The organism is Pseudomonas sp. BBP2017 (genome assembly GCF_003024385.1).
In the GTDB taxonomy this organism is placed as follows: Bacteria; Pseudomonadota; Gammaproteobacteria; order Pseudomonadales; family Pseudomonadaceae; genus Aquipseudomonas.
Genome location: NZ_PVZN01000020.1, coordinates 1 through 97,957, shown reverse-complemented (window position 1 = coordinate 97,957; position 97,957 = coordinate 1). Strand labels below are relative to the sequence as shown.

Genomic DNA, 97,957 nt, shown 5'->3' with positions numbered 1-97,957 from the left:
GAAGCAGCATCTTAAGTAATGCGGCTCTGCGTTCAGGTGAATAGTACGGCACGACCAGTCTCTTTCCGCCCCCGATATGCTTTTTTAGGAAAAACCGGAGAGGCGACAACTATCCTGACACCGGGGGTCGGTTCGGCGGTGATGGTGATATGGCCAGTAGTGATGCTGTTTTTGGGGCTAGCCTACTTCTTAGATGACCCTGACGCGCTGATCCTGGGGGCTTGTATTACAGGCCTCCCTATCTTTTTGGTGATCCATGGCCTGTTCCGCGAGGTGCCCCTACCAGTGCGCTTTAATCGGCAACGCCGTGAAGTGTGCGTACCACGAGCGGATGGCGAATACTGGATTGTCCCCTGGGAAAGCGTGACAGCGGCAGCCACGCAACATTCGTCGGTGAGCCAGGCAGGTAAGGCAACCATGGGCTTGTTGGTCATTGGCTTTGAAAATCCTGATCCGCTGGCCAAAGACGATAACAAGCATTTCTCGTTGGGCTTTAATTGCGGGGGTGGCACTACCGCCATGGCGTTGTGGGAGTGCATGCGCAGTTATATGGAGATTGGGCCGGATGCAGTAGAGGATCAGACTGCACGCTTCGACAGATCTAAAGGCATATGGGCCACCTATCTGGACGACCTTATCAAGGCTGCGAAGTTGAGGGGCTGGCTTGTAACCGCATTGTGGGAAGGCTTCTGCGGGATATTCATTTTCAACACGCTACTTATTGATGTTCTTGAACGCTGGAAACTGAACCCGCCTCCAGGCCTGACCTATCCCGCCATCATCGAATGGTCCAAACCACTGCCCTCCGAGCAGTGGGCCAAGCGCTCCCCGGAGCTGGAAGCCGCCATCGCCAAGCGTGAAGCCGAATTGGCTGCGCTGCCCCAGACATGAGTACATCAGCGGCATGGACCTGAGCCAGCCCCACACTTACCAAGGGCCCAGAACTTGGCGGGATATGGTCCCGCACTGGCTGCCCAGCAGCACCTGTAGCTGGATACCGTTCAAGGAAGGTCAAGGCTTGCGCCTCAGTGGCCCCTTCAACATCGAGCCCGGCGTCCTGGGTACAAAACCCCGCACCGTCTCCCTGCGTCTGTGGTATCGCACCCCGTTAACCGCACTGCTGGGCGCCAAAACCTTTATCGGCGGTAAGCGCGGTGTGGCCTTCACCCTGAGTGACAGCGACGGTGTGGTTGCCCTGCGGGATGATCCGACACCGGAGCTGGATCGGGTGCCGGTGTATGTGCTCGACGCGAACGGAGCCGGAGCCTATTACCTGCAACCCAAGGACAAGACATGAGTACGCCACCGGCAGGCACCACGAAAAAACGGTTGCTCTCGCATAAGGACTATTTGGCACCATTGCCCATCCCTACCGGTCGAAAACCCTCGGATGTGCTCAACACTATTTGGCGCAAAAACGAGGTGTTTCTCGACATCAGTAACTACATTCAACCCCGAAACGGGAGAACAAACAAAAGACGCCGTGGCAGGCCGAACCACGCCGAAATAATCTTGTGAGGAGCCTGACAAATGCAGCATGAGATTCTTGCATTCGACAAGAAAACCGAGCAATTAGCTTTTAGCATTGAGATACCTGCCGACCAGTTCGATAAATTAGCTGAGCTAATGGCCTGGGGTGAACCAGAAGATGCAATCTATGAGTACGAGCTGACGCCGGAGCAAGTAAGCCGCCTTGAAAACATGACTGGCCGGGCCTTCAATAGTCCAGACTATATTTTTCAGTTGTCTTGTAGCGCTTGAGTTTTGGCGATGTAATCCGAAACATCTCGGAATGTCTCTCGGTGCGCAGAGCTTTGAACGAGGACGATCGATGGCGCCTGCAAATTCGCGCATCTAGTGTCCCGAGCGCTTAATTCATTAGCTTATTTTTCATCACGCTCAACTTTGCCATATGTACCGAGCTGATGATGGCCTCTGCCGTCTTGCTCCATTTGAACGGCTTGGCCGAATGCTCGTTGTGAGCCGTGATGAATTGGCGGATCGCGGCTTTCAGATCAGTAACGCTGGTGAAGACACCTCGATACAGCGCCCGTCTCTCCAACTGCGAAAACCAGCCTTCCACTGCGTTCAGCCAAGACGCGCTGGTCGGTGTGAAGTGCAGCTTGAAGCGCGGATGTTTTTCCAGCCAGGCCTTGATCGCAGCGGTTTTGTGGGTCGAACTGTTGTCCAGAATCACATGGAGATCGAGCTCGGAAGGCGTGTTGCTCCTACAGCCTTTAAGCCAGAAACGTTCGCACGGGCGTTCCAGCTTTGCTAAGCCGGATAACCAGTGATCTGCCGAATACTCTGGTACAGCGGTTTGAGCTGGCGGTACATGCGCAGGTAAACCTCCTTGTACAACCGCTCATAGATCTGCTGCGCCTCGGGCTGCGGCATGAACACCGCGCCAACCCGGGTCATCGCCGCGATCGCCGAAGGAAAGTCGGCATGCAGGCCAAGCCCCACCGCGCAGCAAATAGCCGCCCCCAGGCCGGACGCTTCATAGACATGTGGGCGCTCGGCCGGCAGGCCAAAGATATCCGCCGTGAGCTGCATCGCGGCATCGCTCTGCGACCCGCCACCGGCAACGCGCAGACGCTCAATCGACTGTTTCGAGCGCTTTTCAAGCTTCTCCTTGCCCTGGCGCAAGGCGTAGGCCAACCCTTCGAGGATCGCCCGATAGATATGCGCGCGGGTATGCACGTCGCCAAAGCCGATCATCGCGCCCTTGGCTTCCATGCCCGGCTCACGAATCCCCGGCGACCAGTAGGGTTGCAGCATCAGGCCCATGGCGCCGGGTGGCACTGCGTTGACCAGGGCGTCGAACAGTTGCTCCGGCTCCAGCCCCTGCGCCTTGGCCTGCTGCATTTCGCGCAGACCGAACTCATTCTTGAACCAGCTGACCATCCAGTAGCCACGGTAGATCATCACTTCGCAGTTGTATTGATCCGGCACCGCCGCCGGATAAGGCGGAATCAACGGGACAACTTCGAGGTAACGCGAGCGCGTCGTGGTGATGGTCGCGGTGGTGCCATAGGACAGGCACACCGTGGACGCATCGACCACTCCAGCACCGAGTACTTCACAGGCCTTGTCGGCACCCGCAGCGATCAGCGGTACCCCTTCGGGAATGCCGGTATGCCGGCTCGCCTCGGCGCTGATATGGCCCAGGGTTTCACCAGGTTTGAGCAGCGTCGGCAATTGTTCCGCACGCACCGCCAGCGCCTGCCATTTCCAGTCGCTAGGTGCAGCCCAGCGCAGGCGTTTGAAGTCGAACGGCAGGTAGCCCACGCAGCAGCCCACCGAGTCGACGAAACGCCCGCACAGACGATGGGTTAGGAAACCCGAAAGCAGCAGGAACTTGTCGGTCGCACCCCACACCTCGGGCTGATGGCGAGCGATCCAGTTGGCCTCGGCCTGGGCACGGAAATAATCCACGGTGGCCTGCGCACCGACCAGTTTGAACAACCAGCCCCATGGCCCCTTTATCCTGCCCTCGAGCTCGGCCTGGCGTTGATCGAGCCACAAGATCGCCGGACGCAGGGCCTTGCCCTGGGCATCGACATTGATCACGGTACCGCGCTGGGTGGTCAGTGACACACCGGCGATTTGCGTACGCTCAACCCCGGTCTGCTGCCACAACAGCTGGCACGCCTCGCCCAACTTGGCCCAGTAATAATCCGGCTCCTGCTCGGCCCAGCCAGGGTGGACCGACGTGTAGGCCTGCAGCTCGACTTTGCCTTTGCCCAACAGATTGCCCTGCAGGTCGAACAGCAACGCGCGTACGCTCTGGGTGCCATTGTCGATTGCCAGCAGGTAGCGCTTGTTTTTGTGGTTATCCATGGAGCTCTCTTCAATGGGCATTTAATGCGCGGCCTCCGGCAAGCCATGGTAGCGTTGCCACAACGCCCTATAACGCTGTTCTTCCGCCTGCCAGCGCAGGTCGTCCCAGCCCAGCCGTGGCTGGCACAACTGACGGATGGCCGGTAGATAATCCTCCGCCCCCCGGGCCAGCAACAGGCCGATACGGGTGCGGCGCAGCAGCAGGTCATCAAGGTGCAGGACCAGCTCTGCGTCGCAAGCAAACGCCAGCTCCGCCCACAAGGTATCGCTGGCACCGACGCTGGCGCAGCCCAACTGTTCCAGCAATAGCGCCAGGCGTGGTAGATCGCGACCGTGACGCCCGGCCAGGCGACGCCACTGGCTGTTGTTGAGCGGCGCAATCGGCAGTGCCGGTACCGCAGCAAACACCGGGGCGCCGTCATCATTGACTTCACGCCCGAGCATCTGCGCGCAGGCCTTGAGCACTTCGAGCGCCTGAGGCCGGAACGTGGTCAGTTTGCCGCCGGCCAGGGTCACACAGCCGGGCTCGTGCCACAGCACATGCTCGCGGGTTTCATTGGACGGCTTGCCCTGCTGCCCCTCGTGAACGCTGCCCACCACCGGGCGCACCCCCGACCAGGTCGACAGTACATCGCCAGCAACCACGTTAGCCTGGGGAAATTGCTGGGCGCAGGCTGCCAGCAGGTAATCGAGTTCCTCGGCGCTGATGCTCGCGCTCTGGTCCAGATCGTCCGGGTGATCCAGGTCTGTGGTGCCCACCACTGTGGCGCCTTCCCAGGGGAAGACAAACACCGGCCGACGATCGCGAGCGTGCAAGAAGGTGATCGCTTGAGCTACCGGCAAACGCCAGCCGGGCAGCAGCAGATGACTGCCGCGCAACGGGCGCAATTGCCGGGGCGCGTCGCTCGGACGCAGGCGCTCGGCCCAGGCACCGGTTGCCACCGCCAACGCTCGACAACGCAGCTGCATCCGCTTGCCATCCTCGACGTTTTCAACCTGCACGCCACAGACCCGACCGTTGTCACGCAGCAGTTGCCGGACCCGCACGCCATTGAGCGCCAGCGCGCCGTCCGCCCGCGCTTCAGCCAGCACACGCATTACCAGCCGCGCATCATCGGTCAATGCATCGACAAAACACGTCCCCCCCAGCAACTGTTCTTCCTTCAGCCCCGGTGCCAGATAACGCAGTGCTTTGGCATCGTGAAAGCGATGGTTGCGCCGCCCGGCCAAGGCGTCGTACACCGTCAACAGCCCACCCAGCACCCGCGGCCCGGGAAAATCACCACGGTAGTGCGCCATCATGAAACTCGCGGGCTCCACCAGTCCTGGTGCTTCGTCGAGCAGGCGCTGGCGTTCGTGCACCGAGTCGCGGGTCAGGCGCCACTGGCCCTTGGCGATATAGCGCAAGCCGCCATGGACCATCTTCGAAGAACGGCTGGAGGTGCCCCAGGCAAAGTCGCGCTGCTCCAGCAGCAGGCAACGCCAGCCACGGCGTGCCGCTTCGCGCAGGATCCCGGCACCGCTGATGCCGCCACCGATGACGATCAGGTCCCAGGTCTCATCCGCCAGGGTCGGCAGTACCTGTTGTCGCCACGCGGCATTCCAGTCCTGGCTCATGCTGTCACTCCTGCAACAGGGTGCCGGGATTGAGGCGCCCGGCCGGATCGAAGTGCCGGCTCAGCGCCTGCAAGGTATCCAGTGCCAGCGCGCCCTTCTCGCGCAACAGGTAGGGGGCATGATCCTTGCCGACGCCATGCTGATGACTGACCGTGCCGTGGTTGTCGACGATGGTCTGGCTGGCCGCCTGCTTGAGCGCTTGCCAGCGCGTCAGGGTGGCCGGATAAGTCGCCGCCGGGCGGAACACATAGGTGGTGTAAATGCTCGACCCTTCACCATAGACATGGGACAGGTGGGTAAACACATGTACCCGCTCGCCTTCAGCCGCCAGGCCGTCGCGCAAGCTGTTTTCGATGCGATTGAGCAGGTTGTCGACATTGCTCCAGTCGGTGGCGGTTTCCAGGGTGTCGACCACGTAACCGGCGTTCCACAAATTCTCGCGCAGGTAAGGAAAACGGAAGCGGTTCTGCGCCCATTTGTTACCCAACAGAGTGCCGGTGAACACCCCGCCAAACGCCTTCAAGTGTTGCCGGGCCTGCTTCAGCGACAGCGCGTTCTGCTGTCGGTTGCCGGTCACGCCGAAGGTCAACAGGCATTTGCCGGCACGCGCACCGCGCAAGGCCAGGTATTTTTCCAGCCAGGCGATCTGCTGCGGATGCCCGGCCAGAGCCAGTTGGGTCTCGGTTTCCAGCGCATTCGACAGACGCAACATCGACAGCGGCACGCGCGCCTGGGCCAACTGGCGGATGGCTTGCAGGGCCAGGTTCCAGTCGGGCAGGAACACTCCATAAAAACGCTCGTCCGCTGGCAGCGGGCTGATCCGCACCTTGACCTCGGAAATGATCCCGAAGCGCCCTTCGCTGCCCAGCACCAGTTCACGCAGATCGGGACCTGCCGCCGAGGCGGGAAAGGTCGCGATCGCCAACGGGCCGGCGAAGGTTTCCAGCGTACCGCCAGCGAACAGTTGCTCGATGCGCCCATAGCGTAGTGACTGCTGGCCACTGGAGCGACTGGCAACCCAGCCGCCCAGGGTCGACAACTCCCATGACTGCGGGAAATGCCCAAGGGTGTAACCGCGGGCACGCAACTGGCTTTCCACTTGCGGCCCGGTGGTGCCGGGGCCGAAGGTGGCCAGCAGGCTCTGCTCGTCGAGATCGAGCAGGCGGTTCATGTGCGCAAGCGACACGGTCAGCACCGGCCGCGTAGAGGATGGCGGGTTGATGTGACCTGCCACCGAAGTACCGCCACCGTAAGGAATCAGGCACAGGTCTTTTTCGTGGGCGAGCGCTAGCAACTGGCGGATCTGCTCGACACTCTGCGGGAACGCCACCGCATCGGGGTAGGTCCCCAGCGTCCCTTCACGTAACGCCAGCCAGTCCGGCAAGCTCTGGCCACGGGCATGCAGCAGACGATCATGGGCCTGCAGACTGTACAGCGGATGCGCCGCCAGACGTGAAGCCGGAACCCGCGCCAGTGCCGCCTCCAACGTGGCGTCGGACAGTGCACACCCGGCGCCCACCCGGGCAGCGAGAAACCCCGCACCCTGGGCCGGCAGCTCGACCACCGTGGTTGCTTCCCCCCAGCCGTTCCAGCGTCGCATGCGTGTGTCCTTTTATGGTTCTTATCAGGTAACAGTTCAGGTGCCTATAGTAGCCAGCCACCCGCGCCTGTCACGGTCACATCCGGCCAGCCCGAGTAGCCGATTGAGCCAACGCACGCGGCTGCCGCCATTTACTTTAGCGGTGGTTTCAAATTACCTTTCAGGGCCTTCACCTGCGCCTGTCTGCCTCGATCAAAAGGAACCCGATCATGCAATCCCTTGGCTACAGCTCGGTTCCCCCGCTGCTCAAGTACGTGCGTCATGCCGAACAACTGGGCATGGCCATTGAACCGGCGTTAGCGGTAGCCGGGTTGCAAGCCCAACAGCTGAGCGATAACAGCCTGCGGGTGCCGGGCGAAGCCCATGAACGCTTGCTCGATTACTTTTGCGAGCATTCCGGTGATCCGCTGTTCGGCCTCAACTCGGCGCGATTCGTATTGCCCAACTCCTGGAACGTGCTGGGCTACATCACCATGAACTGCGCGACCCTGGGCGATGCCATGAATCGCATCATGCCGTTCGAGAAGCTGGTGGGGGACATGGGCGTCAGCCGCGCCGAACCGCAGGGGGAACACGTACACCTGATCTGGACCTGCCGCCACCAACGCCCGCGCATCCGCCGCCATCTGGTGGAAAACGTCCTTGGCTCCTGGCTGCAATATGCGCGCTGGATCGCCGACGCTCAGCTGTCGCCCACCGCGGTATGGCTCGAACACCCCCTGCCGGCGGACACCGAACGCGCCCGCTACGAACAGTTCTTCGACTGCCCAGTGCTGTTCAACCAGCCCTACTCGGCGCTCATTGTCCCACTGCCCTACCTGCAACTGCCCTTGCGCCAGGCCGATGCACAATTGCTGCGCACCCTGGAAGAACACGCCCTGGGCCTGATGGCCACGCTGGAAGACGCGTCGCTGGAACAACGGGTGAAGAACATCCTGCGCCAGCTGCTCAAGGAAGGGCTGCCGCGCAAAGAGCAGGTGGCCGAGCAGTTCGCCGTCTCGGTGCGCACCCTGCAACGCCAGCTGCACCAGGCGAACACCTCCTACCAGCAAATCCTCGATGACCTGCGCCAGGAACTGGCGGAGCACTACCTGCTGCACAGCACCTTGCCGATCCAGGACATCGCCCAATACCTGGGTTTCACCGAACCGCGCTCATTCCACCGCACCTTCAAAAGCCGACGCGGGATGCCACCGGGCGAGTTTCGCCAGACTTACCGGGAGCAGAACGAGACTTGAACGTCACCCGCAGATCACGCAGATAACCCCCATCAACTGTCGAACTTATTAAGGATCGTCTGATACTCAATTACCGACTCGCCTCATAGAGTCGGCGAATGCGATTAAAACGTTACCTGCTGCATATCAATCCGTTGTTATCCAACCCCGAAGCAGCCCGATGGTTGCTGCGGCTGTTCGCCATCGTTTTATCGATCGGTATCTTGAGTGGCGTCTACAACTTTCTGTTGTTCACGTTCAATAACGACATCTCCCAACGTCGTGGCTACATGAGCAGCGCGATAGCCGAAGCCCATACATTCTTCACCAATCGGGAAGCCTTGCTGGAAAGCCTGAGCCTGTCGACAGTGCGCAAGGCGCAACAGGCCAAGCCTTTGGTATACCTGCCTTCGAGCGAAGAAATCCACCTGCAGTTGGGTACCAGCCCCAACAATCTGTGGAGTATCTGGCTGACCCAGCGCATGCGCAGCTACATGCAAGAAAAGCAAGTCAGCCTGCTGTACGTAGGTACCGGTGCGCAAGCCCAGGTCAGACGGCTCTTTAACGCGACGGCACAGGTGCCCGACCTCTCTGCAGCCATGCTTGAACAACTGCACGCACTCAAGAATCGTACAGCCGCACCATTGAGCGAATTGTGGTTGACCGACCACAGCGAGCAACGCTCGCACCTGTACATTTTCATTCGCCTGGACGAACGCGCCCCCGAGTCGGGCTGGCTGGGCCTGGAAATGGATACGCGCGAGGTATCCAGAGCCTTGAGTGATCAGAGCGCCGGCGCCTTCATGATGCTCAATGCCGATGGCATGCAAGTGTTCAGCAACAATCCACAGGCGAGCCTGAGCCAGACACTGCTCAGCCCCCAGGGTGAAAACTTCTTCGGCTTTATCGGCAACGGCCTGTTGCCCGATCACCTGGTGATCCGCAAACACCTGAAGTCATCTGACTGGCAACTGGTGTATTCGATCGACCTGCTGGCAGTATTGGATGGTTTGTGGAAACAACTGCTCGGTTCACTGTTGTTCTGCCTGTTCAGCATTACCCTGATCGTGCTGTTGATACGGCGTTTCGAACAGCGCCTGATTGCCCCGGCAGTCCACCGCATTGAGGCTTTGATAGAAAGCGAAGCGTTCAGTCGCGACGTCATCGAAACCGCCCCGGTTGCGTTGTGTGTTCTGCGTCGCAGTGATGGCAAGGTGGTGCTGGAAAACCATCTGGCCCAACAATGGCTAGGCAATGGCCTTGAGCGTGACGTACTTTGCGCCAACTGGATCCGCGCCGCATTCGACTCGGTCGATGCCGACTGCAGCGATTGCTTTGAAACGGCCGATGGCCGCCACTTGTACCTGAGCAGTGCGCCCACCCGCTACAAGGGCGAAGACGTGTTGTTCTGTGCCTTCAGCGACATCAGCACGCGCAAACAGGTGGAAGCTGCGCTGGAAGAAGCCCGGCAATCGGCCGATGCGGCCAACGAAGCCAAGACCCTGTTCCTGGCCACCATGAGCCACGAAATCCGCACCCCCCTGTATGGCGTCCTGGGCACCCTCGAGCTTCTGTCCCGCACCCAGCTGGACGCCCAACAAAAAGACTATCTGCATGCGATCGAAGGCTCCTCGGCGACTCTCCTGCAATTGATCTGCGATGTACTGGATGTGTCGAAGATCGAGGCAGGGCAACTAGTCCTGGAAGTAAGCGAGTTCTCCCCCCTGGAACTGGTGCATGAGGTCATCCAGGGCTACAGCGCCGCAGCCACCAGCAAAGGCCTGCAACTCTATGCCTGCCTCGATTCACACCTGCCTGAACGACTGATCGGCGATGTCTCGCGGATCCGCCAGATCCTCAATAACTTGCTGAGCAATGCGGTGAAGTTCACCGATTGCGGGCGGGTGGTGCTCAGGGTCCGCTTGCTGCATCGCGAAGGCGAGCGCTCAGGGTTGTTGTGGCAAGTGTCGGATACCGGCAAAGGCATTGCCGAGGAGGATCAACCCTACATTTTCGAACCCTTCTACCAGGTCGAAGGCAATACTCATGTAGTCGCCGGAACCGGATTGGGGCTGCCCATCTGCCAACGCCTGACGCAATTGATGAACGGCCATATGCGCATGGTCAGTGAACCCGGCCTGGGCAGCAGCTTCACCTTGACCCTGCCCCTGGAAGTAGCTTTAGGCACTGGCGAAACAGCTGTGCCGCACAGCTTGTTGGCTGAAGTCATCTACGTCGTCTCACCGATTCGCGAGCTGGCAGAATCCATCGCGGGCTGGCTACGCCGCTGGGGTGCCCGGGCGCAGATTAGCCACCCTGCCGAGACGGGCGCAACCCGCGCTCAGATGCTGCTCGAGCTGCACCCGGGCAGCATCGAGCACCCCCTGCAGCCGGATTGGCCAGGACCCCGGATCCTGATCAGCAGCAATGGCTGCAGTGAACCCCGGCATGAAGACGGCGTTTGGCACGTCAACCTCAATCACCTGAACGCCATTCACCAGGCTGTCAGCCAGGCTCAGGGACTATGGGTCGCCAGAGGTGATGAATACGTAAAGCAGCAGGAAATGAGACAGCTGGACCTGCGCGTACTGGTCGCCGAAGACAACATCATCAACCAACTGATACTCAAGGATCAGCTCGAAGAACTCGGATGTACCGTCGTGCTGGCCAGCGATGGCGATGAAGCGTTGCAGCACTGGAAGCCTGGCCAGTTCGACGTCGTCCTGAGCGATGTGAACATGCCCCGTATGAATGGCTATGCCTTGGCCAGAGAACTGCGTCGACAAGGCTGCCTGGCGCCGATCATCGGTGCGACGGCCAATGCAATGCGCGGCGAAGAAGAACTGTGCCTGGCCGCTGGCATGAACCGCTGCCTGGTCAAACCTTTTACATTGCAAGCCCTGTTCAACTGCCTGGCGCCTTACCAAGGAAGCACCCGTGAAGCCCTATAACATCCTGATTGTCGAAGACCACCCGTTTCAGCGTATGTACCTGCAACATCTGTTAAGCGAACTGGGTGAATTTGATCTGGAATGCGCACAGGACGGCAACGAGGCGCTGCAGCGCCTGCAACAACGTGACTTCGACTTTGTTCTGACCGACCTGTTGATGCCCGGCATGGATGGTGTGCAGTTCATCCAGCACCTGGCCGGGCTGCGCCGCAAGCCGGACCTGGCGATCATGAGCGCCGCCTCCCGACGCATGCTGATGGCGGCCAGCCTGGTCGCGAAAAACCTTGGTGTCGAAGTGATCGGACTGATCTCCAAGCCTGTCTCGCCAAGCGCACTGCGCAGCGTGACCGAGCAATTACGGCGCAAACATGACAGCGCAGCGCAAGCCGCCGCACCGGTCACCGAATTTGACCACCAGACCCTCCTCCAGGCTCTTAACGACCGCGCGTTCCAGGCCTGGTTCCAGCCCAAGAAGTCGTTGCACAATGGCCGTATTGTCGCCGCTGAAGCCCTGGTGCGCTGGATGCACCCGGAACAGGGGGTGCTGTTACCAAGCTCGTTTCTGCCTGCGCTGAAAACCTTTGGCCTGGAAGAGCGCTTGCTATGGCTGATGCTCAAACAGGCCATGGATGCCCAGGCCCGCTGGCGCGAGCAGGGCTATGACATTCCGGTGTCGATCAACCTGCCCACCCACCTGCTCAATAGCCACGACCTGGCGGACCGTCTGCTGGAGTTTGTCCTTCATCATCAGGGTATACCCGGCAAGCTCTGCTTCGAACTGATGGAGAGCTCTACACCAGAAGACATCAGCAACTTCTACGCCGGTGCCTGTCGCTTGCGCATCAAAGGTTTCGGCCTGTCTCAGGATGATTTCGGCCAGGGTTACAGCTCCTACCTGAATCTGGTATCGGCACCGTTCACCGAGCTGAAGATCGACCGCGCATTGGTCCAGGGATGTCATCAAAACGAAAACATGGCCTCAGCCCTGGCCAGCATTGTCGCCCTGGGCCGCAAGCTCGGCCTGACCGTGGTGGCCGAAGGGGTGGAAACCGCCCAGGAGCTTGCCCTGTTGCGCAAGATCGACTGCCACCAGGCCCAGGGCTTCCTGATTTCCCACGCGGTGTCATCGGATCAGTTTCAACAGCTCTTGAACCTGGATGGGGCGGCGACCTTTTATTGACCTGCACCCTCAACCTTCGACCACCATCAGAGGTAAGATTCGTCAGCTATCGACACTTTGCGGCCCTGCGGATACTGTTCATGAAGCAAGACAACGCCCTGCTGGAAAACCTCACCCGTAGTTCTCTACGCCTGAACAAGGGAGTGATGATTCTGCTGGGACTGGCGTTGTTGCTGGTCGGCACCAGCTTCTGGTCATTCCAGCGCCTGATCGAAGAACACCATGACACGGTGCGCTTTCATTTTGCCCGCCTGCTGGAGAACATTCAGGAGCAGGAAGCCTTTCTGAGAACACTGACCGCTCAGGGGACACAGCTGTCTGACGAAAGCCCACAGGTGCATTTGCTTTCACCCTTGCCGAACGAGGGACCGAACATTTATCAAGGGCAGGCGTTTTCGTTCTCATTGCCCTTCAGCGTCAAACTCGATAAGGGTAAAGTTATTGCCCACGAACAACCCAGGATCTTTGGCCTGGGGGCAAACCTGGCAGACCTCTACAGTACGTTCTGGTCAGCTTCGCACTTCCCTTCACCGCAAGTGTTTCTGTTCGGGCCACACGACAGCTACGACATTACTGTGCCTGCGGCCGGACGCACACGCGGCAAGATGATGAACATCAACGAAACTTTCGTCGACGTGCTCAACACCGTCCGTGCTCGCACCCCGCAAGACAGCCAATACCTGAAGAACAACGGGATCGATTGGCGAAGCTATGTCGAAGTGCCCGATCGCTCAACACCTGCACGCTTGTTGGCGTATGTCACTCTCCAGTTCAAATCCGACCAGTCGTTGGTCAAGGGGAGCGACTCCCGCCGTATTGCGGCCTCACTGCTCGACCTGTCACAGATCAACGACTTTGAACGCATCATGGACTGGCTGGTGTATGACCGCTTCACCCTGATTGCTCCGGACGGTGAAGTACTGATTGGCATCCAGCGCTCAGAGTCGCATCTGCACGAAGGTATGAACCTCAAGCCCGAAGGTCTGGTGTTCAAGCTGGTCAACCACGACGGCCCCGGCTGGGCAGCCATCTACACCATCACTTTCAAGAGTTTTTTCCGCTATGCATTCTGGTCACTGACCACCTTGCTGCTCTCGTTCCTGGCCATCATCGGCCTGGGCTGGCTGGCCAGCCGTTGGTACAAGAAACAGGTGATCCTCCCCGCGCGCCAGGCCCACCAAAGCATCGCCGAGAGCGAGGCGTTCAGCCGCGTGGTGATCGACACCGCGCCGACCGGACTGTGCGTGGTGCGCTGCGCGGACCAGCAGATACTGCTGAAAAACCAGCGGGCCCAGCAATGGCAAGGCACCGTCGCGCTGGTCACAGCCCTGGATCATCAGGACAACGCTGATACAGCAGAGCACGATCTGGAGATCGACGGTCGTCACCTGCAAGTCGGCTCCGTCGCTACCCGTTATCAGGGCCAGGACGTGCGGCTGTATGCCTTCAACGACGTCACCCGGCATGTCGAAGATGCCCATGCCCTGGAACAAGCCCGGCGCGCCGCCGATACCGCCAACGAAGCCAAGACCCTGTTCCTGGCCACCATGAGCCATGAAATCCGCACCCCGCTGTACGGCGTGTTGGGCACCCTGGAACTGCTTGGCCTGACCCCGCTGGAGCCACGCCAGCTTGCCTACCTGAATACCATCCAGCGCTCTTCCGCCACCCTTTTCCAACTCATCAGCGATGTGCTGGATGTCTCCAAGATTGAGTCCGGACAGATGGCCATCGAGCCGGTCGAATTCTGCCCGCTGGACATGCTCGAAGACACCTTGCATACCTACGCCGCCTTCGCCGAGCGCAAGGGATTGCTGCTGTACGCCTGCACCGACGCCCGATTGCCTGGCAGGGTGCTCGGTGATCCCATGCGGATTCGCCAGATTCTCAACAATCTGCTGAGCAATGCCATCAAGTTCACCGACACCGGCCGGGTGGTGTTGCGTACCCGTGTGCTGGAGCTCACGGAGGGAAAGGTCAGCCTTGAATGGCAAGTCACCGATACCGGCATCGGCATCGGCGAACCACAGCAGGCCAAGCTGTTCGAGCTGTTCTATCAGGTCAAAGATGCGTCCGGCGAAGGCGGTGCGGGGTTGGGCCTGCCGATCTGCAAGTGGCTCAGCGAATTGATGGGCGGACAGATGAAAGTGGTGAGCGATCCAGGGCTTGGCAGCAGCTTTTCCCTGAAGATGAATTTGTTGGTGTTGCCCGGCGAGCTACCCGACTGCCCCGCCATCGAGCGCGATCCGACACCTGTGTACGTACGCGCGCCACTACCAGAACTGGGGCAAAGTTACTGCGATTGGCTTGAGCGCCTGGGCGTGGCTGCGACTCTGACAATCCCCCCACAGGCACCAGACAACCCTCAGGCGCTGCTGGTTGAAGTCCTTGCAGCCCCCCCTGAACTGCCCTGGAGCGGGCCACGGATCTGCTGTATCAGCGGTGGACGTAATCCCGCCGAATACACTGATGGCCATTGGGATGTCGACATGCATGACCTGCGAGCGGTAGCTCAGGCCATCGTGCTAGCCCGTCAAGGTGCTTGCGAACCAGCCAGTGAAGCCCCCGAACCAGGTAGCGTGAACCTGCAACTGCATATCCTGGTAGCCGAAGACAACCCGATCAACCAGGCCATCCTCAAGGAGCAGCTCGAGGCCTTGGGTTGCAGCGCCGTGGTCGTGGCCAATGGCGAACAGGCCTTGCACCTGTGGCAGCCCGAGGTCTTCGACCTGGTGCTCACCGACGTCAATATGCCGGTCATGAACGGTTATGAACTGGCCAAGGCCCTACGTGCTCACGACAACCGGTTGCCGATCATCGGCGTTACTGCCAACGCTATGCGCGAAGAAGGCTTACGCTGCATGGAAGTTGGTATGAACGCCTGGATCGTCAAACCGCTGAGTCTGCAAACCCTGCGGGCACACCTGATCAAGCTGTGCAAGCCGATGCTGCACAATGCTCCGTCACGTATCGATACCGAAACGCTGAGTGCTTCACCTGCCGCAACGCCCAACGACAGCGTAAAACTGTCCCCTGCAATGCGGCCGCTATTCATCAGCACCATGCAACAAGACATCGCGCTCATCCGCAGCGCCCTGGAACAGCAAGACGCCAGAACCATCGCCGAGCGGCTGCATAGTATGGCCGGCGCGCTCGGCGCAGTTCAGGCCAGCAACCTGGCCAGCCACTGCATTGATCTGGAGTATCAACTGCACAACACAAGACTCGATGCTCCCCTGACGCAGAAAGTCCAGCAGGCACTGAAACGTCTTGCGACAATCCTGAGCACCCTCGCGTAAAATCAACAAGCCACTACGTGCAACCTTATGGACACCCACCTCGCACCGGTATAACAGGCCGTATTAATGGAAAAACTCAAGGTCATCATCGCTGACGATCATCCCATCGTCCTTCTCGGTGTACGCGAGCTGATCGAGCGCGACCCACGTTTTTGTGTGGTTGGCGAGGCCGTGTGCTCCAAGGGCCTGATCGAACTGCTTGAACAGCAAACGGTCGACATCGTTATCAGCGACTACAACATGCCGGCTGACTCGCCCTATGGGGACGGGCTGAAGTTGGTTGACTACCTCAAGCGTCATTATCCGCGTGTGCAGATTCTGATTTTGACCATGATCTCCAACCACCTGATTCTCACCCGTCTGCAGGAGCTGGGGGTTGTCGGAGTCATTCAGAAGAATCAATTGCACACGGAAATCGAACTGGCGCTCAATGCCATCGCCCGCCAAAGGATATATCGAAGTCTGGAGCCTGCGAAAACGTCGGTGATTGAATCCGACACCGCCATTGATGAAAAAATGGCCAGCCTATCGCCGAAAGAGTTTGAGATATTGCGGCTATTTGTTGCCGGGAAAAGTGTAAGCGATATTGCCCGCAGCCAGAACAGAAGTGCAAAAACCATCAGTGCACAAAAAATTTCGGCCATGCGCAAACTTGATGTCAGCAGTGACCAGGACCTGTTGGCCTATTGCCTGGAGCGCAGTACTTTCAACTGAATAAGCTGAGTGACTGAGTTTGTTAGTCCTATTAAGAATCGTCTGATGTCCATGCCTGACCACGCCGATTATCGTGGTTGGGCATTTCCATGCAGTACTTTTCCAACCAGCACTAATGGACATCACCATGAAGAATATTTCCCTGGCCGCACTCGCCCTTTCCGCCATCGCAGCCTCTGGCAGCGTCTTTGCTGCAGACCCTGTCGTCACTGATGGCGGCAAAGGCAAAATCAGCTTTACCGGTGTCATCAACAACGACGCCTGCTCCGTCGATGGCGCCAACGCCGACCGCGTGATTGCCATGGACATGGGCAACGTTTCGATCAAGGACATGGGCACCGCCGAAAGCCCTGCCTCGGGCCGTGTCACAGGTAAGGGCTTCAACCTCAACGTCAACTGCAACCTGGGCACCAAAGTGTCGATGATCTTTGACGCCACTAGCGGCGGCTCAGGCCTGGTGACTGGCAAAAATGTCCTGGCCCTGACCAAAGGTACCGGCACCGCCAGCAACGTCGGTATTGCCCTGCTCGACAGCAACGGTGCGCTGATTGACCTGAGCTCGAAAGCCACCGCCAAAATCCAGAGTGACATGCATGGTACCGGTACTGTAGGCGGTGATGCGGTGCTGAGTTTCTCCGCTGCCTACGTCACCACAGGCGCTCCTGGCACGGCTACCGCCGGTCGTGGTGATGCCACCCTGCCGTTCATCCTGCAATACGAGTAACTCGCACAGCAGGATTTCATTCGCGCGAGGCATCCCCGCCTCGCCGCTCACGGTCGAGTCAAAGGGTAAACACCATGCTACTTCGCTCTCTCCCCGCCTGCCTGGGCTTACTGGGCATGCTTTCGGCTGCTCCGGCGACGGCCAGCATTTCATTGAGTGCCACACGGATAGTATTCGATGGTGCACATAAGGAAGCCAACATCACTGTGCGCAACGGTAATCAGGATGTCTTGATTCAATCCTGGGTTGACAACAATAACGACAACACCGCAAGCATCCCGTTTGCTGTAACGCCACCGTTGGCCCGAATACTGGCCAAGGAACAGCAACTACTGCGTATTCTTTATGAAGGTGTCGGTATGCCGACAGACAAGGAGTCGGTGCTCTGGCTCAATGTCCAGGAAATCCCGCAAAGCAGCACCAAAGCCAATACCTTGCAGTTGGCGGTACGCCAACGTATCAAGATTTTCTTTCGTCCCGCCAACTTGCCTGGCGATGCACTGCTGGCGCCTGCACACTTGCAGTGGAGCCTTTCCCAACAGGCAGGGAAAACCACATTGGTCGTAAAAAACCCAAGTTTTTATCACGTATCAATGGCCGATGTAACACTTCAGAACGGTTCGCACAGGGAAGTAGCCATAGAGTCGACCATGGTGGCGCCCGGCGAAGTTAAAACATTTGCACTCAGGTCTGTGACAGCCCTTAAACCGCTACAACTTACGTTCAATAGTATCAATGACTATGGCGCGCAGAACCAGTACCGGGCCACCTTGAGCCTTACAGACACCCGCAGCGCCAGGATCGTCGATTCCGCCTCCACGCCATAAACGCGATCAAAAAACGTCACGTATGCCTGTATGCGCGACCTCGCCGTGCCCGGCTGAATCCGGGAGATGATAAAGGTTCAATTTGCATGTCTTTTTCTTCCGATAACAGGCCCACACCTGGGGCAAGAAAACGTGTGCCCGCGTTGTCTCACGGCGCGATACTCAAGCCATGGAGGCCAAGCGCCCTATCCCTGGCCATCTGTGCTGTCTTGCCCGGCTTGTCATTCGCAGCTCAAGCCCCGGCCGATGTCGTCGATCCGCAACTGTTAGCCTTTAACACCACCTTCCTGCAAGGCTCGCAGTCGGCCGTGGACCTGCAACTGCTGTTGTCCGCCAACAGCGTGCTGCCGGGTAACTATCGGGTCGACCTGTACAGTAACGAAACCTTGGTCGGTCGGCGTGATATCGACTTCAATCGCAATCCCGCGAGCGGCCGCGTAGAACCTTGCCTGACCCTCGACTTGCTCAAGCAACTGGGCATCGACCTGGCCAAGCTAGAGGCACAGGGCAAATTTGATCCCAACGCCCCACAGGCCTGCTACGACCTGCCGACCCTGCTCGACCAGGCCACCCTACGCTACGACGCCAGCCGCTTGCGCCTGGCTGCCAGCGTGCCGCAGGTGGCGATGCAGCGCGGCCTGCGCGGCTACGTCGACCCACAGCTGTGGGACGACGGCGTCTCCGCAGCTTTTATCAACTACCAGCTCAACAGCAGCCGTAGCGCGGGTGATGCCGATACCCGCATGGCCAACAACATTGGCCTGCGTAACGGTATCAACCTCGGTGCCTGGCGGCTGCGCAACGAGTCCAACTTCAGCAGCGGCACCGGGCGCCCGAACACCTTCAAAAGCAACCGTAGCTACCTGCAACACGACGTCACGGCACTCAAGGGCCAGTTCAGCGCCGGTGATATCTTTTCCGATACCGACCTGTTCGACAGCGTGCGCTACCGCGGCCTGAAACTGGCCTCCGACGAAGGTATGCGAGCCGACAGCGAACGCGGCTATGCGCCGATCATCCGCGGCGTGGCGCAAACCAACGCCACCGTGGAAATCCGCCAGAACAACTACATTCTCTACACCACCAACGTGCCGCCAGGGCCGTTCGAGATCAGCGACATCTACCCGAGTGGCTCCAACGGCGACCTGGAAATCACCATCATCGAAGCCGACGGACGCCGCCGGGTCAGCCAACAGGCGTTTTCCAGCCTGCCGATCATGGTGCGTGAAGGCCAAGTGAAGTACAGCCTCTCGGCCGGCCAGTACAACAGCAACACCGATGGCATGGCCACGCCACAGATGCTCAGCGGCACCCTGGCGTATGGTGTCAGCAGCAACTTGACCGGCATCCTTGGTGTGCAAGCCAGCGACCACTACAAGGCCCTGGCCCTGGGTGCGGGCCGCAACACCTCGCTGGGCGCGGTGTCGGTCGACCTCACCCACTCTTCAAGCCAGGCCCGAGGCCAAACCGCCCAGGGCAACAGCTTACGCGCCTTGTATGCGAAGACCTTTACCGGTACTGATACCAACTTCACCCTGGCCGCGTATCGCTATTCGACCGAGGGCTACCGAACCCTGACCGACCATGTCCAGGACCTGAGCGACGGCGCAATCAAACGCAGCGGCAACGCCAAGACCCGCACCGACCTGACCATCAACCAGAGCCTGGGACGCAATCGCGAACTGGGCAGCCTCTATGTCAATGCCAGTGACCAGCGTTACTGGAACCGTGGCGGCACTCAGAGCGCTTCTGCCGGCTACAGCAACAACTGGGGCGAGGTCAGCTACAACATCGACGTAACCCGCAGTAGGGACCTGAGCAACGACGGCTATTCAAGCAACGACACCCAGCTCAGCCTGTCAGTGTCCTTCCCCCTCGGCGGCCGCTCCCGCGCGCCGCGGGCGTTCGTGACCAGCAGCACGCAGAAAGGCGGCGACAGCACTCAGGTCGGCATCAATGGCTACTTGTCGGAAACCAGCGATACCTTCTACTCAGTGCAAGGCGGCAACAGCAGCGGCAGCGGCAACTCGGCGTCGGCCAGCCTCAACACCCGCACCTCGGTAGCCGACATCAGCCTGGGTTACAGCCAGGGACGCGGGTACGACTCGCAGAACCTCAACGTCGCCGGTTCCGTGGTCGCCCACCAAGGCGGCATCAACCTGGGTCAGACGGTCGGCGAAACCTTTGCCCTGGCCGAGGTGCCGGGCGTACGCGGGGCCAAAATCAGCAGTTATAGCGGCGTCGAAACCGGGCGCAACGGCTATGCGGTAGTCCCTAACGCCCAGCCATACCGGGTCAACTGGATCAGCCTGGATACCCGCGAACTGGGCGGCGACATCGAGATCGACAATGCCACCCAACAGCTGGTGCCACGCCGTGGTGCGATAGTCGTCGCACGTTACACCGGCAAAACCGGGCGTCGGGTGCAGTTCGAGCTGTTCGATGCGCAGCAGCAGATGATCCCCTTCGGTGCCTCAGTGGAAGACGCCAGCGGCAAACAACTGGCCATTTCCGACCCAAACGGCAAGGCCTTGGCGCTGGTTGAACAGGATCAGGGCACCTTGACGATCAAATGGGGTAATCAGCAGTGCTCGGCCTCGTATGCGCTGGCACAGCGAGACAAAGCGTTGAATTACGAGCGGCAGAAGTTGGTGTGCGCACCTAATACTTAATACGTACAGAGAAGCCAATGAAATTTTTGATTAAAGCATGCCTCTTGATAACGCCCTGCGTCTCCTTTAATGCAGCGGCAGTCTGTAGTTTCTCCAGCGCATCGAAAGCACTATCAACAACCATAACCATCAACTCAAGCCTCTCAATCCCTCGAGACACCCCTAACAATACAACACTCTTCGAATCACCAATCCAGACAGTTACTGGCTCGAATGACTTCAGTTGCACCGTTGTTTCATCATGGGGCGTAAAAAACAATTTAGGCACAGACTCAGCCACTTCAGACATCTTTCCAATCCATGACACTGGTCTGGCCTGGCAATGGATTTACAATGGGGCACCCGCATCAGGAGCAAACGGAAAGACTACGATCGAGGCCAATAAATCCTATACCTTCAGCACTACCAAAAACAGCCTGCGCCTGTTAAAAATAGGGCCAATAAAAAGTAACGCCAAAATCCCCGCAGGCGACATCGGCCTTATGAAAGTCGGCGCACTCACAACGATGATCATGCGCTTATCACAAGAGGTAAAAGTAGTAGCCCAATCATGCGAATCACCCGATATTAAAGTCGACATGGGTGACCATGACCTTGGCGATTTTTCCGAAAGCGGCTCATCCTCAAAACCAACCGCTTTCAACATCCGACTTAATAATTGCCCAGCCGGCATAAAAAAGGTCATGTACCGTTTGGAGCCAACCCCAACCACGCCTGCCTGGAATGCCAGCCTAGGCATTGTTGAACTAAACAATAGCTCGACAGCAAAAGGTATTGCATTACAAATAATGGACAACAACCAAACACCGCTGGCATTGAACAAGGACCATCTATTCAGCGACTACGCCACTACCGGTGGGAATTTTACTATTCCGCTGAGTGCAAGGTACTACCGAACACTTCCAGCAAGCAATGGCGGCAAGGGTGATCCAGGCGTGACGCCTGGAACAGCCAACACAGAAGTGTCATTTGTCATGAGCTATCTCTAAGGTCAGCTACTTGATGTGTATCAGCTGAACGCATAGATAGCAATCTTGTCAGGGCACCCTCAATTTTTTAAAAAAACTGCTGGTGACCCTGTTCGTAACCTTGACAGGTTGCTCCAGCTGCTAAGCTTTCGGCTCAGTGATCGAACTTAAAATCTGATCGGCATCTGTGGCCAGAGGAAGGGGGCGGGGATGAGTGGAATCACCACTGACGACAAACATCGCCTTGCCCTGATTGACGCATTACGGTGTTTCGCAGCCTTCTGGGTGGTGCTCTTTCACTTGTCCGAGGGCAACCACATCCCAACCCTGCTTGCAGCCATTCCGGGCTGGGTGAAATCTGCAGTCTTCGATGCGGGCCACCTGGGCGTACCGATATTTTTCGTCTTGAGTGGCATCGTCATGGCGACGACCACCGCTCGTGTACCAATGAACACCGTCAACGCCGCAAACTTTGTCGCCCGCCGCTTGGTACGTCTGGCCCCACCCTACTATGCCGCCGTTGCCCTGGGCTTACTGGTGATTGCCACCAAACGTATGCTTGGGCAAAGCGAAGTCAACATTCCCAGTGCCACAGACATTCTCGGGCACCTGGCATTTCTTCAAGGTGTGCTTGGCATCGAAAACATCATCTCGGTGTTCTGGACACTGTGTATCGAGGTGCAGTTTTATATCGCTTTTGCCGTATTGATCTGGCTGGCCGATCACCTCAGCGGCGGCGAAGCGTTCAAAACCCGAAACATTCCGATCTGGATCAGCGCAGTATTAGCGCTGCTGTGGCCCACCGGGCTGATTCAGTCGATAGGTTGGCAAGGTGGCTTCATTGCGTTCTGGTTCAGTTTCATGGCCGGGGTGCTGTGTGCTCAAACCCTTTCAGGTACAAAGCAAAGCCGCTATATCGCCATTGGCTACTGCGCATTGGTTCTGCTGATCGGCGTTGCCAGCAACAGCTCATTTACCATTGCTGCCGGACTGACAGGCCTTGGCTTTTGCTTCCTGGTCAATCGTTCCGCCACGCTTGGTTTTTTGTCCAGCTACCCGGTGCAGAAGATTGGCTTGATTTCCTACAGCCTGTATTTGTTCCATTCGCCCGTGACGGGTTCTTTCATGCGGGTTTTCCGGCGCTTCATGCCGACCGGCATTGCTTCAGACATACTGGCTACTGTTCTGATAATCGTGATCTGCATCGTATTCGCAGCCATTGCCTATGTACTGTTCGAACGCCCCGCTATCGCCTGGAGCCGGCGGATCAAGTTCAAACGTACTGACGCTGTGGTTCTCACTCGGACCTGAATCCAATCGGAAAACAAAAAACCCCTGAATCTTACGATCCAGGGGTTTCTCGATATATGGCGGAGAGATAGGGACGCTCCATATCCAGCCTAAAGCTCCATGAAACCCTGTATCCAGTGGATCCTACAGAGATTTTACGTACAATAAATACGTACAATCGGAAACAGGAATTCAAAATGGCAAACAACCTAGAGCTTCAAGGGGGCACTTACCACGTAAGACTAGCCATCCCGGCAGATGTACAAAAAGCATTTGGTGGGCGTCGTGTCCTATCACGCTCACTCATGACTGGGGTCTATCAGGAAGCGCTGGATCGTAGGCTACCAATCCTGGCAGCTTGGAAAGCACAGATCAAAATCGCACGGGAGGGCAACCCTTTGCCCGAAGGCTGGCAAGAAGCTGTGCATACAGGTGTTGCCGAATTGGAGGCAATGAAAAGGAACCGAAAACTAAAGATCATCGGTGAACAGGTCCAGCCCCTGCCGGTGAGCAACGAAGACGTCGAGATCTTCAGGTCGCAAAATCCAGCGTTGACGGCTGTGATTGAAAAAATTGTCGACCATGAATGGGGCAATGGAATCGACGGAGAACTGCGAATCCAGGAAATGCTGCATGGGGTGTTCAAAAAAGCAATCAAACGCGGAATGACCGACAAGCACCGGTTCTCATCAGACGAGCGCCAAGAATTGGACGCCTTGATTAGCAACCCCAGTGGATACACACCGAAATCGCCCATCACCAAAGCAAGGTTGGCCGAGTTCAGGACCTTTCGTGAGAACAGAAATGTCGCGGCCAAAACGATTGACCAACAACAATCCAAGCTTGAAAAGCTGTCGAAGTTTCTTACACAAGCAGGCCGCCCGTTGGACTTTGACGCTGTGTCAGCGTGGTTAGATTCGTTTAGCTTGAGCAGCAAGACCTTGACTCAGTACCTGCTGGCCGGGAATGTCTTCTGGAAATGGGCAATGAAGCACGATGCCCGTTGGCGGGTTGATTACAAGGACAAGGCGAATCCCTTTGAAGAACACGACCTGCCGAAAGTGAGAGGCAAGGAACGGGCCGATGCACAACGCAAAGACTTCACTTTGGAAGACCTCTCAAGCCTGCACACAGCAGCAAAGTCCCAAGGGCTGCACGCCCTAGCGGACCTGATTCTACTTGGCATATACACAGGGGCCCGCATTGAGGAACTATGCCAGTTGAAGGCAGACAACGTGATTGTGATCGACGGCATCCAAAGCTTTGACATCACTGATAGCAAGACAAAGGCGGGGATCAGGGTTGTCCCTTTACATCCTGCCATCAACGGCGTTGTGAAGCGACTGATGGACAACTCAAAGGATGGTTACCTTGTCGCCACAAATAGTCGTAGCAAATATGGCATTCGATCTGACCCAATGGTGAAGGCGTTCGGCAGACTCAAGACATCTTTAGGATTCGGGCCTGATCGCGTCTACCACTCAATCCGAAAAACGACCATCACCCAGCTTGTCAGGGCGAATGTGCAAGGGACTCTGATTGCCGAACTGGTCGGCCATGAAACAGGCCTGGTTACATTTGACGTGTACAGCCAAGGGGCGACAACCGCACAGAAATACGATGCCATCTCGAAGCTTCCACAGTTAAGCTAGCTCGAATCTGCAGGTCTCTGTACGTAACCACCGTCACAGTCAGCCCATACAGGGACCCATGGGCCTTTAGGCAGAGCATAGGGTGGTATCGAAACCCCTTCCCCTGGGTCTCCCCCCCCCCCCGCACAGGCTTCACCTTCAGTCGTTGGACGACAGCTCCCCCATTGCAAACCGGGAAAACGGCGTCAAATCACTCATGAACGTCCAGCGGGTGATCTGGCCCCCGCCCACTAGCCCCACCTGAAACGTGTTCCCAATTTGGTAACAGATTCTTGACATTCAAATCTGGCGAAGGTAGCTTGTTCCCAAAATGGGAACACGGCCAGATTTATGAAGCTGCTAGGTATAAAGAAGTTGGCCTCGCTCAAAGGGGAAAGCGTCCTGATTGACCGTTGGGTTTCTAGCTGGGTGAGTGAAGTGACCCACGCAAGCTGGAAGCAAGCGAACGATGTCAGTGAACAATTCCCTACAGTTACAGTCGTGGATGGCGAACTTTATTCATTCTCGATTGAACGAACAGGTATTGAAGTTTGGTTGAAAATTGCTTTTGCACAAGGAATCGCAATTATCACAGAGTTAAGTAGAAAACCATGATTACGACTACAGCAAAAATTATCAAAACGGAACAGCAATATTTCGAGTACTTCGAAAAAGTTCAGGATTTGATAAACAAGCTACCTGATCTTGGCACTGAGGAAAGTGAGACACTTGAGTTACTATCAGTGCTCATTGAAAACTATGAACTCCAAAAATATCCGGTAGAACCGCCTGACCCGATCGACGCTATATTATTCAGAATGGCAGAAAAAGGATTGAGGCAAACTGATCTGGTTCCTTATTTCGGTACACGCAGCCGTGTATCTGAAATACTTGCTCGCAAGCGACCATTGACTGTACCGATGATTCGTGCACTTTCAATAGGATTGGGAATTTCTGCTGAAGTATTGATTGGTCTCGACCAAATTGAAGTCAAGGCCGACAACAGCATAATAGACTGGTCAAAGTTCCCAATAAAAGAAATGATTACACGCGGATGGATTAGAACCGCAACTGAGAAATCCAAACAAGCTGCTGAAGACATAGTCAAAAGTTTCATTGCGGGCGCTGGATTACAAACTGAAAATGCGGCATTTAGGCGAACCTTATCTGGAGATGCGTTAACACAAACCACCACATACACATTACATGCATGGTTAGCGCGTGTAATTCAAAAATCCAGAGAAGAAACCTCTGGAAAGACCATATACAACAGCAATTCAGTTAACGAAAATTTAATAAAGAAGATTGTCAGCCTTAGCATTAACGAAGACGGGCCTAAACTTGCAATCGATTTAATCAAAAGCATAGGAATTTCAGTTGTAATAGAACCTCAACTGAAAGGCACAATGTTGGATGGTGCCGCATTAATGGATACTGACGGAACTCCTATCATTGCGTTAACCCTGAGAAATGATCGGCTCGACAACTTCTGGTTTACCTTGATCCATGAGCTTGCTCACATATGGAAACATATAAAAACGCCGGATGAAGTAATTCTTGATGACTTGGAACACTCATCTGACGATAGACGTGAAGCAGAAGCTAACAGGATCGCTCGTGATTCATTCATACCTAGATCGCAATGGAAGAGTTCTGGGGCGTATGTTTCACCCAGCAAAGAGAGCATTCTTGCACTATCTAAAGAACTTAAAATTCATCCATCAATAATTGCTGGGCGATTGCGTAAAGAAACAGGAAACTACAATCAATTCACCGATCTCGTCGGCCATGGCGAAGTTCGAAAACACTTTGAAACCATATAGGTGTACCGATATGAATCAGCACTACTATCCGGTTGTACGAGCGAAGCAAGGCGAATTTGATGCGTTTAAAAACATGCCGAATACAGTGCTGAGTCGGTGCACTCCAATTTTGGAAATACCTAAGATTTCCGCAAAAGAATACGAGGTAGCGGTTAAAAAATCCGACACACCGTATGAATACTGGATGGACAACAAGGCAAGAAAAATAGCGGCAGTATTTAAAGGTAAGTCAATAATCGTCGATGCATCCCAATGGCCAGTTAACTTTACGACTGAAGGCGGCAGCCAGGTTCTAGGGCATATGTCATCTCTCCTCTCATCACTTGGTGTGAATGTCAATCCGGTAGTAGGCTACGCACGCTGGGATGATGCGCAATACCGCCAAGACATCAAAAACATGACATTGAAATCTGGCGAAAGGTTTTGCATTCGCCTTGATGAAATCGCACTTGAGGATATGGCGGACGTTGATCACTTTGAAAGTATCATCGAAGATATATGCATTACAATCGGAGTCGAAGCCTCGGATATAAAAGTTATCGTGGACATCGGGGACGTAACAAAGCTTCCGATATCTGAAATCACAGAAATAATGGATGAATCACACTCGACTTTGATTGGACTTGGATTTGAAACCATAATTATTACCGCAAGTTCAATCCCTGACTCTATTGAAAAAGCGGTCAAAGAGCGCGATTCATCAGACACCATGGTCCGCAAAGAAATGCTCGCCTGGAAAGGATTCGTTTCTGCAAATCCCAATGCAAACTTGAGCTTTGGTGATTATGGGATACGAAATCCTCGCTCATCGGACATCATTGCTCCCGACATGAACGTTAAAATTCGCTATACAATTGAGAATGGATTCTTTATTGCTCGTGGTCATTCTGTCCGTGGAGTTGATGGGTACGGCCAAAGTCAGAAACTATCCAAAGTCATCGTTGATTCTAAGCACTACTTAGGCCCAAGCTTTAGCTGGGGGGACAAAAAAATATTGGACTGTAGCAAAGGGTTGTTTGTTGGTAATTCCACAGGGTGGATTGCCATTGACACAAACCATCACGTAACTGCGGTTACCGCAGAAATTTTCGAATTTGCAACCACCCTTGCTGCCCAAACCTCTAAATCAGGTGTGCGCGTTTAGCATTTTTGCTGGGATAAATAGCGGATCTTTGCTGCCAAGATCAAAGATCCGCGATGCATCATTACTTTTGAAATTTGACATTTACGACCATACCTTCAAAGCTTTGTGGCTAACTGATCGTAGGTGCCAAATTTTTATAGCTTACTTTCTGACTTGAGGTAGAGAACCGTTGCACGTATAGAGTCCTCAATTGCCCGCATGCATGCTTGGCAAAAGCTATGTGCCCCATGACCAGGATGAGGTGGTTCAGACTCCCGAACTATCTGATTCGGCAAGTACAACCTATCCCCCGTTACCGCTAACATAATATTATATTTTCCCGGGTTACCACACGAATAACATTTCCCAACTAACTCTTTCATACACAACCCTTCTTAAAGCTATCGATGGTAGACATGAAGCGAGTAATAACTTAGCTGTCATCGCCACACGTAAGATCACAACATATATTGCCCCTGCATGTGATTACAATAGCCCGCACAACCCCACATTCTTACATCATGAGCGAACGTCAGGCAAATGGCTTATAGTGTTCCAATGACGTTTCACAGTGGCAATGCCGATTCCTAATTCCGCTGAGACCTGGGTTTGAATGTAACCCTTGGCTTTCAATCGCTGGACGTCAATCGTAGTCTTAACAGCCACCGGACGCCCCAGCTTCTTACCTTCTGACTTGGCACGCCGCAAGCCCGACTGGGTGCGTTCGATCAGTAGATCACGCTCAAACTCAGCGACGGCACCAAGTACCTGCATCGTCATCTTACCTGCTGCGCTGGTCAGGTCTACGCCGCCAAGGGCAAGGCAGTGAACGCGAATTCCAGTGGCTGCCAGTTGTTCTACCGTCTGCCTGACATCCATAGCGTTGCGGCCAAGGCGGTCCAGCTTGGTGACGATCATCACATCTCCTGACTCCATCCGCTCAAGAAGCTTCTGAAAGCCAGGACGCTCACTGACAGGGACGCTGCCCGAAATGGTCTCTTCAATTACCCGGCTCGCTTGTACGTCGAAGCCAGCGTTCTTTACATCCTGGACCTGGTTCTCAGTGAACTGGTTTGACGTGCTGACGCGGCAGTAAAGGAAGGTACGGGACATCAGCATCACCCAAGGGATCATTTAACGTAGGATCACTGTAATGGTATCACAATCTTCGGTCAAGCCTATTTTTTTGATACCTTAATAAGGCTGATTCACGGGTATCGTTTAACAGTCGTTTGTTGATCCGTTGGTAAAAACTCATCACGGAGAGACCTTACGACTAAAGAACGGAACACGAAGAATGGCTATTGGCTACCACAGAACCAAAAATGGGTATACGATCATCAATCAAATCACCGACTGTACAAGGAACGTATGTCACAAATTTCCATTCCAAATGTCGCCTTCTATCCGCAAGAAGAGCCACCGACCAGAGTGGCCCCTGAGCTACTGGAAGATGCCCAAAAACTACCTCCAGAACTTTACGTCGATGAGGAACATCACGGGCTTGTATACTGTCCGGACTGCGGTGTTTTGTGCAGTCGAATGCCAAGAAAGCAAGCGAAACGAAAAGATAATGTCGATGCGTTCTATTTTCACATTCGTGGATTTGACGACGTCGCTTGCATACATAGAAAACCTGGCAAAGGTGGATCTTCAGAAGGAAGCGGGAAAGGGAAAAAAGCGATCAACCTTGTAACCTTCGCTGGTTGGAAAAGCTTGGAAGATGACGAGCCCGAAGAAGATGAAGTAGACCAAAAGCAATCTCAAAAAAACAAGCGTGTGGTTCAAGGAGGATCATCAGGCAAAGGGCGGGGTTTCGAATTAATCTTCGATGAGAATGGAAGCTTACTTAATTCAGGCGAGTTTCGAACAGTAAAAAGGTTAGTGTATCTAGCTCAAAAGACACTCAATGTTTTCGTGCAATTTGATGGACAGGACGCAATACGCCTCGGCGATTTAATCGTGCCCATTGAAAAAATTCAAAAGAATATCACTCGATACATTGGAAAAAGCGTTCTACTTTTCGGACAGCCCACAACCATTGTAAAAGGAACACATCGAGTTTTCTTCAACTTCCCATCCCCAGACCATACACTTAGCGGACACTGCGACCCTCGTATATTTGAGAAGCGAAACTGGAAAACTTTTGAACGTGGGCATTATTATATATTTTACGGTCAAATTGATGGAACTGAGGCACGCACATCAATTAGGATTTTAGAATCGGGCCAGATTGACAGACTTCCGCTAACAGCATATGAACTATTCAAGTCATTACGATGACCGGAAGCTATTCGTAGAAACCCAAAATCGACCCAGATGTTTATTTGCACACTGATCAGATGTGCCTGCCGAATGACTGAATTTAACTCAACAATCAACCCAAATACATTGCAGACATGTGGAACTGTCACGCACATAAATCTAGATGGTACTTGGTACCAGGTACATGCTACCAGTACCGTGATGGTACCTAAAGTGCTCTGACAGACTCTCTATGGCATTTAGACATAAAAGACTTGCAGGGGGCGCGCAAAGTCACGCCATCCCCCAGTAGCGTCTCGTCGACACTCATGATGTGCGGATCTATTCAATTCCATGCTACACAATGATTTGAGATGGTACCGAAACATGCAACCTGCACAGGCAAGTAAGTTTTGTTGTAATGCATTAACGATACAGGGAATTGCAAGCCCAGAGGTCAAACTAAAAGAGTCAGACCCACCTGAAACTATTAAAATCTTGATGGGAACTCGTTGATCGGCCACAAAACCTGAAGACTTGTCGAGCTTATATATTGTCATAGTTGATCAGCGAATCACACAAAGAATAGAAGCTTTCTTAAACTAGACAACCCTATATGGAATCATTCCCCTCCCACAAAGACCAACTATCACACCTATCAAATCCAAAAGTCTAGAATGCCCTTCGGGCATCGCCTTCGGCGATATTCTCTTTGTTTACTTGAAAGCTTTTGAAAGAAAACCTGAAGGAAGTTACGGACGGATTTTCCCTATCAAGAGAAAGTCCATCGAGAACCTGAAGGCGTCCCCGGCACGGCCCATACTTCGACAGCATATACCTTGATGGTAGTTAGCTCGCGCGGGTAACCCTATGCACGATTACAGTCTGTTTTCCGCCTCGCGGCAGCTACGGAATTCAACTAAGTCCAGTATGGCGAATTTTAGTCAAATCGACGGTTGTATCTTTTTCCCAGAGCCGTCATCCTGTCAGTGTCCATAATTCATTGTTCTAATTTGGCGATAGCGGTTGCAGACCATCCGATTTCCGACTTCCCGGACGACCTTGTTTCAGCAACATTATCGCACAGCCACCTACACCCAGCGTTCAAAGCCGCTTTTTAGGAAATGATACTGTTCGAATTTTTGGTCGATTATGGTTTCGACCTGTATCCATTGTATACCTGAAACCAGGCCAAACTAAACATTCAAAGAAGCTTTATTTAGGTACACATCTATTTATGCTACCAAAACTCAAAAACTGACAGTTTTCCATAATATTTTTCACATCGTGCCAAGGCCTATATCGCGGCCTGTGAGCGACATTCAGAAAACAGCGCGGGATGGTACACTCATGAAGAAAAGACCTTTGTATCAAAAGAATAGAGGCTTACAGAAGGAAAACCAACATCGACTCATACAGGTCCGAAACTAGAACTTAAATCCGTGAAAATTCCCCACCAGAAATACCCCCTAAAACTGACCGAATACACAGACAGCTGCTGTCATCGCATCTAGAACGACGTATTTATAAAAAATTTTTCAGTCCTGGCTCAGTATACACCGCCAATCAGCCTCAAACGGGCGCGACATGGTTGGAACCGCAGGGTTCAAGCCTTAAGATGACCGAATGACATACCCCATTGGTTAAGGGCACGCCTATGCATCCACTCTCAGAAGAAGCAGAAGCTCTCCAGCACATACTTGTTTCACAGGCTACTGGCGGTAATGAGGACGACACGGCATATCTGATGCTCAGGCGCGCCGTTCTCGACGATCCTACCCTTGCCACGATGGTTCCACGGTGCGTGAACACCTGCCGCAGCCTCAGTCAGTTTTGGCAGTTTATCAAGAACAAGTACGGCACCTATGCCGAGCGCCGAACCTACCTATGGGACGAGTTTCGTCCGCTCTTGGAATACGTTGAAAAAGGTGGTTCATCACCAGCGGATCATGTGGTAACTGGAGCAATCGAGCGTTTCGACTCCGAGCATGTGAGGGTCGCTTGGACAAAATCGCTGGAGCGACGCACCGCAGATCCTGAAGGTGCTATCACAATGGCGCGTACCCTTCTCGAATCGGTCTGCAAGCACATATTGGAAGAAGCTAGGATCGAGTACGACGAAACTCCGGATCTAAACAAGCTGTATCGTCAAACCGCAGAATTGCTGAACCTCGCCCCTTCTCAACACACAGAGAAGGTCTTCAAGCAGATCCTTGGCGGCTGCACGTCCGTAGTAGAAGGATTGGGCGCTTTAAGGAACCGCTTGAGCGATTCCCACGGAACCGGGAAAGCTGGCGTGAAACCAGCCCCACGCCATGCTGAACTGGCGGTCAATCTGGCAGGCTCGCTTGCCCTTTACCTATTAAGCACCTGGGAAGCGAAAGCACCACGCACGGACTGATTGACGACATATGGAGTCATGAAAGCGAGCAATGGACTGATCAACCTAAAAGGCGAGCGGAACGTACGGAAATGCTTTACCAATGACTGATGATGACGACAACGAATTCGAGCAGTACAACACACCAGGTTCACGCATGACCCTCGTGGAGGACCGTAGCCATGAAAATCTATGGCTTCACCGGGCAAACGATCTGCACGCTTCTGCCGGGGCAGTGTGGCTCTCAATGTCGGATGATCGAGGAAAGGACTCGGCAAAGGAGCTTGGATTGCGGGAAGGCTTCGACATGATGCATGCGTGCTTCCCTGTCTACCACATGCTGTGTGGGCTATCGCTGGAGGTCGTAATGAAAGCGGCGCTGGTCAGTCTCAGGAAAAAGCCACCGGAACACCATGACCTAAACAATCTGGCGCACCTGCTTGGCGTGAAGCGCAATCCGGCCCAGAAAAAGATCCTGAATTTCTATCAGCACAGCGTTGTGTGGGCTGGACGGTATCCAGTGCCGAAGAACGCCACGGATGATGACCTTGCTGAGTATTATGAAATGTCGAATAGCGTCCTGTTCAAGGGCAAGACAGCAGTTAAAGGAACGCTGATCAAGACCTACTCACGCACTGGCACAACGGACTGGGAACGCTTCGACGCCCTGTACAGGAGTTACAGCGCCCTCTTCGACCATCACTTCTAACGTCCGTCCAATCTACGTCAAACGCAAACGAATTGGCCAGAATCTATATCAGACGCACGCCTAACGTTCGCCATTCCCCTTATCTCAAGCTCACTCAAAGCCTTTGAAAAGCTCTATTGCCTCATCATCAGACAGCCCCCGCATGAACTGTTCATAGCTCTTCACTTCCTCTGGCGTGGGGACCGTGAATTCAGGAATCGCCCGGATTCCATCAGCAATGTCCCTACGAGAAATATTGCCTTGAATAATCATGCCGCTGTTCATCTGGTACTCAAGCGAGCCGCATTCACGATTCATAAATCCTACGGTGCTACCTACCATCATCGCATTAGGACGTTTCCTGACCTCATGCTTAGCCAGAGCCACACGCAGTGTTTCCAGCCTTGTGAAGAGGAAACTGATGCGAGCCAGATCGTCCTCTAGCGCCTTCACAAGCGATGGGGCATCAATCAGAGACTGGACCTCGTCAGCTCTTTGAAGAGCTGTGTAGTTCACGTACCCCCGGTCCCGGCGCAGGTTTTCAAGCTTTTGGTGAAGCCCCGCGTTTTTGGCTGTGTGGACGTACCCCTTGGCCTTCTGAGTCCACGTTCGCATAACCTCATAGGCGCTGAAAATCCACATCTGCGACTGAGCAGCAAGGAAGATCGAATTGTAGGGATTAGGGGTTTCGTTGAATTTAGCGCGGAGGTAGTCGTACTCCAGATGCATCACGAATTCGTCAACGATGGTCAGGTTCATCGACTGACTGACAAGATTCATGTCGGTGCTGAATAGCGTCAGCGATTTCAGAGCCTCGCCCAGCGCGTATTGGGGAATTTGATCCGGAGGAAGGTATGCAGGCACATAGTCCCGGTCATGCTCGTAGTCATCATCAATCATGAACGCCCTCCCCCTTTGGCTTGATCCGATCATAGGGAAGCCCCGAATACCAAACAAGCCGTAGTACTGTCGCTGGAGCCAAGCAGGTTCGCTGGTTATGATTCTTGATATACCTAACGAACGACCAGTAGGCATAGGATTTTCGATGGAAGAACTTGACCCTCAGTCACTCCAATTCAAAGAGGTATGCGCGTACTACGGCGCCGCAATGCATATGGCGCAGGTTCTGGAGCATGGGATAGTAAACGCCCTGTTCTTTCTCGATTTCTTGCCTCGAAAAGGAGATTGGACGGACGAGGAATACGAAGATTTTTTCGACGGAAGTTTCTCTAAAACCTTCGGTGCGTTGGTCCACTCACTCAAGAAGATCACGACCGTGCCAACCGATCTGGAATCCCTGATTCATCGGTCGAACAAGCGTAGAAACCACCTTGCACACACGTTCTTTCGCGAGAGTATGGACGTACTGTACGCGGGAGGTTTCGACGAAATTGTCACTGCCTTGAACGAAGACATTGAGCTGTTTTCAGCGACTGACAAACGCTTAACGGCTCTCCTTGAACCTATCTGGCTGCAAGCTGGCTGGACGATGGAGCGTATCGAGGAAGAGGCGGCTCAGTACAAGGCTGAGCTGAAAAACAAACGTAGCGAGGTCAATGATGTTCAGTAGCAATGGTGATGATTCGTTCCGCGCTTACCTGAACGCCGGGACCGAGAATCTGGATGAAATCCTGGCTGCAGGCTCGCCCTTCCTGACGATGATGGATAGCCTTGACTCCTACATGAGAAAACACGTCAGCGGACCCGCCGTAGCACCTGACGAGCTGGTTATACACTCCATGCTCATCAACGCTCGCTTCCTGCTGATGACTGCATTCCGCGTGGGTTTGACTGGTCACGCTGCTGGTGTTCATCCAATCCTCAGAACAGCACTGGAAACCGGTTGTTATGCCCTTCTGATGGCAGAGGACGAAACTCAGTCTCTGACTGAAATCTGGATAAGCCGGAACAACTCACCAGAAGCTCTGAAAGCCTGCAAAAATGCCTTTCAGTCTCCCATCAAGGCAGCCCAAAAAATCGTAAATGCCCGTGGACAGGGACTAGGCGACTGGATGTACACGCTGTACGAAAGCGCCATCGACTTTGGCGCACATCCCAACGCCAAGACAGTCACCCTTCACACCAGAATCATCGACGATGCAGAGGGATTCACCCAGTTTGAAAATGTGGGTCTGTATGCGGTCGGAAACCACGGCTATGAGTGGGGCTTGCTCGCTTGTGTGGAAATGGGTCTGGCAATGGCAATCGTCCTTTCCATGACTCACCCCGTAGCGTTAGAGGCAGCTACTCAGGAGCTCCAAGCCCTGAATAACCAAAAGAACGCCCTTGAAGATTTGATACACCAGAAGCACGCATGAAAAAAGGAGCCGATTCAGACTGTGTGAAAACACACTGACAGGCCCAAGACCAAACGCCCCAACTTGTTCGGGGCGTTTGTTTTTGTGCTGAAAAAGGCTCTTCAGCCCACCAGTCGCATCATTTGCTTGGCCCCCAAGACACTGATCGCCCGCTTGAGGTTGTAAGCGGGCCGATGCAATGGGCTTAGAACCTAGAAATCCCTAGGCTATTACGTTACTGGCCTAAATTAGCAATCGACAGCCGAGGGTTTGACTGAAATTTCCTAAAGACGGCAAAAGTTTTACGTACTATCTCTACGTACAATGATCAGAACCCAAAAACGAAAAACCCCCGCAAATCAGTGACTTGCGAGGGTTTTATACGTATGGCGGAGAGATAGGGATTTGAACCCTAGGTACTGTTGCCAGTACAACGGATTTCGAATCCGTCCCGTTCGGCCACTCCGGCATCTCTCCAGTGGCGCGCATGATACCAGCAGTTTGCCCAAAGGCAAAGCCTGTTTGCGAAAAAAATTCGCGTGGTATCAGGCGCTTGCGTGAACTTGCCGGTTACAGCGGCACGCCCAGGCGTTTGGCAACTTCTTCGTAGGCTTCAATGACGTCGCCCAGACCCTGGCGGAAGCGGTCCTTGTCCATCTTCTTGCGGGTTTCTTTGTCCCACAGGCGGCAGCCGTCCGGGCTGAACTCGTCACCCAGGACGATCTCGCCGTGGAATACGCCGAATTCCAGCTTGAAGTCGACCAGCAGCAGGCCTGCATCGTCGAACAGCTTGCTCAGCACTTCGTTGACCTTGAGCGACAGGGCTTTCATCTTCACCAGTTGCTCGGCAGTACCCCAGCCGAAGGCGACAACGTGGGATTCGTTGATGAACGGATCACCCTTCTCGTCGTTCTTGAGGAACAGTTCGAAGGTCGAAGGCTCAAGCTTGATGCCCTCTTCCACGCCCAGACGCTTGACCAGGCTGCCGGCGGCGTAGTTACGCACGACGCATTCAACCGGGATCATGTCGAGCTTCTTGACCAGGCACTCGTTGTCGCCCAGCAGTTTGTCGAACTGGGTAGGAATGCCGGCTTCTTCAAGCTTCTGCATGATGAAGGCGTTGAACTTGTTGTTCACCATACCCTTGCGGTCGAGCTGTTCGATACGTTTGCCGTCGAACGCCGAGGTGTCGTTGCGAAACAGCAGGATCAAGCGGTCAGCGTCGTCGGTTTTGTAAACCGACTTGGCTTTGCCGCGGTAGAGTTCTTCACGTTTTTCCATGATGGGCTCCGCTTGCTAAATAAGATGGGCTAGGCGATTTCGCGCCAGTCGAGCCCGCAATCCTGGTTGGCCACTTGCAGCCAGTCCGGGTCGCACCCGAGGGTGTCGACGAAACATTGCCGGGCCAGCTGTGGCTGGTTGTTCTTGCTACTGAGATGGGCCAGCACCAGATGTTGCAGGTTCTGCCAGTCCAGCTCCGACACCAGGCGCGCGGCCTGGTGGTTGTTCAAATGTCCGTAGTCGCCACTCACCCGCTGTTTGAGAAACATCGGGTAAGGCCCGCGTCCCAGCAGGTCGCGACAGTGGTTGGCCTCGATCAGCAAGGCATCCAGGCCCTGATAACTTTCCAGCAAGGCGGCGTCGTAGGAGCCAAGGTCAGTCAACACACCGAAACGTCGGCTTCCGTCGTCAAACACATACTGCAACGGCTCCAGCGCGTCGTGGGTCACGCCCACGGCGCGGATGCTCAAGGCGCCGATCTGCAGGGTCTCGTTTGCCGCCAGAAAGCCTGCCGCCTCGACCGGTTTGCGCATGCCGCGCAAGGTACCGCGGCTGAGGTAGACCGGTACATTGTAGCGCCGCGCCAGCAAACCGACCCCATGCACGTGGTCGGCATGTTCGTGGGTTACCAGCACGGCACTCAACTGCAGGGCAGAAACGCCGAGCAGCGCCAGGCGCCGCTCGGTCTCACGCAGGGAGAAGCCGCAGTCAACCAGGACAAGGGTGTTGTCACTGGCGATCAGCGTGCCATTTCCCTGGCTTCCACTTCCAAGTACGGCGAAGCGCACTTAACCCAGGTTGTCCTGAATCACGCTCAGCACGCGGCGGGCGACGTCAGCCGGAGCCACGGTGTTGATGTTCTTCTCGACGGTGACCTGGACGCTGTCGCCAACCTTGCTCAGGCGTACCTGATAACGCTCGGCACGGGCTTCGCGCTCTTCCTTGCTCGGCGCGCTGCCGAACAGCTTGCCGAAGAAGCCAGGCTCCTGGTCTTTGACCTCGGCTTTTTCCGCCAGGTTGATGTAGTACAGGCCCAGGCTGCGGTTGATGTCTTCCACCCGCCATTCGCCCTGTTCCAGGGCACGGCCGACGCTGGACCAGGCGCGATCGAGATCAGCACCCAGGTTCAGTACCGGGTTGCCGCTACCGTCTTCGCTCAGGCTGACACGGCTTGGCGCATCGAAATCACGCGCAGCGAGCAACGACACCGAACCGCCCTTCTCGGCGCTACGGGTCATGCTGGCGAGCATTTCGTCGACCAGCATGGCATCGACCCCGGTGTTTTCCGAACGGGCCGGGAAACCAGGCTCGGCGGTGCTGCCCGCGGGACGCTCAACGCTGACAATGTAGACTTCACTGGTGTTGCGCTGCACGCCCGGCTCAATGCGGATACGGGCACGCACTTCGTTGTCGCGGCTGCTCGAGGCACTGGCCAGACGGCTGGCCATGGCCCCGGAGAGCTCGTCAAAACGCTGCCAGGTGGTATTGAACTCACCGGTCTGCGGGCGCTCTTCGGCAATGCGGAAACCGTTGTCTTCAAAGAACTGCCGGGCCACCGGCCAGACTTCGGCCGGGGCGCGCTGGGCCAGGACCCAACGGGCACTGCCGCTTTTCTGCAGGCTGAAATCGCTGATGTCGGCGCCAGCGCTCAGTGGCTGTGGACGCGGCACCTCGAACTCGCCCTTGACGTTGTCGTCGGCGACATTGCGCGGGATCGGCAGTAGCGGATCAAGACGCTTGGCGCCGCTGATGTCCGGTGGCAGTTGCATCGGCGCCTTCTGCGTGGCCTCCAGATAATCGCTGCCACGGTCACGGAAGTAACCCTCTTCGCCCCAGAGCCAGCCACAACCACTGGTGCTGGAAATGATCAAGGCAAGGGCGGAAAGACCAGCCAATCGCTTCATGCGGTGTACGTCCTCAATTAAAACTGCAGGCCGCACTGGCGCATCGCCTGGCGTACCGTATCGTGACAGGATTCGCTCAGCCAGGTCAGTGGCAGGCGGATGCCTTTATGCATCAGGCCCATTTCGACCAAAGCCCACTTCACCGGAATCGGGTTGGCTTCGATGAACAGGTCTTTGTGCAGGGGCATGAGTTTTTCGTTGATCGCGCGAGCCTTCTCGGCATTGCCCGCAAGGGCGGCTTCGCACAGATCGGCCATTTCGCGCGGAGCGACGTTGGCGGTAACCGAGATGTTACCTTTGCCGCCCAGCAGGATCAGCTCGACAGCGGTCGGATCATCGCCGGACAGCACGATGAAGTCCTTGCTCACGCCATCAAGAATGGCCTTGGCGCGTTTCAGGTCGCCAGTGGCTTCTTTGATACCGATGATGTTCGGCACGCTCGACAGACGGATCACCGTTTCGGCCTGCATGTCGCAGGAGGTGCGGCCAGGTACGTTGTAGAGGATCTGCGGGATATCGACGGCTTCGGCAATGTGCTTGAAGTGCTGGTACAGGCCTTCCTGGGTCGGCTTGTTGTAGTACGGAACTACCAGCAGGCAGGCGTCGGCACCGGCTTCTTTGGCATTACGGGTCAGTTCGACGGCTTCGCGGGTCGAGTTGGCGCCGGTACCGGCGATCACCGGAATACGGCCATTGACCTGCTTGACCACAGCCTTGATGACTTCAATGTGCTCATCGACATCGAGGGTCGCCGACTCGCCGGTGGTACCGACGGCAACGATGGCGTGGGTGCCGTTTTTCAGGTGGAAGTCCACGAGTTTGCTGAGGCTGTCCCAATCAAGACGCCCTTGTGCATCCATGGGTGTGACCAATGCCACCATACTGCCCGCAATCATGAAACTGCTCCTGCCGGAAAAAGAGAGCGGTAATGGTACTGGCGCCATCGGCCTTGCACAAGCGAAGCAGGAGGCTTGAGCATTCCCCTCGGCGGCCATTTTCGCTACCCTTCTCTCTTTGATCGGTACACAGCGGCCCGCCGGGCTGCCGACAACCTGCGCAGGCAGTGCCCAAAGCCTCGATCCTGAGCCCCGGGACCACGCCTTCCCGCCATTCTGACCTGTCGGGTACCGACCGCTCATCGCTTTAGGAATGCTGCATGTCCACCCCCACCGTTCGCGAACAATTCCTTGTCATCAGTGCTCTGGGCGCCAATCCCATGGAACTGACCAACATCCTGTGCCGGGCCAGTAACGACAATCGCTGCTCGGTCGTCACCTCGCGCCTGACCCGCCACGGCGAGTGCAGTGCGCTGGTCCTGCAGGTTGCCGGCAGCTGGGACGCCCTGGCGCGCTTTGAAGGCGCCCTGCCGGGCCTGGCCAAGAAGCACACCTTTACCGTGAATGTGGTACGTAGCGCCGAGCTTGAAGTGCGCCCGCTGGCCCTGCCGTATGTCGCCTATGTCAGCGCTGCCTATCGCCCGGACATCATCAACGAGCTGTGCCAGTTTTTCATCGACCACCATGTCGAGCTGGAAAACCTGACCTGCGACACCTACCAGGCGCCACAGACCGGCGGCACCATGCTCAACGCCACGTTCACCGTGACCCTGCCGGCCGGCACCCAGATCAGCTGGTTGCGTGACCAGTTCCTGGACTTCTCCGACGCTCTGAACCTGGATGCGCTGATCGAACCCTGGCGCCCACAGAACCCACTGTAAGGAAGCTATCCATGGCCGTTGAACTCGACCAACCTGTCGCCGATTTCCAGGCCCAGGCCACCAGCGACCAGAGCGTCAGCCTGGCTGATCTGAAGGGCAAGCAAGTGGTGCTGTACTTCTACCCCAAGGACAGCACCCCGGGCTGCACCACCGAAGGCCAGGGCTTTCGCGATCAGCATGCTGCCTTCGAAGCGGCCAACACTGTGGTTTTCGGTGTTTCGCGTGACGGCATCAAGTCGCACGAAAACTTCAAGGCCAAGCAGGCGTTCCCTTTCGAGCTGATCAGCGACAAGGACGAAGCCCTGTGCCAGTTGTTCGACGTGATCAAGCTGAAGAAGCTTTATGGCAAGGAATACATGGGCGTTGATCGCAGCACTTTCTTGATCGACAAGAACGGTGTGCTGCGCAAGGCCTGGCGCGGCGTGAAAGTACCAGGGCATGTGGATGCGGTACTGGCGCAAGCGCAGGCGCTGAACAAGGCGTAAAGCCTTTGTAGGAGCCGGCAATGCCGGCTCCTACACCCGCGCGGCTTTAAAGTAGCGGCGCGACTACGGGCTCCCGCCGCGGCCAGGCATCAAGCACCGCCTTGAACAGGGTCGCCAGCGGAATCGCAAAGAAGATCCCCCAGAACCCCCACAGCCCGCCAAACAGCAACACCGCACAGATGATCGCTACCGGGTGCAGGCTCACCGCCTCAGAGAACAGCAGCGGCACCAATACGTTGCCATCCAGGGCCTGGATGATTGCGTACACCGCCATCAGGTAGATGAACTGATCGCCCCAGCCCCACTGGAACAAGGCAATCAGGGTGACTGGCACTGTGACCACCACCGCGCCGACATACGGCACCACCACCGACAACCCCACCAGCAACGCCAGCAGCGCCGCATAGTTGAGCCCCAGGGCGATGAAGGCGATGTAGGTCGCCACACCACAGATCAGGATCTCGATGCCTTTGCCGCGAATGTAGTTGGCAATCTGGCGGTTCATTTCCTCGGCCACCCGGGTCATCAACCCCCGCTCACGCGGTAGGTAACCACTGACCCAGCGGGCAATCAGCTCGCGGTCCTTGAGAAAGAAGAACACCAGGATCGGCACCAGCACCAGGTAGATCATGATATTGACCAGCAACGGCAGGCTGGACAGCGAAAAAGTCAACGCCCACTGCCCGAACTTGCCGATCTCGCCGCGCATGGCCTCGATCGCGCGCAGCACCTGCTCATCGGAAACCAGATGTGGATATCGCTCAGGCAACAACAGCAAGAGCGATTGCCACTTGCCCAGCATGCCTGGCAGCTCGTTGAACAGGGTGATCAACTGATGCCAGAGCAACGGCACCAGAACCAGCAGAAACACCGCCAGGGCGCCCATGAACAGGGCGAAGACCAGGCCGACGGCATAGCGAGTCGGCACCCGCAACCGCTCCAGGGCGTTGACCAGCCCTTGCATGAGGAACGCCAGGACCATACCGGCAAGCACCGGAGCGAGCATACCGCCCAGGGTCAGGACGGCAGTGAAGGCCAGAAACAGCAAGACCGCCAATACCACTGCTTCTTCATCGGAGAAGTAGCGTTGCATCCAGTCGCGAAGCACCTTGAACATTGACGATCCTTAGGAAAAAAACTCAGGCTTTGCGCAGCCAATAGGTGTACACACCTTCCTCGGCAGTTTCGAGCAGCAGCGTATGACCGGCCAATTTGGCAAAAGTGCGAAAATCGCGTTGCGACCCGGCATCGGTGGCGATCACCTTGAGTACCGCGCCACTGGCCAGACGATTGAGCTCCATCTTCGCCTTGAGCAACGGTAGCGGGCAGTTCAGGCCGCAGGCGTCGAGTTCAGCGTCAAACGTCAGGATATCGCTCATCGGTTGCTCCAGGCAGGCAGAATCAATCAAGCTTCGTAGAATACCGCCACTGGTCGTCAACGTGTGAGCCAGCTACAGTAAGGTTCTTTGTCGACCAGAGCTTCGTGCATGAATTTACTGCGCCCTACCCTGCTGACGCTGGCCTGTTTGATGGCGCTGCCCAGCCATGCCGACGACCTGCCGTCACTTGGCGACGCCAGTTCTGCCATTGTTTCCCCGCAACAGGAACATCAGTTGGGCCGTGCCTGGCTGAGTCTGCTGCGGGGCAATGTCAATCAACTGAACGATCCCCAGCTCAAGGACTATGTCGAAACCAGCGTCTACCGCCTGGCTGAAACCAGCCAGCTGCAAGATCGACGCCTGGAATTCATCCTCATCGACAGCCGTGAGCTCAATGCCTTTGCCGCCCCAGGCGGGATTGTCGGGGTCAACGGTGGCCTGTTCCTCAACGCCCAGAGCGAAGGCGAGTATGCCTCGGTACTGGCCCACGAACTGGCGCACTTGTCGCAACGCCACTTTGCCCGCGGCGTCGAGGCTCAGCAGCGTATGCAACTGCCGATGATGGGTGCGCTGCTGGTCGGCATCGTCGCTGCCGCCGCCGGTGCCGGCGATGCCGGTATCGCCGCGATTGCCGGCACCCAGGCTGCAGCGATTCAGGAGCAGCGGCGCTTCTCCCGGCAAAACGAACAGGAAGCCGACCGTATCGGCATCCAGAACCTGGAAAAAGCCGGCTACGACCCGCGCAACATGCCAAGCATGTTCGAACGCCTGATGCGTCAGTACCGCTACGATGCCAAGCCGCCGGAATTCCTCCTGACTCACCCGGTCACCGAATCACGGATTGCTGACACCCGCAACCGTGCAGAGCAAGCGCCCACGGGCGGCACCGAAGACAGTCAGCGCTATCAACTGATCCGCGCGCGGGTGGCATTGATCTATGAAGGCACCCCAGGCCTTGCCGCCAAACGCTTCCGCGCCCAGCTGGATGAGAACCCGAAGCTCGACTCAGCCCGCTACGGTCTGGCCCTGGCGCTGATCAAAGGTGGCCGCCTCAACGAGGCGCGGGATGCGCTCAAGCCCTTGCTGGACAAGGCGCCCAACGACGTCACCTACAACCTGGCGCAGATCGACCTGGACGTTACCAACAATCGTCTGGCCGATGCCCAGCAGCGGGTCGAGCGCATGCGTACGTTGTACCCGGCGAATTACCCGTTGCAACAGGCGCGGATTGACCTGCTGCTTAAGCAAAACCGTCCGGCTGAAGCGGAAAAGGCCCTGGATGCGCTGCTCAAGAATCGCCCGGATGATCCGGATGTCTGGTATGACGTGGCTGAGGTTCGCGGTTTGTCCGGCAATACCATCGGCTTGCACCAGGCGCGTGCCGAGTACTTTGCCCTGGTGGGCGACTTTGATCAGGCGCTGCAGCAGCTCGACTATGCCAAGCAGCGGGCTGGCAACAACTTCGTACTGGCGTCGAAGATCGATGCGCGTCAGCGCGAGCTGCTGGAGCAGCAGCGGATGGTCAAGGACATGATGCGCTAGTGATTTGAAAAGCATCGCGGGGCAAGCCCGTTCCCACCGGGGGTTAGGTGATCCCTATGGGAGCGGGCTTGCCCCGCGATAGATCCCTCAAGCGTTACCCGACAACTTCATCCGCGCCGCCTGGGTAAAATCGAGCATGCGCTTGAGCGGCTTGATCGCCTGGGGAATCAGCGCAGGTTCGACGAATATCTCGTTGCTGCCCTCACGCAGGCACTGCAGGGTGCGCTCCAAGGTGTTCATGGCCATCCACGGGCAATGGGCGCAGCTACGGCAGGCCGCCCCGTTACCGGCCGTTGGCGCCTCGATGAAGACCTTGTCCGGGCACAGCTGCTGCATCTTGTAGAAGATACCGCGGTCAGTAGCGACGATGAAGGTCTTGTTCGGCAGGGTTTGCGCCGCAGCAATAAGCTGACTGGTAGAGCCGACGGCATCCGCCAGATCAATCACTGCTTCCGGCGACTCCGGGTGCACCAGGATCGCGGCATCGGGGTACAAGGCCTTCATATCGGCCAACTGCCGCGACTTGAACTCTTCATGGACGATGCAGGCGCCATCCCAGAGCAGCATGTCAGCGCCGGTCTGTTTCTGGATGTAACGGCCCAAGTGCTGGTCCGGGCCCCAGATGATGGTTTCGCCGTTGTCCATCAGGCTCTCGACGATTTCCAGCGCGCAGCTGGAGGTCACCACCCAGTCGGCACGGGCTTTGACCGCCGCCGAGGTGTTGGCATAAACCACCACGGTGCGTTCCGGGTGTTTGTCGCAGAACGCCGAAAACTCTTCGACCGGGCAACCCAGGTCAAGCGAACAGGTCGCTTCCAGGGTCGGCATCAGTACGCGCTTTTCCGGGTTGAGGATTTTTGCCGTCTCGCCCATGAAGCGCACGCCGGCGACGATCACTGTGCTGGCTGGGTGCTTGTTGCCGAAACGGGCCATTTCCAGCGAGTCGGACACGCAGCCGCCGGTTTCCTCGGCCAGTGCCTGGATCACTGGATCACAGTAGTAATGGGCAACCAGCACCGCATTCTGCGCCTTGAGCTCGGCGGCGATGGCGGCGCGGTAGTCAGCCTCTTGCTCGGGTGTCAGCGGCTTGGGCTGCTTGGCATCGAGGTGGGCTTGGACCAAAAGGCGTTCGGAAATATGGGTCATGATCGCTGGACCTGCAGGCGCTTGAGCGCGTAAGTCGAGTGTATCACCGAGCCCTGGCAAATCGGTTGCCGGCTCTGCAGGCAAAGCGCTGAACGGCATTGCAGGCAGAACCAAAGACCTTCTGCGGCCTCGGGTTTTATAGGATGCCGAAGGCTACAGATAATCGGATGAATTCAAAAGGTTTTTTTAGTGAAACAAGCCCCGGAACGACTGACTTGTCGCCCCGGGGCAAGCCATCAGCCTTCGGTCGGGCGCATGGCGCCAAGGTTGGCCATGATCAGGCTGGCAAACTGCTCGACGGTCATTTTCTGGCCATTGAAGTCGATCATGCCGTCGGCGTAGTGCACGCTCGCCAGGATGTCGTTGCCCTGCACCGTGGCCATCTGGCTCTGCACGGCCATCATGCCGACCATTTCCCCGGTTTGCGACGCTTGCTGGGCAAGCACCTGCGCGTCGCTCTGGCCCTGCAGGCGGGCCTGCAAGGTTGCCAGGTCGCCAATCATGGGTTTGGACAACTGCAGTGTGCTTTGCACCTGGGTGATCATCTGTTTGTACAGTTCAGCCGATGGCAGCTCCAGGGAAGACGGCTTGCCCAGATCGACACTCAGCTTGAAGTGACTTTCCCCATTGGCAGTCTTGAACGAGAAGTCCTCCAGGGCAATCTGCGGCTTCGCGGCCAGTAGTTGCTGGACATTGGCGCTGACCTGGGCTTTTTCTGCCTCGGTCATCGGCAAGGACGGCAAAACCTGACCTTGCGCTGCTGCTGCCTCGAACTCCGGCAGACGGCTCTGGTACCAGGCAAGCAAGGTCTGCATGGCTGGCATATCAATGTTCTTCATGTTCCAGACCATTGCACTGGAACCTACCGGCTGGCCATCAAAGTTGATGTCGCCAACTTTGTAGACAATGCTCCCGCCAAACTGATCGCCATCCGCCCGGGACTCGCTGCGCTGCTCAAGTTGCTTCAACAACAGTACTTTCTGCTCCTCGCCGATACTCGCACTGACCTGGTCGAGCATCATGTCGGTGCGCCCGACATAGAAACCATAGGGTGTCTTGTTCAAGTCACCGACAAGGCTCAGGTTCTTGAGCTCTATCTTCAACCGCCCGCTTTGCTCATCGACATGGTTCAGGCTAAAGCTCGGCGCAGCACCACTGAACTTGATCTGCTCGCCATCGCGCGTGCCGCTGGCCTGAAGCACCAGACCGGAGAATTTGGTCGTGGCCCCACCCACCTCGGTCACTTGCATCGGCGGCATGGTCAGCGTGCCTTCTGTCGAGCCGTCGTAGCCCAGGCTGTTCTGCCCGAATACCGGCGGCACCTCACCGCTGGCGGCGAACCACTCGGCGGTGAACGCGTCCTTCTCCAAGGCGTAGTTGCTGGCCGCCATCACCGGCATGAGTTTCAACGCCTTGAGCCGACTCCAGGGCAGCGGGCCGTGCTCGATATGATCGACAAAACCCAGCTCGAAACTTCCCGACGCATCAGCGCCCTTAAGCTCTGTGACCTTGACCCGGTAATGCGCAGTACTGGAGAACAGGTGTGACTCCAGCGACGTCAGTTCCAGGGTCACTTTGCCGCTCAACCCCGACGACTGCTTGAGCTGAACATTGGCTTGCGCCATGGCCTGCTCGAGCACTTCAGGCAATTGCTTGCCGGTGTACCAGGCACCGGCCGTGCAGGCTGCAGCCACGGCAACTACCAGGCCTGAAAGTACACCTACTGTCTTCTTCATGAATTGTTCCGCTTGTCCATTTGTTGAGAGTTGTTGCTGCAAGGCCTGTGGCCTATTCGTTGACATCCATGTACTCACGGGCCCAGACGATGTAATCGCCAGGTACCGTGTAGGTATGGGTAAGTTCGGTAGCGCTCAGATCCGAGGCACTGCTGGTGATCCGCCGTTGTTCACGCAGGCAGTCGTAGGTGGCCTTGATCGCGGCAAAATAAGCGCCGTGGCCGTCTACGGCAATGCGTACACCCAGTTGCGCCAGGCGTGCATCGTCGTGCAACTGCGGGTTGCCGTAGGTCACCAGCATCAACGGCACACTCAGGTGTTCGGCGATCTGTTCGAGGTGTTCGAAGTCGCGGATGCCGACCATGCACAGTGCGTCGGCGCCGGCGTTCTGATAGGCCACGGTGCGGGCAATCACTTCTTCAACCGGGATCAACGCGGCGTTGGTCCGGGCGATGATCGACAGCTCCGGATCGACGCGCGCCTCCAGGGCCGCACGAATTTTGCCGACGCCCTCGGCAATGCTGATCAGGTCGGTGGACTTGCGCCCGAACTGGGCAGGCAGCAGGGTGTCTTCAATCGTCAGCGCGGCGATGCCGGCACGCTCCAGCTCGGTGACCGTGCGCATGACGTTCAAGGCATTGCCGTAGCCGTGGTCGGCGTCGGCAATCACCGGCAACTGCGCCACCCGGCCAATACGCGTGGCCTGCTCGGCGAACTCGCTAAGGGTAATCAGGGCGAAATCAGGCGCAGCCAGCACCTGCAGGGAAGCGACCGAACCACCCAGAATACCTACCTCGAAACCCAGATCGGCGGCGATACGCGCCGACATCGGGTCAAACACGGAAGCCGTGTGGTAACAGGCAGGGGAAGCAAGGAGTTGACGAAACGCGCGACGCAGGTCTTGGTGGGAGGCTCTTGGCATGGTCTTTCCAATCTATCGACTTCATTTATTCGACAGAACATACCACTGCTGGCCCTATGGCCGACAGCGTCAGATACCCGGCTTTTCACAGCTCAAGTGCGCTGCTGTGCTCGTTTCAGCGTTTCGCTGGGCAACTCTTTGAACAATTGCTGGTAGCTGCTGGAGAACCGCCCCAGATGCCAGAACGACCAATGCATGGCCACTTCGGCCACGGTACTGGCGCCCGCCCGCGCCCCCAGCAGCTCGCGACGCGCGCTGTTCAGGCGACGCAAACGCAACCAGTGCGCCGGGGTCATACCGGTAAAGGCCTTGAACGCCTGCTGCAGCTGGCGCAACGACACCCCGGCGACCTGTGCCAGTTCCAGCAAGTTGAGCGTTTCTTCCGGGCAGTCGGCGGCCCATTCGCCAACCCGGCGCATGATCATGCGCTCCTCGGTACGCCGCCACAGGCCGCTGCGGTCCAGGCGCACGCAGGCGTTGTCGAGAATGAACAGGCAGTCTTCAAGCAGTTGCTCGGCCAGCGCTTCACGGTTCGGCAGGTCGGTCTCCTGCCCCAGGCGCGTCAGGGTGCTGCTCAACCAGCGCCCGAACAGCGCGTTCTGCTCCGAATTGAGCGGCGCCATGAACAGCCCTTCGAGGCGGGCGATGTCCAGGCTGTGACGCTGGACGAACGCCGGGCCGAACACCACAGCCACTTCCTGGTAGTTCTCCGGAGTAATCCAGATGTTGCGGCTCTCGCCGTTGAGCAGGTACAGGCTGTTGTCGGTGCGATCGAAACAGAACGCCAGGGCACCCGCTGGCGCACTGAAGTTCTGCTCGACCCGGGTGTTCATGAATTCTTCATAGATCTCCACGCCCTGCAGGTCCAGACAACGCACCTGACCGGCAAAATGCCCAGGCGACATCTGCTGGTAATGCTGGGTCCAACTGGGCGTGGCACGCACTTGTTCGCCGACGTCGGCGGTGCTGAAAGCTTGTACCTGAAACGGATTTGCCGCTGTCATGAGCTGCTCTTTACGCACTCTTTTGGTGCGTTTTATCCTGCGAAAAGTGGATAGATGGATGTTCAAGGCTCACCCAAGATAGACCTCAACGCGCTGCAGGGGAAGTCGTCCAGACGGCATACCGGCCTTGATCGCTGGTCCTGGCGCGGAATAAAACCAATAACGAGGTCTTTATGAATGCCCCTTTCGATCAGCTGTCTGCGTGGCTGAAAGAACACAAGATTACCGAAGTCGAGTGCGTGGTCAGTGACCTGACCGGTATCGCCCGCGGCAAAATCGCACCCACCAACAAGTTCCTGCATGAGCGAGGCATGCGCCTGCCGGAAAGTGTGTTGTTGCAAACGGTAACCGGGGATTTCGTCGACGACGACATCTACTACGACCTGCTTGATCCGGCCGACATCGACATGATCTGCCGCCCGGACTCAGCTGCTGTATACGTGGTGCCGTGGGCTATCGAGCCGACCGCCATCGTCATCCACGACACCTTCGACAAGCAGGGCAACCCGATTGAACTGTCGCCACGCAACGTCCTGAAAAAAGTGCTCAAGCTGTATGCCGACAAGGGCTGGCAGCCGATCGTCGCGCCCGAGATGGAGTTCTACCTGACCCAGCGCTGCGAAGACCCGGACCTGCCTCTGCAGGCCCCGCTGGGCCGTTCAGGCCGCGCCGAAAGCGGTCGGCAGTCGTTCTCCATTGATGCCGCCAACGAATTCGACCCGCTGTTCGAAGACGTCTACGACTGGTGCGAAGCCCAGGGCCTGGACCTCGACACGCTGATCCACGAAGACGGCCCGGCGCAGATGGAGATCAACTTCCGCCACGGCGACGCCCTCGACCTGGCCGACCAGATCACCGTGTTCAAACGCACCATGCGTGAGGCAGCGCTCAAGCACAATGTCACCGCCACCTTCATGGCCAAGCCTGTGGGCGACGAACCCGGCAGCGCCATGCACCTGCACCAGAGCGTGGTCGACATCGCCACCGGCAAACCGATCTTCGTCAATGAAGATGGGCAGATGAGCGAGCTGTTCCTGCAGCACATCGGTGGTCTGCAGAAGTACATCCCCAAGGTGTTGCCAATGTTCGCCCCCAACGTCAACTCATTCCGCCGCTTCCTGCCCGACACCTCGGCGCCGGTGAACGTCGAGTGGGGTGAAGAGAACCGTACTGTGGGCCTGCGCGTGCCGACCTCGAGCCCCGAGGCCATGCGCGTGGAAAACCGCCTACCCGGCGCCGACGCCAACCCTTACCTGGCGATTGCCGCGAGCCTGCTGTGCGGCTACCTGGGCATGGTCGAAAAGATCAACCCCAGCGCGCCGGTGCAGGGCCGCGCCTATGAGCGGCGCAACCTGCGCCTGCCGATCACCATCGAAGACGCCTTGGCCAACATGGAAGACTGCCCGAGCGTCGAGCAGCACCTGGGCAGCAGGTTCGTGCGTGGCTATGTGGCGGTCAAGCGTGCCGAGCACGAAAACTTCAAGCGCGTGATCAGCTCGTGGGAGCGGGAGTTCTTGCTGCTCAGCGTCTGAGCCGTGCGGCGTAACAAACATCGATAAAACAATTCCAAGAGGTGTCGATATGCGTTCATTTAAAACAGTTGCAAGTGCAACCCTGGCGCTGCTGGTCAGCGCCGTGGCCCAGGCCCAGCCCAGTGTCAGCGTGTACAACTGGACCGACTATATCGGTGAAACCACCCTGGCGGATTTCCAGGGCAGCACCGGTATCAAGGTCATCTATGACGTGTTCGACTCCAACGAAACCCTGGAAGGCAAGTTGCTGGCCGGTCGCACCGGCTACGACGTGGTCGTGCCTTCCAACCACTTTCTCGCGCGCCAGGTCAAAGCTGGCGCGTTCCTGAAACTCGACCGCGAGCAATTGCCGAACTGGAAGAACCTCGACCCGGTGCTGCTCAAGGCCCTGGAAGAGAACGACGCCGGCAATCAGCATTCGGTACCCTACCTGTGGGGCACCAATGGCATCGGCTACAACGTCGACAAGGTCAAGCAGGTGCTGGGGATCGATCACATCGACTCATGGGCGGTGATGTTCGAACCGGAGAACCTCAAGAAGCTGAGCAAATGCGGTGTGTCCTTCATGGACTCGGCGGATGAACTGTTCCCGTCGATCCTCAACTACATGGGCATGGACCCGCGCAGCAACAGTGTCGAGGACTACAAAAAGGCCGAGGCCAAGCTGCTGACCCTGCGCCCGTACATCACCTACTTCCACTCCTCCAAGTACGTCTCGGACCTGGCCAACGGTGATATCTGCGTGGCCTTCGGCTACTCCGGCGATGTCTTCCAGGCGGCCAACCGCGCCAAGGAAGCCAACAACGGCGTCAACATTGCCTATGCCATTCCCAAGGAAGGCGCCAACCTGTGGTTCGATCTGCTGGCCATTCCCGCCGACGCCAGCAACCCGAAAGAAGCCTATGCCTTTGTTAACTACCTGCTCGACCCGCAAGTGATCGCCAAGGTCAGCGCCACCGTCGGTTACGCCAACGCCGTTCCACCGTCCCAGCAGTACATGGACGCCGATCTGGTCAACAACCCCGAGGTGTACCCGCCGCAAGCGGTGCTGGACAAACTGTATGTATCCAATACCCCAACCCCGCAGATCATGCGCGTAATGACCCGCTCCTGGAGCAAAGTGAAGTCGAACAAATGAACCAGGGAGCCTCTATGAATCCTGCTGCGCAACACGCCAGCTCCTACTACCGGGCATCGGTCGGTGAGATGCCTGAACACCCTGTGCTGAGCGCTGAGCTCAGTGCCGACGTGTGCGTGATCGGCGGCGGTTTTACCGGCGTCAATACTGCTATCGAACTGGCCCAGCGCGGTCTCTCGGTGATCCTTCTGGAAGCCCGGCGCATCGGCTGGGGCGCCAGCGGGCGCAACGGCGGTCAGCTGATTCGCGGTATCGGCCATGAGGTCGAAGGTTTTGCCCGCTACGTCGGCGAGGACGGGGTGAAATACCTGCAGCGTGCCGGCATCGAATCAGTCGAAGTGGTAGCCAAGCGCATCAACGAGCACAACATCGACTGCGACCTGCGCTGGGGCTTTTGCGAACTGGCCAATACCCCGGCCCAGTTCGCCGCCTTTCGCGCCGAGCAGGACAGCCTGGCAGCCTTGGACTACCGCCACGAAACCCAATTGGTTGGCCCTGGGCAGATGCACGAAGTGGTCGCCTCCTCGGCGTACGCTGGTGGCTTGATCGACCGTGGCTCGGGCCACTTGCATCCGCTCAACCTGGTACTGGGCGAAGCGCGTGTGGCAGCCTCTCTGGGTGTACGGATCTTTGAACACAGCCCGGTGCTGGAGATCAACCACGGTGCCACCGCACAGGTACGCTGCGCTCACGGCAGTGTACGAGCCGGCAGCCTGGTGCTGGCCTGCAACGCTCACCTGGAAGAGCTCGAGCCGCGCCTCAGCGGCAAAGTACTGCCCGCTGGCAGTTACATCATCACCACCGAACCCTTGTCAGCCGCGCAGGCCAAAGAACTGATCCCGCAGAACCTGGCGCTGTGCGACCAGAAAGTCGGCCTGGACTATTACCGGCTCACAGCAGACCGGCGCCTGCTGTTCGGCGGTGCCTGTCATTACTCCGGGCGCGACCCGCTGGATATCGCAGCGTACATGCGACCGAAGATGCTCAAGGTGTTCCCGCAACTGGCCGACACCCGCATCGAATTTCAGTGGGGCGGCAAGATCGGCATCACCGCCAATCGCTTTCCTCAGGTTGGCCGCCTGTCGCAACACCCCAACGTGTACTACGCCATGGGGTACTCCGGGCATGGCCTGAACGTCACCCACTGGACCGCACGCCTGCTGGCCGAGGCAATCGATGTTGGCCACAGCCAGGGCATGGATGTGTTCAGCGCCGTGCCGCACATGACTTTCCCCGGCGGCAAGGCCCTGCGCTCACCGCTGCTGGCCCTGGGCATGATGTGGTACCGGCTGCGCGAGGTACTGGGCTGAGCCTTGCGCCCCCGCCCTTCTCCAGGCTCTTGCCTGCGACTCAATTGCAGCTACTGTCAGCTAAGTTGCGGTTGCGCTGGGCAACGGGCACTGGAGGGTATGGTCAGCAAGCTCTGCTTGTCAGGCGCGCTGCTGCTGGTGTTGGCCGGCTGCAGCAGCATTGATGCACGCACTACCAAGTACGTCGGGGTTGCCCACTCAACCCCCACCAACGCCGCCAATGTCGAAGTGCTGCGCCGCTGTCGGCCTACGTCAGCGGACCGCTGTGGGACCGTGACATACATTCGGTCGAAGGACGCAAACTCAAAGGTATCGTGATCAAGTACCAGTAGTTCAGCCTTCGGCTGGCAGTACGCTCAGCGGATTTACCGGTTTGCCGTTCTGTCGAATCTCGAAGTACAGCTGCACGCGATCGGCATCCAGATCACCTGCTTCGGCGATCTTCTGGCCTTTGCTGACGGTTTGCCCCTCCTTGACCAGCAGCCTGCTGTTATGGCCGTAGACACTGGCGTGGGACGTGCCGTGCTGGAGGATGATCAGGTTGCCATAGCCGCGGATATTGGTTGCGAACGCCACCTTACCGCCGAGGCTAGCGAAAACCGCCTGTCCCTGCGTAGCGGCAATGCGAATGCCCTTGCTGAGTTTGTCGGCTGCGGAGTAACGGCCGATCACTGTGCCTTGCAGCGGCCACGCCCAACCGCGCAAGGTCACCTTGCTGACCACGGCAGTGGGCTTGCTCTTGCTGACAGTACTGGTCGCGGTTCTCGTCGTGGTTGTCGAACCAGTAAAACGGATAGTCTGGCCGACATTGACTGCGTAAGGCGGGCTGATCCCGTTGACACGCGCCAGCTCCTTGAAACTCCAGCCATGACGCGAGGCAATCGAATACAAAGTATCGCCGCGCTTGACCTTGTAGCCACCGTTCATGGCTTTGTTGGCGGAGACATGCGGGCTGGGGGTGTGGGAACTGCACGCCGATATCGCCAGTATTACGGCGATCAGAACAAACCTCAAAAACACACGACTTCCCTAATCCCGAAGACACCATTGGAGAGGCGGCTACTATAAATCAGTCTGAGCCTTTCCAGTACCTTGCCCGCAAGGCCTGACGACTATCTGACGACCAGATGGCTTTAGCCTTGCAAACCTCCCCCGCCGCCAACGCCCTCAGCAGCTTGTAACATTTACTTACATTTGAAGCATGTGAAAATGTTTCTCAAATGCGACAGAGTGCATATACGATTACCAATGATTCTCAATAACAAATAATTTTTTGTCTCATTAGGTCGCACTCAACATGCCAGGCTCGCCCTCCCTCACCCGTTCCTCCAGCCCCTTCATCGCTTCCGCCCTTGGCTTAGCCGTTGCGTCTTCAAGCAGTCTTGCGCTCGCCGAGCAATCGCAGCAAAAGCCCCTGCAACTGGACAACATCAACGTTGACGCCAAACCCGACAGCACCTACAAAACCGAGCACTCAGCATCGAGCAAAATCGCCACATCACTGCTCGATACCCCTCAGACCATCACTGTAGTGCCTGCCCAGGTGATTCAGGAGCAGCAAGCCCTGAGCCTTCGCCAAGTGCTGTCCAACGTCTCAGGCATCACCTTCAACGCTGGCGAAGGCGGCGGTGGCTCGGGTGACAGCATCAACATCCGTGGCTTCTCGGCCAACAGCAACATCCAGATTGACGGCTTGCGCGACAGCGCCCAGACCAATCGCACCGACACCTTCAATGTCGAGCAAGTCGAAGTGATCAAGGGGCCGAACTCGGTGTTCGGCGGTGCCGGTACTACCGGCGGCAGCATCAACATCATCAGCAAGCAGCCGCAGGATCGCGCCTTCACCCGCCTGGGTGGCAGTGTCGGTACCGACAACTACTACCGCATGACCCTGGACAGCAACCAGCCTCTGGAGGGCGTGGGTGATAACAGTGCGTTCCGGGTCAACCTCATGGGCCACCAGAACGATGTCGCCGGTCGCGAGGAAATTGATCGTGAGCGTTGGGGTATCGCCCCGTCCCTGCGCCTGGGGCTGAGCGAATCCACGCGCCTGACCCTGAGTGCGTTCCATCAGGTGGACGACAACCTGCCTGACTATGGGGTACCGGCCCTCGACGGCAAGAGATTGGGTGGCGTCGATCGCGAAGACTATTTCGGCTGGAAAAACCTTGATAAAGAAGAGATCGAGCAAAGCTCGCTCACAGCCAACTTCGAGCACGACTTCAACGACAACCTGCGCCTGCAGAACCTCACCCGCTATAGCCATATCGCCCGTGACACCACTGTGTCCGCCTCGCACGTCAACACCGAGGGTGTCCCCTCGGGCCGCTACCGTCCGGCAGGCCCACAGGGCTATGGCCGCGATGCGACCACCGAAATGTGGATCAACCAGACCAACCTGATCAGCAACTTCAATGTGCTGGGCATGCGCCATGACCTGGTCACTGGCGTGGAGGTCTCACGAGAAACCCTGGACCTGAAGACCTACAACCATGGCCTGGGCGCTACCTTGTACCCAAGCGACGGTTATGACTTGAGCAATCCGCCCGGCCACTGGTCTGGCCCGATCAACAAGGCCACCAGCGGCTACACCGAAACTGAACTGACCAACCAGGCACTCTATGTGTTCGACACCATCGCCCTGCACGAGCAATGGGACCTGAACCTGGGGCTGCGCTATGACAAGTTCAAAGGTGAATCTCAGGGCTACTCAGCAGCTCACGTCAAGACCTCCGACCTCGAATCCACCGACGAAAAACTCAGCGGCCGCGCGGGCCTGGTTTACAAACCGACAGAGAACGGACGTATCTACGTCGCCTGGGGCAACTCGTTCAACCCCTCCGCCGAAAACCTCGCCTCAAACGGCGGAGGCCTGACGGCTGCGACCGAAGACCTGGCGCCAGAGAAAAACGAGACCTGGGAACTGGGGACCAAATGGGAGCTGCTGGATAAGCGTCTGGAGCTGGATGCAGCGCTGTTCCGCGTGGAGAAGAGCAACGCCCGCGAAACCATGGCCGACGGCTCGACCCAACTGGCGGGTAAACAGCGCGTACAAGGCGTGGAAGTGGGTGTGACCGGTCACATCACTGAGCAATGGGATGTGTTCGCTAACTACACCTTCCTCGACAGTGAAACCCTTGAAGCCGCCGACACCGCCGCTGGCATCGCCCGTGAGGGCCAGGCGCTGGGCAACACGCCCCCGCGCTCGCTCAACCTCTGGACCACCTACGAGCTGCCCGCTGGCTGGACCCTGGGTTATGGCGCACGTTACGTCAGCGAGCGCAACGTGACCTCCAGTACCACCGCCAAGCTTGACGCCTACTGGTTGCACAACGCGATGGTCGGTTACCGGGTCAACGAGAACCTCGACCTGCAGCTGAACGTCAACAACCTGTTCGACAAAGACTACGTCGAACGTGTGCGTCAGCAGAACGGTACCGATGCTCGCTCTTCAGCCATCGAATATGGCGATGCCCGTTCGGCGATCCTCTCGGCTACCTACGCGTTCTAAGGTAAGAGCGAACTTGTCCCGCGATCGCGGTGTGTCAGTCACACCGCGCTCTAAGGCAAGCCCGGCCACTGAGTTCGACACACAAAACGAAAAAGCCCGCGACCTTTGCAGGACGCGGGCTTTGACTTACAGCGTATGGTGGGTCGTGTAGGATTCGAACCTACGACCAATTGGTTAAAAGCCAACTGCTCTACCAACTGAGCTAACGACCCGTTGGATGGCGCGTATAATACTGATTTCTAACAGGAAATCAACACCCCATCGCAAAATAATTTAAAAATATCGTGTCGGGTCTTCTACACCCGCTGCCTTGAAGCCGTCGGCACGCAGGCGGCAGCTGTCGCATTTACCGCAGGCACGGCCTTCATCGTCGGCCTGATAGCAGGAAACCGTCAGGCTGTAGTCCACGCCACGGGCAATACCGGCCTGGACGATTTGTGCCTTGCTCAGGTTCTGCAGGGGGGCCTGGATGCGGAAACCCCGGCCCTCGACCCCGGCCTTGGTAGCCAGGTTGGCCATGCGCTCGAACGCTTCGACAAATTCCGGACGGCAATCCGGATAACCCGAATAGTCCACGGCGTTGACGCCGATGAAAATATCCCGCGCCTCCAGCACCTCTGCCCAGCCCAGGGCCAGGGACAGGAACACGGTATTGCGCGCCGGCACGTAAGTGACCGGGATGCCCTCGGTCGGTGCCTCTGGCACGTCGATGCTGGCGTCGGTCAGGGCCGACCCGCCAATGCCGTCCAGGTTCAAGCCGATCACCTTGTGCTCGACCACACCCAGGTCACGGGCGACCCGCGCAGCGGCGTTCAGCTCAGCACGATGGCGCTGGCCGTAGTCGAAACTCATGGTGTAGCACTGGTAGCCTTCGGCCTTGGCCATGGCCACCACGGTAGCCGAGTCGAGGCCCCCGGAAAGCAGAATTACCGCACGTTTGTCAGTCATTGCATCGCGCTCCTGTCAGCGTCCCGGCTCGTCATTCCAGAGCAGTTTGTGCAACTGCATCTGAAAGCGAACCGGCAAATTATCGGCCACAATCCAGTCGGCAAGGTCGGTGGCGCTCACCTGATGGTGGCTTGGCGAGAACAGCACTTCACCTGCGCGCTTCTCCAGCCCGTACTGAATGAGTTTGGACACCGCCCAGTCGTAGTCTTCACGCGAACAGATGACGAACTTGACCTGATCATTGGCGGTCAGCAGCTCGATGTTCTCGTAACGGTTACGGTGCACTTCCTCAGAGCCTGGGGTTTTCAGGTCTACAACCCGGCTGACACGCGGATCCACCCTGGAAATATCCAGAGCGCCACTGGTCTCCAGCGACACTTCATAACCCGCGTCACACAACTGCGTGAGCAGAGCAATGGCATTGGGCTGGGCCAGCGGTTCTCCACCGGTGACGCAGACATAGCGCGGCTTGAAGCCTGCGACTTGCTCGAGGATCGAATCAAGGGTGCGAATGCTGCCGCCGCTAAAGGCGTATTCGCTGTCGCAGTACTGACAGCGCAGCGGGCAGCCGGTGAGACGGACAAAAACCGTGGGCAGGCCAGCGGTACGCGTTTCACCCTGCAAAGAGTAAAAAACTTCGGTAATACGTAATGTGTCTTGCATAGTCGCCACGGGCGTAACAGCTAAACAGGCTGTCCGCCTCCGTCAGGCACCGCTGCAAACCCGTCATCGCGTAGTTCACAGCAGCGTATTTCAATAAAAGGGCTGAGATTCTAACGAAAAAACCCGCGACTGGCGCGGGTTTCTTTTGAAACGACTGACTTAGAGCTTCTGCAGGTCGCGCTGGGCCAATTGTGCAGCCGAGGTCCCCGGGTACTGGGTAATGACTTGCTGCAAAATGCCTTTGACCCGGTCAGTATGACCCAGGCGGCGCTCTACGTCGGCCAGCTTGTACAGCGAATCCGGCACCTTGTTGTGCTTGGGATACAACTGGCTGACCTTGGCGAAGGCTTGCCCTGCGGCTTGCAGGTCGCCCTTGGCCAGGTTCACTTCACCCAGCCAGTACTGGGCGTTGCCGGCGTACTGACTGTTGGGGTACTTGCGCAGGAAGGCGTTGAACGCCTGGCTGGCCTTGTCGAAATCCTTGGCTTTGATCAGGTCAAAAGCAGCGTCGTAGTAGAGCTTCTCTTTAGCCGGATCGCCAGGTTCGCTACTGGCTGCGGGTGGCTGCGCAGCGGCAGCACCTGCAGCGGCGCCAGCGGCTTCGCCACCGGCGGGAGAATTCTGTGGAGCCTCGGGCGCAGGCGCCCCGGTTCCGATACGCCGATCCAGGTCCTGGTAACGCTCCAGGCTTTCCTGTTTCATGCGCGCAACATCGTTTTGCAGCTCTTCGATGATGCCTTGTTGACGCGATAGCTGATCCTGCATCTGCTGCAGTTGCATGAACAGCTGACCCTGCGCCGAGGCAGGGGCTGTAACCCCTCCCCCGGCGTAGGCGCCGTTCGTACCATAACCCGATGGCGGATAGCTGCTTGCGCCGCTATAGCCAGCGTTGTCATCAACAACAGGAACCTCAGCCCAAGCCACGAGTGGCAGGCTGAGCGCCAGGACGGTTACAGCACGACGGCACATTCGCATATCGAATTACTTACGCAGTTCGACGCGACGGTTCTGAGCCCAGGACTGCTCGTCGTTGCCGGTGGCAACTGGACGCTCTTCGCCGTAGGAAACCAGTTCCAGCTGAGCAGGAGAGACGCCTTGCAGTACCAGGTAGCGCTGAACGGCTTTCGCACGACGCTCGCCCAGAGCCATGTTGTATTCGCGAGTACCGCGCTCGTCGGTGTTACCTTCCAGCACGACGCGAGCGCCGTTGCCTTTCAGATCCTTGGCATGAACGTCCAGAGCGCGCATGGCTTCTGGCTTCAGGTCCGAGCTGTCGTATTCGAAGTAGAAGGTGGTGATTGCGCGCAGAGCTGCTTCTTCGCTCAGGCTGCCGTCAACAGCGCCAGTGTTGGCACCGTAGCCAGCGTTAGGGTCAACAGCGCCTTGACCAGCGTCGTCGCCGCCTTTCGAAGAGCAACCTACAGCTACGGCCATGGCCAGAGCCAGCGCAGCAAACTTACCAAACTTCAGCATTTCCATCGTGAAACTCCTAATGAACCCCAATGTGTTAAGTAAAACGTAAAGCGCCGCGTCAGTTCAGGTAAGGGGACCAGGACGGTTCTCTGACTTCGCCTTGAGCGGTCGGAAGCGGGAGCCTCACGCGTCCGTTGAGAGAGACGAGCATCAAGACTCCCCGGCCCTGCTGGCGGGTGGCGTAGATTAGCATGGTGCCGTTGGGCGCGACAGTAGGAGACTCATCAAGACTTGTTTCAGAGAGAATCTTTACACTACCGCGCTGCAAATCTTGTGCAGCCACCTTGAAGTTGGTGAATCCTTGTTGACGATGAATCATCACCAAGGTCTTTTCATCTGCCGAAAGTTTGGGGTTGGCGTTGTAGTTTCCTACAAAAGTTACACGCTCAGCACCACCACCGGAAACATTGGTTTTATAGATCTGCGGTTTACCGCCACGGTCGGAAGTGAAATAGATGGTCGAACCATCTTTACCCCAGAACGGTTCGGTGTTGATACCAGGACCTGCGGTAACACGCGACAGCTGACGCGAGCCCATGTTCATCACATAGATATCCGGGTTGCCGTCTTTGGACAATACGAACGCCAGGCGCGAACCGTCCGGCGACCAGGCCGGCGCACCGTTGAGCCCTTCGAAGTTGGTGATCTGCTCACGACGGCCGGTATCAATGTGCTGTACGAAGATACGCGGACGCTTCTGCTCGAACGACACATAGGCGATGCGCTTGCCATCGGGGGCAAAACGCGGCGACAGGATCGGCTCACGCGATTGCAGCAGGGTCACAGCACGCGCACCGTCGTAGTCCGAACGCTGCAGGGTGTAACGCGTGTTGTTGGCGGAAAAGCGCTCAGCAGTCACGTACAGCATGCGGGTAGAGAACGCACCCTTGATTCCGGTGAGCTTCTCGAACGACTGGTCGGCGATGTAGTGCGACATGTCGCGCAGCTGATCGACACTGCCGGTGACGCTGCCGGTCAGCACTTGCTGCTCGGTGGCGACGTTGAACAGTGCGTACTGCACTTGCAGGCGACCGCCGGCCGGCACAATGCTACCGACCATGACGTACTGGGCGCCCAGGGCTTTCCAGTCACGGAAGATCACTTCGCTGGCCTGGCTCGGCTGGCTAATCATGTTCTGCCGCGGGATCGGCGAGTAATAACCGGAGTTGCGCAGGTCATTACCGATAATGTCAGCCATGTCTTCCGGCAGCACGCTACCGCCCTGCAGACCGAAAGGCACAACTGCGATAGGCGTGGCACGGTCACTGCCGCTGGTGACCCGAATGTTCTTTTCCTCTGCCACGGCCATCCCTGCTGCGCAGCAGAGAACGACCAGCAGTCCTCGAAGAAGTTTAATCACAAGGCTAGATCCTCAGGTGTGAATGTCATCTTGAATGAACGATAGGGATTGAATTCGCTCGGTTTCAAGCCCTGCATCTCGGTTAAACGACCAATGTTCTTGACCGCGGCAACTGCCGAGCTGTCAAACGGACCATCGCCACTGGAGCGCGCTACGCTCACCGAAGTAATGGTGCCATCAGGCAGCATGCCGATCTGCAGAACCACCGTCATGTTCTTGCGCGCAGAAGGCGGACGTGCCCAGCCTTCGGCCGCACGTGCACGGATCAGGTCGTCGAAGTCGCCGGCTACCTGGTCGCCCTGCTCGTCAGCCAATGCCTGTTGCCGCTCGGTGGTGTCGGACAGAAGCTCGGCCAGGGCCTGGGCTTTCTTGTCTTCCGCCGCCTTGCGGGCTGCATCCTGCGCCTTCTTCTTGGCCGCATCAGCTGCAGCTTTCTTCTTCGCGTCTTCAGCGGCCTTTTTCTTCGCTTCTTCGGCCACCGCTTTTTTCTTGGCATCCTCGGACGCCTTCTTCTTGGCGTCCTCGGCTGCTTTTTTCTTGGCTTCTTCAGCCGCCTGCTTCTTGACCTCTTCGTCAGCCTTTTTCTTGGCTTGCTCTTCGGCCTTCTTCTTGGCGATATCAGCCTGTTGCTTCTCGGCGGCCTTCTTGGCCTCTTCGGCTTTCTTGGCTTCGGCGGTTTTCTTCGCCTCGTCAGCCTTCTTGGCTTCCTCGGACTTCTTGGCCTCGGCTTCGGCGCGCGCTTCTTCAGCCTTTTGAGCAGCTTCTTCCTTCTTTTGTTCCGCAGCCTTCACTGCTTGCTGCTCGACCTTTTTCTGCTCCATCTGTTCTTCTTCGGTCTGGCGCGAAGCGGTTTTCTTCGCTTCACCCGCAATCTTCTGATTGGTCTGGGTGGTGGCCTGACTTTTCGATTTCAGCTGGTACAGGGTTGCCTGGACAATAGGCTTGGCCGGCGGCAACTCCGGGGTCATGGCAAAACTGACGAACAGCATGCCGAACACCAGAACGTGCAGCGCAATGGCCCAGACGCTGGGCCAGAAATAGCTTTCCGAGGCGGATGGCTCTCGCTGTTGCATCAGGGCGCCTCGGTAATCAGGCCAACGTTACCGACACCTGCCTTCTGCAACCCGCCCATGGCACCCATGACCGCGCCGTAGTCGACGGACTTGTCGCCACGGATGAAGACCTGGGTCTGTTTGCCCTGGTCACGTCCGGCGGCGATGATTTTGGTCACGGCGTCGGTCATTTGCGGCAAGGTCATGGCCTTGTCCATCTGCTTTTCGGTGTCGACTTCACTGCCAAGGTTCCAGAAATAGGTCTTGTCAGCCTTGATCGAAATGGTCAGGACCTGGACGTTGTTGTCCTGCGGCAAGGCTTCACTGGAAACCTTGGGCAGGTCGACCTTCACGCCCTGGTTGAGCATCGGTGCGGTCACCATGAAAATGACCAGCAGTACCAACATCACGTCGATGTAGGGCACCACGTTCATCTCGGCGACCGGCTTGCGTTTGTGGCGAACTCGGGCCATGGGCTTTTACCTGATCACTCTTCGCTGGTGTGCACTTTACGGTGCAGGATGGCCTGGAACTCGTCGGCGAACGTGTAGTAACGGCCGATCAAGACTTCACTGCGGGCTGCGAAACGGTTGTAGGCAATAACCGCTGGAATCGCGGCAAACAGGCCGATCGCGGTAGCAATCAGGGCCTCGGCGATACCCGGGGCGACGGTGGCCAGGGTTGCCTGCTGGGCACTGGCCAGGCCGCGGAAGGAGTTCATGATGCCCCACACGGTACCGAACAGACCGATGTACGGGCTGGTGGAACCGACGGTCGCCAGGAACGGCAGGCTCTGTTCGAGCTTTTCTTCCTCGCGGGAGATCGCTACGCGCATGGCGCGGCCAACACCTTCCATGACCGCATCAGGGTCAACGCCAGGCTGTTGGCGCAGACGGGAGAACTCCTTGAAGCCGGCACGGAACACCTGCTCGACCCCCGAGTCCGGGTCCGGGTTGCTGCCTGCCTGACGGTACAGCTTGGACAGGTCGATCCCCGACCAGAAGCGCTCTTCGAAGCTGTCCAGGGCTCGACGACCGGCGCGCAGCATGGTGCTGCGCTGAAAAATCATGATCCATGACGTTACCGATGCGGCAACCAGAATCAGCATGACCAGCTGTACCACGATGCTGGCATTGCTGACCAGGCTCCACATGGAGGTATGGTCGACGACGTTAGCTTCCACGCTTAATCTCCTGCATTTGAATGAGTACCCGGATCGCCAGCCTCGGCAAAAGCCGTACGCAGCGCTGGGGGAATGGCCCGGGGTTTGAAAGTATCGGCGCGCACACAGGCCACCAGGAACTGCCCTTCGCAGAGCAGCGTTGCATCTTTTTCGCGCCAGACCTGCTGCACGAAGCGCAGGCTGGCGCGGTTCAATTCAAGCACTTGCGCGGTAACCCGCAATTCGTCGTCCAATCGCGCTGGCGCGTGATAGCGCGCCTCGCTGGAGTGGACCACGAACAACAGGTTGTCCTGCGCCAAGGCCGACTGGGCAAAGCCCAGTGCGCGTAACCGCTCGGTGCGGGCACGCTCCATGAATTTCAGGTAATTGACGTAATACACCACGCCGCCCGCATCAGTGTCTTCGTAATAGACCCGACAATGATGTGCGAACGGCTCAAGCCCATTTTGCGCGCGCATACTCTAGTGCTTACTCCTCAGCTTGCCAATCCGCTCCGGCAACTGTTTTTCATCGATTATGTCGTATTGCCAGCGTGGTCCTTCCATGACTGCCGATAGGACCACGAAAACAGCAGATAAATCTGTCATTCATCGGGCGGGGCGGAAAAACCTTCGCCATTGACCGACTCACCGAGGCGGTTGGGGATGTTCAGCCCGAAATGCAGGTAGGCATGCCGGGTCACCACCCGCCCCCGCGGCGTGCGCATGATATAGCCCTGCTGGATCAGGTAAGGCTCGAGCACGTCCTCGATGGTGTGACGCTCCTCACTGATGGCCGCCGCCAGGCTGTCGACGCCGACCGGACCACCGTCGAACTTCTCGATCATGGTCAGCAGCAAGCGGCGGTCCTGATGATCGAAACCGCGCTCGTCGACATCCAGCAGGTTCAACGCCATGTCGGCAATCGGCTTGGTGATATGGCCCTTGCCCCGCACTTCGGCAAAATCTCGCACCCGACGCAGCAAGCGGTTGGCGATTCGCGGTGTGCCGCGAGCGCGCCGGGCAATCTCGAAGGCCCCTTCATCTTCAATCGGCAGACCGAGAATGCCACCGGAACGGCTGACGATGGTTGCCAGGTCTTCGGTGTTGTAGAACTCCAGACGCTGGACAATACCGAAGCGGTCACGCAACGGATTGGTCAGCATGCCGGCGCGGGTGGTGGCGCCGACCAGGGTGAACGGCGGCAGGTCGAGTTTGATCGAGCGCGCCGCCGGGCCTTCACCGATCATGATATCGAGCTGAAAGTCCTCCATGGCCGGGTACAGCACTTCTTCGACGATCGGTGACAGGCGGTGGATTTCGTCAATGAACAACACATCGTGCGGCTCAAGGTTGGTCAACAACGCCGCCAAATCCCCCGGACGCTCAAGAATAGGCCCCGAGGTGCTCTTGATCGACACGCCCATTTCCTGAGCGATGATATTGGCCAAAGTGGTCTTACCCAGCCCCGGCGGGCCGAAGATCAGGGTGTGATCCAGCGACTCGCTGCGCCCGCGTGCTGCCTCGATGAACAGGGCCATCTGCTCACGCACCACCGGCTGGCCGATATACTCGGCCAGGCGCAGCGGACGGATCGCCCGGTCCTGGACCTCTTCACGGTCACGCCCGGTGGCGGCTATCAGTCGATCGGCTTCTATCACTTAGATCATTCCCTTCAGGCTGCGACGGATCAGCTCTTCGCTGCTCAAACCTTTGGCATCGACGGCGGCCACGGCCTTGCTGGCTTCCTGGGGTTTGTAACCCAGAGAGATCAAAGCACTGACGGCATCGGCTTCGGCACTGGAGACGGTGGCCAGCGGCAGCGGCCCATTGGGCACCAGAGCGAACATGGCCGGTGAAGTTTCCCAGGCCTTGAACCGGTCCTTGAGCTCGACCAACAGCCGCTCGGCGGTCTTCTTGCCGACACCGGGCACTTTGACCAGGGCCGAAGCATCCTGAGCCTGGACGCAGCGCACCAGCTCATCGACATCCAGGCCCGACATCAACGCCAGGGCCAGCTTGGGGCCGACGCCGTTGAGCCGGATCAGTTCGCGGAACAGCTCTCGCTCGCGCTTCTCATGGAAGCCGTACAACAGATGAGCATCCTCACGCACCACCAGATGGGTGTGCAAGGTCACCGCCTCGCCCACCTTGGGCAGGCGGTACAGCGTGGTCATTGGCACTTCGAGCTCGTAGCCCAGGCCATTGACATCAATAATCAGGTGCGGCGGCTGCTTTTCAGCCAGGGTGCCGCGCAAACGTCCAATCACGTTGCAATCCTTCCTCATGGGCGCCGGCAAACAACCGGTCAACCCTAACAGCAAATGCAATGGCCGATGGCATTGCCCGGTCAAAATTTGTTTCAGCGCTTGATGCTATCAGAGCCGCAAGCGCCCGCTGCGACTGCGCGCGGTGCCCAGGCCGTGAGGCAACAGGCTGGAGCGGGTATGGGCATGACACAGGGCAATGGCCAGGGCATCGGAGGCATCGATCTGTGGCTTCTGGGTCAACTTGAGCAGGTGCATGACCATCATCTGCACTTGCTCCTTGTTGGCCCCACCGGTACCGGCGACGGCTTGCTTGACCTGGGTTGCACTGTATTCGGCGATCTCCAGCCCTTCTTCGATGGCCGCGACAATGGCCGCGCCGCGCGCCTGCCCCAGTTTTAGCGCCGAATCGGCGTTGCGCGCCATGAACACGCGTTCGATGCCCATGGTCACCGGGCCGTACTGGCTGATGATCTCACGCACGCCACGAAACACGATCTGCAAGCGCTCCGGCAACTCGCCGCTACCGGTTCGAATACACCCGGAAGCCACATATTCACAGCCCCGAAGCCCCTGACGCACCACGCCGTAGCCGGTGATGCGCGAGCCAGGGTCGATGCCAAGAATCAGAGTCATAACGCCTGCACATTCAATGACGCAGATTCGCGCCGCACTAAATAAAACAGAAGCCGGACCGGCTTGCAGGTGCAATGCAACTGCAGGCAGATCCGGCCTCGCTCTCAACCAAGTGAACAGTATTGAAGCCTAGCCGAGCTGCTCCATGACTTCGTCGGGAATCTCGGCATTGGAATAAACGTTCTGCACGTCATCCAGGTCCTCAAGCATATCGATCAGCTTGAGCACCTTTTGCGCGCCATCCAGGTCCAGCTCGGCACTGGTGGTCGGCTGCATGACGATTTCCGCATCCGCCGCCTTGAAGCCTGCTTCTTCCAGCGCGTTACGCACGGCATAGAAGCTGGCAAAGGAGGTGAACACATCAAAGGAGCCGTCTTCATTGCTGACCACGTCATCAGCATCGGCCTCCATCGCCGCTTCCATCAGCGCATCCTCATCGACGCCCGCAGCAAAGCTGATCTGCCCCTTGCGCTCGAACAGATAGGCCACGGAACCGTCGGTGCCGAGGTTACCGCCGCATTTGCTGAAAGCATGGCGCACGGCAGCAGCGGTACGGTTGCGGTTGTCGGTCATGGCCTCGACCATGATCGCCACACCACCCGGACCATAGCCCTCGTAGCTGAGCTCTTCAACGTTATCGGCTTCGGTCGCGCCAGCACCACGGGCAATCGCCCGGTCGATGATGTCGCGACTCATGTTGGCACCCAGGGCCTTGTCCAGAGCCAGACGCAGACGCGGGTTGGAGCCCGGATCGCCACCGCCCTGCTTGGCAGCGACGGTCAGTTCACGGATCCACTTGGTGAAGATCTTGCCCCGCTTGGCGTCTTGACGCTCTTTACGGTGCTTGATGTTTGCCCATTTGGAATGACCAGCCATAACGACTCCGAATCCTTTGAAACAATGCCATGCCCCTACCCGGCGCAAACCGGGCAGGAACTACAAAATCAGTACTGCTTAACGCAAAGGCGCATCCATCTGGATGCGCCCGGGGCCCGCTTACTCAGCCTTGGGCTGTTCACGCAGACGGATGTGCAACTCACGCAGGGCCTTGGCGTCGACCAGGCCAGGTGCCTGGGTCATGACGCACGCGGCGCTCTGGGTTTTCGGGAAGGCAATGACTTCACGGATCGACTGGGCGCCGGTCATCAGCATGACCAGACGGTCCAGACCGAAGGCCAGACCACCGTGCGGTGGTGCGCCGAACTTCAGGGCGTCGAGCAGGAAGCCGAATTTCTCTTCCTGTTCAGCAGCCTCGATACCCAGCAGACGGAACACCGCCTGTTGCATTTCTTTGCGGTGGATACGGATCGAACCGCCACCCAGCTCGGTACCGTTGAGGACCATGTCGTAGGCACGCGACAGCGCGGTGGCCGGGTTGGCCTCCAGCTCTTCAGGGCTGCACTTGGGCGCGGTGAACGGGTGGTGCAGCGCAGTGAAGCTGCCGTCGTCGTTCTCTTCGAACATCGGGAAGTCGACAACCCACATCGGTGCCCACTCGCAGGTGTGCAGGTTGAAGTCGTTACCGACCTTGATCCGCAGGGCGCCCAGCGCCTCGCTGACGATCTTGGCCTTGTCGGCACCGAAGAACACGATGTCGCCGTCGACCGCACCAACGCGATCGAGGATCACGTTGAGGTTGGCCTCAGGGATGTTCTTGACGATTGGCGACTGCAGGCCTTCAACGCCCTTGGCGCGTTCGTTGACCTTGATGTACGCCAGGCCCTTGGCACCATAGATGCCGACGAACTTGGTGTACTCGTCGATGCGGCTGCGCGGCATGCTGGCGGCGCCCGGCACGCGCAGGGCGGCAACGCGGCACTTCGGATCGTTGGCCGGGCCACTGAAGACCTTGAACTCGACGTCCTTGAGCTGATCGGCAACGTCGACCAGTTCCAGCGGGTTACGCAGGTCTGGTTTGTCGGAACCGTAGCGGCGCATGGCTTCTTCGAAGGTCATGTGCGGGAATTCGCCGAATTCCAGGTCCAGGACTTCCTTGAACAGCTTGCGGATCATGTTCTCGGTCAGGCCCATGATCTCGGATTCATTGAGGAAGCTGGTCTCAATGTCGATCTGGGTGAATTCCGGCTGACGGTCGGCGCGCAGGTCTTCGTCGCGGAAGCACTTGGCGATCTGGTAGTAGCGGTCGAAACCGGCAACCATCAGCAGTTGCTTGAACAGCTGTGGCGACTGCGGCAGGGCGAAGAAGCTGCCAGCGTGGGTGCGGCTCGGCACCAGGTAGTCACGCGCGCCCTCTGGGGTGGCACGGGTGAGGATCGGCGTTTCGACATCGAGGAAGCCGTTTTCGTCGAGATAGCGACGGATGCTGGAAGTGATCCGCGAGCGCAGGCGCAGCTTCTCGGCCATTTCCGGACGACGCAGGTCGATGAAACGATAGCGCAGGCGGGTTTCTTCGCCGACGTCGGAGTACTCGTTGAGCGGGAACGGCGGGGTTTCCGCTTCGTTCAGTACGGTCAGCTCGTAACCCAGCACTTCGATGGCACCGGAGGCCATGTTGGCGTTCACCGCGCCAGCTGGACGCGGACGCACCTTACCGGTGATCTGCACCACGTACTCGCTACGCACGCGATCAGCGGCGGCGAAGCTGTCTGCGCGATCCGGGTCGAAAACGACCTGGGCCATGCCTTCGCGGTCACGGATATCGAGGAAAATCACCCCGCCGTGGTCGCGGCGACGATGGACCCATCCGCAAAGGGTAATTTCCTGACCTTCCAGGCTCTCGTTCAGTTGGCCGCAATAATGGCTGCGCATCATGATGGTGGTTTCGCTTCTCGTCATTCGTGTGTTCAGTGGAGGTCTTGGCGCCACAAAGGGCTAATAGTGCAAGACCCTGCCAGTGCGTTTCAACTCAGTCGGCCTTGTCGCCGCCTGCAAGGTTCTTTTTCGCACCGGTCTTGAAGTCGGTTTCGTACCAGCCTGTACCGCCCAGGCGGAACCCTGGGGCAGAAATCAGCTTCTTCAGCTCGGGCTTCTGACACGCCGGGCAGTCGGTCAGCGGTTCGGCACTGATCTTCTGGAGGACTTCCATCTGGTGATCACAGGCGGCACATTGATAGTCGTACAGGGGCATAGGCGTGTCTCGTTAACCACAGCGCAGGCTGGTTCAGGCAGTAAAGAGCGGGATTATATATGGTTAAGGAGTGCTGTGCAGCCCGGCAACCGACTAGCGTGTCACCTGTGTGCCCAGTAGAAAGACCACGCAGACCACCCGGATCAGGCCACTGAAATTTTTCACCCCGCCATAACGCAGGTGTACCTCGCGGTCCACGTAGGACAACACGGCGTTGACCGAACACTGGTTCACCTCGGCGATGCGCTCAAGAATTCGCCAATAGACCTCTTCCAGGCGCAGGCAAGTGGCAAATCCGTTCAAACGCACCGAGCGCGACAGCGGCTGGGCCAAGCCCATATTGAAGTTCGCTTCGAACGGATCGACCCCCGCCTTGCCCGCCCCGCCCGCCACACGCCCTGTGCAATTCATCCATGAAGACATACAAACACCACGCGATCTGACTAACAGGGAAATAACCCCGAGCAATAGTCATCACTCAGAGAGACACCCTAATAAAGCGCTGCGCTGCGCTTTGCTTCCAGCAGACCTGCTTACTCTCGCTGTAGGATTGCTCGGCAAGATGCGATGGATCGCATCACGCCAGAAGGCCTTCCTTATTAACGATCAATGCCCTGCCAGACTAGATATCCGACAAGAGCCGCGACAATCCATCGACAATGGACTTGCAGTCTTCTTCGCTGATACCGATATCAATAGCCATGCGATTCCCCTTCCCATGATGATTGACGATCAAGCAGGTACACCCCGCTGCATCAAGACTTGCCACTGGCTGCAGCGCTGCACCTGCGACACAGCACTGCAGGCACCGACAGCTCGGGCCTGGAGCAAGCGACACACGGTTTGCCGATGATTTGAGAAGCCTTGGGCTTTGCTGTTAAATAGGCAGCGTGCCGACCCTGACGATTGTCAGTGCAGGGGCGCATAGGCTGGCCTTTTCTCACGTTTTTGCGCTTCTCAAGCCAATGCGCGCCGTGATGTCAGCTCTTCCTGTGATATGCCTTATCAATGTGAGCCAACCAACATGTTCAAGATCGTCCACCTGTTGACGGGCGCTGCAGCTTTGCTGCTGTCCTTCATGCCCAGCCTAAGAACCGATGCAATCCCCCTGCTGCAGCAACCGGATGCCATTTACCTGGCGCTGTTCGGCCTGCTCAACCTGCTTCTCGCCCCCGTGCTACCCCAGCACTACAAAGGCGCACGCCTGCACCTCCAGCGCCTGGCCAGTGTTTTGCTGGTGCTGGCCGTGGCACTGCAAACCCTGACCCTGCTGGCCCGCCCGGAACTGGGCAACCTGCCGGCGCTGGCCGCCACCCTGCTGGCCGTCGCACTGCACTTGATCGCCGGCTTCCTCAAAACGGCCAGTGTGCGCAGCCAACACACCCAGTACGACATGAGTAACCGCGATACCGGTACGGTCAAGTGGTTCAACACTTCCAAGGGCTTCGGCTTCATCTCCCGCGACTCGGGTGATGACATCTTTGTGCACTTTCGCGCTATTCGCGGCGAAGGCCACCGTGTTCTGGTCGAAGGCCAGCGCGTGGAGTTCTCGGTGATGAACCGCGACAAAGGCCTGCAAGCCGAAGACGTGATCGCCGCCCCACGGCGCTGATCCTGCGACAAATAAAAAACCGCGGCGCCTGGGCGACCGCGGTTTTTTTTTCATCTCTGGAGGCTACCGCTCAATAGTGCGGCGGCGGCGCCTCTTCCTCGCTACTCTGGTACTGGCCGACCATTTCCTCGTAGCGTTTGAGCAGTGCCGCCATCTGCAACTGCAGGCGTTCAACCACCCGCTGCTGTTCGACCAGCACATCATTAAGGGCCTGGATTGTATCGTCCTGGAAGGCCAGACGGCTTTCCAGTTCGTTTACCCGCGCTTCAAGTGTCATTTCTCACACCTCGGCGAATGTGAAGTTGTCATCGAGCACTGTCGCCAGACGCTTGCGCACATCCGCAAGCTGCTCGGCGGTATAAGCAGTTGCCGGCTTGTTTCCCCAGACCGGAGCAGGCCAGGCCGGATCGTTGCGCCGTCGCACTATGACGTGCATATGAAGTTGACTGACGACATTACCCAAGGTAGCAACATTCATTTTATCAGCAGCAAAACTGTCCTTGAGGTTTTCGGCCAAGGCTGTGGTTTCTTTCCAGAGCTGCGCCTGATCGCTGTCATCCAGTTGAAACAATTCACTGATATCAGCGCGACGCGGCACCAGAATAAACCAGGGGTAGTTGGCGTCCTTGCTCAGCAATAGCCGACAAAGAGGAAAGTCCCCGAGCACATAGGTGTCCTCTTGAAGACGTTGATCCAGATCAAACACAGGGGTATCTCCTACAACCGTTTAATACCTGGCCCGGGCACAGCCAACCCAGCGCCACAGACCCAATGCTGCAGGATACCTCTGTTCGCGTAGCGGAGCATTGCCAGGTAGTCAGTAAAAAGCAGAAACGCACCGGTTTGGCCGCTTTTCTCCCCTCTGTTCCCGATAAACGAACCGGTAACAGCCCGCCGCACCCTGAAACGCTACTTTTCGCACCAAAATGATGCTCACCTCATGCGCCTGGCACCCAAAGTATCCGAAAACTACCCAGCACAGCGCTTTTACGGTAACGCCTTGACTTAAAAGACAGCTTTTCCCCTTATTCCAGAACGCCTCTCCCATACAAACGTTTGGATCTTAGCCCCCCGGATTTACGGCACTTTGAGACCGTTTTCCGGCTAAACGTGAAAATTTTGTGAACTGCTCGCGATTTTGAGCACGCTTGTTGCATTCTCATCCGCCACAGTCGGCACGACACCTGCATTGATGCGGTGAAGCGCGACAAATAACAACAGTTGCATGGGTAAACCAGGGAGTTTCGGGGTCGGGGGCTAGATTGTTTTTACCTATCCTTAAGCCGCCCGGAACAGCGCTGGAGTTGTACGCCCCGCAAAATCGGGACGTGATTTGCGACAGGGACTTAACCGTTAGCGACATGACCGTAAAGTTACCGAAAGGTTCTTTCTCCCCATATCGCCAACTGCAGTCTGCGTGATATACATTTCCGCCGACACAAAAAGAAAGAGCCGCGCCGCAAAAAAAAACCAATGGCGACGGCAGTACTCTTCCTAAAAAACCAAAGGAGCAAATCACGATGCGCGTGATGAAGTGGAGCATGATCGCCCTGGCTGTTGCAGCGGGCACCTCGCAGATGGCATTCGCCTCGTCTCAAAGTGAGTCCAAGGGCTTTGTCGAAGACAGCCAACTGAGCGTTAAAACTCGCATGCTGTATTTCAGCCGCGACTTCCGTAACAACCCGAGCGATGAGCAAAGCCGCCGTGAAGAAACCGGCTTGGGCTTTGTGGGCACCTACGAGTCGGGCTTTACCCAAGGCATCGTAGGCTTTGGTGTTGACGCCATCGGCATGCTCGGCCTGAAACTGGACAGCGGCAAGGGTCGCGCCGGTACCGGCCTGTTCCCGGAGGGCGAAGATGGCCGTTCGCAGGACGACTACTCCAAAGGCGGTGGCGCTGTTAAGCTCCGCATCTCCGACACCGTATTGAAAGTCGGTGACCAGTTCACCGCGCTGCCGGTCTTCGCTACCGATGACAGCCGCCTGCTGCCAGAAATCGCTCAGGGCACGCTGATCACCAGCGACGAAATCAAAGGTCTGACCCTTCATGCCGGTCACTTCACCAGCCTCACCGCCCAGGAACAGACCAACCGCGACAGTTTGAACCTGACATCGGCAGACGTGATCGGTGGTACCTACGCCTTCACCGACACCCTGAGCACCAGCCTGTACTACTCGAAAGTAGAAGACTACTGGCGCAAGTACTACGCCAACATCAACTGGGCATTGCCTATCAATGATGAACAAGGCCTGGTCTTCGATGTCAACTTCTACGACACCAAGAGCGATGGCGAAGGCAAAGTCCGCACCTATGACGGCGTGACCGAGCTGGACAACCAGGCTTACAGCCTGTCGGCCGCTTACAACATCGGCGCCCACACCTTCACCCTGGCCCACCAGCGCGTTACCGGTGATGGTGACTACGCCTACGGTATCGATGGTGGCGGTACCATCTTCCTGGCCAACTCCGTGGCCCGTTCCGACTTCAACGCCGAAGACGAAAAATCCTGGCAGGCTCGCTACGACCTGAACATGGCCAGCTATGGCGTTCCAGGCCTTAGCTTCATGGCCCGTTACGTTACCGGTGAAGGCGCCAACGTCGAAGGCACCAGCGACGGTAAAGAGTGGGAACGTGACATCGAAGCCAAGTACGTCCTGCAAGAAGGCGCTGCCAAGGACCTGAGCTTCCGTATCCGTCAGGCCACCTACCGCTCTGGCGACGGCGTTTACTACGGTTCGCCATCGATCGACGAACTGCGTCTGATCGTCGAGTACCCGCTGAGCATCCTGTAAGCCCCGGGCTTTCAGCATTCCCAGTACGAAAGAGCCCGGCACTGCCGGGCTTTTTCTTGTCTCGATCCGGGCTGACAACGCCTTCGTGCTCCGGCATCCTGTACGCCATCGAATCGCCCCCGTACAATGCGGGGTCATTTAAAGTCTTAAGCAACCGACAACGGCCTACTATGCGCACCAGTCAATATTTGCTCGCTACCCAGAAAGAAACCCCTTCCGACGCGGTCGTCATCAGCCACCAGCTCATGCTGCGTGCCGGCATGATCCGCAAGCTCGCATCCGGCCTGTATACCTGGCTGCCGATGGGCCTTCGGGTAATGCGCAAGGTTGAGGCCGTGGTCCGCGAGGAAATGAACGCCGCTGGCGCCCTCGAAGTGCTGATGCCGAGCATCCAGCCTGCCGAGCTGTGGCAGGAATCCGGTCGCTGGGAACAGTACGGCCCCGAGCTGCTGCGCCTGAAGGACCGCCACGGTCGTGAATTCTGCGTGGGCCCGACCCACGAAGAAGTGATCACCGATCTGGCCCGCAACGAGCTCAACAGCTATAAACAGCTGCCACTGAACATGTATCAGATCCAGACCAAGTTCCGTGACGAAATCCGTCCACGCTTTGGCCTGATGCGTGGCCGCGAGTTCATCATGAAGGACGCTTACTCCTTCCATGCCGACCAGGCTTCCCTGCAGGAAACCTACGAGCGCATGCACCTGGCCTACAGCAACATCTTTACCCGCCTGGGCCTGGACTTCCGTCCTGTGCAAGCCGACACCGGCTCGATCGGCGGTAGCTACTCCCACGAATTCCATGTGCTGGCCGAGTCCGGTGAAGACGATGTGATCTTCAGCGACAGCTCCGACTACGCCGCCAACATCGAGAAGGCCGAGGCCATTCCACGGGAAACCGTGCGCCTGGCGCCTACCGAAGAACTGCGCCTGGTCGACACCCCGGACGCCAAGACCATCGCCCAGCTGGTGGAAAACTATGGCCTGCCGGTCGAAAAGACCGTCAAGACCCTGATCGTCCACGCCGCCGAAGAGGGCAAGCTGATTGCCCTGATCGTTCGTGGCGACCACGAGCTGAACGAAATCAAGGCCGCCAACCTGCCAGAGGTCGCCAGCCCGCTGGTGATGGCCAGCGATGAAGAACTGCGTAACGCCATCGGCGCTGGCGCAGGCTCGCTCGGCCCGCTGAACCTGCCACTGCCGTGCATCATCGACCGTTCGGTCGCACTGATGAGCGACTTCGGCGTGGGTGCCAACATCGACGACAAGCACTACTTCGGCGTCAACTGGGAGCGTGACCTGCCCGTTCCGCAAGTGGCCGACCTGCGCAATGTCGTCGAAGGCGACCCAAGCCCCGATGGCCAGGGCACCCTGGTGATCAAGCGCGGCATCGAAGTCGGGCACATCTTCCAGCTCGGCACCAAGTACAGCGAAGCACTCAAGTGCCAGGTACTGGGTGAAAACGGCAAGCCAGTAACCCTGAGCATGGGTTGCTACGGTATCGGCGTGTCCCGCGTGGTGGCTGCGGCCATCGAGCAGAACTATGACGACAACGGCATCATCTGGAGCGACACCCTGGCCCCGTTCCAGATCGCCCTGGTACCGCTGCGCTACGAAACCGAACAGGTTCGCGAAGCCACCGACAAGCTCTACGCCGAACTGACCGCCGCCGGTTTCGAAGTGCTGCTGGACGACCGCGACAAGAAGACCAGCCCGGGGATCAAGTTTGCCGACATGGAACTGATCGGCATTCCGCACCGCATCGTGGTCAGCGACCGCGGCCTGGCCGATGGCAACCTGGAATACAAGCACCGCACCGAACGTGACGCGCAACCGCTGCCAGTGGCCGAGGTGCTGTCGTTCCTGCAAGCCCGCATCCGCCGCTAAGCCAACGCAAGAGTAATCATGTTCAAGCGAAGTACCTTTATCCTGGGGGGCGCCGCACTGAGCGGCGCCCTGTTGCTCAGCGGTTGCGCCAACCAGATGTCCCAGCGCAGCGAGCATGAGGAACGCATCGAGCGCAAGCTGCTCGAACACAGCCTGCAGATCGATGTCGGGGACCCCAAGGTACTCGAACTGCCCCAGCGGCGTGTGCGCATCCACGAACAGAAGAACTTCGAAGTCACCGAGTTCGAAGTCACCCGTCGTTATGATCGCTACACGCCCTACCAACCCTGGCGGGAAGTCTACGAGATTCCCCTGGGCGCGGTGGCTGTGGTGGCCGGCGTCGGTGCCAACGTGGTTAATGTCTTCGCACTGGGCAACCTGCCCGATAGCGTTACCCGCGACTGGTTCAGCTACGGTGTAGACGGCCTCAATCCGTTCATGAACGCTCAGTCCAATGGCCGCGCCCAGCAAAACCTTGCCGGGATCACCGAGGTACAAAAGGACAAACGCCAGGAGTACACCAGCCTGCCGTGGAGTGATCGTCCGGTTGAGGTCAAGGCGGGCAAGGTAAACCATGCGCTGACGACCGATCGCAACGGCGTACTGCTACTGAATCTGCTCGACAGCCCGTTCTCCGAGCAGAACCTGACCCACATCGGTACCCTGCACCTGCAAACCGCCGATGAAGACAACAACGTCCGCGCTGATGCCAGCCTGCTGATCAGCAGCAACTTGCGCGGCAAGCTGGTCGAAGCCCATGACCTGATCTTTGACGACCTGGAAGACGATGAAGTCAGTCAGTGGGTGCACCGGGTCAAGCGCCTGTCTGAACTGGGGCTGGAAGAAGAAGCCAGCGAGCTGGAGCAGAGCCTGATCGAGCTGACCCGTAACGATCCCGAGCTGCAACAGGAGTTTCTCCAGTCCCTGACCAAGGATGCCGGCCGCCTGGTCGCCGACCCTGGCTTACATTGATCTATCGCGGGGCAAGCCCGCTCCCACTGTGGGAGCGGGCTTGCCCCGCGATGGCCATCTGTATCTATTCAATCAATCGCGACTAAACAGCTCCAGTTGCTCATGCCCTGCGCGCAAATCCTGCAAGCGCACGCCGATACCCAGCAGCCTCACCGGCTTGCCACCACGGGCAAACGCCTGACTGAGCAATTGCTGATAACTGCCCAGGTCACGCCCGGCACCGGCCTGCTCCAGGGTGGTCTGGGTAAAATCGTGGAACTTCACTTTGACGAAGGGTTTGCCCGGCCGGTAACTGTCATCGATACGCGCCACGCGTCCGGCCAGGGTCTCCATCAGTTCTGGCAATTTCTCCAGGCAGCTGGCCAGATCTGGTAGATCCGTGTCGTAGGTATTTTCGACACTGACTGACTGACGACGACTGTCGTTGTGCACCGCGCGATCATCGATACCCCGCGCCAGCCCCCACAGACGCTCGCCAAAACTGCCGAACTCACGGGCCAGCGCCAGGCGGCTCCAATCGCGCAGCTCCAAGCAGTTGGTGATGCCCAGGCGCCCGAGCTTGTCCGCAGTCACCTTGCCCACGCCGTGCAACTTGCCGACCGGCAGCGCAGCAACAAATTCTTCGACTTCGCTGGGCGTAATCACAAACAAGCCATTGGGCTTGCGCCAGTCACTGGCGATCTTGGCCAGAAACTTGTTCGGCGCCACCCCGGCCGACACGGTGATATGCAATTGCTGAGCAACCCGACGGCGAATATCGGCGGCAATCCGCGTCGCACTACCGGCAAACCAGGAGCTGTCCGAGACATCCAGATAGGCTTCGTCCAGCGACAAGGGTTCGATCAGATCGGTGTAGTCGCGAAAGATCGTGTGTATTTCCCTGGATGCTTCTTTATAGGCATCCATGCGCGGCTTGACGATCAACAGATCGGGGCACAGGTTCAGGGCATGCCGGGACGACATTGCCGAACGCACGCCATAAGCCCGCGCCTCATAGTTACAGGTGGCGATGACACCACGGCGCTCAGCTGAACCCCCTACAGCCAGCGGCCGTCCAGACAGGCGCGGGTCGTCTCGCATTTCAATAGCGGCGTAAAAGCAATCGCAATCAATATGGATGATCTTGCGCTGGGACATCGGCAACCGTAGCTACAGGTGAACAATCGTGTAGGCAGTATCTCATTCCACCGCGCTGCGCGCACCAAAGACACTGGATAAACATACACACAATCACCCTGCAACCCCCAGCACAGCTGCCTTGCAGTGCTAACTCAAGACGCTAAGCATTTGAACAAAAAAGGATTTCTTGAAATGAACGCTTGACACTCTGGCGCATAACTGTAGAATTCATCTCACAGGCGCGGGATGGAGCAGCCTGGTAGCTCGTCGGGCTCATAACCCGAAGGTCGTCGGTTCAAATCCGGCTCCCGCAACCAGATTAAGAAAAGGCCACTCTTCGGAGTGGCCTTTTTCTTTGCACTGAAGAAAGTACTCAGGCATAAATTTATTGTAAATCAACAATTAAGCGTTGACAGCCTGACCAAAGACTGTAGAATCCGCCACATCAGACGCGGGATGGAGCAGCCTGGTAGCTCGTCGGGCTCATAACCCGAAGGTCGTCGGTTCAAATCCGGCTCCCGCAACCAAACAACAGAAAAGGCCACTTTGCAAAAAGTGGCCTTTTTTGCATCTGCGATTCAGCCTCCCCTCCCCAAGCCCCTGCGACAATATAAATTTTCTTTAACTATCCCCCAGGCAGGCAGCGGCCCGATCATAGTCGCCACTACTTTCCATAGGGATTGCTACCTTGGCTGGATACTTTCCTCCTGGCTTGCACCACCCACGAGGTGCTTGATGCGCAGCCAGAGCTTTGAAACCGAAGTGCTCGTTACCTCCACCTTACCTAATACCGCCCAGCATTTGCGCAGGCTTGACCGCTTGAGCCGCTACCGCCAACCGATTGGCCTGGCGCTGACCTTGCTGTTGTTCACCATCGCCCTGATCGCTTGCCGCCATCTGCTCAGCGAACTGGACATCTATGCCCTGCACGACTCCCTGCTCAGTGTGCCTCCCGTAGCCCTGACCGGTGCATTCCTGGCAACGATCGCCGGTTTCATCATCCTTCTGGGTTACGAGTGGTCAGCCAGCCGCTATGCAGGCGTTCAATTGCCACCCCTAACCCTGATCATGGGTGGATTCAGTGCGTTCGCCATTGGTAACGCCGTCGGCCTGTCACTGCTCTCTGGCGGATCGGTGCGTTATCGACTGTATGCCCGTCAGGGTGTTGGTGCCGCCGAAGTAGCGCGCATGACCCTGTTCGCCAGCCTTTCGCTCGGTTGTGCACTGCCACCGCTGGCAGCCCTGGCAACCCTGAGCAATCTGCCTGCGGCGGCGTCAGCCTTGCACCTTCCCCAAATGCTACTGGCCAGCATCGCCCTGGCTGTACTGGGCCTGGCAGCGCTGCTGACCTATGGTCTGTACCGTCGACGTCTGCCGGAGCAGCCGCAGGTAGACAACCTGCTGGTGCGGGTCGGTCGGCGCACCCTGCGCCTGCCCGGCGCCCGCCTGACCGTCCTGCAACTGGGGATCACCGCACTGGACGTCGCTGCTGCCGCGACCGTGCTCTACCTGCTCCTGCCGCAAGCACCGCCTTTTGCTGCATTCCTGCTGGTGTACCTGCTGGCCCTGGCTGCCGGGGTGCTGAGCCATGTTCCCGGTGGTGTCGGAGTATTCGAGGCGATTCTGCTGGCCGCTTTCGCCGATCAACTTGGCGCCGCGCCCCTGGCCGCCGCTTTACTGCTCTATCGCTTGATCTATGTGGTACTGCCATTGCTGCTGGCCTGCGCCTTGTTGCTGAGCAACGAAGCACGGCGGTTTCTGGTTACCCGCCAGGCAATCAAAGCAGCATCGGGACTGGCAGCCCCGGTGCTGGCAGTACTGGTGTTCCTCTCCGGTGTGGTGCTGCTGTTTTCCGGTGCAACCCCGGAGATCGACGAACGTCTCGAACATCTGGGCTTTCTCATACCCCACCGACTGATCGACGCCTCGCATTTCGGCGCCAGCCTGATTGGCGTGCTATGCCTGCTGCTGGCCCAGGGCCTGCGCCGGCGACTGTCCGCCGCCTGGATGCTGACCACCATCTTGCTGCTGGTCGGCGCCCTGCTCTCGCTGCTCAAGGGCTTTGACTGGGAAGAAGCCAGTATCCTGACCTTCACCGCCTGCCTGCTGGCACTGTTCCGGCGCTCCTTTTACCGCCCCAGCCGCTTGCTGGAACTGCCCTTCTCGCCTGTCTACCTGGCAGCCAGCGCCTGCGTCCTGGGCGCATCGATCTGGCTGCTGCTATTCGCCTATCAGGATGTGCCCTACAGCCATCAATTGTGGTGGCAATTCACCCTGGACGCCGACGCCCCACGCGGCCTGCGCTCGGCCCTGGGTAGCGCGGTGCTGCTGGTGGCGGTCGCCCTGACCTGGTTGCTGCGTACCGCTCGCCCGGTGATTCACCTGCCAAACACTGAAGAACTGCAGCGCGCCCAGCGCATTCTGCAAGCCTCAGACCAACCCGATGGCGGCCTGGCGCTGACCGGGGACAAGGCGCTGCTGTTCCATCCCGATGACGATGCCTTCCTCATGTACGCCCACCGAGGCCGCAGTCTGGTTGCCCTGTACGATCCGATCGGCCCGGTGCACAAGCGTGCCGAAATGATCTGGCAGTTCCGCGACCTGTGTGACCTGCACCACGCCCGCCCGGTGTTCTACCAGGTGCGCGCCGAGAACCTGCCGTTCTACATGGACATCGGTCTGACCGCGATCAAGCTCGGCGAAGAGGCGCGGGTCGACCTCAAGCGCTTTGACCTGGACGCCAAGGGCAAGGAGATGAAAGACCTGCGCTACACCTGGAACCGAGGTGGCCGCGACGGCTTGAGCCTGGAAGTACATGAACCGGGACAAGCCCCGCTTGAGGAGCTCAAGGTCATCTCCGATGCCTGGCTGAGCGGCAAGAACGTGCGCGAGAAGGGCTTCTCCCTGGGGCGCTTCAGCCCCGAGTACCTGCAACATTTTCGGATTGCCCTGATCCGCTTCGAGGGACGCCCGGTAGCCTTTGCCAACTTGCTGGAAACCCACAGCCGCGAACTGGCCAGCCTCGACCTGATGCGTGCCCATCCACAGGCGCCGAAGCTGACCATGGAGTTCATGATGATCGGTCTGATCCTGCACTATAAGCATCAAGGCTACGCTCGCTTCAGCCTGGGCATGGTGCCGCTTTCAGGCCTGCAACCTCGTCGTGGCGCACCCTTGACCCAACGCCTGGGTTCGATGGTGTTCCAGCGTGGCGAGCAACTCTACAATTTCCAGGGCCTGCGGCGCTTCAAGGACAAGTTCCAACCCGACTGGGAACCCCGTTACATGGCTGTGCCTGCCGGACTCGATCCGCTGGTGGCACTGGCTGACACCGCCGCGCTGATCGCCGGCGGCCTGAGCGGATTGGTGAAGCGCTGATGATTCGACACTACTGGCTACACCTTCTGGCCACATTGCTCTTGGGCTTGCTGGTCGCTGCCCTGGGCTTCTGGCTGTGGACCCGTCCAGCGCCTGAACCACACCTGGAACATCTGACTCAGCTAGATGGCAGCAGCCTGACCCGGGTCTCCCCTGGCACCCACGCCAAAGCCCGGGTGGCCATTGTCGTACCCCAGGATCAGGCCCTGACAGATAAACAACTGCTGAACCTGAGCCAGAGTGGTGAAGCGCAGTTGATCCAGGTGATCCTGCCGCCAGCCGACTGCACCTTGCAACACACCGCCTTGCAACAAGCGCTTCAACAACTGCAAGGCCCTGTAACCCTGGTTGCCGGTATCGGCCCCGGCGCGGCCCAAGCCTGGGACTGGCTGGCCAGCCAGAGTGACGACAAGGCCCAGGCTATCTCGGTGGATTTCAGCGTCGAGCGCCCCGGCTGCGCCACACCACTGCCCAAGTCGGCGGCTCACGGCCACTGGAGCGTCGCCTGGAACGACAACCCGGACGACGCCAGCGCAGCCTTCGTACGCGACCAAGCCAACGCCGAAACCAGCATCAGCGATTACAACATCCACCTGCCGCAAGTGCTCAAGGCACAACTGACCCAGGCGCTGGTGGGTGACGCAGGCAATGCCATGAGTATCCCGGTGGTCGAAGTCCCGGCGGGCCAGACCACCGACACCGTGACCCTGTTCCTCTCCGGCGACGGTGGCTGGCGTGACCTGGACCGCGATGTCGCCGGAGAAATGGCCAAACGTGGCTATCCCGTGGTCGGCATCGACACCCTGCGCTACTACTGGCAGCACAAGACCCCGGAGCAAAGTGCCATTGACCTGTCGGAGCTGATGCAGCACTACCGTCAGAAATGGGGCACCAAGCGTTTCGTACTGACCGGCTACTCTTTCGGCGCAGACGTCCTGCCGGCGATCTACAACCGACTTCCCGCTGAAGACCAGCAACGTGTTGACGCTGTCATCCTGCTGGCCTTCGCCCGCAGCGGCAGTTTCGAGATCGAAGTCGAAGGCTGGCTGGGCAACGCTGGCAAGGAAGCGCCTACCGGGCCGGAGATGGCCAAGTTGCCGGCAACGAAAGTGATCTGCATCTATGGTGAAGAAGAAGCCCATGAAAGTGGCTGCACCGACCACACCGCGGTTGGCGAGCGCCTGAAGCTGCCAGGCGGGCATCATTTTGACGAGAACTACCCGGCACTGGCCAAGCGTTTGATCAGTGATATCGAAAATCGCCAAGGCAAGACCGGCGTTGCTGAGCACTGATTTGTGCAAACAGCTACCTGCCTAATCAGCCGCGAAGAACCACTGTAACACCTCTATACGGCACGCATGAGCCTATGCAGGCCAGCAGGCGGCAGTCGGTGGCTTTGCCAACGCAAAGCACTCGTCGCATTTCTCCCGTTTAAAGCTGGTCAACTCCGTTGCGCACCGCTAGAATTGCGCACTTTTTGATCAGAGGCGCTGCTAGGGTTTGAACGAAACGTCGCCGAGCGGCGATCAGGCATGGCGAAAACAGGCGAGGAAGCGGAGTTTACTGATTGTAAATGAGCATTCCGAGCCTGTTTTCAACGCAGCATGATCGACGCGCAGGCACTTTTCGTACAAAGCCTGGCGCCCAACAGGACAGCGGCGCTTGCGCACGACTGTCCCCATTACACCGAGGTTAGTCATGTCCACCACTCCTGCGCCAACCACGCCAAAGGTCGGCTTCGTTTCCCTAGGCTGCCCCAAAGCCCTGGTCGATTCCGAGCGTATCCTGACCCAACTGCGTATGGAAGGCTATGAAGTCGTGCCCACCTATCAGGATGCCGATGTGGTGGTGGTCAACACCTGTGGCTTCATCGACAGCGCCAAGGCCGAGTCCCTTGAGGTGATCGGTGAAGCCATCAAGGAAAACGGCAAGGTCATCGTCACCGGCTGCATGGGTGTCGAGGAAGGCAGCATTCGTGACGTGCACCCGAGCGTACTGGCCGTGACCGGCCCGCAGCAGTACGAGCAAGTGGTCAATGCCGTGCACGAAGTGGTACCGCCGCGCCAGGACCACAACCCGCTGATCGACCTGGTGCCACCACAAGGCGTCAAGCTGACCCCACGCCACTACGCCTACCTGAAGATTTCCGAAGGCTGCAACCACAGCTGCAGTTTTTGCATCATCCCGTCGATGCGCGGCAAGCTGGTCAGCCGTCCGGTCGGCGAAGTCCTCAGCGAGGCCGAGCGCCTGGTCAAGGCCGGGGTCAAGGAGATCCTGGTGATCTCCCAGGACACCAGCGCCTACGGTGTAGACGTCAAATACAAGACCGACTTCTGGAACGGTCGCCCGGTCAAGACCCGCATGCTCGAACTGTGCGAAGCACTGAGCAGCCTCGGCGCCTGGGTTCGCCTGCACTACGTTTATCCGTACCCGAACGTCGACGACATCATCCCGCTGATGGCCGCCGGCAAAATCCTGCCGTACCTGGACATCCCGTTCCAGCACGCCAGCCCGAAAGTACTCAAGTCGATGAAGCGTCCGGCCTTTGAAGACCGGACCCTGGCGCGCATCAAGAAGTGGCGCGAACAATGCCCGCAGCTGATCATCCGCTCCACCTTCATCGTGGGCTTCCCGGGCGAGACCGAAGAAGACTTCCAGTACCTGCTCGACTGGCTGACCGAAGCCCAGCTCGACCGCGTCGGCTGCTTCCAGTACTCGCCCGTCGAAGGCGCTCCAGCCAACGACCTGGGCCTGGAAGTCGTCCCCGACGACATCAAGCAAGAACGCTGGGATCGCTTCATGGCCCACCAGCAGGCAATCAGCAGTGCCCGCCTGCAACTGCGTATCGGCCGCGAAATCGACGTACTGATCGACGAAGTGGAAGAAGAAGGCTCGGTAGGCCGCAGCTACTTCGACGCCCCGGAGATCGACGGTAACGTGTTCATCGACGGCAACCACGGTTTCAAACCGGGTGATACCGTACGCTGCCGGGTCACCGACGCCGACGAGTACGACATGTGGGCCGAGCCGATCTGATCGCGCCCTGCTGAAAATAGCCCTGCCGACCCTGGCGGGGCTTTTTTTTGCAACTATCGTTGTCTCTGTTGCCCAAGGAGAGCGGAGCGATGTACAGGTACAACAGCGTGCACACCCCCAGGTTAAGCGACTATCCGGAGTTGGCACGGGTATGGGAGGCGTCTGTGCGGGCCACCCATGATTTTCTGCCCGACAGCTACATTTGCCTGTTGCGCAAGCTGCTTGTCAGTCAGTACCTGGATGCAGTGATGCTGATCTGCTGCAAGGATGCCAAGCAGCGTATTACCGGATTTGCCGGAGTTGCCGCCGGGCGCGTGGAAATGCTCTTTATCGATCCGGCTGTGCGTGGCCAGGGGCTGGGCAAGTGCTTGTTGCACTACGCCATTGACGAACTCAATGCCGTTCAACTCGATGTCAACGAACAAAACCCGCAGGCCCTGGGCTTCTATCTGCGCCAAGGGTTCGAGGTGGTCGGCCGCTCGGAAACAGACGGTATGGGTCAACCCTACCCCTTACTGCATCTGAGGCTGATTCAGACAAAAGCCGCTCAAACTGGCTGACAGCAGACGTCATACCTTTCTGAAATGCAGCGAAATCACAGATAAATGGCCCGACGGGCGAATGTTGCCGGACCTGGGCCCGTCTGCACGGTTACAATGGGCACCTTCCCTATGCCTACGGCTGTCGTCATGTCTGAACCCATTCGCCTTTCCAAACGCCTCATCGAACTGGTCGGTTGTTCCCGACGGGAGGCTGAACTGTACATCGAAGGCGGCTGGGTCACCGTGGACGGTGTGATCGTCGACGAGCCGCAATTCAAAGTGGGCGAGCAGAAGGTCGAACTGCAGGCCGGCGCCCGCGCCGAAGCCCTGGAGCCGGCTACCCTGCTGCTCCACCAGCCCGCCGACCAAGACATCGACAGCGCCTGCAACAGCATTACGGTCGCCAGCTTTTGCGCAGAACTCAGTCATGAGCGGCGCCCGCTCAAAGGCCACTTCGCCCGCTTGAACAACGTAGCACCTTTGCAACAAGGCGCCAGCGGCCTGCAAGTGTTCACCCAGGACTGGCGGGTAACCCGCAAGCTTGACTCAGACCTGGCGAAGCTCGAACAGGAGTATGTGGTTGAAGTCAGTGGCGAAATGATTGCCCATGGCCTGGAGCGCCTGAACCGCGGGTTCACCTGGAAGGGCAAGGAGCTGCCGAAGATCAAGGCCAGCTGGCAGAACGAAACGCGCCTGCGCATGGTCCTGAAAAACCCGCAGCCGGGGCTGATTGCCTTGCTGTGCAGCAGCGTTGGGGTCACCCCGCTGAGCATGCGGCGTATTCGCCTCGGTGGCGTGTCCATGAGCAAGCTGCCCCTGGGCCAGTGGCGCTATCTGTCGGCCAGCGAAAAATTCTAGCAACAAGGCGCTGTCACTCAGGCGGCGCCCCGAACAGGATTGTCACCATGATTCACAACGATGTATTGCGCAGCCTGCGCTACCTGCTGGACGTCAACGACGCCAAACTGACCGACATCATCAAGCTCAGCGGCTTCGACGTCGCCACCGACGATATCGTCTCGTACCTCAAGAAAGAAGACGAAGAAGGTTTCGTGCGCTGCCCTGACGAAGTCATCGCGCACTTTCTCGATGGTCTGGTGATCTTCAAGCGTGGCAAGGACGACAGCCGTCCTGCGCAGCCGGTTGAATTGCCGGTGACCAACAACATCATCATGAAGAAGCTGCGGGTGGCCTTCGAGCTCAAGGAAGACGACCTGCACGCGATCCTCAAGGCGGCTGATTTTCCGGTGTCCAAGCCAGAGCTCAGCGCCCTGTTCCGCAAGGTCGGACACAACAACTACCGCCCGTGTGGCGACCAGTTGCTGCGTAACTTCCTCAAGGGCCTGACCCTGCGGGTCCGTGGCTGAGACGTCGATGAACTACAGCGTCGCCCCGGTCGGCTTCGTCCGCTCCTGCTTCAAGGAAAAGTTCGCGATCCCGCGCCAGCCCCAGCTGGCGCCCGCTGCGCGCGGTGTGCTGGAACTGGTGCCGCCCTTTGACAGCGGTGACGCGGTGGCCGGGCTCGAACAGGTCAGCCATGTGTGGTTGCTGTTCCTGTTTCACCAGGCCCTGGAAGACAAGCCACGGCTCAAGGTGCGCCCTCCGCGCCTGGGTGGCAACACCTCCATGGGCGTGTTTGCCACTCGGGCGACGCACCGGCCCAACGGCATCGGTCAGTCGGTGGTGCGTCTGGAGAAGGTTGAAGCCGGGCGCCTGCTGCTGTCGGGCATCGACCTGCTCGACGGTACCCCGGTGCTCGACATCAAGCCCTATGTACCTTATGCCGATGCGGTCAGTGGTGCGACCAACCAGATGGCCAGCGCGCCGCCAGCGCCGATTGCGGTTGCCTGGAGTGATACTGCCCTGCCCCAGGCCCGCGAGCACGCCTTGCGCCTTGCAGAGCCGCTGGTAGAGCTGATCGAACAGTGCCTGGCCCAGGACCCGCGCCCGGCCTATCAGATCCCCCCGCCCGAGCGTGTATACGGGGTGAAGTTCTGGGATGTGCAGGTGCGCTGGCACTATCCACAGCCGGATCAGATCCGCGTGCTGGAAGTGGTCATGGATCGCTGACAACTGCCCGTTCATAAAAAACGCAGGCCGAGGCCCGCGTTTTTTATGTCCAGCGTGTCGATTACTTCTCGACGAATGCACGCTCGATCAGGTAGTCGCCCGGCTCACGCATACGCGCCGAGATCTTCAGGCCGAAGCTGTCGAGCACTTCGCTGGTTTCGTCCAGCATGCTCGGGCTACCACAGATCATCGCACGATCGTCCTGCGGGTTGATCGGTGGCAGGCCGATGTCGCTGAACAGCTTGCCGCTGCGCATCAGATCGGTCAGACGGCCCTGGTTTTCGAACGGCTCGCGGGTCACGGTCGGGTAGTAGATCAGCTTGTCACGCAGCGCCTCACCGAAGAACTCGTTCTGCGGCAGGTGCTCGGTGATGAACTCGCGGTAGGCGACTTCGTTAACGTAACGGACACCGTGCACCAGGATCACTTTTTCAAAGCGCTCGTAGGTTTCCGGATCCTGGATGACGCTCATGAACGGCGCCAGGCCAGTACCGGTGCTCAGCAGGTACAAGTGCTTGCCCGGGTTCAGGTCGTCGAGTACCAGAGTACCGGTAGGCTTCTTGCTGATGATGATCTCGTCGCCTTCCTTCAGGTGCTGCAGCTGCGAGGTCAGCGGGCCGTCCGGCACCTTGATGCTGAAGAACTCCAGATGCTCTTCCCAGTTCGGGCTGGCGATCGAGTAGGCGCGCATGAGCGGGCGGCCGTTGGGCTGTTGCAGGCCGATCATCACGAACTGACCGTTCTCGAAGCGCAGGCCCGGATCACGGGTGCACTTGAAGCTGAACAGGGTGTCATTCCAGTGGTGAACACTGAGGACACGTTCGTGGTTCATGTTGCTCATGTACGGGCTCCTGAAATAAAACGCAGCGCTAACCTAGAGCGCGATTGCGCGATAGTTTAGTGCGAGCGACAATATCTGTTAAATGAATTATCAAGATATGTCTTATCGGTTATATAGATATGCGATTTACGCTTCGTCAGCTCCAGGTGTTCGTCGCCGTAGCCCAGTATCAAAGCGTCTCGCGAGCCGCGGGAATACTGGCGTTATCGCAGTCGGCCGCCAGTACCTCGATCACCGAACTTGAACGCCAGTCCAGCTGCCAGCTGTTCGACCGCGCCGGCAAACGCCTGAGCCTCAACGCCCTGGGTCATCAACTGCTGCCGCAGGCTGTGGCGCTGCTCGACCAGGCCAAGGAAATCGAAGACCTGCTCAACGGCAAGTCCGGTTTCGGCTCGCTGGCAGTCGGCGCCACCCTGACCATCGGTAACTACCTGGCCACGCTGCTGATCGGCAGCTTCATGCAGGTCCACCCGGAAAGTCAGGTCAAGCTCCATGTGCAGAACACTGCCAATATCGTGCACCAGGTTGCCCATTATGAAATTGATCTGGGTCTAATCGAAGGCGACTGCAACCATGCCGATCTTGAAGTGCAACCTTGGGTTGAAGACGAACTGGTGGTGTTTTGCGCGCCACAGCACCCGCTGGCCCAACGCGGCCAGGCCAGCCTGGAAGAGCTGACCCACGAAGCGTGGATTTTGCGTGAGCAAGGCTCCGGCACCCGCCTGACCTTCGACCAGGCGATGCGTCATCACCGCTCCAACCTGAACATCCGCCTGGAGCTTGAACACACCGAAGCGATCAAGCGTGCCGTCGAATCAGGCCTGGGCATCGGCTGTATCTCCCGCCTGGCATTGCGCGACGCATTTCGTCGCGGCAGCCTGGTCGCGGTGGAAACACCGGAGCTGGACCTGGCCCGGCAGTTCTACTTCATCTGGCACAAGCAGAAGTACCAGACCTCTGCCATGCGCGAGTTTCTCGAGCTGTGCCGTACCTTTACCGCTGGTGTGCAGCGCAGCGACGAAATCGTCCTGCCCAACATTGCCTAGACAAGAATTACCGCCCAGACCACCGCCACCAGTGTCATGGCGACAAGCTGGGCAGCGCTGCCCATATCCTTGGCGTTTTTCGACAGCGGGTGGCGGTCCAGGGAAATCCGGTCGATCGCCGCCTCGACTGCGGAATTGAGCAACTCAACGATCAGGCCCAGCAGGCACACGGCAATCAGGATTGCCCGCTCGGCACGGCTGACCTCTAGCCAGAACGCCAGCGGGACCAACAGCACATTGAGCAGCACCAACTGGCGGAAAGCCGCTTCACCGGTGAAGGCTGCGCGCAGACCGTCAAACGAATAGCCGGCAGCGTTGAAAATACGTTTGAGGCCAGTCTGGCCCTTGAAAGGCGATGACATAGAGGGTCACTTCATCCACTGAAAAATACGCTGCAGCCTAGTGCAGATAGGGTCAAAAAAGCGTGAAGACCGCGGTCTCAGCTCGCCGCAACCGATTCCAGTTGTTGCAAGAGCAGTGCAGCCTGAGTCCGGGTACGCACCCCGAGTTTGCGGAAAATCGCCGTGACGTGGGCCTTGATGGTCGCTTCCGACACGTTCAGCTCGTAGGCGATCTGCTTGTTCAACAAGCCTTCACAGACCATGGTCAACACCCGGAATTGCTGCGGGGTGAGGCTGGCAAGGCCCTCACTGGCGGCCTTGGCTTCGGCTGAGACGTCGACTTTTTCAAAAGCTTGTGGCGGCCACCAGATGTCCCCCTCAAGGACCTTTTTCACCGCTTCCTGAATCACTTCCAGAGAGCTGGACTTGGGAATAAAGCCACTGGCGCCAAATTCGCGCGACTTCACCACCACGGCGGCTTCTTCCTGAGCCGACACCATCACCACCGGAATCTGTGGGTACTGGCCGCGCAGCAGGACCAGCCCGGAGAAACCGTAGGCGCCTGGCATGTTGAGATCCAGCAACACCAGGTCCCAGTCAGACTTCTCGGCGAGGCGGCTTTCCAGCTCGGCAATGCTCGCCACCTCTACCAGGCGGACATCGGGCCCCAGGCCCAGGGTTACAGCCTGACGCAGGGCACTGCGAAACAGCGGGTGGTCATCGGCAATCAGGATTTCGTACGTGGCCATCGATCTAATGATCCTGTTCTGTGCAGGCGCAGGGAGGAAGAATAGGCGCCTGGCGGGCAACTCAAAGTGTTGACGACAGTGCCGCACACCCAAAAGGCACTTCAAGGCCAGGAAAACGGTGTTTCAAGCCTTGTATATGCCCGAATCGGCGCCAAGGATGCCGAGCCAGAACCGGGTGGTCAAGTTGATTGCCCGGTCCTGTCAAGCATGCAATGGTCGCCAGCCTGCCCATTATGACTCAATGCGCGACACCTGCCCCTTGTACTATAGGAAGGTATGCAAACGCTGGTGGACTGCATCCTGCTCATCAATTGACCACTGATGCTTGGCACTCAAGTAGTGCGTACTGAACACATCCAGGTAGGCATCCAGAGCTTCGGCGGCACGCTGGTCACCCGCCAGTTCCAGACACATGGCCGCCACTTCGGCAGTGCAGAAATGATCATCTCGCTTGGAGCGGCGCAAGCGGTAGCGCGACAGCTGCTCCGGTTGCAGACTGAGCACCGGGAAGCGATCGAGATAGGGGCTTTTGCGAAACATCTTGCGCGCTTCGGTCCAGGTCGCATCGAGCAGGATGAACAAAGGACGTTTGCCGGGCTCGCGTACCACCTCACTGACCACCCTTTGCGGTGCCACGAACTCACCGGGAAAAACGATGTAAGGCTGCCAGTGCGGCTGATCGAGCAAGGCCAGCAAAGCTTCATCGACCGAAGTACGCTGCCAGCCGAACGCCGAGGTGTCAGCAATCAGGTCAGCGATCAGCCAGCCGGTGTTACTTGGCTTCAATGGCTCAGTATCGTGCATCAACAGGCACATGGCTGAATCGGATGGCACCTGCGGACGCCAGGCACACAGGCAATGGCTGAAAATCACCCGGCATTGCGGACAGCGTGGCGCCCGTGAACCGCGCGCAACGAAAGGTTTGACACTGCGCGCCAGGCGGTCGGCGCGTAGGCGCGATACGGCATGGCTCATGACAGCAGACTATATAGGCAGGAAAGAGATGGCACAGCACGGACTCGGCAAGACAGGAGAACCGCTGCAGTTTATCAGAGCCGGGCTTGCGGCAGACGGTATTTGCCGTGCAGCCATAGCGCCGACTCCCTTATAATCCACACCCTGTTGCTACCCGCTGGCACCACGACTTCGCGCGTGACGGAACACCGTGCGCAGTTGCCGGTCCAATTGCCAGTTACCGAACCAGGAGAAACTCATGTTGCGCTTCATCGCCCCGTCCCTGAGCCTGTTGCTCGCCCTGCCCCTGGCCGCCAACGCTGCCTCCAAGCAGGAATACGAGCTGAGCAAGATGCTGCAAAAAGTTGCCACTGAAAGCAGCGTGGGCACGCCGCGAGCGATCAACGAAGACATCCTCGACCAGGGTTACACCGTCGAAGGCAAGCAACTGATCAACCACCTGAGCGTGCTGCCTAGCCATGCACAAAAGATGCAGGCCGACCCTAACAGGGTCCGCAGCCAGCTGGGAGATAGCGTGTGCAAGAACTCCGGTTACCGCCAGTTGCTCGCCAAAGGCGCGGTGTTGACCTATCGCTTCACTGAGTACAAGACTAACCGCCCGATCAGCGAACAGGCGTTTGATGCCGCCAGTTGCGGTGTGAAACCGGCCAAGTAAGCCTACGCCACTTGCTCGCTCTCGCTGTCGCGCCGCTGCTTTTCATCGGCGCGCAGTTCAGCCACCAGGGCCTGGACATAGCGTGAGTGCCGCCCTGCTCCCCCCAAGCGGCGCAGGCACTCTTCTTCAAGACTTAAGTTATTGGCCTGAGCCGAACGCTCGAGCAGCTCGAACAGCTGCGCATCAAGCTCCAGATTAAGCCGTTGCATGTAACAGCCTCCCTGCACAGCGACAGTCGCTCAGACTTCCAGTTAACCAGACCCACGCCGGGCGCGGACCAGGCCTGATGAGCGGTCTGTCTCCAATTCGCCTCTCCTGGCTGATGCAACGAGATCCTTTCGGCATAAACATCCGCCAGGGTCTAGATTGATAGCAAGCGCCCGCCATTTCCGGGCTCGCACGGGGGGATGCCTGCCGACGCCTTGCATTGGCATTGCTGAGCGACAACAACAAAAAAGAGCCCATCATCACTGCACTAAGACCTTGCAGGTCTACTGCACTGCTCGAGGCGCACACTCGAGCCACGGCAGCCAGCGACACACGCAGTGTCGCGGCCGGAAACCGTACAGGCCCGGTCAGAGGTTTTGCTGCAGAAGGAGACGTTGAATGCCTTACCAACCGAATGAGCTGATATCGAGTCACTTCAAAAGCCTGGGAATCGACCTGAGCCACCTGGATGAACAACTGAAGCTGGTTGCCTCCGACAGCCCCAACTTGCCGTTGTACCGTGACATGATGCTGACGGTCTTGCGCATGGCCCATGATGACAGCAACCGCTGGAACGCCAAGATTACCCTGCAAGCCCTACGCGAACTGGATCATGCCTTCCGCACCCTTGAACAGTACAAGGGCCGGCGCAAGGTCACCGTGTTCGGTTCAGCCCGCACCCCGATCGAACACCCCATGTATGCCCTGGCCAGGGAGCTGGGCGCGACCCTGGCTCGCTCCAACCTGATGGTCATCACTGGCGCTGGTGGTGGCATCATGGCTGCCGCACATGAAGGCGCAGGTGTCGATCACAGCCTGGGTTTCAACATCACCCTGCCGTTCGAGCAGCATGCCAACCCCACCGTAAACGGCACTGACAAACTGCTGCCATTCCACTTCTTCTTCATTCGCAAGCTGTTCTTCGTCAAGGAAGCGGATGCTCTGGTGCTGTGTCCAGGCGGCTTCGGCACGCTGGATGAAGCGCTGGAAGTGCTCACGCTGATCCAGACCGGCAAGAGCCCGCTGGTGCCGGTGGTGCTATTGGACTCGCCGGGTGGCACCTTCTGGCAGGACGCACTGAATTTCATTACCCGCCAGCTGGAAGAAAACCGCTACATCCTGCCCAGCGACCTGAAGCTACTGCGCCTGGTACAGAGTGCCGAAGAAGCCGTGGAGGAGATCAACCAGTTCTACAGCAACTACCACTCCAGCCGCTGGTTGAAAAACCAGTTCGTGATTCGCATGCACCACCCACTTAGCGAGGGCGCGTTGCTTGATCTGCAGGAGGGGTTTGCCGACTTGCGCCTGAGTGGCCAGTACCACCAGCACGCCTATGCCGGAGAACACCACGACGAGCCGCGCTTCAGTCACCTGACGCGCCTGACCTTCACCTTCAATGGCCGCGACCAGGGACGCCTGCGCGAGTTGGTGGACTTCATCAACCTGTCGGAGAACTGGGCCAAACCCGAGCCAATGCACACAACACAACGGGCCCGCGAAGCACTCAAGGTCACTTGACCCGCCGTTAGTCGTCCAACCCTCGGCCGCTCAACAGGCGGCCGACCAGCTCCATGGAAAAGCCACGGTAGACCAGAAAACGGGTTTGCTGTGCGCGGCTGCGCGGATCGCTGGGTAGCTGCCCGGAGAACTTGCGCTGCCAGACATCCTGCAACTGCCCCGCCCAATCCACACCGCTCTCGCGCAGGGCCTGGTCGATATCGCCGCGTTGCAGACCGCGCTGGCTCAGCTCTTCGCGAATGCGTGCCGGGCCGTAGCCAGAACGCGAGCGATAGCTGATAAAGCTTTCCAGGTAGCGGGCTTCACTGAGCAGGCCCTCTTCCGTCAAGCGGTCGAGCTCCTGGTCAATCAATTCGGGGGGAGCGCCGCGCTGACGCAACTTGCGCGTCAGCTCGACTCGACCATGCTCGCGGCGTGCGAGCAGGTCCATGGCTGTCCGCCTTACGGCGACGGGAGTGTCGAGTACGGCGGACATGGGGACGATCAGTAGCCGGCTTCAGTTTCGGTTTCGTCTTCAGGCTCGGCGTTAACCACTGCAGCCTTGCCAGCAGCCTCAACAGCACCGGCGTTGAGCAGCTTGTCGCGAATCTGCTTCTCAAGGGTCGCGGCGATTTCCGGGTTGTCCTGGAGGAACTTGGCCGAGTTGGCCTTGCCCTGACCGATCTTGCTGCCCTGGTAGCTGTACCAGGCACCGGATTTTTCCAGGAAGCCGTGCAGCACACCGAGGTCGATGATCTCGCCGTTGCGGTAGATGCCCTTGCCGTAGAGGATCTGGAATTCAGCCTGACGGAATGGCGGTGCCACCTTGTTCTTGACGATCTTGACGCGGGTTTCGCTGCCGACCACTTCGTCGCCTTCCTTCACCGCGCCGGTACGGCGGATGTCGAGACGGACCGAAGCGTAGAACTTCAGTGCGTTACCACCGGTGGTGGTTTCCGGGCTGCCAAACATCACGCCGATCTTCATGCGGATCTGGTTGATGAAGATCACCAGGCAGTTGGCGTTCTTGATGTTACCGGTGATTTTACGCAGTGCCTGGGACATCAGGCGGGCTTGCAGACCGACGTGCATGTCGCCCATTTCGCCTTCGATCTCGGCCTTGGGTACCAGGGCGGCCACGGAGTCGACGATGATTACGTCAACGGCGTTGGAGCGCACCAGCATGTCGGTGATTTCCAGGGCCTGTTCGCCAGTGTCAGGCTGCGAGACCAGCAGGTCGTCGACATTGACGCCCAGCTTGCCAGCGTACTCGGGGTCGAGGGCGTGCTCGGCGTCGACGAAGGCGCAGGTAGCGCCCATTTTCTGGGCCTGGGCGATGACCGACAGGGTCAGCGTGGTTTTACCGGACGACTCAGGACCGTAGATCTCGACGATACGACCTTTTGGCAGACCGCCAATGCCCAGGGCAATATCCAGGCCCAGGGAGCCGGTAGAAATGGCCGGAATCGCCTGACGCTCGTGGTCGCCCATGCGCATGACCGCGCCTTTACCGAATTGACGCTCGATTTGCCCCAGGGCCGCAGCCAAGGCGCGCTTCTTGTTGTCGTCCATTGAAGTCCTCACGTAATCGATAGGGCCTGACGGCCAGAACACCTGTATAAGTAGCCAGTATTATTCCACAGGGTTTTCTTCCCGCCTACCCCCGAATTGCGATTTACTCTGCACCAAGCTGTAACAAGCCCTCTAGCGCGGCGATTACCGTTTGTCGGCGTACCGCATCGCGGTCGCCATCGAAGTGCCTGCGCTCGCTGCTGACGTGATTGCCATCGGCCCAGGCCAGCCATACGGTACCCACCGGTTTTGCCGCTGAGCCACCGTCCGGACCGGCCACGCCACTGACCGCCACGGCAAAGCGCGCACCACTGGCAGCCTGGGCGCCGCGGACCATGGCCTCGACCACTTCCTGGCTGACCGCCCCGACCTCGGCGAACAGGGTTTCCGGAACGGCCAGCTGACGGGTCTTTTGCGGGTTGGAGTAGGTCACGTAACCGGCTTCGAACCAGGCCGAACTGCCCGGAATCCGCGTGATGGCTTCAGCAATACCACCGCCAGTGCAGGATTCGGCGGTGGTCACCTGGGCATTGAAGCGGCGCAGGTGTTCGCCCAGGCGGGCGGAAAGCGCAGTGATCGGGTCCATGGCAAACTCCTTGAAAGACTGCCGACTACCCTACACCAGCTAACGTCCGGCAGCGTAACCGGGGAGTGCCTTTTCCATTCCCCATTTACTTTCCCTGCCGACACTCCTTAATCAGTCGACGCCGACTGCTCGACTCCCAGGCAACAGAACACATGGCCGAGGATGCTGAAAGGTCGCGCGTGGCAGTTCGCCTCGGCATCGCAGACAAAATCCCTGTACCATTGCCCGCTTGCCTTTGGTCTAAACGACACTGCGAGCCAAGTTTCTGTAATGAGCGATCTTTCCGCACACACCCCGATGATGCAGCAGTACTGGAAGCTGAAAAACCAGCATCCAGATCAACTGATGTTCTACCGCATGGGCGACTTCTACGAAATCTTCTATGAAGATGCGAAGAAGGCCGCAAAACTCCTGGACATTACCCTGACGGCCCGCGGGCAATCGGCGGGCCAGTCGATTCCCATGTGCGGTATCCCCTTCCATGCGGCCGAGGGCTACCTGGCCAAGCTGGTGAAGCTGGGCGAATCGGTGGTGATCTGTGAACAGATCGGCGACCCGGCCACCAGCAAGGGCCCGGTCGAACGCCAGGTGGTGCGCATCATTACTCCGGGCACGGTCAGCGACGAGGCGCTGCTCGATGAGCGCCGCGACAACCTGATCGCCGCCGTGCTGGGTGACGAGCGCCTGTTCGGTCTGGCCGTACTGGATATCACCAGTGGCAACTTCACCGTGCTGGAGATCAAGGGCTGGGAAAACCTGCTGGCCGAGCTTGAACGCATCAATCCGGTCGAGCTGCTGATCCCGGATGACTGGCCACAAGGCCTGCCGGCAGAGAAACGCCGTGGCGCGCGCCGCCGTGCGCCCTGGGATTTCGACCGCGACTCGGCACGCAAGAGCCTCTGCCAGCAGTTCGCAACCCAGGACCTCAAAGGCTTTGGCTGCGAGAAGCTGACCCTGGCCATCGGCGCCGCCGGTTGCCTGCTGGGTTATGCCAAGGAAACCCAGCGCACTGCCCTGCCGCACCTGCGCAGCCTCAAGCATGAGCGCCTGGACGACACCGTGGTGCTCGACGGCGCCAGCCGCCGCAACCTCGAGCTGGACGTAAACCTGGCCGGTGGCCGCGACAACACCTTGCAGTCGGTCATCGACCGCTGCCAGACCGCCATGGGCAGCCGTCTGCTGACCCGCTGGCTGAACCGTCCGCTACGCGATCTGAAAGTCCTGCAGGCACGTCAAGGCTCGATTCGCTGCCTGCTCGACAGCTACCGCTTTGAAAAACTGCAGCCGCAGCTCAAGGAAATCGGCGACATCGAGCGGATCCTCGCCCGTATCGGTTTGCGTAACGCCCGCCCTCGCGACCTGGCGCGCCTGCGCGATGCCCTCGGCGCCCTGCCCGAGCTGCAGAACGCCATGGCCGAGCTGGAAGCGCCACACCTGGCGCTGCTGGCGGCCATCGCCGGGACCTACCCGGAACTGGCCGACCTGCTGGCCAAAGCCATTATCGACAACCCGCCGGCGGTGATCCGCGACGGCGGCGTGCTGAAAACCGGCTACGACAGCGAGCTGGACGAGCTGCTGGCGATGAGCGAGAACGCCGGCCAGTTCCTGATCGACCTCGAAGCGCGGGAAAAGGCCCGCACCGGCCTTGCCAACCTGAAGGTCGGCTACAACCGTGTGCACGGCTATTTCATCGAGCTGCCGAGCAAACAGGCGGAACAGGCGCCCGCCGACTACATTCGCCGCCAGACCCTCAAGGGCGCCGAACGTTTCATCACCCCAGAGCTGAAAACCTTCGAAGACAAGGCGCTGTCCGCCAAGAGCCGCGCCCTGGCCCGCGAGAAGATGCTCTACGATGCGCTGCTGGAAACCCTGATCGGTCATCTGGCACCGTTGCAGGACACCGCCGCCGCGCTGGCCGAGCTGGATGTACTGAGCAACCTCGCCGAGCGCGCGCTGAACCTCGACCTGAACTGCCCGTCGTTCGTCGACGAGCCGTGCATGCGCATCAGCCAGGGCCGCCACCCGGTGGTCGAGCAGGTACTGACCACGCCGTTCGTGGCCAACGATCTGGCGCTGGATGACAACACCCGCATGCTGGTGATCACCGGCCCGAACATGGGCGGTAAATCCACTTACATGCGTCAGACCGCACTGATCGTGCTGATGGCGCACATCGGCAGCTTCGTGCCGGCGGCCAGCTGCGAGCTGTCGCTGGTCGACCGGATTTTCACCCGTATCGGCTCCAGCGACGACCTGGCCGGTGGGCGCTCGACCTTCATGGTCGAAATGAGCGAAACCGCCAACATTCTGCACAATGCCACCGAGCGCAGCCTGGTGTTGATGGACGAAGTCGGCCGTGGCACCAGTACCTTCGACGGTCTGTCCCTGGCCTGGGCCGCAGCCGAACGTCTGGCGCAATTGCGCGCTTACACGTTGTTTGCCACCCACTACTTCGAGCTCACGGTGCTGCCGGACAGCGAGCCGCTGGTAGCCAACGTCCACCTCAATGCCACCGAGCATAACGAACGCATCGTGTTCCTCCACCACGTGCTGCCAGGACCTGCCAGCCAGAGCTACGGCCTGGCCGTGGCCCAGCTGGCGGGTGTGCCGACACCGGTGATCCAGCGCGCACGCGAACACCTGGGCCGTCTGGAAACCGCCAGCCTGCCACATGAAATGCCTGTGCAGCCCAAAGGTGCGGCAGATGTTCCGCACCAAAGCGACCTGTTTGCCAGCCTGCCTCACCCGGCCATCGAGAAGCTCGGGAAGCTTGACCTGGACGACATGACGCCGCGTCAAGCTATCGAAATGCTCTATACACTGAAGACTCTGTTATAACGCGAGCCCGCACAAGCTGATAGAATCCCGCGCGGTTTGGCGGTGCTGCAGGTTACTAGCCTGGCTTGCAGCCGAACGACCAAACCGAGCGTCCCTGTCTGGAAGGGTATCGCTGCCGTCGCCTGAGGAGAGAATTAGAAATGACCTTCGTCGTCACCGACAACTGCATCAAGTGCAAGTACACCGACTGCGTAGAAGTCTGTCCGGTGGACTGCTTCTACGAAGGCCCGAACTTCCTGGTCATTCACCCGGATGAGTGCATCGACTGCGCGCTGTGCGAGCCTGAATGCCCTGCCCAAGCCATTTTCTCGGAAGACGAAGTGCCAAGTGGCATGGAGAACTTCATCGAGCTCAATGCCGAGCTGGCAGATATCTGGCCGAACATCACCGAGCGTAAGGATGCCCTGCCGGACGCTGAAGAGTGGGATGGCAAACCAGGCAAGATCGCCGATCTGGAGCGTTAAGCGCACCGGCTCAGTAAAAAGGCCCTTTCGAGGGCCTTTTTTTATGTTTTTGTCCCGTCCTGAATATGGTTTACACCTCCCATCCCGAATTTCCGGAGATCCAGATGGCGCAAGGTGTTAAGCGTACTCAGCGTGATTACTCGCTGTCTTTTAAATTGGCAGTGGTTGATCAGATCGAAAAAGGCGAGATGACCTACGGTCAGGCTCAGGAGCGGTATGGCATCCAGGGTCGATCAACGGTTCTGGTATGGTTGCGTAAGCATGGTCGGCAGGATTGGAGCCAGGGGGCCTCGATCCGAGACGAGAGGAGCTGCGCGATGTCTGTCCCCAAAACGCTCACTCCAGAGCAGCGGATCAAAGAGCTTGAGCAGCAGCTTGAGTTAATGAGCCAGAAGGCTCAGTTCTTTGAGACGGTCGTTGATGTCCTGAAAAATGA

Annotated in this window: 89 protein-coding genes, 4 tRNA genes and 3 pseudogenes; 48 read left to right on the top strand and 48 right to left on the bottom strand. The window is 58.1% G+C overall.

Features of this window, described 5'->3' with window-relative positions; translation table 11 throughout:
* Positions 1 to 162 precede the first annotated feature (162 nt).
* The 3 genes from C6382_RS21045 to C6382_RS21030 all read left to right on the top strand — a co-directional run bounded on the left by C6382_RS21045 (position 163) and on the right by C6382_RS21030 (position 1,761).
* Positions 163 to 891, top strand: coding sequence for a hypothetical protein (locus C6382_RS21045; RefSeq protein WP_371919643.1), 729 nt, complete (start codon positions 163 to 165; stop codon positions 889 to 891).
* 64 nt (positions 892 to 955) lie between these two features.
* Complete coding sequence (locus C6382_RS21040) at positions 956 to 1,297, top strand: hypothetical protein (RefSeq protein WP_107026249.1); 342 nt, start codon at positions 956 to 958, stop codon at positions 1,295 to 1,297.
* Between the two features lie 233 nt (positions 1,298 to 1,530).
* Positions 1,531 to 1,761, top strand: a complete 231-nt coding sequence (locus tag C6382_RS21030; RefSeq protein WP_107026247.1) for a hypothetical protein — start codon at positions 1,531 to 1,533, stop codon at positions 1,759 to 1,761.
* Positions 1,762 to 1,870: 109 nt separating this feature from the next.
* On the opposite strand, the pseudogene C6382_RS21025 reads toward C6382_RS21030, so the two are convergent.
* The 4 genes and pseudogenes from C6382_RS21025 to C6382_RS21010 form a co-directional block, all read right to left on the bottom strand.
* Positions 1,871 to 2,224, bottom strand: a pseudogene (locus tag C6382_RS21025) (transposase); the annotation flags it as partial.
* Positions 2,225 to 2,274: 50 nt separating this feature from the next.
* Positions 2,275 to 3,843, bottom strand: coding sequence for an FGGY-family carbohydrate kinase (locus tag C6382_RS21020; protein ID WP_107026253.1), 1,569 nt, complete (start codon positions 3,841 to 3,843; stop codon positions 2,275 to 2,277).
* Positions 3,844 to 3,864: 21 nt separating this feature from the next.
* Entirely contained in the window at positions 3,865 to 5,460 is a 1,596-nt protein-coding gene (locus C6382_RS21015) for a glycerol-3-phosphate dehydrogenase/oxidase (protein ID WP_107026246.1), read from the bottom strand.
* 4 nt (positions 5,461 to 5,464) lie between these two features.
* Positions 5,465 to 7,060, bottom strand: a complete 1,596-nt coding sequence (locus C6382_RS21010) for an FAD-binding oxidoreductase (protein ID WP_107026245.1) — start codon at positions 7,058 to 7,060, stop codon at positions 5,465 to 5,467.
* Between the two features lie 209 nt (positions 7,061 to 7,269).
* Here C6382_RS21010 and C6382_RS21005 point away from each other — a divergent pair, with 209 nt between their 5' ends.
* From C6382_RS21005 to C6382_RS20940, 14 genes are all read left to right on the top strand, one after another.
* Positions 7,270 to 8,298 (top strand): AraC family transcriptional regulator, encoded by a 1,029-nt coding sequence (locus C6382_RS21005; protein ID WP_107026244.1) that lies wholly within the window; start codon positions 7,270 to 7,272, stop codon positions 8,296 to 8,298.
* Between the two features lie 98 nt (positions 8,299 to 8,396).
* The gene (locus C6382_RS21000; protein ID WP_107026243.1) at positions 8,397 to 11,228 is read left to right on the top strand and encodes an ATP-binding protein; all 2,832 of its coding nucleotides are present in this window, start codon (positions 8,397 to 8,399) and stop codon (positions 11,226 to 11,228) included.
* The gene (locus C6382_RS20995) at positions 11,215 to 12,408 is read left to right on the top strand and encodes an EAL domain-containing protein (RefSeq protein WP_107026242.1); all 1,194 of its coding nucleotides are present in this window, start codon (positions 11,215 to 11,217) and stop codon (positions 12,406 to 12,408) included. Before C6382_RS21000 ends, C6382_RS20995 begins: the two co-directional genes overlap by 14 nt.
* Before the next feature lie 80 nt (positions 12,409 to 12,488).
* Positions 12,489 to 15,707, top strand: a complete 3,219-nt coding sequence (locus C6382_RS20990; protein WP_107026241.1) for a hybrid sensor histidine kinase/response regulator — start codon at positions 12,489 to 12,491, stop codon at positions 15,705 to 15,707.
* Between the two features lie 66 nt (positions 15,708 to 15,773).
* Positions 15,774 to 16,421, top strand: a complete 648-nt coding sequence (locus tag C6382_RS20985; protein ID WP_107026240.1) for a response regulator — start codon at positions 15,774 to 15,776, stop codon at positions 16,419 to 16,421.
* A 127-nt stretch (positions 16,422 to 16,548) separates the two neighbouring features.
* On the top strand, positions 16,549 to 17,145 hold the full coding sequence (locus tag C6382_RS20980) for a fimbrial protein (protein ID WP_107026239.1): 597 nt from the start codon (positions 16,549 to 16,551) through the stop codon (positions 17,143 to 17,145).
* A 74-nt stretch (positions 17,146 to 17,219) separates the two neighbouring features.
* On the top strand, positions 17,220 to 17,972 hold the full coding sequence (locus tag C6382_RS20975) for a molecular chaperone (protein ID WP_107026238.1): 753 nt from the start codon (positions 17,220 to 17,222) through the stop codon (positions 17,970 to 17,972).
* Between the two features lie 86 nt (positions 17,973 to 18,058).
* Positions 18,059 to 20,644: a fimbria/pilus outer membrane usher protein gene (locus tag C6382_RS20970; protein WP_107026237.1), complete on the top strand. Its 2,586-nt coding sequence runs from the start codon at positions 18,059 to 18,061 to the stop codon at positions 20,642 to 20,644.
* 17 nt (positions 20,645 to 20,661) lie between these two features.
* Positions 20,662 to 21,633: a fimbrial protein gene (locus C6382_RS20965; protein WP_107026236.1), complete on the top strand. Its 972-nt coding sequence runs from the start codon at positions 20,662 to 20,664 to the stop codon at positions 21,631 to 21,633.
* Between the two features lie 189 nt (positions 21,634 to 21,822).
* Positions 21,823 to 22,923, top strand: a complete 1,101-nt coding sequence (locus C6382_RS20960) for an acyltransferase (RefSeq protein ID WP_107026235.1) — start codon at positions 21,823 to 21,825, stop codon at positions 22,921 to 22,923.
* Positions 22,924 to 23,099: 176 nt separating this feature from the next.
* Positions 23,100 to 24,554, top strand: coding sequence for a tyrosine-type recombinase/integrase (locus tag C6382_RS20955; protein ID WP_107026234.1), 1,455 nt, complete (start codon positions 23,100 to 23,102; stop codon positions 24,552 to 24,554).
* 330 nt (positions 24,555 to 24,884) lie between these two features.
* The gene (locus C6382_RS20950) at positions 24,885 to 25,148 is read left to right on the top strand and encodes a type II toxin-antitoxin system HigB family toxin (protein ID WP_107026233.1); all 264 of its coding nucleotides are present in this window, start codon (positions 24,885 to 24,887) and stop codon (positions 25,146 to 25,148) included.
* Positions 25,145 to 26,356, top strand: a complete 1,212-nt coding sequence (locus C6382_RS20945) for an ImmA/IrrE family metallo-endopeptidase (RefSeq protein ID WP_107026232.1) — start codon at positions 25,145 to 25,147, stop codon at positions 26,354 to 26,356. Before C6382_RS20950 ends, C6382_RS20945 begins: the two co-directional genes overlap by 4 nt.
* Positions 26,357 to 26,366: 10 nt before the next feature.
* A complete protein-coding gene (locus tag C6382_RS20940; RefSeq protein ID WP_158262115.1) occupies positions 26,367 to 27,500 on the top strand; it encodes a beta family protein in 1,134 nt (377 codons plus the stop codon).
* Positions 27,501 to 27,998: 498 nt separating this feature from the next.
* On the opposite strand, the gene C6382_RS20935 is transcribed toward C6382_RS20940, so the two are convergent.
* Entirely contained in the window at positions 27,999 to 28,592 is a 594-nt protein-coding gene (locus C6382_RS20935) for a recombinase family protein (RefSeq protein WP_107026252.1), read from the bottom strand.
* 258 nt (positions 28,593 to 28,850) lie between these two features.
* Here C6382_RS20935 and C6382_RS20930 point away from each other — a divergent pair, with 258 nt between their 5' ends.
* From C6382_RS20930 to C6382_RS20920, 3 genes are all read left to right on the top strand, one after another.
* Positions 28,851 to 29,762, top strand: a complete 912-nt coding sequence (locus C6382_RS20930; RefSeq protein WP_256589161.1) for a hypothetical protein — start codon at positions 28,851 to 28,853, stop codon at positions 29,760 to 29,762.
* A gap of 1,618 nt (positions 29,763 to 31,380) precedes the next feature.
* Positions 31,381 to 32,124 carry an abortive infection family protein gene (locus C6382_RS20925; RefSeq protein WP_107026230.1) on the top strand — a complete coding sequence of 248 codons (744 nt, stop codon included), beginning with the start codon at positions 31,381 to 31,383 and terminating at the stop codon, positions 32,122 to 32,124.
* 82 nt (positions 32,125 to 32,206) lie between these two features.
* On the top strand, positions 32,207 to 32,812 hold the full coding sequence (locus C6382_RS20920; protein ID WP_107026229.1) for a HEPN domain-containing protein: 606 nt from the start codon (positions 32,207 to 32,209) through the stop codon (positions 32,810 to 32,812).
* A 90-nt stretch (positions 32,813 to 32,902) separates the two neighbouring features.
* Here C6382_RS20920 and C6382_RS20915 read toward each other — a convergent pair whose 3' ends face one another.
* Positions 32,903 to 33,691 carry a hypothetical protein gene (locus C6382_RS20915; RefSeq protein WP_178082812.1) on the bottom strand — a complete coding sequence of 263 codons (789 nt, stop codon included), beginning with the start codon at positions 33,689 to 33,691 and terminating at the stop codon, positions 32,903 to 32,905.
* A 145-nt stretch (positions 33,692 to 33,836) separates the two neighbouring features.
* Here C6382_RS20915 and C6382_RS20910 point away from each other — a divergent pair, with 145 nt between their 5' ends.
* Positions 33,837 to 34,361, top strand: a complete 525-nt coding sequence (locus C6382_RS20910) for a hypothetical protein (protein ID WP_107026228.1) — start codon at positions 33,837 to 33,839, stop codon at positions 34,359 to 34,361.
* Positions 34,351 to 35,109 (top strand): hypothetical protein, encoded by a 759-nt coding sequence (locus C6382_RS20905; protein ID WP_146146923.1) that lies wholly within the window; start codon positions 34,351 to 34,353, stop codon positions 35,107 to 35,109. Before C6382_RS20910 ends, C6382_RS20905 begins: the two co-directional genes overlap by 11 nt.
* A gap of 366 nt (positions 35,110 to 35,475) precedes the next feature.
* On the opposite strand, the gene C6382_RS20900 is transcribed toward C6382_RS20905, so the two are convergent.
* From C6382_RS20900 to dapA, 5 genes are all read right to left on the bottom strand, one after another.
* Positions 35,476 to 35,565 (bottom strand) — tRNA-Ser (locus tag C6382_RS20900).
* A gap of 93 nt (positions 35,566 to 35,658) precedes the next feature.
* A complete protein-coding gene (gene purC, locus C6382_RS20895) occupies positions 35,659 to 36,369 on the bottom strand; it encodes a phosphoribosylaminoimidazolesuccinocarboxamide synthase (RefSeq protein WP_010223163.1) in 711 nt (236 codons plus the stop codon).
* A gap of 29 nt (positions 36,370 to 36,398) precedes the next feature.
* Positions 36,399 to 37,157 carry an MBL fold metallo-hydrolase gene (locus C6382_RS20890; RefSeq protein ID WP_107026226.1) on the bottom strand — a complete coding sequence of 253 codons (759 nt, stop codon included), beginning with the start codon at positions 37,155 to 37,157 and terminating at the stop codon, positions 36,399 to 36,401.
* The gene (gene bamC / locus C6382_RS20885; RefSeq protein WP_107026225.1) at positions 37,158 to 38,273 is read right to left on the bottom strand and encodes an outer membrane protein assembly factor BamC; all 1,116 of its coding nucleotides are present in this window, start codon (positions 38,271 to 38,273) and stop codon (positions 37,158 to 37,160) included.
* A 17-nt stretch (positions 38,274 to 38,290) separates the two neighbouring features.
* Positions 38,291 to 39,169, bottom strand: a complete 879-nt coding sequence (gene dapA, locus C6382_RS20880) for a 4-hydroxy-tetrahydrodipicolinate synthase (protein WP_107026224.1) — start codon at positions 39,167 to 39,169, stop codon at positions 38,291 to 38,293.
* Between the two features lie 260 nt (positions 39,170 to 39,429).
* Here dapA and C6382_RS20875 point away from each other — a divergent pair, with 260 nt between their 5' ends.
* Positions 39,430 to 39,990 (top strand): glycine cleavage system protein R, encoded by a 561-nt coding sequence (locus C6382_RS20875; protein WP_045187680.1) that lies wholly within the window; start codon positions 39,430 to 39,432, stop codon positions 39,988 to 39,990.
* 11 nt (positions 39,991 to 40,001) lie between these two features.
* Positions 40,002 to 40,475, top strand: coding sequence for a peroxiredoxin (locus C6382_RS20870; RefSeq protein WP_107026223.1), 474 nt, complete (start codon positions 40,002 to 40,004; stop codon positions 40,473 to 40,475).
* A 46-nt stretch (positions 40,476 to 40,521) separates the two neighbouring features.
* Here C6382_RS20870 and C6382_RS20865 read toward each other — a convergent pair whose 3' ends face one another.
* Positions 40,522 to 41,592, bottom strand: coding sequence for an AI-2E family transporter (locus C6382_RS20865; protein ID WP_107026222.1), 1,071 nt, complete (start codon positions 41,590 to 41,592; stop codon positions 40,522 to 40,524).
* Between the two features lie 22 nt (positions 41,593 to 41,614).
* Positions 41,615 to 41,854: a sulfurtransferase TusA family protein gene (locus tag C6382_RS20860; RefSeq protein WP_107026221.1), complete on the bottom strand. Its 240-nt coding sequence runs from the start codon at positions 41,852 to 41,854 to the stop codon at positions 41,615 to 41,617.
* A 108-nt stretch (positions 41,855 to 41,962) separates the two neighbouring features.
* Here C6382_RS20860 and C6382_RS20855 point away from each other — a divergent pair, with 108 nt between their 5' ends.
* Positions 41,963 to 43,396: a M48 family metalloprotease gene (locus C6382_RS20855; RefSeq protein WP_107026220.1), complete on the top strand. Its 1,434-nt coding sequence runs from the start codon at positions 41,963 to 41,965 to the stop codon at positions 43,394 to 43,396.
* Positions 43,397 to 43,483: 87 nt separating this feature from the next.
* Here the strand turns inward: C6382_RS20855 and nadA are convergent, their stop codons facing one another.
* The 4 genes from nadA to C6382_RS20835 all read right to left on the bottom strand — a co-directional run bounded on the left by nadA (position 43,484) and on the right by C6382_RS20835 (position 48,204).
* A complete protein-coding gene (gene nadA / locus C6382_RS20850) occupies positions 43,484 to 44,542 on the bottom strand; it encodes a quinolinate synthase NadA (protein ID WP_107026219.1) in 1,059 nt (352 codons plus the stop codon).
* 236 nt (positions 44,543 to 44,778) lie between these two features.
* Positions 44,779 to 46,278, bottom strand: a complete 1,500-nt coding sequence (locus tag C6382_RS20845) for a YdgA family protein (RefSeq protein WP_107026218.1) — start codon at positions 46,276 to 46,278, stop codon at positions 44,779 to 44,781.
* 52 nt (positions 46,279 to 46,330) lie between these two features.
* A complete protein-coding gene (locus C6382_RS20840) occupies positions 46,331 to 47,200 on the bottom strand; it encodes an oxaloacetate decarboxylase (RefSeq protein WP_107026217.1) in 870 nt (289 codons plus the stop codon).
* A 92-nt stretch (positions 47,201 to 47,292) separates the two neighbouring features.
* Positions 47,293 to 48,204 (bottom strand): helix-turn-helix domain-containing protein, encoded by a 912-nt coding sequence (locus C6382_RS20835; RefSeq protein WP_107026216.1) that lies wholly within the window; start codon positions 48,202 to 48,204, stop codon positions 47,293 to 47,295.
* Between the two features lie 173 nt (positions 48,205 to 48,377).
* On the opposite strand from C6382_RS20835, the gene C6382_RS20830 reads away from it, so the two are divergent.
* Genes C6382_RS20830 through C6382_RS20820 form a run of 3 tightly spaced genes read left to right on the top strand, consistent with a single transcriptional unit; the run spans position 48,378 to position 52,184 of the window.
* Positions 48,378 to 49,736 (top strand): glutamine synthetase family protein, encoded by a 1,359-nt coding sequence (locus C6382_RS20830; protein ID WP_107026215.1) that lies wholly within the window; start codon positions 48,378 to 48,380, stop codon positions 49,734 to 49,736.
* Between the two features lie 49 nt (positions 49,737 to 49,785).
* Positions 49,786 to 50,874 (top strand): polyamine ABC transporter substrate-binding protein, encoded by a 1,089-nt coding sequence (locus C6382_RS20825; RefSeq protein ID WP_107026214.1) that lies wholly within the window; start codon positions 49,786 to 49,788, stop codon positions 50,872 to 50,874.
* 14 nt (positions 50,875 to 50,888) lie between these two features.
* Entirely contained in the window at positions 50,889 to 52,184 is a 1,296-nt protein-coding gene (locus C6382_RS20820) for an FAD-binding oxidoreductase (RefSeq protein WP_107026213.1), read from the top strand.
* Between the two features lie 333 nt (positions 52,185 to 52,517).
* Here C6382_RS20820 and C6382_RS20810 read toward each other — a convergent pair whose 3' ends face one another.
* On the bottom strand, positions 52,518 to 53,204 hold the full coding sequence (locus C6382_RS20810; RefSeq protein WP_107026212.1) for a peptidoglycan DD-metalloendopeptidase family protein: 687 nt from the start codon (positions 53,202 to 53,204) through the stop codon (positions 52,518 to 52,520).
* A gap of 277 nt (positions 53,205 to 53,481) precedes the next feature.
* Between C6382_RS20810 and C6382_RS20805 the strand changes: the two genes are divergently transcribed.
* Entirely contained in the window at positions 53,482 to 55,695 is a 2,214-nt protein-coding gene (locus tag C6382_RS20805; protein WP_107026211.1) for a TonB-dependent siderophore receptor, read from the top strand.
* 136 nt (positions 55,696 to 55,831) lie between these two features.
* On the opposite strand, the gene C6382_RS20800 is transcribed toward C6382_RS20805, so the two are convergent.
* The 18 genes and pseudogenes from C6382_RS20800 to C6382_RS20715 all read right to left on the bottom strand — a co-directional run.
* Positions 55,832 to 55,907 (bottom strand) — tRNA-Lys (locus tag C6382_RS20800).
* Between the two features lie 61 nt (positions 55,908 to 55,968).
* Entirely contained in the window at positions 55,969 to 56,643 is a 675-nt protein-coding gene (queC, locus tag C6382_RS20795; RefSeq protein WP_107026210.1) for a 7-cyano-7-deazaguanine synthase QueC, read from the bottom strand.
* 15 nt (positions 56,644 to 56,658) lie between these two features.
* Positions 56,659 to 57,306, bottom strand: coding sequence for a 7-carboxy-7-deazaguanine synthase QueE (gene queE / locus C6382_RS20790; protein ID WP_107026209.1), 648 nt, complete (start codon positions 57,304 to 57,306; stop codon positions 56,659 to 56,661).
* A gap of 159 nt (positions 57,307 to 57,465) precedes the next feature.
* A complete protein-coding gene (gene ybgF, locus C6382_RS20785) occupies positions 57,466 to 58,281 on the bottom strand; it encodes a tol-pal system protein YbgF (RefSeq protein WP_107026208.1) in 816 nt (271 codons plus the stop codon).
* Positions 58,282 to 58,287: 6 nt separating this feature from the next.
* On the bottom strand, positions 58,288 to 58,785 hold the full coding sequence (gene pal / locus C6382_RS20780) for a peptidoglycan-associated lipoprotein Pal (protein ID WP_028943075.1): 498 nt from the start codon (positions 58,783 to 58,785) through the stop codon (positions 58,288 to 58,290).
* A 52-nt stretch (positions 58,786 to 58,837) separates the two neighbouring features.
* Positions 58,838 to 60,088 (bottom strand): Tol-Pal system beta propeller repeat protein TolB, encoded by a 1,251-nt coding sequence (gene tolB / locus C6382_RS20775; protein ID WP_256589163.1) that lies wholly within the window; start codon positions 60,086 to 60,088, stop codon positions 58,838 to 58,840.
* A 47-nt stretch (positions 60,089 to 60,135) separates the two neighbouring features.
* Positions 60,136 to 61,212, bottom strand: coding sequence for a cell envelope integrity protein TolA (tolA, locus tag C6382_RS20770; protein ID WP_107026206.1), 1,077 nt, complete (start codon positions 61,210 to 61,212; stop codon positions 60,136 to 60,138).
* Entirely contained in the window at positions 61,212 to 61,664 is a 453-nt protein-coding gene (gene tolR / locus C6382_RS20765) for a protein TolR (protein WP_028943072.1), read from the bottom strand. The genes tolA and tolR overlap by 1 nt, the downstream gene beginning before the upstream one ends.
* A 14-nt stretch (positions 61,665 to 61,678) precedes the next feature.
* Entirely contained in the window at positions 61,679 to 62,374 is a 696-nt protein-coding gene (gene tolQ, locus C6382_RS20760; protein WP_010223192.1) for a protein TolQ, read from the bottom strand.
* A gap of 2 nt (positions 62,375 to 62,376) precedes the next feature.
* Entirely contained in the window at positions 62,377 to 62,832 is a 456-nt protein-coding gene (ybgC, locus tag C6382_RS20755; protein WP_051939500.1) for a tol-pal system-associated acyl-CoA thioesterase, read from the bottom strand.
* 125 nt (positions 62,833 to 62,957) lie between these two features.
* Complete coding sequence (gene ruvB / locus C6382_RS20750; RefSeq protein WP_038613862.1) at positions 62,958 to 64,013, bottom strand: Holliday junction branch migration DNA helicase RuvB; 1,056 nt, start codon at positions 64,011 to 64,013, stop codon at positions 62,958 to 62,960.
* Positions 64,014 to 64,622 (bottom strand): Holliday junction branch migration protein RuvA, encoded by a 609-nt coding sequence (gene ruvA, locus C6382_RS20745; protein ID WP_107026205.1) that lies wholly within the window; start codon positions 64,620 to 64,622, stop codon positions 64,014 to 64,016.
* A 108-nt stretch (positions 64,623 to 64,730) separates the two neighbouring features.
* Positions 64,731 to 65,255, bottom strand: a complete 525-nt coding sequence (ruvC, locus tag C6382_RS20740; RefSeq protein WP_107026204.1) for a crossover junction endodeoxyribonuclease RuvC — start codon at positions 65,253 to 65,255, stop codon at positions 64,731 to 64,733.
* Between the two features lie 129 nt (positions 65,256 to 65,384).
* Positions 65,385 to 66,131: a YebC/PmpR family DNA-binding transcriptional regulator gene (locus C6382_RS20735; protein WP_107026203.1), complete on the bottom strand. Its 747-nt coding sequence runs from the start codon at positions 66,129 to 66,131 to the stop codon at positions 65,385 to 65,387.
* Positions 66,132 to 66,251: 120 nt separating this feature from the next.
* Entirely contained in the window at positions 66,252 to 68,027 is a 1,776-nt protein-coding gene (gene aspS / locus C6382_RS20730) for an aspartate--tRNA ligase (RefSeq protein WP_038616901.1), read from the bottom strand.
* A 94-nt stretch (positions 68,028 to 68,121) separates the two neighbouring features.
* Positions 68,122 to 68,343: an FmdB family zinc ribbon protein gene (locus C6382_RS20725; RefSeq protein ID WP_107026202.1), complete on the bottom strand. Its 222-nt coding sequence runs from the start codon at positions 68,341 to 68,343 to the stop codon at positions 68,122 to 68,124.
* 93 nt (positions 68,344 to 68,436) lie between these two features.
* On the bottom strand, positions 68,437 to 68,766 hold the full coding sequence (locus C6382_RS20720; RefSeq protein ID WP_107026201.1) for a ribbon-helix-helix domain-containing protein: 330 nt from the start codon (positions 68,764 to 68,766) through the stop codon (positions 68,437 to 68,439).
* Between the two features lie 205 nt (positions 68,767 to 68,971).
* Positions 68,972 to 69,046 (bottom strand): annotated as a pseudogene (locus tag C6382_RS20715) (DNA starvation/stationary phase protection protein); the annotation flags it as partial.
* Between the two features lie 321 nt (positions 69,047 to 69,367).
* On the opposite strand from C6382_RS20715, the gene C6382_RS24495 reads away from it, so the two are divergent.
* A complete protein-coding gene (locus C6382_RS24495) occupies positions 69,368 to 69,955 on the top strand; it encodes a cold-shock protein (RefSeq protein WP_107026200.1) in 588 nt (195 codons plus the stop codon).
* Positions 69,956 to 70,025: 70 nt separating this feature from the next.
* On the opposite strand, the gene C6382_RS20705 is transcribed toward C6382_RS24495, so the two are convergent.
* The gene (locus tag C6382_RS20705) at positions 70,026 to 70,232 is read right to left on the bottom strand and encodes a SlyX family protein (protein ID WP_107026199.1); all 207 of its coding nucleotides are present in this window, start codon (positions 70,230 to 70,232) and stop codon (positions 70,026 to 70,028) included.
* Between the two features lie 3 nt (positions 70,233 to 70,235).
* Positions 70,236 to 70,661, bottom strand: coding sequence for an HIT domain-containing protein (locus C6382_RS20700; protein ID WP_107026198.1), 426 nt, complete (start codon positions 70,659 to 70,661; stop codon positions 70,236 to 70,238).
* Positions 70,662 to 71,475: 814 nt separating this feature from the next.
* Here C6382_RS20700 and C6382_RS20695 point away from each other — a divergent pair.
* The 3 genes from C6382_RS20695 to C6382_RS20685 all read left to right on the top strand — a co-directional run bounded on the left by C6382_RS20695 (position 71,476) and on the right by C6382_RS20685 (position 75,605).
* Entirely contained in the window at positions 71,476 to 72,747 is a 1,272-nt protein-coding gene (locus C6382_RS20695) for an OprD family porin (RefSeq protein WP_107026197.1), read from the top strand.
* A 170-nt stretch (positions 72,748 to 72,917) separates the two neighbouring features.
* A complete protein-coding gene (locus tag C6382_RS20690; RefSeq protein WP_107026196.1) occupies positions 72,918 to 74,633 on the top strand; it encodes a proline--tRNA ligase in 1,716 nt (571 codons plus the stop codon).
* A gap of 18 nt (positions 74,634 to 74,651) precedes the next feature.
* A complete protein-coding gene (locus tag C6382_RS20685; RefSeq protein WP_107026195.1) occupies positions 74,652 to 75,605 on the top strand; it encodes a hypothetical protein in 954 nt (317 codons plus the stop codon).
* A gap of 72 nt (positions 75,606 to 75,677) precedes the next feature.
* Here C6382_RS20685 and dinB read toward each other — a convergent pair whose 3' ends face one another.
* Positions 75,678 to 76,742, bottom strand: a complete 1,065-nt coding sequence (gene dinB, locus C6382_RS20680) for a DNA polymerase IV (protein WP_107026194.1) — start codon at positions 76,740 to 76,742, stop codon at positions 75,678 to 75,680.
* A gap of 222 nt (positions 76,743 to 76,964) precedes the next feature.
* On the opposite strand from dinB, the gene C6382_RS20675 reads away from it, so the two are divergent.
* From C6382_RS20675 to C6382_RS20660, 4 genes are all read left to right on the top strand, one after another.
* Positions 76,965 to 77,041 (top strand) — tRNA-Met (locus C6382_RS20675).
* 133 nt (positions 77,042 to 77,174) lie between these two features.
* Positions 77,175 to 77,251: transfer RNA gene (locus C6382_RS20670), tRNA-Met, on the top strand.
* Positions 77,252 to 77,459: 208 nt separating this feature from the next.
* Complete coding sequence (mprF, locus tag C6382_RS20665) at positions 77,460 to 80,102, top strand: bifunctional lysylphosphatidylglycerol flippase/synthetase MprF (protein WP_107026193.1); 2,643 nt, start codon at positions 77,460 to 77,462, stop codon at positions 80,100 to 80,102.
* Complete coding sequence (locus C6382_RS20660) at positions 80,102 to 81,394, top strand: virulence factor family protein (RefSeq protein ID WP_107026192.1); 1,293 nt, start codon at positions 80,102 to 80,104, stop codon at positions 81,392 to 81,394. Before mprF ends, C6382_RS20660 begins: the two co-directional genes overlap by 1 nt.
* A gap of 234 nt (positions 81,395 to 81,628) precedes the next feature.
* On the opposite strand, the gene C6382_RS24035 is transcribed toward C6382_RS20660, so the two are convergent.
* On the bottom strand, positions 81,629 to 81,802 hold the full coding sequence (locus C6382_RS24035) for a hypothetical protein (RefSeq protein ID WP_158262114.1): 174 nt from the start codon (positions 81,800 to 81,802) through the stop codon (positions 81,629 to 81,631).
* Here C6382_RS24035 and rimO point away from each other — a divergent pair.
* The 5 genes from rimO to tsaA all read left to right on the top strand — a co-directional run bounded on the left by rimO (position 81,801) and on the right by tsaA (position 85,750).
* Positions 81,801 to 83,138, top strand: a complete 1,338-nt coding sequence (gene rimO / locus C6382_RS20655; protein ID WP_107026191.1) for a 30S ribosomal protein S12 methylthiotransferase RimO — start codon at positions 81,801 to 81,803, stop codon at positions 83,136 to 83,138. The genes C6382_RS24035 and rimO overlap by 2 nt on opposite strands.
* Before the next feature lie 89 nt (positions 83,139 to 83,227).
* Positions 83,228 to 83,698: a GNAT family N-acetyltransferase gene (locus C6382_RS20650; RefSeq protein WP_107026190.1), complete on the top strand. Its 471-nt coding sequence runs from the start codon at positions 83,228 to 83,230 to the stop codon at positions 83,696 to 83,698.
* Positions 83,699 to 83,827: 129 nt separating this feature from the next.
* Positions 83,828 to 84,538 carry an rRNA pseudouridine synthase gene (locus C6382_RS20645; protein ID WP_107026189.1) on the top strand — a complete coding sequence of 237 codons (711 nt, stop codon included), beginning with the start codon at positions 83,828 to 83,830 and terminating at the stop codon, positions 84,536 to 84,538.
* A gap of 47 nt (positions 84,539 to 84,585) precedes the next feature.
* On the top strand, positions 84,586 to 85,047 hold the full coding sequence (locus C6382_RS20640; protein ID WP_107026188.1) for a DUF1456 family protein: 462 nt from the start codon (positions 84,586 to 84,588) through the stop codon (positions 85,045 to 85,047).
* Positions 85,048 to 85,054: 7 nt separating this feature from the next.
* Positions 85,055 to 85,750 carry a tRNA (N6-threonylcarbamoyladenosine(37)-N6)-methyltransferase TrmO gene (gene tsaA / locus C6382_RS20635; RefSeq protein WP_107026187.1) on the top strand — a complete coding sequence of 232 codons (696 nt, stop codon included), beginning with the start codon at positions 85,055 to 85,057 and terminating at the stop codon, positions 85,748 to 85,750.
* 61 nt (positions 85,751 to 85,811) lie between these two features.
* Here tsaA and fpr read toward each other — a convergent pair whose 3' ends face one another.
* On the bottom strand, positions 85,812 to 86,591 hold the full coding sequence (gene fpr / locus C6382_RS20630) for a ferredoxin-NADP reductase (protein WP_003222277.1): 780 nt from the start codon (positions 86,589 to 86,591) through the stop codon (positions 85,812 to 85,814).
* A 119-nt stretch (positions 86,592 to 86,710) separates the two neighbouring features.
* Here fpr and C6382_RS20625 point away from each other — a divergent pair, with 119 nt between their 5' ends.
* Positions 86,711 to 87,637: a LysR family transcriptional regulator gene (locus tag C6382_RS20625; RefSeq protein ID WP_178082811.1), complete on the top strand. Its 927-nt coding sequence runs from the start codon at positions 86,711 to 86,713 to the stop codon at positions 87,635 to 87,637.
* On the opposite strand, the gene C6382_RS20620 is transcribed toward C6382_RS20625, so the two are convergent.
* The 3 genes from C6382_RS20620 to C6382_RS20610 all read right to left on the bottom strand — a co-directional run bounded on the left by C6382_RS20620 (position 87,634) and on the right by C6382_RS20610 (position 89,702).
* Positions 87,634 to 87,999, bottom strand: coding sequence for a diacylglycerol kinase (locus C6382_RS20620; protein WP_107026186.1), 366 nt, complete (start codon positions 87,997 to 87,999; stop codon positions 87,634 to 87,636). The genes C6382_RS20625 and C6382_RS20620 overlap by 4 nt on opposite strands.
* A 77-nt stretch (positions 88,000 to 88,076) precedes the next feature.
* Positions 88,077 to 88,727: a response regulator transcription factor ErdR gene (erdR, locus tag C6382_RS20615; protein ID WP_107026185.1), complete on the bottom strand. Its 651-nt coding sequence runs from the start codon at positions 88,725 to 88,727 to the stop codon at positions 88,077 to 88,079.
* A 264-nt stretch (positions 88,728 to 88,991) separates the two neighbouring features.
* Positions 88,992 to 89,702, bottom strand: a complete 711-nt coding sequence (locus tag C6382_RS20610) for a tRNA-uridine aminocarboxypropyltransferase (RefSeq protein ID WP_107026184.1) — start codon at positions 89,700 to 89,702, stop codon at positions 88,992 to 88,994.
* Positions 89,703 to 89,940: 238 nt separating this feature from the next.
* On the opposite strand from C6382_RS20610, the gene C6382_RS20605 reads away from it, so the two are divergent.
* The gene (locus C6382_RS20605; protein ID WP_107026183.1) at positions 89,941 to 90,357 is read left to right on the top strand and encodes a quorum-sensing-regulated virulence factor family protein; all 417 of its coding nucleotides are present in this window, start codon (positions 89,941 to 89,943) and stop codon (positions 90,355 to 90,357) included.
* A 2-nt stretch (positions 90,358 to 90,359) separates the two neighbouring features.
* Here C6382_RS20605 and C6382_RS20600 read toward each other — a convergent pair whose 3' ends face one another.
* Positions 90,360 to 90,566 (bottom strand): hypothetical protein, encoded by a 207-nt coding sequence (locus tag C6382_RS20600; protein WP_107026182.1) that lies wholly within the window; start codon positions 90,564 to 90,566, stop codon positions 90,360 to 90,362.
* Positions 90,567 to 90,963: 397 nt separating this feature from the next.
* Between C6382_RS20600 and C6382_RS20595 the strand changes: the two genes are divergently transcribed.
* Positions 90,964 to 92,082, top strand: coding sequence for an LOG family protein (locus tag C6382_RS20595; protein ID WP_107026181.1), 1,119 nt, complete (start codon positions 90,964 to 90,966; stop codon positions 92,080 to 92,082).
* A gap of 7 nt (positions 92,083 to 92,089) precedes the next feature.
* On the opposite strand, the gene recX is transcribed toward C6382_RS20595, so the two are convergent.
* From recX to C6382_RS20580, 3 genes are all read right to left on the bottom strand, one after another.
* Positions 92,090 to 92,557, bottom strand: coding sequence for a recombination regulator RecX (gene recX, locus C6382_RS20590; protein WP_107026180.1), 468 nt, complete (start codon positions 92,555 to 92,557; stop codon positions 92,090 to 92,092).
* A gap of 8 nt (positions 92,558 to 92,565) precedes the next feature.
* Positions 92,566 to 93,633: a recombinase RecA gene (gene recA / locus C6382_RS20585; RefSeq protein ID WP_107026179.1), complete on the bottom strand. Its 1,068-nt coding sequence runs from the start codon at positions 93,631 to 93,633 to the stop codon at positions 92,566 to 92,568.
* Positions 93,634 to 93,736: 103 nt separating this feature from the next.
* Entirely contained in the window at positions 93,737 to 94,219 is a 483-nt protein-coding gene (locus tag C6382_RS20580) for a CinA family protein (protein ID WP_107026178.1), read from the bottom strand.
* A 270-nt stretch (positions 94,220 to 94,489) separates the two neighbouring features.
* On the opposite strand from C6382_RS20580, the gene mutS reads away from it, so the two are divergent.
* From mutS to C6382_RS20565, 3 genes and pseudogenes are all read left to right on the top strand, one after another.
* Entirely contained in the window at positions 94,490 to 97,057 is a 2,568-nt protein-coding gene (mutS, locus tag C6382_RS20575; RefSeq protein WP_107026177.1) for a DNA mismatch repair protein MutS, read from the top strand.
* 140 nt (positions 97,058 to 97,197) lie between these two features.
* On the top strand, positions 97,198 to 97,521 hold the full coding sequence (fdxA, locus tag C6382_RS20570; RefSeq protein ID WP_107026176.1) for a ferredoxin FdxA: 324 nt from the start codon (positions 97,198 to 97,200) through the stop codon (positions 97,519 to 97,521).
* A gap of 104 nt (positions 97,522 to 97,625) precedes the next feature.
* Positions 97,626 to 97,957: pseudogene (locus C6382_RS20565) on the top strand (IS3 family transposase); the annotation flags it as partial.

What these genes read in the sequence shown, in the direction of transcription:
- C6382_RS20650 (WP_107026190.1), top strand. Translation starts at nt 83,228, where the DNA reads ATGTACAGGTACAACAGCGTGCACACCCCCAGGTTAAGCGACTATCCG.
- C6382_RS20705 (WP_107026199.1), bottom strand. Translation starts at nt 70,232, where the DNA reads ATGACACTTGAAGCGCGGGTAAACGAACTGGAAAGCCGTCTGGCCTTC.
- tolB (WP_256589163.1), bottom strand. Translation starts at nt 60,088, where the DNA reads ATGGCCGTGGCAGAGGAAAAGAACATTCGGGTCACCAGCGGCAGTGAC.
- C6382_RS20825 (WP_107026214.1), top strand. Translation starts at nt 49,786, where the DNA reads ATGCGTTCATTTAAAACAGTTGCAAGTGCAACCCTGGCGCTGCTGGTC.
- C6382_RS20920 (WP_107026229.1), top strand. Translation starts at nt 32,207, where the DNA reads ATGACTGATGATGACGACAACGAATTCGAGCAGTACAACACACCAGGT.
- C6382_RS24495 (WP_107026200.1), top strand. Translation starts at nt 69,368, where the DNA reads ATGTTCAAGATCGTCCACCTGTTGACGGGCGCTGCAGCTTTGCTGCTG.
- C6382_RS20605 (WP_107026183.1), top strand. Translation starts at nt 89,941, where the DNA reads ATGTTGCGCTTCATCGCCCCGTCCCTGAGCCTGTTGCTCGCCCTGCCC.
- aspS (WP_038616901.1), bottom strand. Translation starts at nt 68,027, where the DNA reads ATGATGCGCAGCCATTATTGCGGCCAACTGAACGAGAGCCTGGAAGGT.
- C6382_RS21045 (WP_371919643.1), top strand. Translation starts at nt 163, where the DNA reads ATGCTGTTTTTGGGGCTAGCCTACTTCTTAGATGACCCTGACGCGCTG.
- C6382_RS20985 (WP_107026240.1), top strand. Translation starts at nt 15,774, where the DNA reads ATGGAAAAACTCAAGGTCATCATCGCTGACGATCATCCCATCGTCCTT.
- C6382_RS20845 (WP_107026218.1), bottom strand. Translation starts at nt 46,278, where the DNA reads ATGAAGAAGACAGTAGGTGTACTTTCAGGCCTGGTAGTTGCCGTGGCT.
- C6382_RS21000 (WP_107026243.1), top strand. Translation starts at nt 8,397, where the DNA reads ATGCGATTAAAACGTTACCTGCTGCATATCAATCCGTTGTTATCCAAC.
- tolR (WP_028943072.1), bottom strand. Translation starts at nt 61,664, where the DNA reads ATGGCCCGAGTTCGCCACAAACGCAAGCCGGTCGCCGAGATGAACGTG.
- C6382_RS20860 (WP_107026221.1), bottom strand. Translation starts at nt 41,854, where the DNA reads ATGAGCGATATCCTGACGTTTGACGCTGAACTCGACGCCTGCGGCCTG.
- C6382_RS20950 (WP_107026233.1), top strand. Translation starts at nt 24,885, where the DNA reads ATGAAGCTGCTAGGTATAAAGAAGTTGGCCTCGCTCAAAGGGGAAAGC.
- C6382_RS20685 (WP_107026195.1), top strand. Translation starts at nt 74,652, where the DNA reads ATGTTCAAGCGAAGTACCTTTATCCTGGGGGGCGCCGCACTGAGCGGC.
- queE (WP_107026209.1), bottom strand. Translation starts at nt 57,306, where the DNA reads ATGCAAGACACATTACGTATTACCGAAGTTTTTTACTCTTTGCAGGGT.
- C6382_RS20645 (WP_107026189.1), top strand. Translation starts at nt 83,828, where the DNA reads ATGTCTGAACCCATTCGCCTTTCCAAACGCCTCATCGAACTGGTCGGT.
- purC (WP_010223163.1), bottom strand. Translation starts at nt 36,369, where the DNA reads ATGGAAAAACGTGAAGAACTCTACCGCGGCAAAGCCAAGTCGGTTTAC.
- C6382_RS20625 (WP_178082811.1), top strand. Translation starts at nt 86,711, where the DNA reads ATGCGATTTACGCTTCGTCAGCTCCAGGTGTTCGTCGCCGTAGCCCAG.
- C6382_RS20865 (WP_107026222.1), bottom strand. Translation starts at nt 41,592, where the DNA reads ATGTTCAAGGTGCTTCGCGACTGGATGCAACGCTACTTCTCCGATGAA.
- C6382_RS20910 (WP_107026228.1), top strand. Translation starts at nt 33,837, where the DNA reads ATGGAAGAACTTGACCCTCAGTCACTCCAATTCAAAGAGGTATGCGCG.
- C6382_RS20720 (WP_107026201.1), bottom strand. Translation starts at nt 68,766, where the DNA reads ATGTCTTCATGGATGAATTGCACAGGGCGTGTGGCGGGCGGGGCGGGC.
- C6382_RS20875 (WP_045187680.1), top strand. Translation starts at nt 39,430, where the DNA reads ATGTCCACCCCCACCGTTCGCGAACAATTCCTTGTCATCAGTGCTCTG.
- C6382_RS20600 (WP_107026182.1), bottom strand. Translation starts at nt 90,566, where the DNA reads ATGCAACGGCTTAATCTGGAGCTTGATGCGCAGCTGTTCGAGCTGCTC.
- fpr (WP_003222277.1), bottom strand. Translation starts at nt 86,591, where the DNA reads ATGAGCAACATGAACCACGAACGTGTCCTCAGTGTTCACCACTGGAAT.
- C6382_RS20870 (WP_107026223.1), top strand. Translation starts at nt 40,002, where the DNA reads ATGGCCGTTGAACTCGACCAACCTGTCGCCGATTTCCAGGCCCAGGCC.
- C6382_RS20945 (WP_107026232.1), top strand. Translation starts at nt 25,145, where the DNA reads ATGATTACGACTACAGCAAAAATTATCAAAACGGAACAGCAATATTTC.
- C6382_RS20805 (WP_107026211.1), top strand. Translation starts at nt 53,482, where the DNA reads ATGCCAGGCTCGCCCTCCCTCACCCGTTCCTCCAGCCCCTTCATCGCT.
- C6382_RS20965 (WP_107026236.1), top strand. Translation starts at nt 20,662, where the DNA reads ATGAAATTTTTGATTAAAGCATGCCTCTTGATAACGCCCTGCGTCTCC.
- C6382_RS20610 (WP_107026184.1), bottom strand. Translation starts at nt 89,702, where the DNA reads ATGAGCCATGCCGTATCGCGCCTACGCGCCGACCGCCTGGCGCGCAGT.
- C6382_RS20595 (WP_107026181.1), top strand. Translation starts at nt 90,964, where the DNA reads ATGCCTTACCAACCGAATGAGCTGATATCGAGTCACTTCAAAAGCCTG.
- erdR (WP_107026185.1), bottom strand. Translation starts at nt 88,727, where the DNA reads ATGGCCACGTACGAAATCCTGATTGCCGATGACCACCCGCTGTTTCGC.
- C6382_RS20925 (WP_107026230.1), top strand. Translation starts at nt 31,381, where the DNA reads ATGCATCCACTCTCAGAAGAAGCAGAAGCTCTCCAGCACATACTTGTT.
- C6382_RS20955 (WP_107026234.1), top strand. Translation starts at nt 23,100, where the DNA reads ATGGCAAACAACCTAGAGCTTCAAGGGGGCACTTACCACGTAAGACTA.
- tsaA (WP_107026187.1), top strand. Translation starts at nt 85,055, where the DNA reads ATGAACTACAGCGTCGCCCCGGTCGGCTTCGTCCGCTCCTGCTTCAAG.
- C6382_RS20915 (WP_178082812.1), bottom strand. Translation starts at nt 33,691, where the DNA reads ATGATTGATGATGACTACGAGCATGACCGGGACTATGTGCCTGCATAC.
- C6382_RS20640 (WP_107026188.1), top strand. Translation starts at nt 84,586, where the DNA reads ATGATTCACAACGATGTATTGCGCAGCCTGCGCTACCTGCTGGACGTC.
- C6382_RS21015 (WP_107026246.1), bottom strand. Translation starts at nt 5,460, where the DNA reads ATGAGCCAGGACTGGAATGCCGCGTGGCGACAACAGGTACTGCCGACC.
- C6382_RS20840 (WP_107026217.1), bottom strand. Translation starts at nt 47,200, where the DNA reads ATGCCAAGAGCCTCCCACCAAGACCTGCGTCGCGCGTTTCGTCAACTC.
- C6382_RS21005 (WP_107026244.1), top strand. Translation starts at nt 7,270, where the DNA reads ATGCAATCCCTTGGCTACAGCTCGGTTCCCCCGCTGCTCAAGTACGTG.
- ybgF (WP_107026208.1), bottom strand. Translation starts at nt 58,281, where the DNA reads ATGCGAATGTGCCGTCGTGCTGTAACCGTCCTGGCGCTCAGCCTGCCA.
- nadA (WP_107026219.1), bottom strand. Translation starts at nt 44,542, where the DNA reads ATGACCCATATTTCCGAACGCCTTTTGGTCCAAGCCCACCTCGATGCC.
- ybgC (WP_051939500.1), bottom strand. Translation starts at nt 62,832, where the DNA reads ATGCGCGCGCAAAATGGGCTTGAGCCGTTCGCACATCATTGTCGGGTC.
- recX (WP_107026180.1), bottom strand. Translation starts at nt 92,557, where the DNA reads ATGTCCGCCGTACTCGACACTCCCGTCGCCGTAAGGCGGACAGCCATG.
- fdxA (WP_107026176.1), top strand. Translation starts at nt 97,198, where the DNA reads ATGACCTTCGTCGTCACCGACAACTGCATCAAGTGCAAGTACACCGAC.
- C6382_RS20690 (WP_107026196.1), top strand. Translation starts at nt 72,918, where the DNA reads ATGCGCACCAGTCAATATTTGCTCGCTACCCAGAAAGAAACCCCTTCC.
- tolA (WP_107026206.1), bottom strand. Translation starts at nt 61,212, where the DNA reads ATGCAACAGCGAGAGCCATCCGCCTCGGAAAGCTATTTCTGGCCCAGC.
- C6382_RS20695 (WP_107026197.1), top strand. Translation starts at nt 71,476, where the DNA reads ATGCGCGTGATGAAGTGGAGCATGATCGCCCTGGCTGTTGCAGCGGGC.
- C6382_RS20975 (WP_107026238.1), top strand. Translation starts at nt 17,220, where the DNA reads ATGCTACTTCGCTCTCTCCCCGCCTGCCTGGGCTTACTGGGCATGCTT.
- dapA (WP_107026224.1), bottom strand. Translation starts at nt 39,169, where the DNA reads ATGATTGCGGGCAGTATGGTGGCATTGGTCACACCCATGGATGCACAA.
- C6382_RS20905 (WP_146146923.1), top strand. Translation starts at nt 34,351, where the DNA reads ATGTTCAGTAGCAATGGTGATGATTCGTTCCGCGCTTACCTGAACGCC.
- C6382_RS20940 (WP_158262115.1), top strand. Translation starts at nt 26,367, where the DNA reads ATGAATCAGCACTACTATCCGGTTGTACGAGCGAAGCAAGGCGAATTT.
- C6382_RS20935 (WP_107026252.1), bottom strand. Translation starts at nt 28,592, where the DNA reads ATGTCCCGTACCTTCCTTTACTGCCGCGTCAGCACGTCAAACCAGTTC.
- C6382_RS20990 (WP_107026241.1), top strand. Translation starts at nt 12,489, where the DNA reads ATGAAGCAAGACAACGCCCTGCTGGAAAACCTCACCCGTAGTTCTCTA.
- queC (WP_107026210.1), bottom strand. Translation starts at nt 56,643, where the DNA reads ATGACTGACAAACGTGCGGTAATTCTGCTTTCCGGGGGCCTCGACTCG.
- C6382_RS20960 (WP_107026235.1), top strand. Translation starts at nt 21,823, where the DNA reads ATGAGTGGAATCACCACTGACGACAAACATCGCCTTGCCCTGATTGAC.
- C6382_RS24035 (WP_158262114.1), bottom strand. Translation starts at nt 81,802, where the DNA reads ATGACTAACCTCGGTGTAATGGGGACAGTCGTGCGCAAGCGCCGCTGT.
- dinB (WP_107026194.1), bottom strand. Translation starts at nt 76,742, where the DNA reads ATGTCCCAGCGCAAGATCATCCATATTGATTGCGATTGCTTTTACGCC.
- C6382_RS21030 (WP_107026247.1), top strand. Translation starts at nt 1,531, where the DNA reads ATGCAGCATGAGATTCTTGCATTCGACAAGAAAACCGAGCAATTAGCT.
- C6382_RS20835 (WP_107026216.1), bottom strand. Translation starts at nt 48,204, where the DNA reads ATGACAGCGGCAAATCCGTTTCAGGTACAAGCTTTCAGCACCGCCGAC.
- C6382_RS21010 (WP_107026245.1), bottom strand. Translation starts at nt 7,060, where the DNA reads ATGCGACGCTGGAACGGCTGGGGGGAAGCAACCACGGTGGTCGAGCTG.
- C6382_RS20970 (WP_107026237.1), top strand. Translation starts at nt 18,059, where the DNA reads ATGTCTTTTTCTTCCGATAACAGGCCCACACCTGGGGCAAGAAAACGT.
- pal (WP_028943075.1), bottom strand. Translation starts at nt 58,785, where the DNA reads ATGGAAATGCTGAAGTTTGGTAAGTTTGCTGCGCTGGCTCTGGCCATG.
- ruvC (WP_107026204.1), bottom strand. Translation starts at nt 65,255, where the DNA reads ATGACTCTGATTCTTGGCATCGACCCTGGCTCGCGCATCACCGGCTAC.
- C6382_RS20930 (WP_256589161.1), top strand. Translation starts at nt 28,851, where the DNA reads ATGTCACAAATTTCCATTCCAAATGTCGCCTTCTATCCGCAAGAAGAG.
- rimO (WP_107026191.1), top strand. Translation starts at nt 81,801, where the DNA reads ATGTCCACCACTCCTGCGCCAACCACGCCAAAGGTCGGCTTCGTTTCC.
- C6382_RS20980 (WP_107026239.1), top strand. Translation starts at nt 16,549, where the DNA reads ATGAAGAATATTTCCCTGGCCGCACTCGCCCTTTCCGCCATCGCAGCC.
- C6382_RS20735 (WP_107026203.1), bottom strand. Translation starts at nt 66,131, where the DNA reads ATGGCTGGTCATTCCAAATGGGCAAACATCAAGCACCGTAAAGAGCGT.
- C6382_RS21040 (WP_107026249.1), top strand. Translation starts at nt 956, where the DNA reads ATGGTCCCGCACTGGCTGCCCAGCAGCACCTGTAGCTGGATACCGTTC.
- C6382_RS20855 (WP_107026220.1), top strand. Translation starts at nt 41,963, where the DNA reads ATGAATTTACTGCGCCCTACCCTGCTGACGCTGGCCTGTTTGATGGCG.
- bamC (WP_107026225.1), bottom strand. Translation starts at nt 38,273, where the DNA reads ATGAAGCGATTGGCTGGTCTTTCCGCCCTTGCCTTGATCATTTCCAGC.
- C6382_RS20580 (WP_107026178.1), bottom strand. Translation starts at nt 94,219, where the DNA reads ATGGACCCGATCACTGCGCTTTCCGCCCGCCTGGGCGAACACCTGCGC.
- mutS (WP_107026177.1), top strand. Translation starts at nt 94,490, where the DNA reads ATGAGCGATCTTTCCGCACACACCCCGATGATGCAGCAGTACTGGAAG.
- C6382_RS20830 (WP_107026215.1), top strand. Translation starts at nt 48,378, where the DNA reads ATGAATGCCCCTTTCGATCAGCTGTCTGCGTGGCTGAAAGAACACAAG.
- C6382_RS20820 (WP_107026213.1), top strand. Translation starts at nt 50,889, where the DNA reads ATGAATCCTGCTGCGCAACACGCCAGCTCCTACTACCGGGCATCGGTC.
- recA (WP_107026179.1), bottom strand. Translation starts at nt 93,633, where the DNA reads ATGGACGACAACAAGAAGCGCGCCTTGGCTGCGGCCCTGGGGCAAATC.
- C6382_RS20620 (WP_107026186.1), bottom strand. Translation starts at nt 87,999, where the DNA reads ATGTCATCGCCTTTCAAGGGCCAGACTGGCCTCAAACGTATTTTCAAC.
- C6382_RS21020 (WP_107026253.1), bottom strand. Translation starts at nt 3,843, where the DNA reads ATGGATAACCACAAAAACAAGCGCTACCTGCTGGCAATCGACAATGGC.
- C6382_RS20725 (WP_107026202.1), bottom strand. Translation starts at nt 68,343, where the DNA reads ATGCCCCTGTACGACTATCAATGTGCCGCCTGTGATCACCAGATGGAA.
- C6382_RS20660 (WP_107026192.1), top strand. Translation starts at nt 80,102, where the DNA reads ATGATTCGACACTACTGGCTACACCTTCTGGCCACATTGCTCTTGGGC.
- mprF (WP_107026193.1), top strand. Translation starts at nt 77,460, where the DNA reads ATGCGCAGCCAGAGCTTTGAAACCGAAGTGCTCGTTACCTCCACCTTA.